103 protein-coding genes and 7 tRNA genes (2 of these 110 running past the window's edge) are annotated in these 112692 nt (G+C 59.0%); 62 read left to right on the top strand and 48 right to left on the bottom strand.

Annotation, left to right across the window (positions count from 1 at the left end):
* The 4 genes from galU to BN1139_RS14760 form a co-directional block, all read right to left on the bottom strand.
* Nucleotides 1-423, bottom strand: the 5' portion of a protein-coding gene (gene galU, locus BN1139_RS14775; protein ID WP_005349205.1) for a UTP--glucose-1-phosphate uridylyltransferase GalU. 489 nt of this gene lie to the left of the window's left edge; 423 of the gene's 912 nt are visible here — the first part of the coding sequence; its start codon is at nucleotides 421-423; its stop codon lies beyond the left edge, outside the window.
* A 96-nt stretch (nucleotides 424-519) separates the two neighbouring features.
* Complete coding sequence (locus BN1139_RS14770) at nucleotides 520-840, bottom strand: ComEA family DNA-binding protein (protein WP_005349207.1); 321 nt, start codon at nucleotides 838-840, stop codon at nucleotides 520-522.
* A gap of 377 nt (nucleotides 841-1217) precedes the next feature.
* Nucleotides 1218-3398: a phosphate acetyltransferase gene (gene pta / locus BN1139_RS14765; protein WP_005339119.1), complete on the bottom strand. Its 2181-nt coding sequence runs from the start codon at nucleotides 3396-3398 to the stop codon at nucleotides 1218-1220.
* Nucleotides 3399-3453: 55 nt separating this feature from the next.
* Nucleotides 3454-4656 carry an acetate kinase gene (locus BN1139_RS14760; protein ID WP_005349210.1) on the bottom strand — a complete coding sequence of 401 codons (1203 nt, stop codon included), beginning with the start codon at nucleotides 4654-4656 and terminating at the stop codon, nucleotides 3454-3456.
* Nucleotides 4657-4960: 304 nt separating this feature from the next.
* Here BN1139_RS14760 and yfbV point away from each other — a divergent pair, with 304 nt between their 5' ends.
* Nucleotides 4961-5401, top strand: a complete 441-nt coding sequence (gene yfbV, locus BN1139_RS14755) for a terminus macrodomain insulation protein YfbV (protein WP_005339116.1) — start codon at nucleotides 4961-4963, stop codon at nucleotides 5399-5401.
* Nucleotides 5402-5475: 74 nt separating this feature from the next.
* On the opposite strand, the gene BN1139_RS14750 is transcribed toward yfbV, so the two are convergent.
* The 3 genes from BN1139_RS14750 to BN1139_RS14740 all read right to left on the bottom strand — a co-directional run bounded on the left by BN1139_RS14750 (nucleotide 5476) and on the right by BN1139_RS14740 (nucleotide 7170).
* Nucleotides 5476-5976 (bottom strand): YfbU family protein, encoded by a 501-nt coding sequence (locus tag BN1139_RS14750; RefSeq protein WP_005349212.1) that lies wholly within the window; start codon nucleotides 5974-5976, stop codon nucleotides 5476-5478.
* A 171-nt stretch (nucleotides 5977-6147) separates the two neighbouring features.
* The gene (gene bcp, locus BN1139_RS14745; RefSeq protein WP_005349226.1) at nucleotides 6148-6612 is read right to left on the bottom strand and encodes a thioredoxin-dependent thiol peroxidase; all 465 of its coding nucleotides are present in this window, start codon (nucleotides 6610-6612) and stop codon (nucleotides 6148-6150) included.
* Between the two features lie 24 nt (nucleotides 6613-6636).
* Entirely contained in the window at nucleotides 6637-7170 is a 534-nt protein-coding gene (locus tag BN1139_RS14740; RefSeq protein WP_005349229.1) for a glycine cleavage system transcriptional repressor, read from the bottom strand.
* A gap of 205 nt (nucleotides 7171-7375) precedes the next feature.
* Between BN1139_RS14740 and dapA the strand changes: the two genes are divergently transcribed.
* The 3 genes from dapA to BN1139_RS14725 all read left to right on the top strand — a co-directional run bounded on the left by dapA (nucleotide 7376) and on the right by BN1139_RS14725 (nucleotide 10654).
* Complete coding sequence (gene dapA / locus BN1139_RS14735) at nucleotides 7376-8263, top strand: 4-hydroxy-tetrahydrodipicolinate synthase (RefSeq protein WP_005349232.1); 888 nt, start codon at nucleotides 7376-7378, stop codon at nucleotides 8261-8263.
* Complete coding sequence (bamC, locus tag BN1139_RS14730; RefSeq protein WP_005349235.1) at nucleotides 8256-9383, top strand: outer membrane protein assembly factor BamC; 1128 nt, start codon at nucleotides 8256-8258, stop codon at nucleotides 9381-9383. The genes dapA and bamC overlap by 8 nt, the downstream gene beginning before the upstream one ends.
* A 167-nt stretch (nucleotides 9384-9550) precedes the next feature.
* Entirely contained in the window at nucleotides 9551-10654 is a 1104-nt protein-coding gene (locus BN1139_RS14725) for a phosphoribosylaminoimidazolesuccinocarboxamide synthase (protein ID WP_040065098.1), read from the top strand.
* 128 nt (nucleotides 10655-10782) lie between these two features.
* Here the strand turns inward: BN1139_RS14725 and BN1139_RS14720 are convergent, their stop codons facing one another.
* Nucleotides 10783-11385, bottom strand: coding sequence for a short chain dehydrogenase (locus BN1139_RS14720; protein WP_005349236.1), 603 nt, complete (start codon nucleotides 11383-11385; stop codon nucleotides 10783-10785).
* 97 nt (nucleotides 11386-11482) lie between these two features.
* Here BN1139_RS14720 and BN1139_RS14715 point away from each other — a divergent pair, with 97 nt between their 5' ends.
* The 4 genes from BN1139_RS14715 (at nucleotide 11483) to BN1139_RS14700 (ending at nucleotide 14403) form a co-directional block, all read left to right on the top strand.
* The gene (locus tag BN1139_RS14715; protein WP_005349238.1) at nucleotides 11483-12382 is read left to right on the top strand and encodes a LysR family transcriptional regulator; all 900 of its coding nucleotides are present in this window, start codon (nucleotides 11483-11485) and stop codon (nucleotides 12380-12382) included.
* A gap of 71 nt (nucleotides 12383-12453) precedes the next feature.
* On the top strand, nucleotides 12454-13095 hold the full coding sequence (locus BN1139_RS14710) for a DUF2057 domain-containing protein (RefSeq protein WP_005349243.1): 642 nt from the start codon (nucleotides 12454-12456) through the stop codon (nucleotides 13093-13095).
* A 73-nt stretch (nucleotides 13096-13168) separates the two neighbouring features.
* Nucleotides 13169-13615, top strand: a complete 447-nt coding sequence (locus BN1139_RS14705; RefSeq protein WP_005349244.1) for an HIT domain-containing protein — start codon at nucleotides 13169-13171, stop codon at nucleotides 13613-13615.
* Nucleotides 13616-13704: 89 nt separating this feature from the next.
* Nucleotides 13705-14403 (top strand): DUF3334 family protein, encoded by a 699-nt coding sequence (locus tag BN1139_RS14700; protein WP_005339098.1) that lies wholly within the window; start codon nucleotides 13705-13707, stop codon nucleotides 14401-14403.
* 67 nt (nucleotides 14404-14470) lie between these two features.
* On the opposite strand, the gene BN1139_RS14695 is transcribed toward BN1139_RS14700, so the two are convergent.
* Nucleotides 14471-15457, bottom strand: coding sequence for a DUF2860 family protein (locus tag BN1139_RS14695; RefSeq protein ID WP_005349245.1), 987 nt, complete (start codon nucleotides 15455-15457; stop codon nucleotides 14471-14473).
* 206 nt (nucleotides 15458-15663) lie between these two features.
* On the opposite strand from BN1139_RS14695, the gene arcB reads away from it, so the two are divergent.
* The 6 genes from arcB (at nucleotide 15664) to BN1139_RS14665 (ending at nucleotide 27583) form a co-directional block, all read left to right on the top strand.
* Nucleotides 15664-17976: an aerobic respiration two-component sensor histidine kinase ArcB gene (arcB, locus tag BN1139_RS14690; protein WP_005349246.1), complete on the top strand. Its 2313-nt coding sequence runs from the start codon at nucleotides 15664-15666 to the stop codon at nucleotides 17974-17976.
* 51 nt (nucleotides 17977-18027) lie between these two features.
* Entirely contained in the window at nucleotides 18028-19392 is a 1365-nt protein-coding gene (dgt, locus tag BN1139_RS14685) for a dGTPase (protein ID WP_005349247.1), read from the top strand.
* A gap of 314 nt (nucleotides 19393-19706) precedes the next feature.
* Entirely contained in the window at nucleotides 19707-19910 is a 204-nt protein-coding gene (locus BN1139_RS14680; protein ID WP_005349248.1) for a hypothetical protein, read from the top strand.
* A gap of 223 nt (nucleotides 19911-20133) precedes the next feature.
* On the top strand, nucleotides 20134-24375 hold the full coding sequence (locus BN1139_RS14675; protein ID WP_005349250.1) for an ATP-binding protein: 4242 nt from the start codon (nucleotides 20134-20136) through the stop codon (nucleotides 24373-24375).
* Nucleotides 24356-25567 (top strand): EAL domain-containing response regulator, encoded by a 1212-nt coding sequence (locus BN1139_RS14670; RefSeq protein ID WP_005349251.1) that lies wholly within the window; start codon nucleotides 24356-24358, stop codon nucleotides 25565-25567. Before BN1139_RS14675 ends, BN1139_RS14670 begins: the two co-directional genes overlap by 20 nt.
* Before the next feature lie 39 nt (nucleotides 25568-25606).
* Nucleotides 25607-27583 carry a HAMP domain-containing methyl-accepting chemotaxis protein gene (locus tag BN1139_RS14665; protein WP_005349254.1) on the top strand — a complete coding sequence of 659 codons (1977 nt, stop codon included), beginning with the start codon at nucleotides 25607-25609 and terminating at the stop codon, nucleotides 27581-27583.
* Between the two features lie 59 nt (nucleotides 27584-27642).
* Here BN1139_RS14665 and rfaH read toward each other — a convergent pair whose 3' ends face one another.
* From rfaH to metN, 4 genes are all read right to left on the bottom strand, one after another.
* Nucleotides 27643-28143 carry a transcription/translation regulatory transformer protein RfaH gene (gene rfaH / locus BN1139_RS14660; RefSeq protein WP_005339074.1) on the bottom strand — a complete coding sequence of 167 codons (501 nt, stop codon included), beginning with the start codon at nucleotides 28141-28143 and terminating at the stop codon, nucleotides 27643-27645.
* Between the two features lie 96 nt (nucleotides 28144-28239).
* Nucleotides 28240-29040 carry a methionine ABC transporter substrate-binding lipoprotein MetQ gene (metQ, locus tag BN1139_RS14655; RefSeq protein WP_005349258.1) on the bottom strand — a complete coding sequence of 267 codons (801 nt, stop codon included), beginning with the start codon at nucleotides 29038-29040 and terminating at the stop codon, nucleotides 28240-28242.
* A gap of 25 nt (nucleotides 29041-29065) precedes the next feature.
* On the bottom strand, nucleotides 29066-29719 hold the full coding sequence (locus BN1139_RS14650; RefSeq protein WP_005339070.1) for a methionine ABC transporter permease: 654 nt from the start codon (nucleotides 29717-29719) through the stop codon (nucleotides 29066-29068).
* Entirely contained in the window at nucleotides 29700-30743 is a 1044-nt protein-coding gene (metN, locus tag BN1139_RS14645) for a methionine ABC transporter ATP-binding protein MetN (protein WP_005349261.1), read from the bottom strand. Before metN ends, BN1139_RS14650 begins: the two co-directional genes overlap by 20 nt.
* Before the next feature lie 505 nt (nucleotides 30744-31248).
* Here metN and BN1139_RS14640 point away from each other — a divergent pair.
* Nucleotides 31249-31704 carry a hypothetical protein gene (locus BN1139_RS14640; RefSeq protein ID WP_005349264.1) on the top strand — a complete coding sequence of 152 codons (456 nt, stop codon included), beginning with the start codon at nucleotides 31249-31251 and terminating at the stop codon, nucleotides 31702-31704.
* 104 nt (nucleotides 31705-31808) lie between these two features.
* On the opposite strand, the gene ppgK is transcribed toward BN1139_RS14640, so the two are convergent.
* Nucleotides 31809-32549, bottom strand: a complete 741-nt coding sequence (gene ppgK, locus BN1139_RS14635) for a polyphosphate--glucose phosphotransferase (RefSeq protein WP_005349265.1) — start codon at nucleotides 32547-32549, stop codon at nucleotides 31809-31811.
* A gap of 111 nt (nucleotides 32550-32660) precedes the next feature.
* Nucleotides 32661-33815 carry a tRNA epoxyqueuosine(34) reductase QueG gene (gene queG / locus BN1139_RS14630; protein WP_005349267.1) on the bottom strand — a complete coding sequence of 385 codons (1155 nt, stop codon included), beginning with the start codon at nucleotides 33813-33815 and terminating at the stop codon, nucleotides 32661-32663.
* A 60-nt stretch (nucleotides 33816-33875) separates the two neighbouring features.
* Here queG and BN1139_RS14625 point away from each other — a divergent pair, with 60 nt between their 5' ends.
* The 11 genes from BN1139_RS14625 to BN1139_RS14575 all read left to right on the top strand — a co-directional run bounded on the left by BN1139_RS14625 (nucleotide 33876) and on the right by BN1139_RS14575 (nucleotide 44684).
* Nucleotides 33876-35387 (top strand): bifunctional ADP-dependent NAD(P)H-hydrate dehydratase/NAD(P)H-hydrate epimerase, encoded by a 1512-nt coding sequence (locus BN1139_RS14625; RefSeq protein ID WP_005349270.1) that lies wholly within the window; start codon nucleotides 33876-33878, stop codon nucleotides 35385-35387.
* 10 nt (nucleotides 35388-35397) lie between these two features.
* Complete coding sequence (gene tsaE / locus BN1139_RS14620; RefSeq protein WP_005339056.1) at nucleotides 35398-35871, top strand: tRNA (adenosine(37)-N6)-threonylcarbamoyltransferase complex ATPase subunit type 1 TsaE; 474 nt, start codon at nucleotides 35398-35400, stop codon at nucleotides 35869-35871.
* A gap of 23 nt (nucleotides 35872-35894) precedes the next feature.
* Nucleotides 35895-37583 (top strand): N-acetylmuramoyl-L-alanine amidase, encoded by a 1689-nt coding sequence (locus tag BN1139_RS14615; RefSeq protein WP_005349273.1) that lies wholly within the window; start codon nucleotides 35895-35897, stop codon nucleotides 37581-37583.
* 16 nt (nucleotides 37584-37599) lie between these two features.
* Nucleotides 37600-37779, top strand: coding sequence for a hypothetical protein (locus BN1139_RS14610; RefSeq protein ID WP_005349275.1), 180 nt, complete (start codon nucleotides 37600-37602; stop codon nucleotides 37777-37779).
* A gap of 3 nt (nucleotides 37780-37782) precedes the next feature.
* A complete protein-coding gene (mutL, locus tag BN1139_RS14605) occupies nucleotides 37783-39654 on the top strand; it encodes a DNA mismatch repair endonuclease MutL (protein WP_005349277.1) in 1872 nt (623 codons plus the stop codon).
* Nucleotides 39644-40573, top strand: a complete 930-nt coding sequence (gene miaA / locus BN1139_RS14600) for a tRNA (adenosine(37)-N6)-dimethylallyltransferase MiaA (RefSeq protein ID WP_005349279.1) — start codon at nucleotides 39644-39646, stop codon at nucleotides 40571-40573. Before mutL ends, miaA begins: the two co-directional genes overlap by 11 nt.
* 72 nt (nucleotides 40574-40645) lie before the next feature.
* Nucleotides 40646-40909: an RNA chaperone Hfq gene (hfq, locus tag BN1139_RS14595; RefSeq protein WP_005339045.1), complete on the top strand. Its 264-nt coding sequence runs from the start codon at nucleotides 40646-40648 to the stop codon at nucleotides 40907-40909.
* A 63-nt stretch (nucleotides 40910-40972) separates the two neighbouring features.
* Complete coding sequence (hflX, locus tag BN1139_RS14590) at nucleotides 40973-42259, top strand: ribosome rescue GTPase HflX (RefSeq protein WP_005349281.1); 1287 nt, start codon at nucleotides 40973-40975, stop codon at nucleotides 42257-42259.
* Between the two features lie 91 nt (nucleotides 42260-42350).
* Entirely contained in the window at nucleotides 42351-43502 is a 1152-nt protein-coding gene (gene hflK, locus BN1139_RS14585; protein ID WP_005341060.1) for an FtsH protease activity modulator HflK, read from the top strand.
* A gap of 3 nt (nucleotides 43503-43505) precedes the next feature.
* Nucleotides 43506-44390: a protease modulator HflC gene (gene hflC / locus BN1139_RS14580; RefSeq protein WP_005339038.1), complete on the top strand. Its 885-nt coding sequence runs from the start codon at nucleotides 43506-43508 to the stop codon at nucleotides 44388-44390.
* A 105-nt stretch (nucleotides 44391-44495) separates the two neighbouring features.
* Nucleotides 44496-44684, top strand: coding sequence for a DUF2065 family protein (locus BN1139_RS14575; protein ID WP_005349283.1), 189 nt, complete (start codon nucleotides 44496-44498; stop codon nucleotides 44682-44684).
* Nucleotides 44685-44765: 81 nt separating this feature from the next.
* Here the strand turns inward: BN1139_RS14575 and ispB are convergent, their stop codons facing one another.
* Complete coding sequence (ispB, locus tag BN1139_RS14570) at nucleotides 44766-45737, bottom strand: octaprenyl diphosphate synthase (protein WP_005339034.1); 972 nt, start codon at nucleotides 45735-45737, stop codon at nucleotides 44766-44768.
* Nucleotides 45738-45979: 242 nt separating this feature from the next.
* On the opposite strand from ispB, the gene rplU reads away from it, so the two are divergent.
* The 6 genes from rplU (at nucleotide 45980) to BN1139_RS14540 (ending at nucleotide 51510) form a co-directional block, all read left to right on the top strand.
* Nucleotides 45980-46291, top strand: a complete 312-nt coding sequence (gene rplU / locus BN1139_RS21040) for a 50S ribosomal protein L21 (protein ID WP_005304210.1) — start codon at nucleotides 45980-45982, stop codon at nucleotides 46289-46291.
* Nucleotides 46292-46308: 17 nt separating this feature from the next.
* Nucleotides 46309-46566 carry a 50S ribosomal protein L27 gene (gene rpmA, locus BN1139_RS14560; RefSeq protein ID WP_005339028.1) on the top strand — a complete coding sequence of 86 codons (258 nt, stop codon included), beginning with the start codon at nucleotides 46309-46311 and terminating at the stop codon, nucleotides 46564-46566.
* 200 nt (nucleotides 46567-46766) lie between these two features.
* Nucleotides 46767-47969: an Obg family GTPase CgtA gene (cgtA, locus tag BN1139_RS14555; protein WP_005349285.1), complete on the top strand. Its 1203-nt coding sequence runs from the start codon at nucleotides 46767-46769 to the stop codon at nucleotides 47967-47969.
* Between the two features lie 366 nt (nucleotides 47970-48335).
* Complete coding sequence (locus BN1139_RS14550) at nucleotides 48336-49706, top strand: YjiH family protein (protein ID WP_005349298.1); 1371 nt, start codon at nucleotides 48336-48338, stop codon at nucleotides 49704-49706.
* Nucleotides 49707-49858: 152 nt separating this feature from the next.
* The gene (locus BN1139_RS14545) at nucleotides 49859-50848 is read left to right on the top strand and encodes a luciferase-like monooxygenase (RefSeq protein WP_005349315.1); all 990 of its coding nucleotides are present in this window, start codon (nucleotides 49859-49861) and stop codon (nucleotides 50846-50848) included.
* Between the two features lie 161 nt (nucleotides 50849-51009).
* Nucleotides 51010-51510: a 2TM domain-containing protein gene (locus BN1139_RS14540; RefSeq protein ID WP_005349317.1), complete on the top strand. Its 501-nt coding sequence runs from the start codon at nucleotides 51010-51012 to the stop codon at nucleotides 51508-51510.
* 119 nt (nucleotides 51511-51629) lie between these two features.
* On the opposite strand, the gene BN1139_RS14535 is transcribed toward BN1139_RS14540, so the two are convergent.
* From BN1139_RS14535 to lptD, 6 genes are read right to left on the bottom strand one after another with little or no spacing between them, the layout of a single operon-like run.
* Entirely contained in the window at nucleotides 51630-52451 is an 822-nt protein-coding gene (locus BN1139_RS14535; protein ID WP_005349319.1) for a symmetrical bis(5'-nucleosyl)-tetraphosphatase, read from the bottom strand.
* 6 nt (nucleotides 52452-52457) lie between these two features.
* Complete coding sequence (apaG, locus tag BN1139_RS14530) at nucleotides 52458-52820, bottom strand: Co2+/Mg2+ efflux protein ApaG (RefSeq protein WP_005349321.1); 363 nt, start codon at nucleotides 52818-52820, stop codon at nucleotides 52458-52460.
* 4 nt (nucleotides 52821-52824) lie between these two features.
* Complete coding sequence (gene rsmA, locus BN1139_RS14525) at nucleotides 52825-53637, bottom strand: 16S rRNA (adenine(1518)-N(6)/adenine(1519)-N(6))-dimethyltransferase RsmA (protein ID WP_005339016.1); 813 nt, start codon at nucleotides 53635-53637, stop codon at nucleotides 52825-52827.
* A complete protein-coding gene (pdxA, locus tag BN1139_RS14520) occupies nucleotides 53627-54622 on the bottom strand; it encodes a 4-hydroxythreonine-4-phosphate dehydrogenase PdxA (RefSeq protein WP_005349322.1) in 996 nt (331 codons plus the stop codon). Before pdxA ends, rsmA begins: the two co-directional genes overlap by 11 nt.
* The gene (gene surA, locus BN1139_RS14515) at nucleotides 54622-55920 is read right to left on the bottom strand and encodes a peptidylprolyl isomerase SurA (protein ID WP_005349338.1); all 1299 of its coding nucleotides are present in this window, start codon (nucleotides 55918-55920) and stop codon (nucleotides 54622-54624) included. The genes pdxA and surA overlap by 1 nt, the downstream gene beginning before the upstream one ends.
* Nucleotides 55921-55946: 26 nt before the next feature.
* Entirely contained in the window at nucleotides 55947-58433 is a 2487-nt protein-coding gene (gene lptD / locus BN1139_RS14510) for an LPS assembly protein LptD (RefSeq protein ID WP_005349342.1), read from the bottom strand.
* Nucleotides 58434-58607: 174 nt separating this feature from the next.
* On the opposite strand from lptD, the gene BN1139_RS14505 reads away from it, so the two are divergent.
* From BN1139_RS14505 to djlA, 3 genes are read left to right on the top strand one after another with little or no spacing between them, the layout of a single operon-like run.
* The gene (locus BN1139_RS14505; RefSeq protein ID WP_005349345.1) at nucleotides 58608-59618 is read left to right on the top strand and encodes an aminoglycoside phosphotransferase family protein; all 1011 of its coding nucleotides are present in this window, start codon (nucleotides 58608-58610) and stop codon (nucleotides 59616-59618) included.
* The gene (gene murU, locus BN1139_RS14500) at nucleotides 59615-60283 is read left to right on the top strand and encodes an N-acetylmuramate alpha-1-phosphate uridylyltransferase MurU (RefSeq protein ID WP_005349349.1); all 669 of its coding nucleotides are present in this window, start codon (nucleotides 59615-59617) and stop codon (nucleotides 60281-60283) included. The genes BN1139_RS14505 and murU overlap by 4 nt, the downstream gene beginning before the upstream one ends.
* A 19-nt stretch (nucleotides 60284-60302) precedes the next feature.
* A complete protein-coding gene (djlA, locus tag BN1139_RS14495) occupies nucleotides 60303-61136 on the top strand; it encodes a co-chaperone DjlA (RefSeq protein ID WP_005349351.1) in 834 nt (277 codons plus the stop codon).
* 81 nt (nucleotides 61137-61217) lie between these two features.
* Here the strand turns inward: djlA and BN1139_RS14490 are convergent, their stop codons facing one another.
* A complete protein-coding gene (locus BN1139_RS14490) occupies nucleotides 61218-62669 on the bottom strand; it encodes an aminoacyl-histidine dipeptidase (protein WP_005349354.1) in 1452 nt (483 codons plus the stop codon).
* 947 nt (nucleotides 62670-63616) lie between these two features.
* On the opposite strand from BN1139_RS14490, the gene gpt reads away from it, so the two are divergent.
* The 5 genes from gpt to BN1139_RS14465 all read left to right on the top strand — a co-directional run bounded on the left by gpt (nucleotide 63617) and on the right by BN1139_RS14465 (nucleotide 68552).
* A complete protein-coding gene (gpt, locus tag BN1139_RS14485) occupies nucleotides 63617-64084 on the top strand; it encodes a xanthine phosphoribosyltransferase (RefSeq protein WP_005339007.1) in 468 nt (155 codons plus the stop codon).
* Nucleotides 64085-64256: 172 nt separating this feature from the next.
* The gene (frsA, locus tag BN1139_RS14480; RefSeq protein ID WP_005349360.1) at nucleotides 64257-65525 is read left to right on the top strand and encodes an esterase FrsA; all 1269 of its coding nucleotides are present in this window, start codon (nucleotides 64257-64259) and stop codon (nucleotides 65523-65525) included.
* A 62-nt stretch (nucleotides 65526-65587) separates the two neighbouring features.
* Entirely contained in the window at nucleotides 65588-65980 is a 393-nt protein-coding gene (crl, locus tag BN1139_RS14475) for a sigma factor-binding protein Crl (protein WP_005349363.1), read from the top strand.
* A gap of 180 nt (nucleotides 65981-66160) precedes the next feature.
* Nucleotides 66161-67264 carry a glutamate 5-kinase gene (gene proB / locus BN1139_RS14470; RefSeq protein ID WP_005349366.1) on the top strand — a complete coding sequence of 368 codons (1104 nt, stop codon included), beginning with the start codon at nucleotides 66161-66163 and terminating at the stop codon, nucleotides 67262-67264.
* A gap of 34 nt (nucleotides 67265-67298) precedes the next feature.
* Nucleotides 67299-68552, top strand: coding sequence for a glutamate-5-semialdehyde dehydrogenase (locus BN1139_RS14465; protein ID WP_005349367.1), 1254 nt, complete (start codon nucleotides 67299-67301; stop codon nucleotides 68550-68552).
* A gap of 97 nt (nucleotides 68553-68649) precedes the next feature.
* Here BN1139_RS14465 and BN1139_RS14460 read toward each other — a convergent pair whose 3' ends face one another.
* Genes BN1139_RS14460 through rsgA form a run of 5 tightly spaced genes read right to left on the bottom strand, consistent with a single transcriptional unit; the run spans nucleotide 68650 to nucleotide 71484 of the window.
* A complete protein-coding gene (locus BN1139_RS14460) occupies nucleotides 68650-69039 on the bottom strand; it encodes a hypothetical protein (RefSeq protein WP_005349369.1) in 390 nt (129 codons plus the stop codon).
* A 2-nt stretch (nucleotides 69040-69041) separates the two neighbouring features.
* Nucleotides 69042-69293, bottom strand: coding sequence for a DUF2960 domain-containing protein (locus BN1139_RS14455; RefSeq protein ID WP_005338984.1), 252 nt, complete (start codon nucleotides 69291-69293; stop codon nucleotides 69042-69044).
* On the bottom strand, nucleotides 69283-69552 hold the full coding sequence (locus BN1139_RS14450; RefSeq protein ID WP_005349372.1) for a VF530 family protein: 270 nt from the start codon (nucleotides 69550-69552) through the stop codon (nucleotides 69283-69285). Before BN1139_RS14450 ends, BN1139_RS14455 begins: the two co-directional genes overlap by 11 nt.
* Nucleotides 69549-70421, bottom strand: coding sequence for an archaetidylserine decarboxylase (asd, locus tag BN1139_RS14445; protein ID WP_041202663.1), 873 nt, complete (start codon nucleotides 70419-70421; stop codon nucleotides 69549-69551). The genes BN1139_RS14450 and asd overlap by 4 nt, the downstream gene beginning before the upstream one ends.
* Nucleotides 70422-70449: 28 nt before the next feature.
* Nucleotides 70450-71484, bottom strand: a complete 1035-nt coding sequence (gene rsgA / locus BN1139_RS14440; RefSeq protein ID WP_013724084.1) for a small ribosomal subunit biogenesis GTPase RsgA — start codon at nucleotides 71482-71484, stop codon at nucleotides 70450-70452.
* A gap of 91 nt (nucleotides 71485-71575) precedes the next feature.
* Here rsgA and orn point away from each other — a divergent pair, with 91 nt between their 5' ends.
* From orn to BN1139_RS14400, 8 genes are all read left to right on the top strand, one after another.
* Nucleotides 71576-72121: an oligoribonuclease gene (gene orn / locus BN1139_RS14435; protein WP_005349380.1), complete on the top strand. Its 546-nt coding sequence runs from the start codon at nucleotides 71576-71578 to the stop codon at nucleotides 72119-72121.
* Between the two features lie 178 nt (nucleotides 72122-72299).
* A tRNA-Gly gene (locus BN1139_RS14430) sits at nucleotides 72300-72375 on the top strand.
* A gap of 37 nt (nucleotides 72376-72412) precedes the next feature.
* Nucleotides 72413-72488, top strand: a tRNA-Gly gene (locus BN1139_RS14425).
* Between the two features lie 33 nt (nucleotides 72489-72521).
* Nucleotides 72522-72597: transfer RNA gene (locus tag BN1139_RS14420), tRNA-Gly, on the top strand.
* A 25-nt stretch (nucleotides 72598-72622) separates the two neighbouring features.
* Nucleotides 72623-72698, top strand: a tRNA-Gly gene (locus BN1139_RS14415).
* A 24-nt stretch (nucleotides 72699-72722) separates the two neighbouring features.
* Nucleotides 72723-72798: transfer RNA gene (locus BN1139_RS14410), tRNA-Gly, on the top strand.
* Nucleotides 72799-72822: 24 nt separating this feature from the next.
* Nucleotides 72823-72898 (top strand) — tRNA-Gly (locus BN1139_RS14405).
* A gap of 24 nt (nucleotides 72899-72922) precedes the next feature.
* Nucleotides 72923-72998, top strand: a tRNA-Gly gene (locus BN1139_RS14400).
* Between the two features lie 221 nt (nucleotides 72999-73219).
* Here BN1139_RS14400 and BN1139_RS14395 read toward each other — a convergent pair.
* The 3 genes from BN1139_RS14395 to BN1139_RS14385 form a co-directional block, all read right to left on the bottom strand.
* Nucleotides 73220-73429 carry a cold-shock protein gene (locus BN1139_RS14395; RefSeq protein ID WP_005338972.1) on the bottom strand — a complete coding sequence of 70 codons (210 nt, stop codon included), beginning with the start codon at nucleotides 73427-73429 and terminating at the stop codon, nucleotides 73220-73222.
* 276 nt (nucleotides 73430-73705) lie between these two features.
* Entirely contained in the window at nucleotides 73706-74374 is a 669-nt protein-coding gene (locus tag BN1139_RS14390; protein ID WP_005349384.1) for a LysM-like peptidoglycan-binding domain-containing protein, read from the bottom strand.
* A gap of 99 nt (nucleotides 74375-74473) precedes the next feature.
* Nucleotides 74474-76576 carry a methyl-accepting chemotaxis protein gene (locus BN1139_RS14385; protein ID WP_005349389.1) on the bottom strand — a complete coding sequence of 701 codons (2103 nt, stop codon included), beginning with the start codon at nucleotides 76574-76576 and terminating at the stop codon, nucleotides 74474-74476.
* 274 nt (nucleotides 76577-76850) lie between these two features.
* On the opposite strand from BN1139_RS14385, the gene gltX reads away from it, so the two are divergent.
* Nucleotides 76851-78266, top strand: coding sequence for a glutamate--tRNA ligase (gltX, locus tag BN1139_RS14380; protein WP_005349391.1), 1416 nt, complete (start codon nucleotides 76851-76853; stop codon nucleotides 78264-78266).
* Between the two features lie 172 nt (nucleotides 78267-78438).
* Here the strand turns inward: gltX and BN1139_RS14375 are convergent, their stop codons facing one another.
* The 3 genes from BN1139_RS14375 to ettA all read right to left on the bottom strand — a co-directional run bounded on the left by BN1139_RS14375 (nucleotide 78439) and on the right by ettA (nucleotide 82160).
* Nucleotides 78439-79782, bottom strand: a complete 1344-nt coding sequence (locus BN1139_RS14375) for an NCS2 family permease (RefSeq protein ID WP_005349393.1) — start codon at nucleotides 79780-79782, stop codon at nucleotides 78439-78441.
* Nucleotides 79783-80048: 266 nt separating this feature from the next.
* Nucleotides 80049-80366 (bottom strand): hypothetical protein, encoded by a 318-nt coding sequence (locus BN1139_RS14370; RefSeq protein WP_005349395.1) that lies wholly within the window; start codon nucleotides 80364-80366, stop codon nucleotides 80049-80051.
* 126 nt (nucleotides 80367-80492) lie between these two features.
* Nucleotides 80493-82160: an energy-dependent translational throttle protein EttA gene (gene ettA, locus BN1139_RS14365; RefSeq protein WP_005338959.1), complete on the bottom strand. Its 1668-nt coding sequence runs from the start codon at nucleotides 82158-82160 to the stop codon at nucleotides 80493-80495.
* A gap of 242 nt (nucleotides 82161-82402) precedes the next feature.
* Here ettA and BN1139_RS14360 point away from each other — a divergent pair, with 242 nt between their 5' ends.
* Nucleotides 82403-82978, top strand: coding sequence for a Crp/Fnr family transcriptional regulator (locus BN1139_RS14360; protein ID WP_005349400.1), 576 nt, complete (start codon nucleotides 82403-82405; stop codon nucleotides 82976-82978).
* A gap of 57 nt (nucleotides 82979-83035) precedes the next feature.
* Nucleotides 83036-83587, top strand: a complete 552-nt coding sequence (locus tag BN1139_RS14355; RefSeq protein WP_005349404.1) for a YgjV family protein — start codon at nucleotides 83036-83038, stop codon at nucleotides 83585-83587.
* A gap of 8 nt (nucleotides 83588-83595) precedes the next feature.
* On the opposite strand, the gene BN1139_RS14350 is transcribed toward BN1139_RS14355, so the two are convergent.
* The 5 genes from BN1139_RS14350 to BN1139_RS14330 form a co-directional block, all read right to left on the bottom strand.
* Complete coding sequence (locus BN1139_RS14350) at nucleotides 83596-84453, bottom strand: lytic transglycosylase domain-containing protein (RefSeq protein ID WP_005349408.1); 858 nt, start codon at nucleotides 84451-84453, stop codon at nucleotides 83596-83598.
* A gap of 155 nt (nucleotides 84454-84608) precedes the next feature.
* Entirely contained in the window at nucleotides 84609-84797 is a 189-nt protein-coding gene (locus BN1139_RS14345; RefSeq protein ID WP_005349411.1) for a hypothetical protein, read from the bottom strand.
* A gap of 202 nt (nucleotides 84798-84999) precedes the next feature.
* Entirely contained in the window at nucleotides 85000-85605 is a 606-nt protein-coding gene (locus BN1139_RS14340; protein ID WP_005349414.1) for a DUF2076 domain-containing protein, read from the bottom strand.
* Between the two features lie 110 nt (nucleotides 85606-85715).
* Nucleotides 85716-86729 (bottom strand): NAD-dependent epimerase, encoded by a 1014-nt coding sequence (locus tag BN1139_RS14335; protein WP_005349416.1) that lies wholly within the window; start codon nucleotides 86727-86729, stop codon nucleotides 85716-85718.
* On the bottom strand, nucleotides 86726-88105 hold the full coding sequence (locus tag BN1139_RS14330) for a UDP-glucose dehydrogenase family protein (protein ID WP_005349419.1): 1380 nt from the start codon (nucleotides 88103-88105) through the stop codon (nucleotides 86726-86728). Before BN1139_RS14330 ends, BN1139_RS14335 begins: the two co-directional genes overlap by 4 nt.
* A 243-nt stretch (nucleotides 88106-88348) precedes the next feature.
* Between BN1139_RS14330 and BN1139_RS14325 the strand changes: the two genes are divergently transcribed.
* Nucleotides 88349-88960, top strand: coding sequence for a YitT family protein (locus BN1139_RS14325; protein ID WP_005349421.1), 612 nt, complete (start codon nucleotides 88349-88351; stop codon nucleotides 88958-88960).
* A 101-nt stretch (nucleotides 88961-89061) separates the two neighbouring features.
* On the opposite strand, the gene BN1139_RS14320 is transcribed toward BN1139_RS14325, so the two are convergent.
* From BN1139_RS14320 to BN1139_RS14300, 5 genes are all read right to left on the bottom strand, one after another.
* Complete coding sequence (locus BN1139_RS14320) at nucleotides 89062-90078, bottom strand: ABC transporter ATP-binding protein (protein ID WP_005349424.1); 1017 nt, start codon at nucleotides 90076-90078, stop codon at nucleotides 89062-89064.
* Nucleotides 90075-91196, bottom strand: a complete 1122-nt coding sequence (locus tag BN1139_RS14315; RefSeq protein ID WP_005349427.1) for an ABC transporter ATP-binding protein — start codon at nucleotides 91194-91196, stop codon at nucleotides 90075-90077. Before BN1139_RS14315 ends, BN1139_RS14320 begins: the two co-directional genes overlap by 4 nt.
* Before the next feature lie 31 nt (nucleotides 91197-91227).
* Nucleotides 91228-93045 carry an extracellular solute-binding protein gene (locus BN1139_RS14310; protein ID WP_005349429.1) on the bottom strand — a complete coding sequence of 606 codons (1818 nt, stop codon included), beginning with the start codon at nucleotides 93043-93045 and terminating at the stop codon, nucleotides 91228-91230.
* Nucleotides 93046-93196: 151 nt separating this feature from the next.
* Nucleotides 93197-94240: an ABC transporter permease gene (locus BN1139_RS14305; RefSeq protein WP_013724081.1), complete on the bottom strand. Its 1044-nt coding sequence runs from the start codon at nucleotides 94238-94240 to the stop codon at nucleotides 93197-93199.
* A gap of 109 nt (nucleotides 94241-94349) precedes the next feature.
* Nucleotides 94350-95375, bottom strand: coding sequence for an ABC transporter permease subunit (locus tag BN1139_RS14300; protein ID WP_031227629.1), 1026 nt, complete (start codon nucleotides 95373-95375; stop codon nucleotides 94350-94352).
* Nucleotides 95376-96114: 739 nt separating this feature from the next.
* Here BN1139_RS14300 and BN1139_RS14295 point away from each other — a divergent pair.
* From BN1139_RS14295 to BN1139_RS14260, 8 genes are all read left to right on the top strand, one after another.
* Nucleotides 96115-98670 (top strand): TonB-dependent receptor, encoded by a 2556-nt coding sequence (locus BN1139_RS14295; RefSeq protein ID WP_013724078.1) that lies wholly within the window; start codon nucleotides 96115-96117, stop codon nucleotides 98668-98670.
* 108 nt (nucleotides 98671-98778) lie between these two features.
* A complete protein-coding gene (locus BN1139_RS14290) occupies nucleotides 98779-99543 on the top strand; it encodes a DUF3450 domain-containing protein (RefSeq protein ID WP_005343435.1) in 765 nt (254 codons plus the stop codon).
* Nucleotides 99540-100913, top strand: coding sequence for a MotA/TolQ/ExbB proton channel family protein (locus BN1139_RS14285; RefSeq protein ID WP_013724077.1), 1374 nt, complete (start codon nucleotides 99540-99542; stop codon nucleotides 100911-100913). The genes BN1139_RS14290 and BN1139_RS14285 overlap by 4 nt, the downstream gene beginning before the upstream one ends.
* Before the next feature lie 10 nt (nucleotides 100914-100923).
* The gene (locus tag BN1139_RS14280; protein ID WP_005338936.1) at nucleotides 100924-101451 is read left to right on the top strand and encodes a MotA/TolQ/ExbB proton channel family protein; all 528 of its coding nucleotides are present in this window, start codon (nucleotides 100924-100926) and stop codon (nucleotides 101449-101451) included.
* A 67-nt stretch (nucleotides 101452-101518) separates the two neighbouring features.
* Complete coding sequence (locus BN1139_RS14275; RefSeq protein ID WP_005338933.1) at nucleotides 101519-101926, top strand: ExbD/TolR family protein; 408 nt, start codon at nucleotides 101519-101521, stop codon at nucleotides 101924-101926.
* 16 nt (nucleotides 101927-101942) lie between these two features.
* Nucleotides 101943-102578, top strand: coding sequence for an energy transducer TonB (locus BN1139_RS14270; protein WP_005349451.1), 636 nt, complete (start codon nucleotides 101943-101945; stop codon nucleotides 102576-102578).
* Between the two features lie 11 nt (nucleotides 102579-102589).
* A complete protein-coding gene (locus BN1139_RS14265; RefSeq protein WP_005349455.1) occupies nucleotides 102590-103831 on the top strand; it encodes a tetratricopeptide repeat protein in 1242 nt (413 codons plus the stop codon).
* A 511-nt stretch (nucleotides 103832-104342) separates the two neighbouring features.
* Nucleotides 104343-105263 (top strand): L,D-transpeptidase family protein, encoded by a 921-nt coding sequence (locus BN1139_RS14260; protein ID WP_005338927.1) that lies wholly within the window; start codon nucleotides 104343-104345, stop codon nucleotides 105261-105263.
* Between the two features lie 92 nt (nucleotides 105264-105355).
* Here BN1139_RS14260 and sppA read toward each other — a convergent pair whose 3' ends face one another.
* Complete coding sequence (gene sppA, locus BN1139_RS14255) at nucleotides 105356-107200, bottom strand: signal peptide peptidase SppA (RefSeq protein WP_005349459.1); 1845 nt, start codon at nucleotides 107198-107200, stop codon at nucleotides 105356-105358.
* Nucleotides 107201-107408: 208 nt separating this feature from the next.
* Between sppA and BN1139_RS14250 the strand changes: the two genes are divergently transcribed.
* Both BN1139_RS14250 and BN1139_RS14245 read left to right on the top strand, forming a co-directional pair.
* Nucleotides 107409-109436: an NADPH-dependent 2,4-dienoyl-CoA reductase gene (locus tag BN1139_RS14250; protein WP_005349460.1), complete on the top strand. Its 2028-nt coding sequence runs from the start codon at nucleotides 107409-107411 to the stop codon at nucleotides 109434-109436.
* Nucleotides 109437-109550: 114 nt separating this feature from the next.
* The gene (locus tag BN1139_RS14245; RefSeq protein WP_005349463.1) at nucleotides 109551-110099 is read left to right on the top strand and encodes an NAD(P)H nitroreductase; all 549 of its coding nucleotides are present in this window, start codon (nucleotides 109551-109553) and stop codon (nucleotides 110097-110099) included.
* A 380-nt stretch (nucleotides 110100-110479) separates the two neighbouring features.
* Here BN1139_RS14245 and BN1139_RS14240 read toward each other — a convergent pair whose 3' ends face one another.
* From BN1139_RS14240 to prmA, 3 genes are all read right to left on the bottom strand, one after another.
* Nucleotides 110480-111034 carry a sugar O-acetyltransferase gene (locus BN1139_RS14240; RefSeq protein ID WP_005349467.1) on the bottom strand — a complete coding sequence of 185 codons (555 nt, stop codon included), beginning with the start codon at nucleotides 111032-111034 and terminating at the stop codon, nucleotides 110480-110482.
* 66 nt (nucleotides 111035-111100) lie between these two features.
* The gene (locus tag BN1139_RS14235; protein ID WP_005349475.1) at nucleotides 111101-112078 is read right to left on the bottom strand and encodes a D-2-hydroxyacid dehydrogenase family protein; all 978 of its coding nucleotides are present in this window, start codon (nucleotides 112076-112078) and stop codon (nucleotides 111101-111103) included.
* A 202-nt stretch (nucleotides 112079-112280) separates the two neighbouring features.
* Nucleotides 112281-112692: the end of a 50S ribosomal protein L11 methyltransferase gene (prmA, locus tag BN1139_RS14230; protein WP_005349476.1), read on the bottom strand. 467 nt of this gene lie beyond the right edge of the window; the window shows 412 of its 879 coding nt (coding positions 468-879); its start codon lies beyond the right edge, outside the window; its stop codon occupies nucleotides 112281-112283.

Raw genomic sequence — 112692 nt, 5'->3', positions numbered from 1 at the left:
ATCAATCAGTACATCCGGCAGCAGCACGGCGAAGGGGTTGTCACCGATCAGCGGGCGGGCGCACAACACAGCGTGGCCCAGACCTTTGGCCTCACCCTGACGGACGTGCATGATAGTGACGTCTTTCGGGCAGATCTGTTGCACCTCTTCCAGCAGTTGACGCTTGACCCGCTTCTCGAGGGTCGCTTCCAGTTCGAAACTCTTGTCGAAGTGGTTTTCGATGGAGTTCTTGCTCGAGTGGGTTACCAGCACGATCTCCTTGATCCCGGCGGCGATGGCTTCGCGCACTACGTACTGGATCAGCGGTTTGTCGACCACCGGCAGCATCTCTTTCGGGATGGCCTTGGTGGCTGGCAGCATACGGGTACCCAGACCGGCTACCGGGAGCACGGCCTTGCGAACTGTCAGAGGGGTCTTTTTCATGGAAAACTATCCAGCGGGATTAAAGTGCGGCCATGATACTCCAAGAAAAATGGGGCAGCCACAGGCTGCCCCATTCGTATATGCAGAGCTCGGACGTTATTTGACGATGATCATGTCACGGTTGGCTTCCAGCGTGGCCGGGCCAATGCCATTGACATCCGCCAGCTGATCGACCGAGGTGAACTTTCCCTGTTTTTCCCGATAGTCGACGATGGCTTGTGCCTTCTTGTCACCAATCCCTTTCAGGCTGGTGAGTTCGGCAAGGGTGGCCGTATTGATATTCAGCTTGCCGGACTCCTTGGCGACCTCGGCTGTGGTTGTTGGCTTGGGTGCTGCCTTATCTGCGGCCAGCACGGGTTGGCTGAACAGGGGCAAGCAGGCCAGCAGCATGACTGCAGAAAGCTTCTTCATCAGCATTTCCATTCCTCCATGATGTGGATATTGCCGAGCGGCACATTGATGAATAGCGTATCGAACGGGTCTTTTTTACTGCTATTTCTAACAGGTAAAATCCTCATACCGATGGCGAAATATATGCTATAAGCGCTTCACTATGAATGCCCTCATAAATCCAACCGTATGATCTTGAATCTATTTTAGATGCATCTTAAAGGTGGCGGGCACGCTTTCCCGCAGCGCTACGCTCGAGACATTTCTGGCTCATTACATGACATTGTTCTGTGCAACACTGCGCTGATGGCATGTTTCACTGGTCTTCAAAAGAGAACCAATAAAAAAGGCTGCTCACCTGGGGTGAGCAGCCTTTGTGATCTGTTTTTTCAGACAGGCACTGATTAGGCTTGTTCGTCAGCCTGTGCAGCCTGGATACCGGTCAGGGCGATGGTGTAGACGATGTCGTCAACCAGGGCGCCACGGGAGAGGTCGTTGACCGGCTTGCGCATGCCTTGCAGCATCGGGCCGATGGAGACCAGGTCAGCGGAACGCTGCACCGCTTTGTAAGTGGTGTTACCTGTGTTCAGGTCAGGGAAGACGAACACGGTAGCTTTACCGGCAACCGGTGAGTTCGGTGCCTTGGACTTGGCCACGTTCTCCATAATGGCCGCGTCGTACTGCAGGGGGCCGTCGATGATGAGGTCGGGGCGCTTGGCCTTGGCCAGCTCGGTCGCTTCACGCACTTTCTCTACATCGGCACCGGCGCCAGAGGTACCGGTGGAGTAGGAGATCATGGCTACGCGCGGCTCGATGCCGAACGCGGCAGCAGAGTCGGCGGACTGGATGGCGATCTCGGCCAGCTGCTCGGCAGTCGGATCCGGGTTGATCGCGCAGTCACCGTAGACCAGAACCTGGTCAGGCAGCAGCATGAAGAAGATGGAGGAGATCAGGGAAGAGCCCGGAGCGGTCTTGATGATCTGCATCGGCGGACGGATGGTGTTGGCAGTGGTGTGCACCGCGCCGGATACCAGGCCGTCAACTTCATTGCGCTCCAGCATCATGGTACCCAGTACCACGTTGTCTTCCAGCTGCTCGCGGGCAACCACTTCGGTCATGCCCTTGTTCTTGCGCAGCTCGACCAGACGCGGCACATAGCGCTCGCGCACAACGGCCGGATCGATGATCTCGACGCGATCGGTCAGTACCACACCCTGCTGTTCGGCAACTCGACGGATCTCTTCCGGGTTACCCAGCAGCACCGGACGGGCAATGCCACGCTCGGCACAGATGGCTGCAGCCTTGATGGTGCGCGGCTCGTCGCCTTCCGGCAGCACGACACGCTTGTTGGCCTGACGGGCCAGCTCGGTCAGCTGATAACGGAATGCCGGTGGGCTGAGACGACGGGAACGGGTAGAGCTGACGGTCAGCGACTCGATCCAGTGCTTGTCGATGTGGCCAGCGACGTAGTCCTGTACCAGCTCGATACGCTCGCGGTCATCTTCCGGAATGTCGACGTTGAAGTTCTGCAGGCTGACGGCGGTCTGCCAGGTGTTGGTACCGGTCATCATGATCGGCAGGCCGGTGGCCATGGCCTGTTGGCACAGCGCCATGACCTGCGGCTCCGGATGGTAGTTACCAGTCAGCAGCAGGGCGCCCAGCTTGACGCCGTTCATGGCGGAGAGGCAGGCAGAGACGATAACGTCAGAGCGGTCGCCGGAGGTCACCAGCAGGCTGCCCGGACGGAAGTGCTCGACCATGTTGTGGATGGAGCGGGCGCAGAAGGTCACGGTCTGCAGGCGACGGCTGTCCAGCTCGCCCTTGTGCAGGATCTTGGCAGCCAGATGCTTGGCGAGATCCTTGGCGCGCGGGGCGATCAGCTGGGTGTTCCAGGGGATGCAACCCAGGATGCGCAGCGGGCTCTTGCCGAATACTTGCAGCACTTCCAGGTTGTGAGCTGCGTCAGAAGCGTGGTGATGGGCTTCGAACATCTCGGTCAGGTCAGGGCGGGTTACGCCATGCTCGTCAACCGGCGCGCCAACCTTGTTGATCACGCAGCCAACGATACGGGGGTTGTTGACACCACCGAAGTTGGAGCAGGCCAGTTCTATGCGCTCTTTCAGTTTCTGGCTGGAGTCATGGCCCGGGTGGGTCACGAATACCATGTCAGCGTCCAGCGCCTTGGCCACGTCGTAGTTCAGCTTGTTGGCAAAGGGCTGCTTGTCGGTCGGCACCATACCTTCGACAACCAGCACTTCGGCACCACTGGATTTCACGTGCTCTTCGAAGCGGGCAACGATCTCTTCCAGCAGGATGTCGGTGTTGCTGGAGCTGATCATGTTCTCGGCGTAGGAGAGGGTGAACGGCTCGGGCGGGTTGATGTTGGCAGCAGCGCGGATAACGGCGGTTGAGCGCTCGGCACCGGTTTCACCCGGACGCGGCTGGGCAACCGGTTTGAAGAAGCTGACATTGACACCGTGACGTTCCATGGCGCGAACAACGCCCAGACTCACGGAAGTTACGCCGACACCAGTGCCGACCGGGATAAGCATAATAGTGCGTGCCACTTTATACCCCTTGTTCATTTTTTGGGATCAGGAAAAGGCCGCCCTGGTGGGCGGCCTCGAGTTACTGCGTCAATTAAGCGCCGACCAGTTCCAGCGCGTCGTGGGCGATAACCCACTCTTCGTTGGTCGGGATAACCAGGGCCTTGGTAGAACCAGCCTTGGTGATCTCGCCACCCTTGCCGAAACGAGCCTTCAGGTTGGCGTCGTGATCAACGTCAAAGCCCAGCAGACCCAGCTTGTTCAGGGTGATTTCACGGATCGGGGCGGAGTTTTCACCGATACCACCGGTGAAAACAACGGCGTCCAGACGACCGTCCATGGCGGCAGCGTAGGCGCCGATGTACTTGGCCAGGCGATAGCAGTAAACGTCCATAGCACGCTTGGCTTCTTCTTTGCTGTCGTAGTTGTCTTCAACGAAACGGCAGTCGGAGGTCACTTCAGTCAGACCCTGCAGGCCGGACTCTTTGGTCAGCATGGTGTTGATATCAGCAACGCTCATGCCCAGCTTGTCGTGCAGGAAGAAGATGATGGCCGGATCCAGATCGCCGGAGCGGGTACCCATCACCAGACCTTCCAGCGGAGTCAGGCCCATTGAGGTATCAACGGATTTGCCGTTCTTGATGGCGCAGACGGAACCGCCGTTGCCCAGGTGGCAGTTGATGATGTTCAGCTCTTCAACCGGCTTGTTCAGCTGCTTGGCAGCTTCCAGGCTGATGTAGTAGTGGCTGGTGCCGTGAGCGCCGTAGCGACGGATGCCGTTCTCTTTGTAGAGCTTGTACGGCAGGGCGTACAGGAAGGCTTCTTCCGGCATGGTCTGGTGGAACGCGGTATCGAATACGGCCACGTTCTTGTCAGCCAGCGCCGGGAATACGCGGCGAGCTTCACGGATACCGATCAGGTGAGCCGGGTTGTGCAGCGGTGCGTACGGAACAGCAGCTTCGATGCCGGCGATCACGTCTTCGCAGATGACAACGGAAGAGGTGAAGCGCTCGCCACCGTGAACAACACGGTGACCGATGGCGATCAGGTTCTTGGACAGTTCCGGATTGAGCGGCAGGATCTTGTTGACGATGAAGTCCAGCGCTTCCTGGTGAGCGGCACCCGCGCCCAGATCGGCACTGCCTTTCTCGCCATTCAGTTTCCACTTGATGCGGGCGTCGTCGAGGTTGAAGCACTCGGCCAGGCCGGACAGCAGGTCATCACCGGTGGTTGCGTCAATGACGGCAAACTTCAGGGAAGAGCTGCCACAGTTAAGAACAAGAACCAGCTTACTCATGAATAAATCCTATCGCAGATTGGGTTGTGTAGGCGGATGCGTTGGACGCGGTGCGGCCAAAAACTTTCAACTTATCCTTATGAGGGTTGGCAATCTGTTGCTTGCCCCTTGTATAGTGATACAAGACCCGAAATCCAGACGTCCCTGACAGGTCAATAGCAAGAAGCTTTTGACGCAAAAATGGGCGTACAAAGGATAACCCGATTGTTGAAAAATAACAAAGTCATCCTCAACCTTTGTTACTTTGCATCAAATTTTGTCGAGGTTTTGCCGTTAGTACGTTCAAAAAGCGCTCGGAGGTAGTATGAGCATGAACATTTTTGGAACTAAGTTACAGCAAGGCCGCCATTATATGACGCTTTGGCCGCGCCGTCCCGAGCTCAATTCGATGTTTCCTGAAAATCGGGTGATCAAGGCGACCGAGTTCGCCCTCAAGGTGATCCCCGCGCTGGCGGTGCTGAGCGTGATGCTGCAGTTCCAGTTTGGCGAGCTGCACTACTGGCCTTCCGTCATCACTTCCGTGCTGTTTCTGCTCAGTTTGCCGCTGCAGGGTTACTACTGGCTCGGTCAGCGGGCCGACACCCGTTTGCCCCCGTCGCTGGCGAGCTGGTATCGGGAGATCAACGGCAAGATGAACGAACAGGGTGGTCGTCGTCAGCTGGTGTCACAACCGCGCTATGAAGAGCTGGCCGATACCCTCAAGGCCGCCTTCCAGCAGCTCGATAAATCCTTTCTCTACGAATAACCCGTTTCAGATGCAAAAAGGCGCCAGTGGCGCCTTTTTTGTTGCGGTCGGTTTTGTTGCGGTCGGTGTGCGGATCACGCTGCCAGTACCTTGCGGATCTCCTGGATGGAGAGCTTGTACTGACGGGGGCACTGACGCCATACAGTCAGCATCCGCTGGTATTTGTCGCGCATGGCGATGTCGCTGGAGAGCTCGTCGCACGGGCACTTGAGCTCGGGGAAGCGCTTGTCCACCTCCAGCAGGAAGCAGACGTAGTCGGCCAGCTCACGCTCCTGGCTGCGGCTGTAGCCGTTGAACTCCAGCCGGCTGGCATTGATCTCGCCCTGATCGGCGGCATCCAGATTGCCCCATGAGATGGCCAGTGCGTGGTGCAGCTCCAGGGTGTCGATCACCTCCTGGCAGGTCGCCAGATCCAGATGGCCGAAGCTCTTCTCCAGCTCGAGGATCTGCAGGCAGTAGCCGCGCTCGATGATGGTGCTGGCGCGCTGGTAGACGTCCGCTTTATCCGGGTTGAGTTTCGCCAGAATTTCGTACTGGTTGCTCAGGATCAAACGCTCAGTGTTGCTCATGTTCATGGGATATCTCGCTGGAAGATGATTCTGGGGCCACGTTAACCCATATATAAAATGAATTTTTTGATCTGGGCGGGGGAGTTGGTGAGAAAAATCCGCTGGCAAGGGGCGGCTGAGCAGACGAAAAAGGCCTGCATGGCAGGCCTTTCAATAACGCAGGAACGCAGGGGAGGATTATCCCTTGAGGAAATCCAGTACCACCTGATGGTGATCGCTGGTTTTGAACTTGTCGAAGTGGTGGGCAATCTTGCCCTCTTCGTCGATCAGGAAGCTCTGACGGTGAATGCCGTCATACTCCTTGCCCATGAACTTCTTCGGGCCCCAGACGCCAAAGGCATCGGCGACGGCGTGGTCTTCATCAGCCAGCAGGGTGAAGTTGAGCTGGTCCCGCTCTTCGAACTTTTTCAGCCGTTTGGCCGGATCCGGGCTGATGCCAAGCACCACCACATTGAGGGCGGCCAGCTCGGCGTTCACATCGCGCAGGCTGCAGGCCTGGGTGGTGCAGCCGGGGGTCATCGCCTTGGGGTAGAAATAGACCAGCACCTTCTTGCCGCGCAGGCCAGCGAGGCTGACCTGATTGCCATTCTGGTCGGGCAGGGAGAAATCGGGGGCGGGGTTGCCAGCTTGTAGTGGTTGCATGGGGTCTCCTCGGGTAAAACGCCCTCAGGCGTGTTTGCGATTGACGATAAACTCGAACGATTCGGCACCCAGTTGACGACAGAATTCGGCGAAGGCGGTTTGCGAACCTTCTACTTCACCCTCTCTGGCCAGATTGAGCTGAAAACTGATCTTCAGCAGGTTGAACGGCTGCTGCTCCAGGGTCATGGATTGCATCGCCTGAATGTTCCAGCCATGTTCGCTGAAGAACTGGGTGCACTGGCTTACGATGCCGGGCTCGTCGCGGATCAACAGGTCGGCACTGGCGCGGACGTCATACTGCAGGGACTGGTGGCGTTCGGTGCGTTTCATCATGGTGATGAGATCCCACTCCTGGCTACGCAGGGGCAGGCTGATTTCGAGTTGCATCATGCTGTTCCAGTCGCCCGAGAGCAGCATGATAAAGGTAAATTCATTGCCGAAGATGCCAAGGCGGCTGTCCACAATGTTGCAACCACAGCCACTGACGTGGCGGGTCACTTCATTGACGATGCCAGGCCTGTCCGTGCCGATGGCCGTTACGACCAGGTAGTGAGTCATAAATCTTCTCTCGTCCGTTATTTCGTTGCGAAAGCCGCGCTGGCAAGTCAACCCTCCGGCCCTGATGACCACTCCCTGAGGGACGCTGCCGACTTTCGTCCATTGCTTTTTGTTCCGGATGGTATCACGGCTTGCCCCCTCTCTCCCTTGTTTTTCAAAGGGGTCAGCTTTACCATTACGCCCCTGAAAATCGGGAGAAAAGTCCATGTTACGCGGTAGTATTGTTGCGCTCGTTACCCCCATGCTGGCTTCAGGTGAAGTCGATTGGGCCAGTCTTGCCAAACTGGTCGACTATCATGTCAGCGCCGGGACCAGCGCCATTGTTGCGGTTGGGACCACAGGGGAATCGGTGACCCTGAGCGAGCAGGAGCATATCGCCGTCGTTGAAAAGACCGTTGAGTATGCCGCCGGACGCATTCCCGTCATCGCCGGTTGCGGCTCCAACAATACTGCCCATGCCATTGAATTGGCAAAGCGACTGGCCAAAACCGGCGTGGTGGCGGGTCTCTCGGTGACTCCTTACTACAACAAGCCCACTCAGGAAGGTCTCTATCGCCACTATTGTGCGATCGCCGAGGCTAGTGGTCTGCCCCAAATTCTTTATAATGTGCCCGGTCGCACCTGTTGCGATCTCAAACCGGAGACAGTGGCCCGTCTGGCCAAGGTTCCCGGCATTATCGGTTTGAAAGAGGCAACTGGCGATTTGAGCCGCACTCCGCTGCTGCGCGAGCTGTGCGGGCCGGAGTTTGCTCTCTACAGTGGCGACGATGCCACTGGTTGTGATTTTATGCTGCAAGGTGGCGATGGCGTGATTTCGGTCACCACCAATATTGCGGCGGCCCAGATGGCCGACATGTGTCGTGCTGCGCTGGCCGGTGATGCCGGGCAGGCGCATGACATCAACAATCTCTTGATGCCGTTGCACAAGACTCTGTTCTGCGAACCGAGCCCCACCCCGGTGAAATGGGCCTGTGCCCAACTGGGGTTGATTGCAACAGCCACCTTGCGCCTGCCGCTTGTTGACCTCACCCCCGAGGGTGAACAGCTGATGGCGCGAGCACTGACCACAGCGGAGTTGATGGCGAGTGTTTAAATCTAATGGAAAGGGAAATAGAGCCCGTCTGGTGCTGAGCGTTGCGACTGTGGCCGTCTTGGCCGGTTGCAGCACCCCCCAGGATCGCAAAATGGCCAACCGCGACTTCGGTTATGAAGATGCCCGCCTCGAGGGCCGCGCGTTCTTGATCCCCGCAGGATTGAGCGCCCCCACCTTCAACAGCCAGTACGATATCCCGCCGCTTCCCGAGAGTAGCCGTGAAGGTGCCCTCGGCGCCCAGGTCGATGTGCGCCCGCCCGCTCAACTGCTGACCGTGGTACCGGGCAGTCAGGTGGTGCAGAGCGCAACCGAACCGACCGTAGCCTTCTATGCCCTGAGCACCAGCCAGAGCGTGGAGCGCGATACCTGGTCGTTCCTGATGAACTTCCTGGCCAAATACAAGGTCACCACCGAGAAGCTGGATCAGCAGGATGGCGTATTGCAGACCGGCTGGTTTGACAACACGGTCGCTCTCGATGGCTGGGGTGAAGATGACGAAGACTTCAAAATCCGTCAGCGTTACCAGTTCACCGTGCGCAACGACGCCCAGCGCCACGCCGTCAACATGTCGGTCCGGGTGCTGGATCACGAAGAGACCATTGACGGCGAGACCAGCAACAAGCTGACCCCAGCCGATGCCCAGCGCTATGCCGCACGAGTGCTGAACCAGTTCTCGCTCTATTACGACAGCCAGCTGAAAGCCCGCGAGCAGCACAAGTCCAACGATGGCATGGGTCTGCAACTGGGTCTGGACAACAACGAGCTGAGCGCCTGGATTGCCGAAGGCTCCTTTGATCAGGTGTGGCGTCGCCTCAACCAGGTACTGCCCGCTTACGGTTTCACCATCAAGGATACCCAGCAGTCTCTGGGCTGGATCGACGTCGAGTACGAAGAGCCGGGTGCCGAGTTCTGGAAGGCGAAAGGGAGCGAGCCGTTCAAACTGGAGGAGGAGAAATATCGCTTCCAGCTTGGCGAAATGGCGGGAGGAAAGACCTCCATCACCCTGTTCGACAAGGACAAGAAGCCGGTATCGTCCGGGGTTATCTCCCAGATGTATATCAGCCTGTCCGAGGCGTTCGCCAAGGGGCTGGCCGATCAGGCAGCAGCAAAAGCAGAATAAATACAGGGGCCTTGTGCCCCTGTTTTGTTATCAGAATCCCCCTGAAAACGCGGGGATTCCGAGCGGTTTTCGATGATGCGAGCCCCCTTGCCAGCCCGTTGCAAACAGAGCGCGCAGGTGAGGAACTCGCGATGTTTACCCCCCACAAACAGGAAGTGTTATTAGCCATGAGTCTTGCAGATCAAGTATTGGCGGTGAATGACGATTTGCCGATCCGTACCGATAAACCTGTCCATTCCGGCAAAGTGCGCAGCGTCTACTGGTTGACCCCCGAAGACAGTGCCCGGCTCATAAAAGAGAAAGGCTATGATGTGCCGGCCGATGCGCCCCTTGCCCTCATGGTGATCAGCGATCGCATCTCGGCCTTCGATTGCATCTGGCAAGGTGTGGATGGCCTGAACGGCGTACCGGGCAAAGGGGCGGCGCTCAACGCCATCTCCAGCCACTGGTTCAAGCTGTTCAAGGAGAAGGGACTGGCCGACAGCCACATTCTGGATATTCCGCACCCCTTCGTCTGGATCGTGCAAAAAGCCCGTCCGGTGATGATCGAGGCGATTGCTCGCCAATACATCACAGGCTCCATGTGGCGTGCCTATAAGGATGGTGAGCGCGAGTTCTGCGGCATCACCCTGCCGGAAGGGCTCAAAAAGGATCAGAAGCTGCCGGAAATCCTCATCACCCCGTCTACCAAGGGCGTGCTGAAAGGGCTGGATGGCGTGCCGGAAGCCGATGACGTCAACGTCTCCCGTGCCGATATCGAGCGCCACTATAAAGGCTTCAACTTCAGCAAACCGGCCGATATCGACCGCTACGAAGTTCTGCTCAAAGAGGGCTTCAACGTCATCAGCGACGCGCTGGCCGGGCTGGATCAGATCTTCGTCGATACCAAGTTCGAGTTTGGTTACGTCCACGATGCCGCCGGCAACGAGAAGCTGATCTACATGGATGAAGTGGGCACCCCCGACAGCTCCCGTATCTGGGATGGCGCGGCCCTGCGCGACGGTCAGATTGTCGAGAAGTCCAAAGAGGGTTTCCGTCAGTGGCTGCTCAACCACTTCCCGGATCCGGACATCCTGCTCAACAAGAACCGCATGCCGGAACGTTTTGCCCTGGCCCGCGACAACAAGCTGCCGACCGAAGTGATGATGGATATCTCCAACACCTACGTCGGGATCGCCGAGAAGATCATCGGCCACAAGTTGGCGCGTTCTGCCAATCCCAAGCAGGAGATCATCGAGGTGCTGCGCGATCAGTACGGTTTGATCGACTAAGGGTTGCTCTCTTTTTTTGTTGCCTAGAAACAAACGTTTGCTGGTGGCGAAGTAGAGAGGCAGAGAAACAGACGGGCCCCGCTATGGGGCCCGTTTTTATTGCTGGTCAGGCGGCAAGCGAGCGGCGATTAGCCGTTGACCCTGAACACCTGACCGGTCTGGATGCCCAACACCGACTTCTTGTAAGCCTGTGCTACCTTGGCGGCGGGCACCGGCACGAAGCCCGGGAAGAAGTCGGCGTATTTGTCCATCGACTCCGCCAGCACGGTGGGGCTCACCACGTTGATGCGCAGGCCGCGGGGTAGCTCGCAGGCGGCCGCTTTCACAAAGTGATCGATGGCGCCGTTGACTGTGCTGGCGCTCACGCCCCAGTTGATCGGCTCCTCGCTCAGAATACCGCTGATCAAAGTGATGGAACCCTTGTCAGTCAGATAGGGAATGGCGGCTCGGGTCAGGTTGATCTGGCCCATTAGCTTGCTCTGAAGCCCCACCTGCCACTGCTCGTCGGTCATCTCGGTCAGTCCGTTGAAGGCCACGCTGCCGCTGGCGACAACCAGTGCATCAAACTGGCCCACTTGGGCAAACAGCGCCTTGATGGAGGCGGGATCGCGCATGTCGACCGTGGCATCGCCACGACTGTGGCCGACCCGGATCACCTGATGATCTTTGGCAAGCAGTTCACTGACCGCGGAGCCGACGGTGCCGGAGGCACCCACAATCACAATTTTCATCTGCATCACTCCTGGTTGGGATGTATCGATTCTAGCGCAACAGAAAATGCGAAAAAGCGCGTAAAATAAACCCATTGTTTCCATATTGGAGCTAATGATGGATATCGCCCATCTGGCCAGCTTTTATGAGGTGGTGCTGCGCGGCAGTTTCTCGACTGCTGCCGATACGCTGGGGGTCAGCAAGGGGATGCTGAGCCGCCACGTTAGCGCGCTGGAGTCCTCCCTCAATGCACAACTGTTGCAGCGCTCCACCCGCCGCCTCAGTCTGACCGAGGCGGGCAAGACCCTCTACCAGCAGGCGGGGGAGATCTTCGCGCTGGCTCGGCAGGCGGAGCAGGATATTCAGGCGCTGACCGAAGAGGATGGCGGCCGCCTGCGTTTTACCTGCCCGGTCAGCACCGGCGATCGCATGGTGAGCGAGCTGCTGGCCAGCTTTGCCGCGCTTTGCCCCGGAGTTGAAGTCGAGCTCAACTTCACCAACCAGATGGTCGACATGAGTCAGGGGGAGAACGACATCGCCCTGCGCGCCATGAACGAGGTGCCGGACAATCTGGTGGCCCTGCCGCTGGGGCGGCTCAAGGATGTGGTGGTGGCGAGCCCCGCGCTTGTAGCGCGGGAGGGGCGTCCAGCTACTCCCTATGAGCTGAGCGGGCGCAGCTGCCTGTTGCAGGGGCACAATCCGGCCTGGGAGCAGTGGCACTTTATCCGTGGGGGGGAAGAGGCCCACATTCTGGTGCAGGGCAAGGTACGAGCCAACCACTACAGCACCGTGCTGCAACTGGTGCGCGCCGGTATGGGCTATGCCAAGTGCCCGCTGATGCTGGTGGAATCGCAGCTGACGGCAGGAGAGCTGGTGACCGTGCTCGACGAGTGGCAGAGCGGCCTGCATCAGCTCCATGTACTGCATGCCCAGCAGCGGCGGGTGCCGCGCAAGATCCGGCTGTTCAAGCAGGTGCTGGCCCAGTGGTTTGCCGAGCGACCCCACTACCTGCTCTGAGCGGCGTTATTTTTCTGTCATCTTCGGCTGCTACCCTGCGCCCATCATCGGCATCAGGAAGATCTGCGGGAATGAAGAGTAATAGAGGGTTGACCGGGTTTGTGCTGCTCTGTGCAGTGTTGGGGGCTGGCAGTGTGCAGGCCATGGTGGACGTGAAGGTGCCGGAGAATTTCCGCATCCTCGCGGTGAGCAACGGCACCTTGCAGGATGAGCAGCATGCCACCCTGGCAGATGGCGAGCAGCAACTGCTGGTGCGCTTCGAAGGGATTATCCCCAGTCGCAGCAGCAGCGAGAATGACCGGCAGGTACGCTCCGAGCCGCAGGTGTTGCGCTATCAGGGGAATAACCAGCGATTGCAGTTGGTGGCCAGCGTGCCGGGAGACGAGCGGGGGATGCAGGCGTATGCCAAAGCCCCGGTAGTGACGTTGCAAGATAATGGCCGGGCGCTTGCCATCCAGCAGGATGCGCTGGTGACCAGCGGCATGCTGCTTGGGGTGGATTGGAATGGGAAACTGGCTGAATACAACCGCAGTGGCGGCAAGGCGGCGCTGACGGCCGTCGCCGTTACTGCACAGCCAACTGCCACGCTCGCCGGTGGGGCGCAACCCGTTGTGGCAGCCAGCGAGCTGGAAGGGCAGTTGCAGCAGCTGTTCCTCCAGGCAGACCCGGCCCTGCGCAAGCGCTTTATCGGTTGGGCCGTGCCACAGCTTTAAGTTTTCTGCCCGTTGCAGTAACGTGGACACTCCTTTTTCAGGCGCTCTGTTCATCATACTCAACGAGGTTTTCATGTTTGAATTGCATTCACGCCTGCAGGCAGATACCCGGTGGCTCGGGGATCTGCCCCTCTGCCGTGTCTTGCTGGCCAAAGACTGCCAGTATCCATGGCTTATCCTGGTACCGCGAGTAGCCAACCTGCGGGAAATTCACCATCTGGCGCCGGAGCAGCAGCAACAGCTGATGCAGGAGTCCTGCGCTGTCGCCAACCTGATGGAACAGGCCCTCAGCCCGGATAAGATCAACATCGGCGCGCTGGGCAATCTGGTGCCGCAACTCCACCTTCACCATGTCGCCCGCTTTGCGACGGATCGCGCCTGGCCAGGCCCCATCTGGGGCGCTCATCCGGTCGTGCCTTACGAGCCACAAGTTTTGGCGCAGCAGGCCGATATATGGCGTGCCCGGCTCGCCAAGCTGAGCGGTTTCACCCCTGTGGCTGCTGATAACGGCGTCAACTGAGAGGCGTGTCGCTATTTCAGTCTCCGGGCCGCGCCATCTGTTAGAGTTATGGTATAGATAAGCCCATTTTCGATGTTCAGGAAGGTCCCATGATAGTGACAAGATCCGATGACGATGCCGTATTGACCACAGAGGATGTGCTGCTCAGCCTGTGCAACTCGGTGACGGACGTTTTGAGTGCCGCGACCATGAGTCAGGTGCGGTTTTCTGGCATGGTGCAGCGGATCAGCAAGACCTGCCTCAAGCCGGATATCGGCTGCTTCGTGCTGTTCGATGGCGGTTTTTCCGGTCTGGTGGTGATCAACTTCTCCGCCGCCGCCGCCATGGAGCTGTACGAGAGCTACATGCTGAGCATGGGACTCTCCAAGGAGGATCTCGCCATCTCCCACACCTCTGACGAGGTGAGCAACGTGATGGGCGAGCTGATGAACCAGATCGTCGGCAGCTTTACCGTCAAGGTGGGCCGGGATCTGCAGACCCACATCACCCAGAACCAGCCGAAGATGCTGGCCCTCAACAAGCAGGTGATGCTGAGTGTCGATACCAATCTCGACAGCCCGGAGTCCCGCCGCGTCACCTTCTTCACCGCCCGCAACAACATCTTCTATCTGGAGCTGGCGATGGACAAAACCGAGTTCATCCGCATCCACAATGAGGGGATGGAGCACGAGGAGCTGGATCCCGATGCGCTGATCGCCCAGGCCAAGCAGGATGCCGCCAAGCCGGCTCAGGCTGCGGCCCCGGTTGCCAACGATCACGACGATCTGCTCGACTCCCTGGGTATTTGAGTCAAACGCCGGATAGCAACAAGGCCACCTTCGGGTGGCCTTGTTGTATCGGTGCGCACAACCGTCGTTAGAAGTTGTAGAGCAGGCCGGTGTTGAACATCACGGATTCAGAATCGTAGAAGTTGATGTCGGAATCGGACTTGGCATAGCCAGCGGTAAAGGTTGCGGAGAGCGGAGCAATACCGAACAGGCGGTGCCAGAAGAAGGTACCGGTCAGGGCAAACTCGTCGGAGTCGGCGTTTTGGCCAAAGATCGGGTTGGCCTCATCATATTTGGTCTGGCCCAGATAGGCGTTGCTGACGAAAGACCATTGGGAAGCGCGCTTGCCGTAGGTCAACTGCAGGCCGTTGCTCTTGTAGCTTTGGGCGCTGCCATCCAGATCGGCTTGGCGGTAGATAAAGGCTGGCTCCAGCATCTGACCGGGTGCCAGCTGCCATTTGTAGGAGAGGTCGAGGGCGTGGATCTTGCCGTTGCGATCCAGTTTGGCTGCAGTATCGGCGCCATACTGGCTGCCGCTGCGCTCCTCATCCACCTCGATGTTGCGGGTGGTCAGGCTGCCATTGAAGTTGCTACCCCAGATGCTGTCCCAGGCGAAGCGCACCCCTTTTGACTTGATATCGGTCGACTGGCGATCATGATTTGTATCGAACGGATCGCTCCACTGCTCGGTCGGCATGGCATTAAAGACCACGGAGCCAGCTACAATGCCCTTGTCGCTCATCTCCTGACGGATACCGAGCTGCTGGGTGAAGTCGAAACGGATGGCATCCTGGATCAGGTTACCGAGGAAGACCTGGGTGCGGGTATCGGCAAAGGTGTAGCGGATATCGGCGTTGAGCAGCGGGGCAACAGCGGAGCTGCTCTCGGCACTGCCCAGTCCGCTCAGGCGGCGGTTTTCATCATCACCACTATAAAAATTCGATTCGTAATTGATGACACTGACCCCGCCAAGCAGGAAACCGGACCAGCCAGACTCCTTGGGAATTTCACCCAAATCAGCATAAGCACTATTTGCGACCAGCAGGCCCAGGCCCAGCAAGGTGGTGTTGCGCATCGGATAACTCCTAAATTAAATGGTGGTGAATTTTTTCGGCCGGTGAGTATAAAGAAAAAACCTTAATGGCAACTGACTCAATATTGCCAATTATCCTAACCCACTCATTTCATTCGGCGAATCGTTAATTAATTGTGCGAGATTAAGAAGAGTTCACTCGGTTGTGCTGGTATTCTGTACCGCGAATATCGGGGGAAAACAATAAGATGAAACAGATTAAATCCTGGGCGCAATATTATGTCGATCTGATGACCAAGCTGGGACTGGTGCGCTTTAGCATGTTCCTGGCGGCGGGCATTATCGTGCTGGCGGTCGCCATCCAGATGGGGGTGACCCTGTTCCTGCGCGGCAATATCGATGTGATCGACTTCGTTCGCTCGGTCTTCTTTGGCCTGCTGGTGACCCCCTGGGCGGTCTATTTTCTCTCCATCGTGGTGGATCAGCTGGAGGATTCCCGTCAGCGATTGAGCCGGATGGTGCGCAAGCTGCAAGATATGCGCGAGCGGGATCTGGAGCTCAATACCCAGCTGCAGGAGAACATCAGCCGCCTCAACGCCCAGATTGCCGAGACCAACCGGGCCGAGAGCCTGCGTCTGCAGGCTATCGAGGATCTCGAGAACGAGGTGTTCCAGCGGGAGAAAGCCCAGCTCCATCTGGGGGAGCGAACCGCGCTGCTGCGCTCCTTTATCGACTGCTCCCCCGATCTGGTCTACTACCGCAACGAGGATGAGCAGTTCTCCGGTTGCAACCGCGCCATGGAGGAGCTGACCGGCAAGGTGGAGGCCGAGCTGATCGGTCTGACCCCGTTCGATGTCTACAAGCAGGAGATCGCCAACAAGGTGGTGGAGACCGACAAGCAGGTCTTTGCCAGCAACGAGCCGCTCACCTACGAGCAGTGGCTGGAGTATCCCGATGGCCGTAAAGCCTACTTCGAGCTGCGCAAGGTGCCCTTCTTCGACCGCTTCGGCAAGCGACTCGGCCTGCTCGGCTTTGGCCGCGACATCACCGAGCGCAAGCAGTATCAGGACAAGCTGGAGAAGGCGAGCCGCGACAAGACCACCTTCATCTCCACCATCAGCCACGAGCTGCGTACTCCGCTCAACGGCATCGTGGGCTTAAGCCGGATGCTGATGGATACCCCACTCGACCCGAGCCAGCGTCAGCAGCTCAAGACCATTCACCTGAGTGCGGTGACCCTTGGAAATATCTTCAACGATATCATCGACTTGGATAAACTGGATCGCCGTCGCCTCGAAATTGCGCCAACCCGTCTCGACCTGCCCGCCTTCCTCGACGAGCTGGAGACCCTGTCGCGCATTCAGGCGGAGCAGAAGGGGCTCTATCTCCATTTCGATCGGGATGGTGACATGCCGCAATTTGTGATGGCTGATGGCACCCGCCTGCGTCAGGTGCTGTGGAATCTGGTGGGCAACGCGGTCAAGTTTACCGATGAGGGGGGCGTCACCGTGCGTTGTCTCTCCCATCCCGCCGATGAGCCGGGCAAGCTGGCCCTGCACTTCGAGGTGGAGGATACCGGCATCGGCATCCCGCGCGCCCAGCAGGAGAAGATCTTCGCCATGTACTATCAGGTGCAGGGCAAGAAGCACGCCACCGGCACCGGCATTGGCCTCGCGGTCTCCCGTCAGCTGGTGCAGGCGATGGGCGGCCGGCTCTATGTGGACAGCGATCCGGGCGAAGGTTCCTGCTTCACTGCCGAATTGGAAGTGGCTTGCGCCGAGCCTGTGTTGCCAGAGAAGGAGGAGGAGATGCCCTCCCTCGATATCCTGCTGGTGGAGGATGTGGAGCTTAACGTGACGGTGGCCTGCGCCCTGCTGGGCAAGCTGGGTCATCAGGTGCAGGTGGCACGGGACGGCACCCAGGCGTTGGCGATGGCCAACCCGGATGATTTCGACCTCATTTTGCTCGATATCCAGCTGCCGGACATGACCGGCTTCGATGTGGCGAAAACCCTGCTGGAGCGTTATGGCGACAGCCTGCCACCCATGGTGGCACTCACCGCCAACTCTACCGGCGATCGCCAGTACTACCGGGATCACGGCATGCAGGATGTCATTAACAAGCCGCTTGGCTCCAAAGCAGTGCGGGAGGTGATTGGTCACCTGTTTGCCGATCTGGCCGAGGATGAAGCGGACGAGCAGGCGGATGCGGGCAATCAGGATGCCCTGCTGGATATCCCCTTCCTCACCGATTACGCCGATACCGTGGGTAAACCGGTGCTGCTCTCCAGCGTCGATCTGTTCGAGAAGATGATGCCGGACTACATGGCAGTGCTCGACTCCAACATGATTGCCAAGGATCAAGCGGGGGTGGTGGAAGAGGCCCACAAGATCAAAGGGGCGGCAGGCTCCATCGGTCTGCGTCGGCTGCAGCAGACGGCACAGCTGATCCAGAGCCCGGATCATCCCGCCTGGTGGGAAAACGTGGAAGACTGGATTGAGACGCTGCGCCGGGAATATCCGGGCGATATCGCCCGTCTGCGGCGCTGGTTGCTGTCTTGAGGCTGGAGGTTGTCTTGAGTCTGATGGAAGTTGCTGGCAAGGAGCCGCGTGATGTATAGCCGTTTGATTACCCCCGCGCGCATCCACCCCTGGGGGGATGAGGAGCTGCTGGAGGCGACCGAGCAGGATCGCGCCCGTATCGTGCAGGCCGCGCCGGTGCGCCGGTTGCAGCAGAAGACCCAGGTCTTTCCGCTCGATGTGAAGGCCTCGGTGCGCAGCCGCCTCACCCACTCGCTGGAGGTGCAGGAGACCGGTCGCCAGATCAGCCGCCGCATTCTGGCCGCCTTGCCTGCCGGGATGGTCTGTGAAGGGTCTTTTATCAATCTGGTGGAGATGTCCTGCCTGCTTCATGACGTGGGCAACCCGCCGTTTGGCCACTTTGGCGAGCAGGTGATGAGCCAGTGGCTCGGCGAGATGCTCGATCCCCTCTATCAGCAGGCGCTGGCGCAGCCCCCCTCGGCCCAGTGGGCGGAATTGCGTCAGGACCTGCAACTGTTTGATGGTAATGCCCAGAGTCTGCGACTGGTGCATAGCCTGCACGAGCTCAACCTGACGCTCGGACAACTGGCGGCGCTCTGCAAATACCCGCAGCAGCCCCAGCCCGGCGTGAGCTATGGTCAGCATCATGGCTGGAGCAGCAAGCGGGGCATCTTCTTTAGCGAGCAGCCGCTCTACCGCGCCCTCGGCCAGAGTCTGGGATTGGCCCCCGGTTGCCGTCATCCGCTGGTCTACATCATGGAGGCGGCCGATGACATCTCCTACTGCATCGCCGATCTGGAAGATGCGGTAGATCGGAGGATCCTGACACTGTCAGAGCTGCTGGTGGCGCTGCGGGCCGCTGACCAGAGCGACTATCTGGCTGCGTTGCTGGATGAGGCGCTGGCTTCTGGTCGGGGCTTTTTCCCCCATTTTCGCCAGCAGCTGACCCGGGATCTGGTGGCGTTGGCGGCGCAGAGCTATGTCAGCGAACATCAGGCCATTTTGCAGGGCTCCTATCCGCAAGCGCTGCTGCATGGCCAGGCGCCGGCGGCGCGGGTGCTCGATATCCTCAAGCGGGTGGCCCGTGAGCTGGTCTTTATGCGCCCCGAGGTGGAAGCGCTTGAGCTGGAGGGGTATGCGGCGCTGCGCGGGGTGCTGACCAGTTATGCCTGCCTGTTGGCGCTGCCAGCGCCACAGTTTGCCCGTCTGCTGGCCGGGGAGGGGAGTCAGGCGCTTTTCTTTGCGCGCCGCCTCTATCACCGCCTCTCGGCCCGCCACCTCAAGGCCTATCGATTGGCGATCGCCACCCCGGATCCACGTTTTGCCTGTAAGCATGAGCAAGAGTGGTATTACCGGGTGCGGTTGCTGCTCGATTATGTCAGCGGCATGACGGATACCTATGTGCTGGAAGAGTACCGGCTACTCTCGGGGATCTGATGCCCCAGGTTCCTTTCGGGCAGCATAAAATGCCGTAAAAACGTTTAAAAAGGAGTCGCAAGAGGCTTGTTTTAAATTCGGATATTTTTTAGACTTCTGCAACCTGTTCAACTTTTACCCGGTAAGGAGACGAAAATGCAACATCTGATGCTTAATATTGCATTCTCTCGCGGCACTGCGTGTGGCGTGAAATCTCGTGCTCTTTTACCGCGTGGCGTAAACAGGTAACCCCTGTCTTTTTATCACCCGCGGTTCGTCCCGCAGGGTGATATCCACTTTCTCCGGGAGAACCGCATGTTCAACTGGAGAATGTCATGTCTATCGAACTGGTTTTACTGCGCAGTGTTGAATCCCTGGTCCAGAGAAGGATTGCCCGGGTCGAGCGTCGTCTCGTGCAAGTCAATCTGTCACCCGCCCTGCTCAGGGATATCGGGCTGGAAGGATATCAGGGTCAAATCGCCCTCGTTCGCGAGCGGGAGTATCAAACCGGCTTCCGCCTCGGGAATCGAATAACCTGATCGCGAAGGGGAGAATAAGATCCCCCTCGCTAGTGAAATGGCAGGCTGCATGCCTGCCATTTTTCCATCTTGCGGTTGATTCCAGGTTCACATGTTGGTGACTCAGTATTATCCTCTCCGCCCTCTTTGTAACAGCTGCGATTGTTTTCTCGCCTTGCGTCGTCAGGATCTGCAAGATTAGAGGTGGCAGCCCTATCTGTTTTACTCATCAGGACAAGACCTTATGCCACTCCTTCGTCAGCTTTTTCTTCCCATTTTGCTGTTGTTTTCAGGCATGTTGGCTGTTGCGGCTCCCCAACCGCAAGATGAGAGCACAAGTAACGAAATTTCCGCACAAAAAGAGCTGCTGGTCGGGGTACCCCGTGGTGGTTATCCCCCTTTCATCTATCAGCTCCCCAACCAGCGTTATGCCGGTCCGCTCAAGGAGTTGGCCTCGCGCATTGCAGCCGAAATGGGCGTGTCCCTGCGCTATATCTCCTACAACTCCTACGTAGATGCCCAGATTGCTCTCCAAGGCGGCCAGATCGATGCATTAATCGGAGTCGAACGTAATGCTCTTGAGCTGAAGGGGATAAACCCTATTGGCAGTATCGGTTCATATGCCCGCTCCATTTTAATGCATACCCCTGATCAGCAATTGACCCTGGAGCAGGCGCGCAAGTTACGCTGGGTCTGTATTCGCGGGTTTGGCAGTTGTAATGAATTGGCTCGTTTGGGGGTCTCTGATGTAACTGAGCTTGAGAGCCGTGACGAGGCGACCTATATGGTCAAGCTGGGCGCTGTCGATGCATATCTTGAGTTGGGTCCAATTGTTACCCTCAAGATGGAGAGAATGCCAGCATCAATGGGGGTTGTCGCTCCTGGGTGGCTTTCTGGCAGCACGCTGACGATGGCGACCAGCTCCCGCCAGCCAGAGCTGAGCGAGAAGCTTTGGCATGCATATCAACAGATACCCGTTGCTGACTCACGACTACGGTTGCATCAGGAAGATGAACGCGCCAACGCTGGTCTGTTGCTGGAACCTGATGAGGCTAGTTGGCTGAAGCAGAGAAACAAGGTCATCAAGTTCGCCGTTGCCCCCGGATTTGCCGGCATCAGTGAAATCGATGACGAAGGTGAATTGCATGGCTATACGGCAGACCTGATGAAGTTATTGAGTCTGCGCTCCGGGATCCGCTTTGAGCTGGCGTCGACAAATACCTGGCAGGAGTCACTTAAACTGCTGAAACAGCACAAAGTGGACCTTATTCCCTTGATGACACCGCTCAAGGATCGTCAGTCCTTTGCCTCTTTTACCTCCTCCTATCTGAAGTTCGACAGCTATGTTGTAGCCAGACACGGTGCTCGCCCGCTGAAGTCGTTGGTCGAGCTGAAAGGGCGTCTGATTGGTGGTGTGACGGGTTCTTACGAAGCCTCTCTCATTCACGCGCTGGGCGCCAATATTATCGAAGTAGGCAAAGATGCCGATTTACTGACCTTGCTTGATACTGGGCGAGCCGAATATGTGCTGTTGACCATGACCAATCTGGGACAGCAGGCGATGAAGGGTTTCAATGATAAGTATCAGGTAGTGCTGAGCTCCCCCGAATTTTCCGTACCTATCAGTATGGCTGTCGATAATGCTCAGCCCGAGTTGCTCCGCATCATGGACAAGTTGCTGCTGACCATCACGGATGAGGAATGGCAACTGCTGGAACGACGCTGGCTCAATGTGTCGGTCAATATCGAGTCTGATTACACCCTGATTTACAAATGGTTGGCCATAGGGGGGGGCGCCTTGCTCGTCAGCGGTTTGCTGGTGATGTTCTGGGCTCGCAGTTTGCGTCGCCAGATTGCGCAGCGGAAAATCGCAGAGGACAAGCTGAACGAACAGTTGCTGTTTGTGCAGACCTTGCTCAACTCACTGCCAACCATGGTGGCGCTTCGTGATAGCGAGCAGCGGATCACCTTGTGCAATCAGGCCTATCGCGATGCTTTCCTCGGTGCTGGCAGTAGCAGTGAGGAGCTGCAAAACATGCCAGAGACACTCAGAAACAGTGTGTTGGAAGAAGAGCGTTTGGTGTGGCAGACCGGACAGGATCTGGAGGGTGCAGGCAGTAACCTGCGAGCTGATGGTACGCCCTGCCATGTTATCTATGCCAAACGTCCTTATCGCGATCCCGATGGCAATATGCTGGGGGTGTTGACAGTACTGACCGATGTCAGCCGGATCAAAGAGGCGGAGGAGCGCGCCCGTCAGGCTGAAAATCGCCTTACCCAGATTACCGACAGCATGCCTGGGGTGGTCTATCAGTATTTGTGGCAAGGACCCGGCAAGGGGCGGTTTTTGTATGCTTCTCAGGGGGCCAGCGAGATCCTCGGGGCTTCCCGGCAGGAGCTGTTCAATGCCGAATCGGGTTGTGAGGTGTTCGGCTTTACCGAAGAGGCGTTGCAGGATTTTGTCAGCAAGGTGGCCAATCATGCCGAGACTCTGGCTCCCCTCGATCTGGAGGTCAAGGTGGAGCGACCTGATGGAGATCGCTATCTGCAAGTGCGTGGCAACTTTGTCAGACAGGAGCAGCAGGCACTGATCCTTAACGGGGTGATTCAGGACATCACTGCCCTCAAGCAACAGGAATATGAGTTGCGCGAAGCTCGCGCCTATGCCGAGCAGGCGATGCAGGCTCGCAGCCGCTTTTTGGCAACCATGAGCCATGAACTACGAACACCCATTTCAGGCATGCATGGCATGCTCGAATTGCTGCAAATGAGCGAGCTCAACGACGACCAGCGTTTTATGGTGCGCAATGTGGTCACCTCGACCAACAACCTGCTCTATCTGGTCAATGACATCCTCGATTTTTCCAAGATAGAAGCGGGTCAGTTGCAGTTGAATTACCAGAGCAGCCGGTTGCAAACGGTGATCTGCGATGCCATTCGTGGCCATGCGGCACTGGCTCATAACAAGGGGCTCAACGTGGTGCTGGAGTGGGAGCATCATGTGCCGGATTGGGCCGACATCGATGGGGTGCGTATTGGTCAGGTCATCTCCAACCTGCTCAACAATGCGGTGAAGTTTACCGAACAAGGGGGGATTACTATCCGGGTCAGCTACCTGAGCGAGCAACTGACCATCAGTGTCAGTGACACCGGTATCGGGATCGCCGAAGAGAAGCAGGCGCTGCTGTTCACGCCTTTTGAGCAGGTGGAGTCAGATATCAACCGTCGTTTTGGTGGCACCGGACTGGGGTTGGCAATCTGTGAGCAGCTGGTATGCAAAATGGGGGGGGCACTGACACTGACCAGCAAGGCAGGAGAGGGCTCCTGCTTCCGCTTTACCGTGCCGCTAACCAATCCGCAGTGGGATCCCCCTGCTCTGGCTGACACAGAATGGTGGTTTTTCAGCGATGACACCAACCTCGAAGCGGCCATGGTACGGCAGGGGGCCAAGCTCAGGTACTTGGGGGCCAGTGAGCTTAGTCGCTCACTGGAAGGGTTGCTGTTGGCCGATCAACGGTGGCTTGAGCAAGCGCTTGGGGGGGAATGGCAAAGCTGGCTGCAACACTCTGCGCTGAAGGGGATCATAGCGTCACCCGATGAGGCGTTACGGGGGCGGATTGGTGAACAGAAATGGTGGCGCTTGGGTCTATCTCCTCTCTATCCGGATCTTCTGCTGGAGAGCTGCCACGAATTGCTACAGGAGCGGGTCACACCGCACCTCCCTACGCTTGCAGAGAAGCTGGGTGGCAAAGTATTGGTGGCCGATGATCATCCGGTCAATCGTGCCTTGCTGGCACGGCAGTTGGCCATTCTTGGTATCGAGGCTCAGGTTGTGGAAGATGGCGAGAAGGCTCTGCGGGCCTGGCAGGGACAGCAATTCTCTCTGCTGCTGACTGATTGCCATATGCCGGTGATGGATGGTTATGCCCTGACCAAGGCGCTGCGGGCTGCGGGAGTGACGGCACCCATCATAGGGGTAACGGCAGATACGTCGGAAGAGGCGAGTGCTCGTATGGTAGAGGCTGGCATGAGTGACATGTTACTGAAGCCCTACCCGCTGGATATCTTGCGCCAGATGCTGGCCCATTGGCTGGCAGAGAGGACGCCAACCAGAAGCGCGGTTGCGCCCGTTGTTGGGGCTACAGGCATGCAGGCTGAGCGCTGGTTGGCGCTGTTTGGTGACGAGTTGACCGCGCGAGCCATGGCGGTGGAGTATCTCGATTCCAACCGGCAGGATGGCGAGGCCATGATGGCAGCGCTTATTTGTCATGATGCCAGCGCTTTGGTAGAGACAGCCCACCGGATCAAGGGGGCTGCCCGAATGGTCGGGTTGGAGGAGCTTGCCAGCCAGGCTGCCATGCTGGAATCGGCAGCGCGATTGAAGCGGCTCGACGAGCTCGACGATCTGGTCAGCACAGTGCAGAGGTTGATGACGGCGATTGCCCACGACATTGGATTATGGCTCGATGAAAAAAGCACAACATGAGTTGGTCATCATGGTCGTGGAAGACCATGGATTTCAGCGCAAGGCGCTGCTGCACCAGATCCGCAGCCTGGGTTACCAGAATCTGCTGGAAGCGGTTGATGGTATCGAGGCGTTGGCGCTTAGCCAGCAACACAACGTCGATATCCTGTTTTGCGATCTGCGAATGCCCGGAATGGATGGCATGGCGCTGTTGCGCCGCCTGTCGCTAGGTGGTTTTCAGGGCGGCATTATCCTCTCCAGCGCACTTGAGGGGAATGTGGTGGAAGCTGTATTGCGTATGAGTACCGCTTATGGCTTGCAGGTGCTCGGTCGCATAGAGAAACCCTCAACGCCGCAGCAGCTCCAGCGGCTTATCCAGGCTTGGTCACCCCGGCAGGAACCCGTCAGGAAGGAAGAGGGGCACAGAATAGGACTCGATGAGTTGCGTCGGGCGATCGAGCAAGATCAACTGCTGCCCTGGTATCAGCCCAAGGTGAGTTTTGCATCCGGCGAATGGGTCGGGATGGAGGCGTTGGCCCGCTGGCAACACCCCGAGTTTGGCCTGATCCCGCCCGGGCGTTTTATTTCACTGGCGGAGCACAACGGGCTTATCGATCCGTTGACCGAGGTGATCATCAGCAAATCTCTGAGTGATGGCCATTTATGGGAGGAAACCGGGTTGTCACTCAATCTGTCGATGAACCTCTCTACCACCTCACTCATTGAAGGGGACCTCTGCAACTTATTGATTGATCAGTGCAAGCGCTGGAGCATCAATCCTGAGCTCATCACCCTGGAGGTGACCGAGAGCGCATTCGTACAGGATCTGGGCAAGTCTCTGGAGGTGCTGACCCGGCTGAGGATGCATGGTTTTGGCCTCTCCATCGATGATTTTGGTACCGGCTACTCCTCGATGCAGCAGCTGGCACTGTTGCCGTTCACCGAACTCAAGCTGGATCGCTCCTTTGTCGATCGCTGCCATGCCGATCCGTCACGTTTGGCTATCATCGAGTCCAGTATCGAGTTAGCCCGCAAGCTGGGGCTGAAGTCGGTGGCGGAAGGGGTAGAGGATGAGGCAACCTGGCGAGTGCTGGCCCAGCTAGGTTGCGACCTTTGTCAGGGATTTTTCTCTGCCCGCCCGATGCCGCGCAGTGAATTGGCTAATTGGCACCGGACTTGGCAAGATAGATTGCCTACACTGATATCTATCTGATTCTGTTGGCTGGATCCCTCCGTTTGAACAAGGATGTTCATGAAAATCTCAAGCAAGTTGCTGCTCAGCTTCGGTTTTATCAACCTGCTGATCCTGCTCTCCTCCACGCTGGTCTATTACCGGCTGACCCAGATCAATCAGGCCCAACACACCCTGCTGGAGCAGGCGCTGCCCGCTCTGCAGCGGGATGAAACGAGCCAGAAGGCGCTGGTTGCCACCGTTTCTGCCTTGCGTGGCTATCTGATCCTCGGCAAGGATCCGGCTCAGGCTTCCCGCCTCAAGCAGGAGTGGGAGTCGGCCTGGCAGGCCATCGCCCATCAGGCCTTCAGTCCGGCGCTCGCCAAGTCTCTCGAGACCTTCAAAAGCCATCAGGAGAAGGTGTGGATCATCGCCCAGAGTGAAGAGAATCTGCCCGCTCACACCCTGATGCTGCAGGAGGCGGGTCCGCTGGCGGAGGCGGCGCTCGATCAGTTGCAATCCTTTGCCAATGAAGAAGTTGGCACTCCGCAGGATCAACTCTCCGGCGATCGCCGCATGCTGCTCAAACAGGTGGGAGATGCCTATAACAGCCTCGCCAACGCCCTCTCTGCCCTGCGGGATTTTCTTATCTCAGGCGACCCCGAATACCGCCGCAAGTATCAGGATTACTACCAGTTTCATCAGCAGCGTGTGGCTGAGGTTAAGCAGCAAGCCGCGCTCTTTACCGACACCCAGCTGAGCCTCTGGCAGCTGTTTGAAGAGATGGCGACCCCCTTCTCCGAGCTGGTGGGGCAGGTGATCGAGAAGCGCCAGGCGCCGGATTGGGATCAGGCCAACTACCTGATGGCCACCGACATCGAGCCGATGCAGTCCAGTCTCAGCGAGCAACTGGTCCAGCAGGTGGGGAAAACCCGTGCCGAGGTGGATCAGATTTCGGCGCAGATGACCGGAGCCGGGAGGGCCATAAACCAGACTCTGCTGTTGGCTACCGGCAGCGCCATCGTGCTTGGCATGGTGGTCGCCTGGTTCTTTAGTCGCCGTCTGACCCGTGACATTGCCTGTCTGGTGAACCGGGCGGGGCAGGTTGCGGATGGCCGGCTGGCGGCTGAGCCCTTGCCAATCACAGGGCAGGATGAGTTGGGAGAGTTGACCGGTTCCATCAACCGGATGTCTGCCCAGTTACATCATCTGGTCGGGGAGTTGCAGGGCGCAGTGGGGCAGGTCGAGGTGGCCTGTCTCGATGTGGGCAGCACTACCAGAGCCATAGTGGCGGATCTGACGGAGCAGGATCAGCGGGTCGATGCGGTGGCGGCGGCTATCGATCAGATGTCGGTGAGTGCTCGTGATGTGGCTGGCAACATTGCCAGTGTGGCGGATGGAGCCCATCAGGTGCGGCAGCAGACCCGTCAGGGAGAGGCCGCGCTGGCACGAATGAGCGATACCATGCAGCAGATTGCCATCATGATTGGGCAGGCCAACGAGGCCATGGGGCTGTTGGAGCATCAGAGTGAACAGGTGGGGCAGATCACCGAGGTGATCGCCACCATTGCGGAGCAGACCAATCTGCTGGCACTCAATGCGGCGATAGAAGCGGCGCGGGCAGGCGAGCAGGGGCGCGGTTTTGCGGTGGTAGCCGATGAGGTACGCCAGCTGGCGACCCGCACCCATCAATCAACCGCCGAGATCAGCCAGACTATTGCGGCCATCTCCCAGCAGACTCGCCAGACGGTAAGTACCGTCAGCAGCGGAACCCGGTTGGTAGAGCAAGGGCGGGATGCAGTTGGATTGGTGACCGATACCCTGAGTGCCATGAACCAGCTGGTGCAGTCGCTGTCGGGCCAGCTGGAGGCCATTTCGGTGGCAACCGAGCAGCAGTCGCGGGTGGCCGCCGAGGTATCCGGTACGGTCGATGACATTGCCGCGCTCAGTCGGCAATCCTGTCAGCGCAGTCAGCAGGGGGAGGAGATCGTAGCCAGACTGGCTGGCGATACCGGCAAGCTGAAGGCGGTCATCGCCCGCTTTGATCGTGATGCGTGAGATGGCGGGAGCATCCCGCCATTGCTATTGCCATTCACCGGGCCGTCTGGCCCATGGGCTTAGTCCAGACGTCTGAAGGTGTGGTTGTCGAAGCTGCTGGTAGTCTCTCGGTTGAGCAGGCTGACCAGCAAAATCGCACGTTTCTCTCCATCCGGCTCCATATAGATGGCTTCGAAGCCGGCAAGCGGCCCCTCTTCAATCAGCACCTTGTCGCCCGAGCAGGGCAGACTGGCGTAGCTGGCTCTCGCCTCGTCGCTGTCATCGCGGCTCATCAGCTGATAGACCAGCTTGCTGCTGATGGGGGTCCATTCACTGCCAAAGTGGATGATTCTGCTGATGCCGCGGGTCGATTTCAGGGTGACCGGTGTCACCTCTTCCAGATCGACAAAGATAAACAGATAGTTGGGGAACATGGGTTCCCGTACCGGAACTCGCTTGCCCCTGCGCAGCTTCTCGATCTCCACCATGGGGTAATAGGATTCGATACCCTGGGCATCGAGGTGGGCGCGGGCGCGGGCCTCTTCTTTTGGCTTGCAGTAGGCCAGATACCATTTTTTCATGTTATGAGTATGTTCGTGTTGCCGTGCTCGCGGATATGATAGCGGCGCCAATAAAAAAGGCCACGCATTGCGTGGCCTTTTTTGCCGAGTGAGCAATTACCAACCTTTTACCAGGCCGCCTTTGAACAGCTCCAACCCTTTCTTGTAGACGTCATCGGTCTGGAAAGACTGTACGAACTGTTTGACCTTCTCGTCATCCTTGTTGTTGTCGCGGGCGACGATCAGGTTGACGTACGGGGACTCTTTGTCTTCAACAAACAGGCCATTTTCAGTCGGGGTCAGACCAATCTGACCGGCGAAGGTGTTGTTGATGATAGCGAGATCCACATCTTCCAGTGAGCGCGGCAGCTGGGCTGCTTCCAGCTCGACAATCTTGAAGTTGCGCGGGTTGCTGGCGATATCCAGCACGGTCGCTTCCAGACCGGCGCCATCCTTCAGGGTGATCAGACCCTGTTTGGCCAGCAGGATCAGCGAGCGACCCAGGTTGGTCGGATCGTTCGGTACCGCGATCTGGGCGCCATCTTGCAGCTCGCTCAGCGCCTTGATCTTCTTGGAGTAACCGGCAATCGGGTAGACGAAGGTGTTGCCAACCGGCACCAGCTTGAAGCCGCGATCACGCACCTGCGCATCCAGATAGGGTTTGTGCTGGAAGGCGTTGACGTCGATGCTGCCATCGTTCAGCGCCACGTTCGGGGTGACGTAGTCGGAGAAGTTGACCACCTCGACTGTCAGACCGTATTTCTCTTTGGCTACCTTGGCAGCCACTTCAACCAGTTCGGTCTCCGGGCCGGCAATAGCGCCCACTTTCAGAACCTTGCTCTCTTCTTTTTGACCGCAACCGGCCAGAACCAGACCAGCCAGCAGGGCTGCCGCAACGGATTTGATGCCAAATTTCATAAAACCTCCTGTCAGAAATCGACGATTAACGATGATCACATTTGTTGACCAGGCGCTCACCCGCGCTCTGGATAAGTTGAACCAGTACTACCAGGATAACCACGGTCACCAGCATGACGGTCGGGTCAAAGCGCTGATAACCATAACGAATACCGACATCCCCCAGACCACCGCCACCGATGGCCCCGGCCATGGCCGAGTAGTTCACCAGAGTGACGAGGGTAATGGTGACACTGTTGAGGATGCCGGGCAGAGCCTCGGGCAGCAGCACCTTGGTGATGATTTGCAGCGGCTTGGCGCCCATCGCCTTGGCCGCTTCCAGCAGGCCGTCCGGCACTTCCATCAGGGCCCCTTCTACCAGACGGGCGATGAAGGGGATGCAACCGACAGTCAGCGGCACGATGGCAGCGATGGTGCCGATACTGGTGCCGACAATCAGCCGGGTCAGCGGAATGATGGCGACCAGCAGAATGATAAAGGGCACCGAGCGACCCACGTTGACCACCATACCCAGAGTACGGTTGAGCAAGGGGTTGGCCAGGATCTGGCCCGCCTTGGTTACATGCAGTGCCACGCCGAGTGGCAGGCCCAGCAGGCAGCCAAACAGGGCGGAGGCAAACACCATGATCAGGGTGTCGCCCAGGGCCGTGATGAGCAGATTAATCATGGCTTCGGACATAACCCATTACCTCCAGCTGAATGTGGTTGTCGATAAGGAACTGCTGGGTGGCCTCGCACTGGGCTTCATCCCCGAACAGCTCGGCCAGCAGGAAACCGAATTTGACGCCACCTGCGTATTCGATGTCTGCGCTCAGTATGCTGATGTCGATGTTGAAACGGCGGCTCGCCTCGGAGATCAGCGGCGTATCAACCGTGCTGCCGGTAAAGCCGAGCTTCACCAGCGGGTAGCTGCCCGGCACCCGCTCGCTGCTCATCCGATCCTGATACTCCTGCGGTACCTCCAGATGGATGGTTGAGTGGATAAAGTCACGGGCCAGCTGGGTCTTGGCGTTGCTGAAGAACCAGGCCACTTCCCCCTGCTCGATCAGGCGACCATCGCTGATGATGGCCACTTCGTCACAGATCCCTTTCACCACATCCATCTCGTGGGTAATGAGCAGGATGGTGAGCCCCAGCTTGACGTTGATCTCCTTGAGCAGGGTCAGGATCGAGCGGGTGGTCTGCGGGTCGAGGGCCGAGGTGGCCTCGTCGCAGAGCAGCACCTTGGGGGCCGGTGCCAGTGCGCGGGCAATGGCGACGCGCTGTTTCTGACCGCCGGAAAGCTCGGACGGATAGGCCTGGGCACGGGCTTCCAGCCCGACCAGCGTCAGCAGTTCGGCAACCCGTTGCTGGATCTTCTCTTTGCTCCAGCCTGCCAGCTCCAGCGGAAAGGCGATGTTGGCAAACACGGTGCGGGAGGCAAGCAGGTTGAAGTGCTGGAAAATCATCCCGATCTGGCGGCGAGCCTGGGTCAGATCCCGCTCGCTCAGGGCGACCAGATCCTGGCCATCAACGATGACTTGGCCCTCTGTCGGGCGCTCCAGCAGGTTGACACAACGAATGAGGGTACTCTTGCCGGCACCGGAGGCACCGATCACCCCGAAAATTTTGCCTTGGGGTACATGCAGACTCACATCACGCAGGGCGTGCACGGCGTCACTGCCTGTACCGTAGACTTTGTTGAGACCGATCAACTTAATCATGGATTCTTCCGTGCTAACAGCCTTAAAGCACAGGGCGCTACAGGCGGGGAAATTGGGCAGAGGTTCCACTGGGTTACTCTGTCATCATGGAGGATGATGCTAAGATGTCTGGATGGCCATGTCAACGCATGTTTTTACGTCTAGACGTCTAAAAAAGTGATAAGGATTTCTGTCAGGCGGATAACGATCAGAATGGTATTGTTGCTCTTCCAGATCCTGTTTCGTCCCTGCGGCATATGGCCGAATTAAAGATGGTTTATATCGGGTATATGCTGGTTTTATTAGTGTGCCAGCCCGTTTCTGTTCACATCTGCTGTCTAGCTTAATGCTCCTCCATCGTTACACAAATTGCTGCACAAATCGTTCCCTATTCGTGACCGGAGCACCTGGCAGCCACTTTGTCGGCGTCAACCTTGATGCAGCGCAAGGGGGGCACGGATAGGGATTGGGTCGGTGGCGCCGGTTTTTTATACTGATGATGTCGACAAGCATGGAGGGCAGTACGATGAGATTCCAACAGATCAAAGAGTTGCTGCGCTATCTTGAGCAGGTTCATCACCAGCTCGGACTCTGTTACGGGCGTTTGACCAGTCAGGTGGACAGCGAACGGAGCCGGATGTTGCTGGTCTATCTGCAAGGGCGTGAGGATGCGGCCAGTGCCCATCTGCACGAATATGCCGCTCAACTGGGAGAGGCGGTCAGGGAGACCTGGCTGAACCAGAGTTTCAGCGAGGATATGCTGCCTGCCATTACCCGCTTCGAGCTGCCGGCATCAGTCCAGACTCAGGATATCGTCACTCAGGTATGCCGCTGGGAAGAGCAGCTGGTGGGCGAACTGAGTCATCTGGCCCGGGAGTGCCCGACACCGGCCACCACCGCCTTGCTCGAGAATCTGGCCGGGCTGGAGCAGACCCGCCTGACTCGACTGGTGCACGGAGTGCACCGACTCGACGACATGTAACGGGTGATAAGCACCAAACACGCAAGATGACCGCAAAACAAAAGGGCCCGGCAGCAGTGCCGGGCCCTTTCCATTGGTATCTGCTGACTTGCAGTGAGCGTCGGTTAGCCCTGCTGCTCGGCCGCGTAGAGCGCGGCCCCGATAATGCCCGCCTGATTGAGGCTGGCCGCCGGAATAAGCGGCGCCCGGGTCTCGATGCGATCGACAAACTTATCCAGCTTGGCTGCGCTGCCGCCCCCCAGAATGAAGAGGTCGGGGGAGAAGAGAAACTCGAGGCGCGCCAGATACTTGTTGAAACGCTTGCCCCAGCGGTTCCAGGAGAGATCTTCCCGTTTGCGCGCCGCATCGGAGCAGTAGTGCTCGGCGACCATTCCTTCCAGCATCAGATGGCCCAGCTCGGTGTTGGGCAGCAGATGGCCATTGACGAAGATGGCGGTGCCGATACCGGTGCCGACCGTGATGAGGATGATGACCCCCTTGCGATCCTTGCCAGCGCCAAAGCGCATCTCGGCCAGACCGGCGGCATCGGCATCATTCAGCACATAGCAGGGCTTGCCGGTAACATCGGCAAACAGATGCTCGGCATCGGTCTCAATCCAGCTCTTGTCGATATTGGCGGCACTCTTGGCAATGCCGTTGTGAATGGTGGCGGGAAAGCCGCAGCCCACCGGCCCTTTCCAGTCAAAGTGTTCGACCAACGCCTTGAGGGTATGGGCGATGGCGGCCGGGGTGGCCGGTTGCGGCGTGGCAATGCGATGGCGCTCGCCGATCAGTTCGCCGGTTTTGGTATCCACCAGACAGCCCTTGATCCCAGAGCCTCCAATATCCACTCCCAACATATGCATCAGTGTTGTCCTTGTTGTGTGCCGAGCAGTTTGCAGTGACCACGCTGTTATGGGCACTGCAGGTCGGCAGAGCATGAAAAAAGTGCTGCAATCCGGCAAGGGGCAGATCACTTATGCGTGATCCGACAGACCTTTTTCGATGCAGCGGATCAGCAAACGGGTCTTCTTGTTCTCTTCATCCTGACGCCGGGCAAGGGTGGTCAGCGCCCATTCGATATGTTCGGCCACCATAGGATCGGCGGTGGTCAGCCCCAGTTGCAGAGCCGCGATCACCTCGGGGGTTGCCGGGCCATTGCCAAGGGCGACTGCCAGATTGCGGCGCCAGCGCTGGTAACCGATGCGGCGGATCGGGCTCCCTTCGGTCTGCTTGAGAAAGTCGCTCTCGCTCCAGCACCACAGCGCCAGCAGGGGGGGGCGGTGCAGACTGGGGCGCGGGCTGAAGTCGGGTTCCGGGCTGGCATCGGCGTAGCGATTCCAGGGGCAAATAAGCTGGCAGTCGTCGCAGCCGTAGATGCGGTTGCCCATCAGGGGCCTGAACTCTTCCGGAATAGGACCGTCGTTCTCGATGGTGAGATAGGAGATGCAGCGGCGGCCATCCACCACATAGGGGGCGACAATGGCGCCGGTCGGGCAGATGTTGATGCAGGCGACGCACTTGCCGCACAGCTCCTTCTCCACTGGCTGGTCGAGCGGCAGCGGCAGGTTGAGCAACAGCTCACCGAGAAAGAAGAAGGAGCCGGCCGATTCGTTGAGCAGCAGTGAGTGTTTGCCAACCCAGCCGAGGCCCGCCTTGGCTGCCAGCGGCCGCTCGAGGATGGGGGCGGAGTCGACGAAGGGGCGCCACTCACCCAAGGTCTCTTCAGTGCCTTGAAACAGCTCGGTGCAGCGCGCTTCGATGCGATCACCCAGCTGTTTGAGACGGTTGCGCAGCACCTTGTGGTAGTCACGACCGAGAGCATAGCGGCTGATATAGCCGAGAGTCGGATCGCGCAGGGTCGCGGCGAAGCCCGCCTCGAACGGCAGGTAGTTCATCCGCACCGACAACACCCGCACCGTGCCCGGCAGCAGCTCGTGGGCGCGCGCCCGCATCATGCCGTGGCGCGCCATGTAATCCATGCTGCCGTGATAGCCCGCATCCAGCCAGGCCTGCAATCTCGGCTCTTCGATACGCAGGTCGGTGTCGGTGATGCCCGCCTGGTCAAAACCTAGCTCCCGTGCCCAGAGCTTGATATCGTGGGCCAGCTGGTGGAAGTCAGGTGCGCTCATGCGGCTTGGCCTGGCCGGAGTTTGCTGGCGTGGGTCGATTGATAGGAGGCGGGAGCCGTCATGGTAGAGATCATCAGGGGCGCGTTGGGCACAAAAGAGGGGGGCAGTTTACCACAGGGGCTGTGGCAGACTGAACAGATCCGCGCACTGGAGCGCAACTGGGCCGCGCGTGAGGGGCAACCTCTCTATGCCCTGATGGAGCGAGCCGGTGCCGCGCTGCGTACTTATGCCACCCTGCATTGGCCCGACAGTCGCTGCTGGTGGATTTTCGTCGGCCCCGGTAATAACGGCGGTGATGGCTATGTGCTGGCCCGCCTTGCCCGCCAGATTGGCATCGAGGTGGTGGTGATTGCCGCTAGGGCACCCGACCAGCTGAAGGGGGATGCCAAACAGGCCGCCGATGAGTGGTTGGCGGCCGGTGGCAGGGTCTGGCTGGCCGAGCAGTTTGATGATACCCAACACTCCGCCCCGGATCTGGTGGTCGATGCCCTGCTTGGCACCGGCGTCAACACGCCCCTCTCGCCACTACTGACAAAGATCGTCGCAACAATCAATGGCTTGGCTGTGCCCGTGCTGGCGGTGGATCTCCCCTCCGGCCTCAACGGCGATACCGGCCGTGCCATGGGGGCTGTGGTGCAGGCCACTCGCACCCTCACCTTTATCGGTATCAAGCAGGGGACGCTCACCGGCGACGGGGTGGATTGCGTCGGCCAGCTCGACTGCGATCCCCTTGGCGTGACGCCTGATGACACTATGCTGCCCGCCGCCTGGCGTATCGATTATCCGCAGCTCAGCACGCAGCTGACCCCGCGTCCGCGCGCTTCCCACAAGGGCTCTTATGGCAAGGTACTGCTGGTGGGGGGCAATCGCGGCATGCAGGGGGCCATTGTGCTGGCTGCCCGCGCCTGCCTGCGGGCGGGGGCCGGGCTGGTGCGGGTATGTCAGCATCCGGAACATCCGCCGGTCAGCCTCTATCAACCCGAACTGATGAGTCTCACTACCGCAGATGACGAGGGGTGGGCGTCGGTGCGGGTCATTGGCCCCGGGCTCGGTCAGGATGAGTGGGGAAGCGCGCAAATCGCCCGTTATCTCACCGAACGGCTGCCACTGGTTTTGGACGCCGATGGATTGAATTGGCTGGCGCAATCTCCCCGCCATCAGGATAATTGGGTGCTCACGCCCCATCCCGGCGAAGCGGCGCGCCTGCTGGGATGCACCATTGCCGAGATTGAAACAGACCGGTTTGCCGCCGTGCAGGCGCTGCAGCGGCGTTATGGCGGTGTGGTGTTGTTAAAAGGGGCGGGAACACTTATTTATGACGGCGAGCGGGTCGCTCTCTGTTGTGAAGGCAATCCCGGCATGGCAAGTGGAGGGATGGGCGATCTGTTATCTGGTATAATCGCCGCCCTTTTGGCCCAGGGCTGGTCTGCCACCATGGCAAGCTGGCTGGGCGCAGTGATCCACGGCGAGGCTGCAGATCAGGCCGCCGCTGACGGCGAGCGGGGCATGCTGGCGTCAGACTTGCTGCCGCTGATCCGCAAACTGGTTAATCCCGACACCATTACAAGTTAAAAAGAAGAACATGGCAAAACAGTTGATGATGACACTGCCGGACGAGGCAGCAACCGTGGCACTGGGTGGCCGTCTGGCACAGGCTTGCCAGCAGGCGACCACAGTGTTTTTGCATGGCACGCTTGGCGCCGGTAAAACCACCCTGACCCGCGGCTGGGTGCAGGGCCTTGGCCATCAGGGCAAGGTAAAAAGCCCGACTTACACCTTGGTCGAACCCTATGAGCTCGATGGCTGGCAGGTCTACCATTTTGATCTCTATCGCCTGGCTGATCCGGAAGAGCTGGAATTCATGGGCATTCGGGACTATTTTGCCGCCAACACTCTCTGTCTGGTGGAGTGGTCCGAGAAGGGCGAGGGCTGGTTACCGGCTCCCGACCTGGAAATTACCCTCACTTATGTAGGTGAGCAGCGCGAGGTTCTGATAGAGGCCCGCACTGCTATTGGCGAAGCCATTCTGGAACGGTTGTCATCTACGTGCGCTTGATCCTTGTTATTGCTCTCTCTTTGATGGCGTTCCCCTCCTGGGCGAATCAGCTCAAGAGCGTACGAATCTGGCCATCACCGGATAACACCCGGGTGGTGCTCGATATGAGCAGCGCCCCCAACTTCAACTATTTCACCCTCACCGGCCCGGATCGGCTGGTGATCGATCTGAAAGGGGCGAGCAACGCCGCCAATCTGGCGCGGATCGAGAACAACAGCGAACTGGTGCGCAAGATCCGCCAGAGCACTCCGCTGGAGAAGGGCGGTCTGCGGCTGGTGATGGATCTCAGCTCCGCCATCAAGCCGGTGGTCTTTCCGCTGGCGCCAGCCGGGCCCTATGGTCACCGTCTGGTCATCGACCTTCCCTATGAAGAGAAGCGCTCGGCGGCTGCGGTGCAGTCCACGCCTGTCGGTGGCAAGGGCAAGGGGGTGGTGATTGCCATCGACCCTGGCCACGGCGGGGAAGACCCGGGCTCCATCGGCCCGCGCCGCACCTACGAGAAGCGGGTCACGCTGGCGGTCTCCCAGAAGCTGGCGTCACTGATCGACCGTGAGCCGGGGATGCGCGCCGTGATGACCCGTCGTGGCGACTACTTCGTCGACCTCAACAAGCGCTCCGAGATTGCCCGCAAGGCGAAGGCGGATCTGCTGGTCTCTATCCATGCAGACAGTTTTCATAACTCGACCCCGCGCGGCGCCTCGGTCTGGGTCCTCTCGACCAACCGTGCCAACCGCGAGATGGGCAGCTGGCTGGAGAAGCAGGAGAAGCAGGGCGAGCTGCTGGGCGGTGTCGGCAAGGTGTTGGCGGAATCTGATCCCAACCCCTATCTGGCGCAGACCTTCCTCGACCTCTCCATGGACAAGTCCCGTGCCGAAGGGTATGACGTCAGCCGCCAGATCCTGCGTTCCATGGGCAAGGTTGCCCGACTGCACAAGAAGGCGCCGGAGCATGCCAGTCTGGCGGTGCTGAAGGCACCGGATATTCCCTCTGTGCTGGTGGAGACCGGTTTTATCTCCAACCATGCGGAAGAGAAGCTGCTGGCCACCGCCAGCTATCAGGACCAGCTGGCCCGCGCCATCTTCGAGGGGATCCGCAACTACTACCGCGCCCACCCGACCAAGGGGGCCATGCTGACCGGCAAGGGGCAGGTGAGCCAACCTGCCGCTACTCGCCCTGCACCGGTAGCCCGGCAGCCGGTGAGCCAGCCCAGGCAGGCACAGTCGCAGCCGGTAGTGACCAACAAGATGCCCGCCACCACCCGTGACGGCGGTGCGGCTAGCGGCTCTGGCGCCGGGGTGATCAAGCCTTACTCGGCGGCAGCGCAAGAGAGCGGTGCACCGGTCAGCAGTGTGGGGGACTATGACAAATCGCGGATGCTCCGCCATGTGGTCAAACGGGGTGAGAGCCTCTCCCGCCTTGCCGAGAAGCATGGAGTGAGTCAGTCCACTCTGGTGGAGATCAACCAGCTGCGCAGCCGGGATATTCAGATTGGTCAGACTATCTATATCCCCCAGCAGGGGCAGAGCCGCAGTGCCGCCCCCGTTCGCAGTGACGACAAGTCGCAGATGATCCGCCATGTGGTCAAGCGGGGCGAGAGTCTCTCCCGCCTTGCCGAGAAACATGGGGTGAGTCAGGCACGGCTGGTAGAGATCAACAAGCTCAAGTCGCGGAATATTCAGGTAGGGCAGGTGCTCTACATTCCGCAAAACTGACGCGCGGGAGCGGGTGATGCCGCTCCCGCTGTTAGCGAATACCATCAGCAAGATTGAAATTCAGGAGTCAGCGATGCCGATCCGTATATTCCCCCCTATTCTGGCCAACCAGATTCCGGTTGGTGGAGAGGTGGTGGAGCGGCCCTCCTGGAGCCTTAAGAGACTGACCATCCGCAAGATAGAAATTCAGGAGTAAATGATGCCGATCCGTATTTTGCCACCCATTCTGGCCAACCAGATTGCAGCCGGAGAGGTGGTGGAGCGGCCCTCTTCTGTGGTGAAAGAGCTGGTGGAGAACAGCCTGGATGCGGGGGCCGACCGGGTCGAGATCGACATCGACAAGGGGGGCGCCAAGCTGATCCGCATCCGTGACAACGGCTGTGGCGTCGCCAAAGATGAGCTGGTGCTGGCGTTGTCGCGTCATGCGACCTCCAAGGTGGCCACACTGGACGATCTGGAAGGGATCAACAGCCTCGGCTTTCGTGGCGAGGCGCTCGCCTCTATCAGCTCGGTTTCCCGTCTCACCTTCACCTCCCGTACCGCCGAGCAGTCCGAAGCCTGGCAAGCCCAGGCGGAAGGGCGTGAGATGAGCGTCACCATCAAGCCGGCGGCCCATCCGGTGGGCACCACGGTGGAGGTGGTGGATCTCTTCTTCAATACCCCGGCGCGGCGCAAGTTCATGCGCAGCGAAAAGACCGAGTTTGCCCATATCGACGAGCTGGTGCGCCGCATCGCGCTCTCCCGCTTCGATGCCACCCTGATCCTGCGCCACAATGGCAAGGTGGTGCGCCAGTACAAGGCCGCCAATACCGTGCCGGAGCAGGAGCGTCGCCTCGCCGCCGTTTGCGGCACCCCCTTCATACACCATGCGCTGGCGGTGGAGAGCGAGCATAGCGACGTGCGGTTGTGGGGCTGGTTGGCGACGCCGGAGGGGGCAAGACCGCAAAACGATCTGCAATACACCTATGTCAACGGCCGGATGATGCGCGACAAGCTCATCAACCACGCTATTCGTCAGGCCTATGACGAGTTGTTGCCTCCCGACCGCTTCGCCGCCTATGTGCTCTATATCGAGCTGGATCCCCGTCAGGTGGATGTCAACGTCCACCCGGCCAAGCATGAGGTGCGCTTCCATCAGGCGCGACTGATCCACGACTTTATCTTTCAGGCGCTGTTTACTGCGCTGCGCCGCGAAGGGGTGAGCACCGCTCATCAGGACACTCCGCTGGCCGAAACTCTGGTCGAGTTGCCGGTCAGTCCGCAGATTGAATATCCCGGTCAGGCGCCACGTCCCGAATGGTACGGTGCCGAGCACAGCTACCGGGCACCTGCACAGGTGCGGGAGGGGGGCAGTGGGGCTAGCCGAGCCAGCAATTATCAACCGCCCGAGCCCCCAAGCCGGGAGGCGATGCACGGCATGGGCGCTCTGCTCACTACGCTGCCTATCGCAACTGCGACTGAGGCTGCTCCCGCACAGTCCACCGACACGGTGCCGTCACCCAAACAGGGGGGATGTCGCGCCCTGACACTGGTGGAGCAGGCCTACCTGTTGATCGAGCGGGATAATCAGCTGGCCCTGCTCTCGCTGGTACGCGCCGAGCGGGTGCTGCTACGCCACTGGTTGCTGGAGACCTGGGGTCAGGGGCTGGCGGCCCAGCCACTGTTGCTGCCGGTCTCCTTCAAATTGCCGAAGAATTTGATCGCGCTGGTGACCGAGCAGGAGCGTTTGCTGAAACGGATGGGACTGGAGTTGAAAAGCGGGGGGCGCGACACCATGATCCTGACTCGGGTACCGGCTCTGCTGCGCCAGACCGATCTGGTGCGTCTGTTACCCGAATTGCTGCAAATTATCGAGGGCGGATCTGACAGTGATGCTGGTCAGCAGGCTGAAGTATTATGCCAATGGCTGGTGGAGCAGGGGATAAGCCGCGAGAAGATATACGATTTTTCAACTGCCAGTCGTCTGCTGACGGAACTTGTGACTGATTTCAGTGACCAACTGGCAGACATTCGCATGGTACGCCCGCTTTCGCTGGCGACCGTGCTGGAGGAGTTTGAACATGGCGAGTGACTTGCCGACCGCAATTTTTCTGATGGGGCCGACGGCCTCCGGCAAGACGGATCTCGCCATTGAACTGTGCCAGGCATTGCCTTGCGACATCATCAGCGTCGATTCTGCGCTGATCTATCGCGGCATGGATATAGGTACGGCCAAGCCCACCGCTGATGAACTGGCGCGGGCTCCGCACCGGCTGATAGACATTCTTGATCCCGCTGTGAGCTATTCGGCAGCCGATTTTTGCAAGGATGCCCTGCGGGAGATGAAAGAGATCGCCGACCGTGGCCGCATTCCGCTGCTGGTGGGCGGTACCATGCTCTATTTCAAGGCGTTGCTGGAGGGATTGTCCCCGCTGCCCTCTGCCGATCCCGCCATTCGTGCCGGGATTGAGGAAGAGGCTGCCCGCTGCGGTTGGCAAGCGCTGCACGACGAGCTGGTGCGCATCGACCCTGTGGCCGGGGCGCGGATCCACCCCAATGACCCGCAGCGACTCTCTCGGGCGCTGGAGGTCTACCGTATCAGCGGCAAGACCCTTACCGAGCTGACGCAGGTGCAGGGGGAGGGCTTGCCCTATCGGGTGCTGCAGTTTGCCATCGCCCCGAGCGATCGCGCCGTGCTGCATCAGCGGATCGAACAGCGCTTTGACAAGATGCTGCAAGGCGGCTTTGAACAGGAGGTTCGTGCGCTGATGGCGCGCGGCGATCTGCACCCGGATCTCCCCTCCATTCGCTGTGTGGGTTATCGCCAAATGTGGGACTACCTGTGCGGTGAAGTGGGGTATGATGAGATGCGTTATCGTGGCATTGTTGCCACACGCCAATTGGCAAAACGACAGATGACCTGGTTGCGCGGCTGGCCCGATGTGACCTGGTTGGAATCTGGTGAGTCTGGCAATCTCGACCGCGTGCTTGCTCGCGCTGGTGCGGCTTGACACTCCCTGTATAATCAGGTTGTTATATTGATATTCGGTGTTTAAAAACAACAAACTATAAGGAAAAGAAAAATGGCTAAGGGGCAATCTCTCCAAGACCCGTTTTTGAATGCGCTGCGCCGTGAGCGGATTCCTGTTTCTATCTATTTGGTGAACGGCATCAAACTGCAAGGTCAGATCGAGTCTTTTGACCAGTTTGTTATCCTGCTGAAAAACACCGTGAGCCAGATGGTTTACAAGCACGCCATCTCGACTGTCGTACCGGCCCGTGCCGTCAATCATCACCAGCCCACTCCGGGTGGCGCGGCTGATGAACAGGGTGATGCCGAGGCGTGATACCCCTGGGCGAGTCGACTCGCCAACTCAGATTCATCATGATTCCTGTTAAGGAGCAAGCGCTTGTTTGACCGTTATGAAGCTGGCGAACAGGCCGTTCTGGTGCATGTCAACTTCAGTGATGAGGGTGAGCGGGAGGATCTGGAAGAGCTCAAGATGTTGGTGAGCTCGGCCGGAGTCAATGCGCTGGGGGTAATTACCACCAGTCGCAGTGCGCCCAGTGCCAAATTTTTTGTCGGCAGTGGCAAGGCTGAAGAGATCGCGTCCCAAGTCCAGATGCTGGATGCCGACGTCGTCATCTTCAACCATGCCCTGACCCCTGCCCAGGAGCGCAACCTGGAGCGTCTGTTCCAGTGCCGGGTGGTGGACCGAACCGGCCTGATCCTCGATATCTTTGCCCAGCGCGCCCGTACCCACGAAGGTAAACTGCAGGTCGAACTGGCCCAGTTGCGCCATCTTTCCACTCGTCTGGTGCGAGGCTGGACCCACCTTGAGCGTCAAAAGGGCGGGATCGGTCTGCGTGGCCCGGGTGAAACCCAGCTTGAAACTGACCGACGTCTGCTGCGGGAACGCATCAAGGCGATATTGCGTCGGCTCGACAAGGTGGCCAAGCAGCGGGAGCAGGGACGCCGCGCCCGCAACCGCAACGAAGTGCCGACGGTGTCACTGGTTGGTTATACCAACGCCGGAAAGTCCACTTTGTTCAACCAACTTACAGCTGCCAGCGTGTATGCTGCCGACCAATTGTTCGCAACTCTGGATCCCACCCTGCGTAATCTGGTGATCCGGGATGTGGGTGATGTGATTTTGGCGGATACAGTTGGATTTATTCGACACTTGCCCCATGATCTGGTCGCGGCTTTCAAGGCGACCCTGCAGGAGACCCGTGAAGCGGATCTGCTGCTGCATGTGGTGGACTGTGCCGATGAGCAGATGCAGGAGAATATCGACTCCGTGCAGCAGGTGTTGGCCGAGATTGAAGCCGATGACAGGCCCCAGCTGATGATCTGCAACAAGATCGACAAGCTGGCGGATCGTCCGGCAGGTCTGGAGCGAGATGACGAGGGGCGCCCGTTGCGCGTCTGGCTGTCGGCCCAGACTGGTGAAGGTTGTGAGCATCTGTTTACGGCGCTGACCGAATTGCTGGCTGGCTCCATGGTGCATCACACCCTGCAGTTACCTCCTTCTGCCGCGAGATTGCGCAGTGCGCTCTATCAGCTGAAAGGGATTGAGCAGGAAGGTTTTAGCGAGGAGGGTGATTTCGTGCTGGAAGTCCGCTTGCAAGTGGTCGACTGGAACCGCCTCGTGAAACAGGAAGGTGAGAGTTTACAACGCTTTATCAGGCATTGATTCGTTGATGAAGATGAACCCTTAGGGGCTTCGCGACGTATGACGGCCCGATAGAGATGATATCCATCCGCATGTATTAATGGAGACGCTGATGGCTTGGAATGAGCCTGGTAACAACGGCAAAGACCGTGACCCTTGGGGGAATAACGGCAAGAATCAGGGACCCCCTGATCTGGATGAAATGCTGCGCAAAGTGAGTCGCCGTTTCGGTGGCTTGTTTGGTGGCGGCAAATCTGGTGGCGATGTAGGTCGCTTTGGTATCTCCATCGCGTTGGTTGTGGCTGTGGTGGTGTGGGTCGTCAGCGGCTTCTACACCATTCGCGAAGCGGAGCGTGGTGCCGTGCTGCGGTTTGGCAAGTTTTCCCATATTGTCGAGCCGGGCCTGCGCTGGAAGCCGACCTTTATCGATCAGGTGATCCCGGTGGACGTCGAGTCCGTGCGCTCCCTGCCTGCCTCCGGTTTCATGCTGACTCAGGATGAGAACGTGGTACGGGTCGAGATGGACGTGCAGTACCGTGTGGTCAATCCTGAGCAGTATCTGTTCAGCGTGACCAATGCCGACGAGAGTCTGGGTCAGGCTACCGATAGCGCCCTGCGCTACGTGGTGGGTCATACCCGGATGGATGATGTGCTGACTACCGGTCGTGAGAAGGTGCGTCAGGAGACCTGGCAGGTGATCGATGGCATCATCGAGCCCTACCAGATGGGTCTGCAGATCGTCGATGTCAACTTCCTGCCGGCGCGTCCGCCGGAAGAGGTGAAAGACGCGTTTGATGACGCCATCTCCGCTCAGGAAGATGAACAGCGTTTCATTCGTGAAGCAGAAGCCTATGCCCGTGAAGTGGAGCCCAAGGCCCGTGGTCAGGTGAAGCGTCTGGAGCAGGAAGCGGAAGCTTACAAATCCCAGATCGTGTTGAAAGCCCAGGGTGAAGTTGCTCGCTTCAACGAGCTGCTGCCCCAGTATCTGGCTGCTCCCGAGCTGACCCGTGAGCGTATCTATCTGGAAACCATGGAAGAGCTCTATCAGCAGGCCAACAAGGTGGTGGTTGACATGCCGGCTGGCAACAACAGCATGATCTACCTGCCGCTCGACAAGCTGTCTGGCAAGCCGAAGGTAACCCAGTCTGATCGTGCCACTGCCGCCCCGGTCACAGAGCAGGTCCCCGTTTCCAACGAGGGTGCCAACTCTACCCCGACAATGCCGCTGCGTAGCGGTGACCGCTTCAGCTCAGGGAGAAACTGATAGATGAAAAAGCTAGCTATTGGTGCAATCGCTGTCGCGGCCATGGTCTGCTTCTCTTCTGTCTTTATCGTTGATGAAGGTCAGAAGGGGATTGTGGTGCAGTTTGGCAAGGTGAAGCGGGTTGACTCCGGTGAACCCCGCCTCTATGAGCCGGGCCTGCACTTCAAGGTGCCGCTCATCGACCAGGTTCGCAAGATGGATGCCCGCATCCAGACCATTGACAGCCAGGCCGACCGTTTTGTCACCTCCGAGAAGAAAGACCTGATCATCGACTCCTACGTGAAGTGGAAGATCGAGGACTTCTCCAAGTACTACCTGGCAACCGGTGGTGGCAACAAGCTGCAGGCTGAAGACCTGCTCAAGCGCAAGATCAACAACGGTCTACGTTCCGAGATCGGTAACCGCACCATCAAGGACATCGTCTCCGGTGAGCGCAGTACCGTGATGGAAGATGCCCTGAAGAAGATGGCACGCTCCTCCGAGCTTGGTATCAAGGTGGTGGATGTGCGGATCAAGCAGATCAACCTGCCGGTGGAAGTCTCCAACTCCATCTACCAGCGGATGCGCGCCGAGCGTACCGCTGTGGCTCGTGAGCACCGCTCTCAGGGTCGCGAGAAGGCTGAAATCCTGCGTGCCGATATCGACCGCAAGGTGACCGTCATGATCGCCGACGCCGAGAGTAACGCTCGCCAGCTGCGCGGAGAAGGGGATGCGGAAGCCGCCAAGATCTATGCCGACAGCTACAAGAAAGACCCCGAGTTTTTCAGCTTCGTGCGTAGCATGGAGGCCTATCGCAAGAGCTTCGCCGGTGGTAACGACCTGATGGTGTTGAAGCCGGACAGCGAGTTCTTCCGTTACCTCAAGTCTCCTCACGGCACCAAGCAGTAATCGCCACGAGGTTACATTCAAAGGGTCTGCATTGTCAGACCCTTTTGTTTTTGGTGCCAACGCCAGCCGTCGACCCAGGGGGCTGGTTGCATTGAAGGAGGTCGGATGCTGACATCCATGCTGATGGGGTTGGGATTGCTGCTGTTGTTCGAGGGGCTCGGCCCGCTGTTGATACCAAGGGCATGGCAGCAGATGTTGCGGCTGCTGAGCGATCAGCCACCGGAGCAGTTGCGCCGTATCGGCGGCTCGTTAGTGGTTGCGGGTAGCGTGATCCTCTGGATGCTGAGTCGCTGAGTCTGGCGCAATGCACAGTTCAGCAGATAGCAGACAATAAAAAAGAGGCCAACGGCCTCTTTTTTCATGCATGTCGTTTACTCAGGCACTGCGCTGCACGGCCATGTGGGCCAGTGTTTCCAGCGCGTGCTTGTGCGGGGAGTCAGGCAGGATGGCGAGGGCGGCAATGGCCTTGTCGGCCTCCTCTCTGGCACGCATGCGGGAGTACTCCAGCGCGCCAGTGCGGTCGAGAATGCCGAGGATCTGCTCAAGATGCTCCATGCCGTTGCGGTGCTCGATGGCATCGCGCACCAGCTGGCGCTCTTCCGGCGTACCCACTTCCATGGCGCGCAGCAGCGGCAGGGTCGGTTTGCCTTCGGCCAGATCGTCGCCGACGTTCTTGCCCATCTCTTCGCTCTGGGAGCAGTAGTCCATCACGTCATCGATGATCTGGAACGCGGTGCCCAGATACTTGCCGTAATCGGTCATGGCCTGCTCGACGGGCTCGGGCTGATGGGTCAGCACGGCTGCAAGGCGAGTGGCGGCCTCGAACAGCTTGGCGGTCTTGCAGTAGATGACCGTCATGTAGCTCTCTTCGGTGGTATCCGGGTCGTTGCAGTTCATCAGCTGCAACACTTCCCCTTCGGCGATGGTGTTGGTGGCATCCGAGAGGATCTCCATCACCCGCAGGTTGGAGAGTTCGGCCATCATCTGGAAGGAACGGCTATAGAGGTAGTCACCGACCAGCACGCTGGCGGCATTGCCAAACATGGCGTTGGCGGTCTCCCTGCCACGGCGCAGGTCGGATTCGTCGACCACGTCGTCATGCAGCAGGGTAGAGGTGTGAATGAATTCGATGATGGCGGCCAGTTTCAGGTGATCCTCACCCTCATAGCCCAGCGCACGCGCAGCCATCACGGTCAGCATGGGGCGCATCCGTTTCCCGCCGGCGCTGACAATGTAGAAACCCAGCTGATTAATCAGACTAACGTCGGACTGGAGTCGGGCCAGGATCAGTTCATTGACCGCCGTCATGTCGGCGGCACAGAGCGCACGGATAGTCTGTTGGTCCATAAGTCTCGTAACGTGACAGCAGCAATAACTGCGATTTTAGTAATGGCAGGGATTCTACACGATTTCACAATGGGTTACAGTTAGGCGTTTATCCACGGCGGCAGATATGCGCACAAAATAAACTTTTTGCTAAATTGGCCTTGCCTGAGCAGATCGATTTGCGTAGAATGCCCGCCCATTGTTATAGGTTTTTGCGCATGTCTAGCCTTGAGCAAAAGACATGCCTTTACGGAGTTAATCAAATGTACGCGGTATTCCAAAGCGGCGGAAAACAACACCGTGTGGCCGAAGGTCAAATCGTTCGTCTGGAAAAGCTGAACGTTGAGACTGGCGCTACCATCGACTTCAACGAAGTTCTGATGGTTGCTGCAGGCGACACTTTTAAAGTAGGTGCTCCTTTCGTTGAAGGTGGCAAGGTTGTAGCTGAAGTTGTGGCTCACGGCCGTGGCGAGAAAGTGACTATCGTCAAGTTCCGTCGTCGTAAGCACCATCGTAAGCAAGCGGGCCACCGTCAGTGGTTCACTGAAGTCAAAATCACTGGCATCAGCGCTTAATTAGAGGAGTCCGATAAATGGCACACAAAAAAGCTGGCGGTTCATCCCGCAACGGTCGCGATTCTGAAGCTAAACGCCTGGGCGTGAAGCGTTTCGGCGGCGAAACAGTTCTGGCTGGCAGCATCATCGTTCGTCAACGTGGTACCAAGTTCCACGCTGGCACCAACGTTGGTCTGGGCAAGGATCACACCCTGTTCGCAACCGCGACTGGTAAAATCCTGTTCGAAGTTAAAGGTCCGCTGAATCGTAAGTACGTTAGCATCGTTGCTGAGTAATTACGGACCGCAAGGATCCGAAGCCCCGCCAACAGGCGGGGCTTTTGTTTTTCTGACGTCTTTCTGATGTCGTTGACGAAAAAACGGAACGCAGCTGACTTTGGCTCTGACGGGCATGATTGGCAAGATGCGTATCGCCCGCAGGGGTCTGTACCACTATAATTGCGTATCGGTTTTTCGAATTAAGGTGACGGTTACCTATGAAGTTTGTTGATGAAGTCCAGATTCGAGTCGATGCCGGTGACGGTGGTAACGGTTGTGTAAGCTTTCGCCGTGAAAAATATATTCCCAACGGTGGTCCGGACGGCGGTGACGGCGGCGACGGTGGCGACGTATATCTGATCGCCGACGAAAACCTCAATACCCTGATCGACTACCGTTTCGAGCGCTTCCATGCTGCTGAGCGCGGTGAGAATGGCCAGAGCGCCAACTGTACCGGTCGCCGCGGCAAGGACAAGATCCTGCGTGTGCCGGTCGGTACCCGGGCGACCGATGAAGATACCGGTGAACTGCTGGGGGATCTGACCCACCACGAGCAGAAGCTGCTGGTTGCCAAAGGTGGTTTCCACGGTCTGGGCAACACCCGCTTCAAGAGCTCCGTCAACCGTGCTCCCCGCCAGAAGAGTAACGGTACTCCGGGTGAAGTGCGTACCCTGAAGCTGGAGCTGCTGCTGCTGGCCGATGTCGGCATGCTGGGTCTGCCCAACGCAGGCAAGTCTACCTTTATTCGCGCCGTTTCTGCGGCTCGCCCGAAAGTGGCTGATTACCCCTTCACTACCCTGGTACCGAACCTGGGTGTGGTGCGTGGTGAGAACTCCCGCTCCTTCGTGATCGCCGATATCCCGGGTCTGATCGAAGGTGCTGCCGAAGGCGCAGGTCTGGGTATCCGCTTCCTGAAACACCTCGAGCGTTGCCGCGTGCTGATCCACCTGGTGGATATCTGCCCGGTTGATGGCTCCGATCCTGCTGAAAATGCCGTGACCATCGTCAAGGAGTTGGAGAAGTACAGCCCGGAACTGGCTGGCAAGCCGCGCTGGTTGGTGTTTAATAAGATGGATCTGATCCTGGAAGAGGAAGCCCAGGAGGTGATGGATCGCGTCAAGACGGCCCTGAACCACGAAGGTCCGGTCTATGCCATCACTGCCATCAGCAAGGAAGGCACCAAGAAGGTCTGCTACGACATTCTGGATTTGCTGGATACCATGCCCCGTCAGCTGGCGGAAGATGCCAAAGACGCCATCGAGAAGGTGGAGTTCAAGTGGGACGACTACCACAAGAACCAGTTGGCCAAGGCTGAAGCGGAAGCACTGGCTGCCTCTCTTGCCTTCGATGAAGGGCTTGATGATGACGATTGGGATGACGACGAAGATGATGGCGTTGAAGTCATCTACGTCCGTGACTGATCCCCGTCACTCTCATTGAAAACCGGAGCCTGAACAGGCTCCGGTTTTTTTATGTCTATCGAGCAGCAACTCATTAGGTATATTTGTGATGTCACTTATTGCCTGCTACTGATAACCGATTATACTGCCCACCAAAATTAACAATAACGAAACAATCATCTGGCGATGTCGATTGAATCGATATGCGCCGCTGTATCTTGTTGTTTTAATGGAAGGTTTACCTGTGGAAATATTTATGCGCAGATTTCTGCCTTAAGGGCTTGTTTGTGCATTTTTTTAGAGTATTCTTGCGCCCGTTTTGCCGGTTAATGCATGAATACGCAGGTTGGCCGAGCTAGGGAAAAGTAACATTAGGGCAGTCATATCATGTTGGAAAAGAGTCTCGAAGCACCTGCGGTCAATACTCGCCGTAATTTGTTGATGTTTCTGGTTCCGTCACTTATCGGGATCCTGCTGTTCATGACGCCGGTCGTCTATGACGGTAACGTCACCATCCCGGTGGCCGTGCTGGCCAAGCTGGTACAGCGCGTTTTTGCCGATTATCTGGTCGCCATGGTCAGTGCGGTGATCACCACCACCATGCTGATGACGGTGATTGCCTGGCTGTTCAAGCCAGCGATTCTGGTGCGTCGTCCTTTCCTCAACAGTTTGTTCAATGTCTCCCCTTTCTGGGCCTGCGTGCGGGTATTGGGCGGTATCTTCGTGCTGCTGACCTTCTTCCAGGTGGGGCCAGAGGTGCTTTACTCCGGCGCAACCGGTGGACTGGTACTCAACGATCTGCTGCCGGTGCTGTTTTCGGTCTTCATTTTTGCCGGCCTGCTGCTGCCGTTGTTGCTCGATTTCGGGCTGCTGGAATTTGTCGGCACCATGATGACCCGCATCATGCGTCCTGTCTTCCGGTTGCCGGGTCGTTCGGCTGTGGACTGCTTTGCCTCCTGGCTTGGTGATGGCAGCGTCGGCATCCTGCTGACCAGCAAGCAGTACGAAGGGAAGTTCTATACCCAGCGTGAAGCCGCGGTGATTGGCACCACTTTCTCTGCGGTCTCCATCACCTTCTGTCTGGTGGTGATCTCCCAAGTGAAGCTGGAGCACATGTTCGTCCCCTTCTACCTGACCGTCTGTCTGGCGGGGGTGGTTGCCGCCATCGTGGTGCCGCGTCTGCCACCGCTCTGCTGGAAGAAGGACATCTATGCCGATGGCACTCCCCTGTGCCGCAAGCAGGAAGCCGTGCCACACCAGCACAGCGTGATGAGCTATGGCTTCGAGCGGGCGCTGACCAAGGCTGACAGCATGACTGATCTCGGCGCAGTCGCACGGGAAGGGGTGAAGAATGCACTGGATATGGTGTTTGGCGTGCTGCCGGTGGTAATGGCGATCGGTACCTGTGCCCTGATGCTGGCCGAACATACCCCTATCTTCAACTGGCTTGGTGCTCCGTTTGTCCCCTTGCTGGAGCTGCTGCAACTGCCTGAGGCGGAAGTGGCGTCCAAGACCATCATGGTCGGTTTTGCCGACATGTTCATTCCGGCGGTGCTGGCCTCGACCATCGAGAGCGACATGACCCGCTTCGTGATTGCCGCCATGTCGGTGACCCAGCTGATCTATATGTCGGAAGTGGGCGCCCTGCTGCTGGGCAGCAAGATCCCGGTCAAGTTGTGGGAGCTGTTCGTTATCTTCCTGCTGCGCACTCTGGTTACCTTGCCGGTTATTGCCGGGGTGGCACACCTGCTGTTCTGATCAGGTCGTAGTGCTGAAAAAGGCCATCCCGCTTGCGGGGTGGCCTTTTTGCATCTGGCGCGTGCGCTCCTGCAGGGCAGATGTGTTCCGTTCGAACATCTCATGCTAGAGTGCCCCTCTGTTAGCAAATTGTGATGCAATGGAGTGTATTTATGTCTGCCATCCCCTATTCCGTGCTCGATCTGGTGCCTGTTGCCGAAGGTTCCGTGCCTGCCGAGTCGTTTCGCCGTTCACGGGATCTTGCCCGCCATGCCGAGGGTTGGGGTTACCAGCGCTACTGGCTGGCCGAGCATCACAACATGCCGGGCATTGCCAGTGCCGCTACCTCGGTGCTGATCGGCCATCTGGCCGAAGCCACCACCACTCTGCGGATCGGCGCGGGTGGCATCATGTTGCCGAACCACTCGCCGCTGGTGATTGCCGAACAGTTTGGCACTTTGGCTTCGCTCTATCCGGATCGCATCGATCTCGGCCTTGGTCGCGCCCCGGGGACCGATCAACGCACCATGCGGGCGCTGCGGCGAATGCGCAGCGGCGAGGTGGATGATTTTCCGGCCGATGTGCGCGAGTTGATGAGCTACTTTGGCGACGAGATTGGTGCGGTGCAGGCGGTACCCGGGCAGGGGCTGCATCTGCCCATCTGGCTGCTGGGCTCCAGCCTCTACAGTGCCCAATTGGCTGCGGCGATGGGCTTGCCGTTCGGTTTTGCCTCCCATTTCGCGCCCGCCATGCTGCTGCAGGCGCTGGAGATCTACCGCAGCCAGTATCGCCCCTCTGCGCACTGGCCCAAGCCCCATGCGGTGGTCTGCATCAACATGATCGCCGCCGACAGCGAGCGGGAGGCCCGCTTCCAGTTCACTACCGTGCAGCAGCAGTTCTTGCGCCTTCATCGCGGTGATGCGGGCAAGCTGCCCGCGCCGGTCGTCCAGCTTGGCGATGAGTGGGCACCTCGTGAGTTGATGGCGATGGAGCAGACCCTGGCCCGATCTCTGGTGGGCGACCCTGAGCAGGTTCGTCACGGCCTCAAGGCGCTGCTGGCGGAAACCCGTGCCGATGAGCTGATGTTCAATGGGCCCATCGTCGATCATCAGGCCCGACTGCGCTCCTTTGAAATCGCCGCCGAGCTGATGCAGAGCCTGTGATTACACATCCGGGCAGTGGCAGAGCTTGACCTTATATCTCTTTATGTTTATTCAACTAATTGATTTTAAAGAGTTGTCAGGTTGATGTCGGCTATCTGTCGTGTCACCTTTCGCGGCGCAAGCCCTATGCTGGCCCTGTCAATTACCACAAGGAGTTCGAGATGATCGTCAGGAAGTTGAGATTGCAACGGGGTTGGTCTCAGGATCAGTTGGCAACGTTGACTGGTTTGAGTGTCCGCACTATCCAGCGGATCGAGCAGGGGCAGCAACCCGGACTGGAATCTCTCAAGGCCCTGGCCGCCGTCTTTGAACTCGATGTGGCTCAACTGGATGGGTCAGAGCAACAGGAGCGCGAGATGAGAGGAAGTGACACTATGGGGCCGGATGCAGTGCAGGTATCGGCAGAGGAGCGGGCGGCAATGCGCTATGTGGAGGAGCTCAAGGGCTTCTATCACCATGTCGCCAGCTACGTGGTGGTGATCTGCGGGCTGTTTGTCATCAACTACCTGAGCAATCCGGAGTACATCTGGGCATGGTGGCCAACCCTGGGTTGGGGGCTGGGTCTTGCCTCCCATGCTGTTCGGGTGTTTCAGCCCTTCAAGCTGTTTGGCCCCGAGTGGGAGCGGCGCCAGATCGAGAAGCGGCTGGGGCGCAAGTTGTAACTTCATTCGCCGGAAAACAGGGAACCTAAAACAGAAAGCCCGGCAACCAGCCGGGCTTTGTTATTGGAGCGGGTTGTGGCCATCCGTGCGGCAGCAATCGCCTGATTGCTGCGCACTTTCTAGCTGGCGTGAACCGGGCAGGGGGTGGTGATCAGGGCATCATCCTCGTAGCGCCACAGGGTGAGGCTGTTGCCCCAGACGCAGCCGGTATCGAGCGCCTTGATATCGCTCTTGCCGGTGTTGCCCATCAGGGCCGCCCAGTGGCCGAACACCAGAATGGGGTCATCCACGTGGTGTTCGCGCTGTTCGAACCAGGGACGCAGCCCCGGGGTCGACTCCTTGGGCCCCTTCTTGCATTTGAAGTCGAGACGACCGTCGAAATAGCAGAAGCGCATCCGGGTGAAGGTGTTGATGATGTAGCGGTAGCGGTCGATCCCGACCAGATCATCTTTCCAGCCATCGGGCTGGTCGCCGTACATGTTGTGCAGCAGCCAGCTGTACTGGTCACCGCGCAGCAGGCTCTCTACCTCGCGGGCGCAGTTGCGCGCGGTGCGGACATCCCATGCGGGGGAGATCCCGGCATGCACCATCATGATGGGCAGATCCGGATGTTCGGCCAGCAGCGGGCGGTGGCGCAGCCACTCCAGCAGTTCATCCCGATCCGGGGCATCCATCAGGCTTTGCAGCTTGTCTTTCTTCTTGAGCGGTGCAACGCCATCGGCGACCGCCAGCAGGTGCAAGTCGTGGTTACCGAGCACGGTGATGGAGCGGTTGCCCAGCCCTTTGACAAAACGCAGGGTATTGAGGGAGTCCGGGCCGCGGGCGACCAGATCGCCGCAGAGCCAGAGCACGTCTTGGTCGGGATCGAACGCGGCAAGATCCAGCAGACGGCGCAAGTCGTCGTAACAGCCCTGGATGTCACCGACAAAACAGTTCGCCATGAAACCTCAGTTGATAATATTGGGGATGGCCAGCGTGAAGGGGGCGATGGGCGCCTCAAACTGCTGACCAGAGCCATCTTGCAGGGTATAGCTCCCTTCCATCACCCCAAGCGGGGTCGCCAGCGGCACGCCGCTCTGGTAGCGGTAGGTCTCACCTTCGGCAATGACGGGTTGTTCCCCGACCACGCCCGGGCCTGCCACTTCCTGCATCTTGCCATTGGCATCGGTGATGAGCCAGCGCCGATGCAGCAGTTGCACCGGGCCGGGCCCCAGATTCTCAATCTCGATCAGATAGTGAAACTGGTAAGGGTCTTTGGAGCCCGCCACATACACGGGGTATGGGCGGATCTCGATGTGCGGGGGTGCCACAGGATCAGGCCTGTTGCTGATCCGCCAGCCAGTTGGCGATCATGACAAACTGCTCGAGGGAGAGATTCTCCGGGCGCAGGTTGCCATCGATACCAAGCTCGGTCAGCTGGGCGTCGGTGATGAAGTTGGAGAAGCTGTTGCGGATGGTCTTGCGACGCTGGCCAAAGCCTTCGGTACAGACGCGATTCAGACAACGAATATCTTTTGCGACTATGGTCGGATTCTTGTGCGGGATCAGGCGAACTACGGCAGAGTCCACCTTTGGCGCCGGTTTGAAGGCACCCGGGCCCACTTCCAGCACAGGCACCACTTGGCAGTAGTACTGAGTCATCACGCTCAGACGGCCATAAGCCTTGCTGCCCGGACCGGCGGCCAGACGCAACACCACTTCCTTTTGCAGCATGAAGTGCATGTCTTCTACCCGATCAGCGAACTCGCACAGGTGGAAGATGAGCGGGGTGGAGATGTTGTAGGGCAGGTTGCCGAAGATACGCAGCGGCCCCTTGCCTTCACCCATCAGGGTGCCGAAGTCGAAACGCATGGCGTCCGCTTCGATGACGGTCAGCTTGTCTTTGAGGGTCGGGTGCTCGCGCAGGCGAGCTGCCAGGTCCCGGTCAAGCTCGACCACGGTCATTTTGTCCATCTGGGCGGCAACCGGCTCGGTCAGCGCGGCCAGACCCGGACCGATCTCCACCAGATTCTGACCCGGCTGCGGGTTGATGGCGGCGACGATTTGATCGATCACATACCGGTCGTGCAAGAAGTTCTGACCGAAACGCTTACGGGCCGTGTGACCCATGTGCACCTTACTGCTCATATCTTTTTTTCTCTACCATCTTGATGGCGTGGTTAATCGCGGTGACAAGGCTGCCCGGATCGGCCAGGCCCTTGCCTGCCAGATCCAGCGCGGTGCCGTGATCCACCGAAGTGCGGATGAAGGGAAGCCCCAGGGTGATATTGACCGAACTGCCGAAGCCCTTGTATTTGAGCACAGGCAGCCCCTGGTCGTGGTACATGGCGAGTACCGCATCCGCATCCTTGAGGTATTTCTCCTGGAACAGGGTGTCGGCCGGCAAGGGGCCGACCAGATCGATCCCTTCCTGGCGCAAAGTAGCCAGGGCGGGTTCGATCACGTCAATCTCTTCACGTCCTAGATGGCCACCTTCCCCGGCATGAGGGTTGAGGCCGCAGACGTAAATACGGGGTTTGGCGATGCCAAACTTGGTGGCGAGATCCTCATTGAGGATCCGGATCACCTTGCCGAGGCGATCCTCGGTGATGGCCATCGCTACATAGGCCAGCGGAATATGGGTAGTCGCCAGTGCGACCCGCAGCCCCTCGGTTGCCAGCATCATTACCACATCGGCGGTGTTGGATTGCTGTGCAAAGAACTCGGTGTGGCCGCTGAACGAGACCCCGGCCTGGTTGATGATCCCCTTGTGCACCGGCCCGGTCACCACGGCGGCAAATTCGCCGCTCATGTTGCCATCACAGGCGCGCTGCAGGGTAGCCAGTACATAGGCGCCATTGCCTTCGTTCAGCTCGCCCGGCACCACAGAGGCGCCGAGGGTGACCGGACAGACGGTCAGAGTGCCCGCCCGCTGGGGGCGGGCAGGGGCAGCGGCATCGTAGGGCTCAAGCTCGATGGGCAGCCCAAGCAGGGTTGCCCGCTCGCGCAGCAGCGCCGGATCGGCGATCACCACCAACTGGTGGGGCCAATCCTGCTGGGCAATCTGCAGCACCAGATCCGGGCCGATCCCGGCCGGTTCGCCCGGGGTAACGGCAAGGCGACGGCAGCTCATCAGCTACCGGCTCCTTCGATCTGGATGTAGGCCTCGTCACGCAGCTCATCCAGCCACGCCTGGGACTCTTCCACGAAGCGGCGATTGTAGATCAGCTGGTAGGCGCGCTGCTCCTGAGCCTTGTCGGTCGCATCCTGGCTGCGGCGATCTTCCACCTGCACGATGTGCCAGCCATGGCTGGTACGGAACGGGGCACTGATCTGGCCCGGTTGCAGACGGTTGACCATGTCGCGGAACTCGGGGACATAGACGTTGGGATCAGACCAGCCCAGTTCGCCACCCTGCACCGCAGAGCCCGGATCTTCGGAGTACTTCTCCGCCATGCTGGCGAAGCTTGCCTTGCCGCTCTTGATGTCGTGCAGAATGCCGTCCAGCATCCCCTTGGCTTTCTCTTCGCTCAGGATGATGGAGGGCTTGATCAGGATGTGGCGGGCTTTCACCTCGGTCTGCATCACTTGCTGCTGACCCTTGGTGTCGAACACCTTGACGATGTGCAGGCCGGCGCCGGAGCGCAGCGGGCCGACGATGTCGCCCTTCTTGGCACCCTGTACCGCTTCCGCCATCAGGGTCGGCATCTCTTGCGGGCTCATCCAGCCCCAGTCGCCCCCTTCCAGCGCCTTGGGTCCGTTACTCTCGGCAATGGCCAGTTTGCGGAAGTCGGCACCTTGCTTGAGGGCGGCCAGAATGCGCTCGATCTTGCTCTTGGCGGCATCCAGCTGGGCGGCAGTGGGGTTGTCCGGCAGGGCAATCTGGATATGGCCGACGTGGTATTCGTTCTGCTGTTGACCCTGTTTCTTCAGGATCTCCACCACCTGCTTCACCTCCTGCTCGGAGATGTTGATACGACGGCGCACCTGGTTGCGGCGCACCTCGTTCATCAGGATCTCGCGGCGAACCTCTTCCCGATACTGGGCATAGGTCATCCCTTCACGGGCGAGCTGAGCGCGCAGCTGATCCAGGGTCATCTTGTTGTCGGCAGCGATGCCCTGAATAGCCTGTTCCAGCTGGGTATCGCTGATCTTCAGCCCCTGGCGCTCTGCCAGTTGCAGCTGCAGGCTCTCCTGGATCAGCCGATCCAGCGCCTGCTTGCGCAGGGTGGCATCGTCAGGCAGGGACTGGCCGCTCTCCTGGGCGGAGAGTTTTACCTTGTTGACCAGTGCGTCCTGTTGGCTGGACAGCACCACATCCTTGTTGACCACGGCCAGAACCTTGTCCATCAGCTCGGGCGCAGCCAGTGCGGCTTGGCTCATGGCACCGAACATTCCCGCGGTCAGCAGGGCAATCAGGGTCTTTTTCATATCCATCTCTCAAGGCTGGGCCAGCATCATTGCTGGCCTTTCAGATTAAACGGGCGAACATAGGGCAACAGCTCGGTATCCAGTGTGACGCTGCGGCCACCGGTACCCACGCTGCCAAGTCCCTTCATTTCAAACTGCAGACCAATGACTCTTTCCGAAGTGGGCTTCAGAGTGATGTTGTCCGGCTGATTGTGCCACTCCAGGCTCATGTTGATGCTCCAGCAGCAGGAGTCGTATTTGACACCGATCTTGCGGTCAATGTTCACATCCTGTTTGATGTCACGGTAGTAACCGCCATACATCTGCCACTGGTCGGCGATCGGCGCCATCATCACCAGACCCGCCTGGCTCAGATCTTCTGCCAGCGCCGTGTTGGTCGGATAGCGATAGTCCAGGTTGCCATCCTTGATGTAGCGGTAGTTGGCCTGAGTGGTCAGCTTGCCGGTCCGGTACTCGACCGCACCATTGCCAGCTGTAAATTCACCCTCTGAGGTATCGTATTGGGTCCCCGCGTGGGCAAACCACTCATCGGTGATCCGTGCATCCCCCTCAAACGAGAGCAGGGAGCGGGCGTTGGTGCTTTCCGGATTTGAAGGGTAGAGGCGCACCTTGGGTGGCGTCATTTCGAAGGCCTGGGCTACTGCCAGACGCAACCGTTCATCACCCACATTGTCATAGACCCGGCTGGTCAGGCCAACGGTGACCCGGTTGGCATCGCTGATGCGGTCAAGACCGGCAAAGCGGCGATCACTGAACAGGCTGTAGTAATCCTGACGGGTGGTAGTGGTGTCGTAGATCCCGATCTCGTCCTGATTTTTGTAAGGGATATAGAGGTACTGGAACTCGGGTTCCAGGGTCTGTGTCCCCTTGCCATCATACCAGTCGAGTGGCCGATCGAAGTTGATCCCACCCTTGAGGCGGAAGGACGGCAGAGTGCGAGTAATGGTGCCGTCTTTGAGAACTACATTTTCTTGACGACCATTTTCACCCTGTTTTCTTATCGGATCGAAGTTATTTATATCGGCTTGAGTAAGTTGTTTTGGAACCTCTTGGTTGTAAGAGGTAAACATCAGTTTGTACTGACTGGTCAGGTAGTAACCCGGTGCATCCACCAGGGGCACGGTCAGGGTTGGTGCCAGATGCAGGCGAGTAGCGGTATAGCGCTCACCGGCTTGCTGGATGGTGGCACTGCCGCTGTTATAGCCAAACTTGGTCAGTTCGCTGTTCCAGGCCAGATCGAACCACTTGCCCTGCTGGAAGTAGTTGTAGTCGATACGCGGCAGCATCTCGTGGGGCAGCTGCGCATACGGACTCAGGATCTGGTAGCGGCGCACCTCGGAGGTGAGGTTCCAGTTGTGCTGGTAGTAGCCGGCGGTGAAGGATTGCTGCAACTGGCTGTCGACCTGAGTGCCCACTTGCGGGCTGAAGTCGTTGAAGTAGTTGTAATCTTTGTCGCGAACCTGGGTGTAGTCGATGCCCAAACGCAGGCTGCCATCCATCAGGGCGGAGCCGTGACGGACGTTCATCAGGTAACGATGGCCATCGGATAGGTACGGAGTCCCTGTCGAAGGGTTGGTAAAGCTCGGGTTGCCAGCATCATACTGTTTGTCATCCCTGAGGCTTTCAAAATAGAGGGTGCCGGTGTGGGCTGGGTCCGGCATGTAGCGGAACTCCACCTGTTCCATCAGGCCGCGTTTGTCCATAAAACGGGAGGTGATGGTAGCATCATAGTTGGGGGCAATGTTCCAGTAGAAGGGCTGGGTGATATCCATGCCGTTGCTGGAGCTTTGCTTGTAACCCGGGTAGAGCAGACCGGTCTTCCGCTCATCCTTGATGGGGAAGTTGATATAGGGGAAGTAGAACACCGGGTAGTCATAGAGCCAGAGGCTGGCGTTCCAGGCTTCGCCGAACACCTCTTTCTGGTCGATGTCGATGCTGCCTGCCTTGAGGGTCCACACTTCCTGACCGGGGGGGCAGGTGGTGTACTGAGCCCCCTCCATGGTGATGTTCTGGTTGTTGTTGGTCATCACCACGCGCTTGGCAAAGCCGCGCACCGGTGAGCCATGCACCTGATACTTGCCCTCTTCCAGTTCGGAGTTCTTGGTATCCAGGTTGGATTTGAGGGTCTTGTCGCTGGTGACGGTCACCTGACCGTCGTTGTAATAGATGTTGCCGATGGCGATGACATCCCGGCTCTTCTGGTCGAGCTGGGCATAGTCGGAGTCAAACTTGCGAACACCCTGACGAACCTTGACGTCGCCTTCATAGACGGCGGTGCCGCCCTGTTTGGCTTCGAGACGGTCGGCATCAACCTCGACCGGCTGCGCGTTGGCATCCTGATCCGATGCAGGCTTCTCTATCTTGGGAACATAGTCATAGCAGAGACTATCTAGAATGCCGGTGGCTGGCGGCGCTTCGAACGGGGCCGCCTGCACCATCATAGGGGTGAGTGCGGGGGCCAGGCTGATAGTCAGGGCGATGGGATAGCGGTACCCCAGTGTCCATTTTGTCATGTGAAAGACTCGTGCAATCCGTGATAGATACGGTTGATCCAAGGCATGCATTTTACGACAGGTTTCATCGAGTTGACATTGCATGTCATTGCTTTATGTTAGCCGGCAATGATAAAGCATTATTGCGGCCAGGGCTAACAGCCAAGTGCTGCTTTCCACCTTGGTCCTCTACTTATGCACGATCGCGATTCCCTGCTATTGCAGTGGGCACGCCGTATTTCCGGTGATGCCACTCTCACGCTTACCCTCATTTCCGGTGATGCCAGCTTCCGCCGCTACTCTCGTGGTGGTGGTCTGGTGTGGGTGGATGCCAATCCGAAAACCGAAAAAAATCATGAGTTTGTTCGTAACGCGGCCGCCTTGCTGGCGCGTCAGCTGTTGGCGCCAGAGGTGAAGGCGGTGGACTACGAACAGGGGCTGCTGGCGGTCAGTGACCTGGGCGATACCCAGCTGATCAGCTGCCTGAACGAACACAATGTGCTGGCTTGGTATGGCAAGGCGATTGATTTGCTGCCCCGCCTGGGGGCGGTTGAACTGGCGCTTGAACCCTTCGATGCGGCATTTATGGCGCGGGAGAACAGCATTTTCCCCGAGTGGCTGCTGGGTCATCATCTGCAGCTGACCCTGAGCCATGAAGAGCAGCAACTGCTGGACGAGACCTTTGCCTGCCTCACCGCCTGCAATCTGGCCCAGCCGCAGGGGGTGATGCATCGGGATTTCCACAGTCGCAACCTGATGGTATGTTGCGGTGATACCCCCGAGAGCAGCCGGCTGGCCATCATCGATTTTCAGGATATGGTCATCGGGCCGCTCACTTATGATCTGGTCTCCCTGCTGAAAGATTGCTACGTGCGCTGGCCGGACGCGGTGATCGAGCAGGGGATGCAACACGGTTTTGCCACTCTGCAGCAGGCAGGACTGCTTGGCGAGCGCGACTACGCCAGTTTCCGCCGCGATGCCGACCTGACCGGCATGCAGCGCCACCTCAAAGCGGCGGGACTCTTCACTCGGCTCTATCATCGCGACGGCAAGTCCGGCTATCTCAAGGATATTCCCCGCACTCTTGGCTATGTGGTGGATGTCTGTCGCACTCATGGTAGTGCCTATCCGGTACTGGCCCGTTTTGGTCAGTGGCTGGAGCAGGTGGTGTTGCCGGGGATCGCCAATGCAGGGGTAAAACCATGAAGGCGATGATCCTGGCCGCTGGCCGTGGCGAGCGGATGCGCCCGCTGACCGACCTGCTGCCCAAGCCGCTGCTGGCGGTGGGGGGCAAACCGCTTATCGTCCACCATATCGAAAAGCTCAAAGCCACCGGGGTGACCGAGCTGGTGATCAACCACGCCTGGCTTGGCCACAAGCTGGTCGAGAGCCTTGGTGATGGCCGTGCGCTTGGCGTGACCATCCACTGGTCAGCCGAGGAGAGCGCGCTGGAGACCGCGGGCGGCATTGTGCAGGCACTGCCGCTGCTGGGCTCTGACCCCTTTTTGGTGATCAACGGCGATACCTGGCTCGATCTCGACTATCACACTCTGGTCAGCCAGCCCCTTGGCGATGATTTGGCCCACCTTTGGCTGGTGCCCAATCCGCCCCAGCACCCGAGCGGAGACTTTGCCCTGCAAGAAGGGCGAGTCGTGGATACGCCAGCGTTTACCTTCAGCGGGGTCGGACTATATGATCCGGCGGCCTTTGCCGGTCTCGCGGGCGGTGCCCGCAAGCTGGCGCCCCTGCTCCGTGACTGGATGGCGCAAGGGCAGGTAGGCGGCAGCCTGCTCGCTGGCGAGTGGCGCGATATCGGCACGGTCGATCGACTGCGCGAGCTGGACGAACAGCTTCAGCGCCGCGCTCAATAACATCAAGAGGTCTTGAACCATGCGTATTTGGGGTAAGGTGCTGGGCGCCTTCTTCGGTTTTCTGCTCGGCAACATTGTTGGTGCCCTGATTGGTCTCTGGATTGGCCACCGTTTCGATCGCGGCATGGGGCTGCAGGGGGCGTTTCGCCGTACCCCGACTCAGGAGCAACAGGCTGTCTTCTTCCATGCCACCTTCTCGGTGATGGGCCATATCGCCAAATCGAGCGGTCAGGTGACCGAACAGGAGATCCGGGTTGCCTCCAACCTGATGGATCGGATGCGGCTGGCGGGCGAACAGCGTGCCCGGGCGCAGGAGTCGTTTCGTCTCGGTAAGGAGGCCGACTTCCCGCTGCGCGAGACCCTGGCCGAGTTCCGCCGTGCCAGTCTGGGGCAGCGCGATATTCTGCGCTTCTTCCTCGAAGTGCAGTTGCAGGCGGCCTTTGCCGACGGGCGGGTGGAGGAGGGCGAGCGCGCCATTCTGCATACCATTGCCGACGAGCTGGGTTTCAGCCGCATTGAGTTGGCCCGCATTCTGGCGATGGCCGAAGCGCAGATGAACTTCTTCAATCAGGCCCATGGCCAGTATCAGGGGGGCCATTCCGGTGGCCAGCAGTATCGGCAGGCGGCACCCTCTGCGGATCGCCTCAAGAATGCCTACCAGCTGCTGGGGGTGAGCGAGAGCGACAGCGATCAGGATATCAAGCGCGCCTACCGCAAGGAGATGAGCAAGCATCACCCTGACAAGCTGGCCGCCAAAGGACTGCCGCCGGAGATGATGGAGATGGCCAAGGAGAAGACTCAGGAGATCCAGCAAGCCTGGGAGTGGATCCGCGAGGCCCGCGGCATCCGGTAAGCGCAAACGTCAGGTTGGAGCAGACAATAAAAAGCCCCGCAGCAGTGCGGGGCTTTGTTTTACTGTGTGGCGCAGGCCGGGTTATTTGGCCGGAATCGCTTCCAGTACGTGCACCAGCAGTTGCCAGAAACGTTCGACCGCCGGGATATGTACCTTCTCGTCAGGGGAGTGGGCACCGCGGATAGTCGGGCCGAAGGAGACCATGTCCCACTCCGGATAGGCGCTCTTGAACAGACCGCACTCGAGACCGGCGTGGATCACCATGACGTTGGGCATGGTGCCAAACAGGGTCTGGTAGCTGTTGCGTACCAGCGCCATGACGGGGGAGTCCACGTTCGGCGCCCAACCCGGATAGGCACCGGTGAATTCGCAGCTGGCGCCTGCCAGGGTGAACAGGGAACGGGTCATCTGCTCGATGCTCTCGCGGCCGGAGTCAATCAGGGAGCGGATCAGGCACTGGACGTACACTTCGCCATCCTGAGTCTTGATGACCCCCAGGTTGGTAGAGGTTTCGGTCACGCCGGGCATGGCATCGCTCATGCGCATCACGCCGTTCGGGCAGGCCATCAGGGCATCCAGCAGGCGCTGCTGCAGGGAGACGCTCATCAGCTTGGTCGGTTTGGCGGCGTTGTTGACCAGCACGGTCAGGTTAGGCTCGGTGGCGGCCAGTTCGGTCTGGTAGATCCCGGTGTAGCGGTCAACCAGCGCCTTGAACTCGTTTACGCTGGCAGAGGGCACCAGCAGGGTGGCACGGGCTTCGCGCGGGATGGCGTTGCGCAGGGTGCCGCCGTGGATCTCGGCCAGACGAACACTCAGCGGCTCGGCTGCTTTGAGCAGACGCACCAGCAGCTTGTTGGCGTTGCCACGACCGCGATGGATATCGCAACCGGAGTGACCGCCACGCAGCCCTTTTACGGCCAGTTCGAACGCTTCGCCTTCGCTGGCATCAACCAGCTCGAGCGGGAAGCGGATATTGGCATCCACACCGCCAGCGCAGCCCATATAGACTTCGCCATCCTCTTCGGAGTCGGTGTTGAGCAGAATTTCGCCCTCCAGCCAGCCCGCTTCCAGACCGAAGGCGCCGGTCATACCGGTCTCTTCGTCTGTGGTCAGCAGCACTTCCAGCGGACCGTGCTTGATGGTCTTGTCAGCCAGTACGGCCAAGCAACCGGCCATGCCGATGCCGTTGTCGGCACCCAGGGTGGTGCCACGAGCAGTGACCCACTCGCCATCGACATAGGCATCGATGGGATCGGTCGCGAAGTCGTGTTTGGTGTCTGCGTTAGCCTGCGGCACCATGTCGATGTGGGCCTGCAGTACCACGGCTTTGCGGTTTTCCATCCCCGGGGTGGCCGGTTTCTTGATGATGATGTTGCCGACCTTGTCCTGCTTGACCGCCAGACCTTCCCCTTGAGCCCATTGGATGATCCAGGCGCTCAGTTTGGCTTCATGTTTGGAAGGGTGAGGGATGGAGCAGATCTGTTCGAAGAAATGCCAAATCAGTTTGGGAGAGAGAGAGCTAAGCTGTGCCACGTCGGGACTCCTTACCAGCACGGAATTAACAGGGCCCCATCAGCGGGCCGGGGAAGAGGATAACGATAATACAGTCAATCACACAAAAATGTGAGCAATCAGCGCAAATCGCAGGCAGCTTGTGCTGGCTGATGGCAACCAGGCAGTACGATCGTCAGGTTCGGACGACGCTGACCGATAGAAAAGAAAATGTGTGACCGATCTCACAAAAATATTGAATTTAACGCACCGACTGGTAAATTAGCTCCCGTGGTTCGCCACCCGTCAGGATGACGATGAAAGCCTCCAGGGAACCGAAGCAAAGCAAGTGCGCCTCCATGGAACCGAGTGTTCGTTCAAGGATTTGAGCCCGCATTAAAGGTACGTAACTTGTTAAGCAATCAGGAGTTTCAATATGCCAGGCAGCAACTCAACCTATTGGTTTGCCCCCTCTTTGTATACCCAGGGTTTCAGCTACCCTAATCCCTTCGTCACTCGTCGCTAAGACGAGCTGCCCAACCAGGCAGAGGCGAGAAAGCAGCAGGTGCGTGAGGTAAATCCTCCCCCTGCTATTTTTTTATCTGCGATTTGCCGCACAGCCCATTTGGACTCGGCAGCAGGGACGGCAGGTTAGTCGTTTGGCGCTCTAGATGTGCCGAATGGAGAGGGGGATGCCGATTTTTCCTGTTTTTGGCATACGTTTGCCAGGCATTTTCTCTGCAAACGGTGCTATCATATCGGCCCAACAGCCTGTCCGCGGTTTGGACACATCATCTAACCGATCGCCGGATAAGCCCATCTTGCTTCCATTGTTATCAGATTTGCTGCCGAGGCTTAGCCCTGAGGCAGCCGAAGTGCAATCTGAATTCAGTCGGGCAAGGGCCGCCATTTACTGGCATCCGCAGGGATAATTGCGGATGTTGTTATTTTAAGTAATTGTTTTTAAATAACTATTCGAGATCGATAACATGCCGAAAAAGTTCTATGTGTCGTGGGACAACCTGCAACGTGAAGCTCGCCGTCTGGCCCGTCGTCAGCTGCCTGTCAGCCAGTGGAAAGGTATCATCGCGGTCAGCCGTGGTGGCCTGGTGCCCGCAGCCCTGATGGCCCGTGAACTTGGCATTCGTAATGTGGAAACCCTCTGCATCTCCAGCTATGACCATGACAGCCAGCGCGAGCTGGTGGTCGTGAAGGCTGCCACCACCGCCGGTGACGGCGAAGGCTGGCTGGTGGTGGAAGATCTGGTGGACACCGGCACTACCGCCAAGGCGATCCGCGAGCTCTACCCGAAAGCCAAGTTCATCGCGATTTTCGCCAAGCCGATGGGCGAAGCGCTGCTGGACGATTTCGAAGTGGCGATCCCGCAGGATACCTGGATCGAACAGCCGTGGGATATGGCGCTGGAGTTCGCCACACCGATCTGCGACGAAAAGTAACGGGATCGGGATGTGACGCTCGCTGCGTCCATTGGTCGCAACCGGCAATAATGGTTTCACAGGGCTCCAATTTGGAGCCCTGTTTTTTTGTGTATCAATCTGTTGCAGGGTGGCTGATGGGCAGTAAAAGTGGTTAAGATGAGCTATTGCCTGATATGAATGGGACACTATCTTGGACTTGAACGAAGACCTAAACCTGACCGAACAGCTCTTTACCCGCGTCAAGAAGGTATTGGAAACATCCGAGATCTCCAACTCCAGTGCGGCTGATCTGGCGCAAGCCGAGTCAGACGAGATGTTTATCGACGGATCCATGTCAAAGAGCTGGTATCGCCTGCTGCGTCGCCCCTCCTGGACTTGGCAGGGGGCAGACCCCATCGAAGTGGAGCAGACCCTGGCCCGTATCGCCATGGCGACCGGCGAGCGCACCCATGACTGCTATCTCGATACCATCAAGGGCTATGTGCCCGGCAACTGGATCTACGAGTGGAGCCAGGTGGCTGGCAACTATTTCAAGCAGGGCCGCGAACTGCGCGAGAAGGGTGATCCTTCTGGCGCCTTGAAACAGCTGCTCAAGGCGGTGCGCTACTACTCCATCGCCAGCTATCCCCATCTCAAGGATGACGAGCTGGCGGATCAGGCCCAGCTGCTTGGCAACATGGCCTATCGCGAGGCGGGTCGCCTGTTCAAGGTGCCGCTCAAAGAGATCCAGGTGCCTTTTCGCGGCAAGCATATTCAGGGTTATCTCCACCTGCCGACGACCGAAAAACCGGTGCCGCTGGTGATCATCAGCGGCGGGATCGACTCCCTGCAGCTCGATTTCCTCAACTTCTATCTCAAACGGCTCGAGCCCAACGGCATCGGCATGCTCTCCCTCGATATGCCCGGGGTTGGCTATGCCGAGCATTGGCCGCTGGTGCAGGATACCAGCCGCCTTCATCAGGCGGTGCTCCATTACCTTTCCGAAGTGGCCTGGGTCGATCATCAGCGTATCGCCATGGTGGGGATGCGTCTGGCGGGCAATATCGCAGCCAGACTGGCCTTTATCGAACCCTTTAAGCTGCGCACCGTGGTTTGTGTCGGCGCCGGTGTCAATCAGGTGTTTACCAATCAGGAGCTGTTTGCCAAGTGTCCGCGCATGATGCGGGACAGTCTGGCCAACCGGTTGGGGGCGGATGCGGCGCAGTGGGACGGCATGCGTACCAAGTGCCAGGTTTTTTCACTTAAAACACAAGGATTACTGGGGACTCGCACCTCTGTGCCGATATTGAGTATTGGACACAAGCGAGATTTTATTTGTCCCGAGCAGGATGTACGGGCATTGGCGGCGGCCAGTCGTAACGGCAAGGCCATCGTATTCGACAAACAGCCTTTGCTGGAGGTGTATGACAAGGCACTGGACGAAATCGTCGAGTGGCTGAAACAGCATTTGTGTACCTGACATTGCGCTAAAGAACTGACGCCATCCCGAGGTGGCGCGGCTTGTTTAACAGGGAGGTTAACATGTCTGAAAGAGTGACCTACAAGCGACTGCTGAGGCAGTTTGCTGCCATTGGCCCCTATTTGCGCGAAGATCTCTGCGAAGAGGGGCGTTATCGTTTCGACTGCCTGTCGGTCTGTGTCAGTGCCAAGCCGGCGCCGGACAAACGGGAGTTCTGGGGCTGGTGGCTGGTGCTGGAGCAGGACGGTCACCATTTCCGTTACCACTATCAGCTCGGTTTCTACAATGCTGATGGCGAGTGGCTGGACAAGCCGATCCCCAAGAAGCACCAGGTAGAAGTGGAACGGACCCTCAACCGTTTCTACAAGCTCATCAACGACAAACTGACGGCTCTGGAGTGTCAGTTAGCGCCAGCGGATCAGGTCACCAATGAGTTGACCGTGACCGCTGCTTGATCCCTGATGCCCGGCGAGCAGCATCCCGCTGTTTGCCGGGCCATCAGTCAGCCATTTCCCCTTCCGACCGCAATCACCCGGGCCTTTGCCCCATCTCCTCACCTCGGCGTTAATTGCCTTGCAGGGCACCATGGCCGTGGGTATAAAGATATTCCTTACTTTTTTAGCCTTTATGCTCCCATGGAAAACAGAACCATAGTCGTCAAGTTGGGCACCAGCGTGCTCACAGGGGGGTCTTCCCAGCTCAATCGTGCCCATATGGTCGAGCTGGTCAGACAGTGTGCGGCCTTGCACCGTCACGGCCATCGTGTCGTGGTCGTCACATCAGGGGCTATCGCCGCCGGGCGTGAACATCTGGGCCACCCGCCACTGGCGCCAACCCTGCCCAACAAGCAGATGCTGGCGGCGGTTGGTCAGACCCAGCTTATTCGGGTATGGCAAGATCTGTTCAACCTCTACGGTCTGCATATCGGCCAGATGCTGCTGACCCGCGCCGATCTGGAAGATCGGGAGCGCTACCTCAACGCCCGCGACACCATGCGCACCCTGCTCGATCACCGCATTATTCCGGTCATCAACGAAAACGATGCGGTGGCGACCGCCGAGATCAAGGTCGGCGACAACGACAACCTCTCCGCACGGGCCGCCATTCTGGCGGATGCGGATCTGCTGATCCTGCTGACCGACCAGAAGGGGCTCTTTACCGCCGATCCGCGCACCAATCCCGATGCCCAGCTTATTGAAGAGGTGCAGACTATTGACGATACCCTGCGCTCGCTGGCGGGTGACAGTGTCAGTGGCCTCGGCACCGGCGGCATGGCTACCAAGCTGCAGGCCGCTGATGTGGCACGTCGCGCTGGCGTCAATGTGGTGATCGCGACCGGCCAGATGCCGGAGGTGATCGGCCGTCTCGCCAAGGGTGAGCGTATCGGTACCCTCTTCCCAGCGCTGGCCTCCCCGCTGGAAGGGCGCAAGAGCTGGATCCTGGCAGGCCCGCCCCCTCACGGCGAAGTGCATGTGGATCAGGGGGCTGTCGCCGCCATGAAGGATAAAGGCTCCAGCCTGCTGCCCAAGGGGATCGTCGCGGTCAGGGGCGATTTTATTCGGGGCGATGTGGTGCGCATTCTTGATCCCAAAGGCGCCGAACTGGCCCGCGGCATCTGCCGTTACGACCATCTGGAGCTGGAGAAGTTGCGCGGCGTCCACTCGGATCAGATTGAGCAGGTACTGGGCTATGGATATGGTTCAGTAGCCATCCATCGAGACGATATGGTGCTGCTCTAATCAGGGTGGCACGGCATGAACAAAGGGAACCGAGATGAGTCTGGAGAAAATGGGGCAGGCGGCCCGTGAAGCCGCCTATCAGCTGGCTACCATCAGCACGGCGCAGAAGAATCGGGCGCTGGCCGCCATTGCCGACGAGCTGGAGGCGCGCAGTGAGCAGATCCTCGCCGCCAATGCGAAAGATATCGCCGCCGGCCGTGAGGCGGGCTTGTCAGAGGCGATGCTGGATCGCCTGCTGCTCAATCCGGCCCGGCTGGCCGGGATTGTGGCGGATGTGCGCAAGGTGATCACGCTGGACGATCCGGTCGGCGCCGAAATGGATAGCCGGGTGCTGGAAAATGGCCTGCGGCTCTCCCGTCGTCGGGTGCCCATCGGGGTTATCGGCGTCATCTACGAGGCGCGCCCCAACGTCACCATCGATATCGCCAGCCTCTGCCTCAAGACTGGCAACGCCAGCATATTGCGTGGCGGGCGTGAGACCTTCCACTCCAATCTGGAGCTGGTGCGGGTGATCCAGCATGCCTTGGCGGCCTCCGGTCTGCCTGAGGCGGCGGTGCAGTACATCGACAACCCGGATCGGGCGCTGGTCGGCGAGTTGCTGCGTCTCGACCGCTATGTGGACATGATCATCCCCCGTGGCGGTGCTGGCCTGCACAAGATGTGCAAGGAGAACAGCTCCATTCCGGTCATCATCGGCGGGTTCGGCATCAGCCATATCTTCGTCGACGAGAGTGCCGATTTGGTGCGCTCTCTGGCTGTTATCGACAACGCCAAGGTGCAGCGCCCCTCCGCCTGCAACGCCCTCGATACCCTGCTGGTGCACGAGAAAGTCGCTTCGACATTCCTGCCGCAGCTGGTGACGCTAATGAACGAGCGCAAGGTGACGCTGGTGGCCGCGCCCAACGCTATGGCGCTGCTGGCGGGTGCCGATAACCTGTGCGAGGCGGGGCCGGAGGATTTCGATACCGAGTGGCTCGAGCTGACCCTGGGGGTCAAGTTGGTGGCGGATGTGAACGAGGCGCTGGCCCATATGCGCGAACACAACGCCGGCCACTCCGATGCCATCCTGACCAACGATCTGGCCAACGCCGAGCGTTTCGTCAACGGGGCCGGTTCGGCGGCTGTCTATGTCAACGCCTCCACCCGTTTCACTGATGGTGGCCAGTTTGGTCTGGGCGCTGAAGTTGCGGTGTCGACCCAGATGCTGCATGCCCGTGGCCCCATGGGGTTGACCGAGCTTACCAGCTACAAGTGGGTAGGGCAGGCCGATTACCTCAGCCGCGCCTGATAACCGGTTGTGTCAGATACAAAAATGCCGACCCCTTGGGTCGGCATTTTTTTCGCGGGTATCGCGTCGATACCACGCAGTGCGCTATTCCTCGGGGTTATTCCCCGTGATAGAGCACCTTGTCACCGGACTTGAGCACATAACCCTTCCAGATAAAGAGGGTGTAGCCGCTGCCCTGCCACGACCAGTTGCCCTCCGCACCTTGACGGGTCAGCGCAAGCAGCTCGCCGCTTGGTAGATGCAGTTCGGCCTGCGTCTGATCGGTGTTGAACAGCACGAAGGCGCTGCTGGTCTGGCTGGCATCGGTCGGATTGAGCCGGATACCCTGCTCAAACAGGCGCACACATTTGCCAGTCAGTGCTGACCACTGATAGCCCGCACTGCCGATACAGCCGTGACTGTCGCGATCGCTGCCCACCAGATGTTGTTCCGGTGTACTGCATGCCGCCAGCAGCAGAGAAGCGGCCATCAGAGTCAAGGTGCGCATGGTTACTCCTGAAGATCCCGTTCGATGACGATGTTGGAGAATCCCAACTCTTTGAAGTAGTTCTCCTGATAATCCTTCACGCTCTTTTTGTCACGGCGACAAACCTGAGCCAGCTGGGCCTCCATGGCGTGAAAACTGGTGAGATCCAGCCCTTCGGCAGCCGCGATGGCGTCGTAGATGCTGCGGAACTTGTCGTTCGCGTAGCCGATCTCTTTGGCCTGTTTTTTATAGGTATACGTAATCTTAAAGGCCATCTTGCCCTTCCTTCTTCGATTTGGCTTGCTTGCGCTGGACGTAGAGGTAGAGGCTTTCGACCTTCTCCCGAGCCCAGGGGGTCTTGCGCAAGAACTTCAGGCTGGACTTGATGCTGGGATTATCGGTGAAGCAGCGGATATTGATCTGCTGCCCCAGCTCTTCCCAGCCGTAGTGTTCGACCAGCGCGGTGACGATGGCTTCCAGCGTCAGCCCGTGCAGCGGGTTGTTCTTCTGCGAGGCGTTCGGTTGCTCGCTCATGCCTGCTCCGCCAGCTTGGCAAAGGGCTGACCCATGCGGGTGGTGACGCCATTGGCCAGATGGGGTTCGAAACCGGCCAGCATGCCCGGGCCAAACAGGCAGACCACGGTGCTGCCCAGCTTGAACAGGCCCATCTCGGCGCCTTTTTGCAGGGTAATGGCCTCGTCGCCCCTGTAGTCCCAGCGCACCACTTTCTTCTCTTTGGTCGGCGCAATGTTGCCGGCCCAGATGGTCTCGATGCTGGCCACGATAGTGGCACCGACCAGCACCAGCGCCATGGGGCCGTGCGGGGTGCGGAAGGTGGCGACCACCCGCTCGTTGCGGGCAAACAGGTTGGGCACGTTTTCGGCGGTGAGCGGGTTGACGGAGAAGAGATCCCCCGGCACGAACACCATGCTCTCCAGCACGCCGTCCAGCGGCATGTGGATGCGGTGGTAATCCTTGGGCGCCAGATAGATGGTGGCGAAGTCGCCATCCTTGAACGGCGCCACCAAATCCTCATAGCCACCCAGCAGCTCGCGGGCGCTGTAGTCGTGGCCCTTGGCCTGGATGATGCGACCCTGCTGGATGGGGCCGAGCTGGCTGACGGTGCCATCGACCGGCAGCGCCAGGGTCATGGCATCTTCTACCACGGGGCGGATACCGGGCTTGAGCTCGCGAGTGAAGAACTCGTTGAAGCTCTTGTAGTGGGCCGGGCTCTCGTGCAGCGCCTCACTCATGTCGACCTGATACTGCTTGATAAAAGCCTCGATCACTTTGGTGGTGATGTTGCCCGCTTCGGCAGCGGCAAATTTGCCGATCAGACGGGAGAGGGCGTGCTTGGGCAGACAGTATTGACCGGCAATTTTCAGGTTGTCAGTAATGCTCATGTTCATCATCAACGTAGGTTTATTAGGGTCACAGGCGCGCTTGCTGCCGACCGTGACGGGCTTCCTGCATGGTTTCCAGGATGCGGTGATAGTTGTGGAAGCGATCGGCGCTGATAGCACCCGCGTCGACCGCGGCGCGCAGGGCACAGCCGGGATCGTCCTTGTGGGTACAGTCGCGGAACTTGCAGCCACCCAGATAGTCTCGAAACTCAACGAAGCACCAGGTGATGCGGTCGGCTTCCAGATGCCAGAGGGCGAACTCGCGGATCCCGGGGGAGTCGATGAGATCGCCGCCGCTCGGGAAGTGGTAGAGCCGCGCCGTGGTGGTGGTGTGCTGGCCGAGCCCCGAGTTTTCGGAGATCTCGCCGGTCAGTACATCCAGCCCCGGCATCAGGGCGTTGGTGAGCGACGACTTGCCCACCCCGGACTGGCCGACGAAGATGCTGATCTTGTCGGTGAGCTTGGCTTTCAGCTCATCGAGCCCTTCACCGCTCTCGCAGCTCACCAGCAGCACCTCGTAATTGAGCTTGCGGTAGGTTTCGAGCTGGCTTTCGATGCGCGCTCTGGCGGCATCATCGAGCATATCGACCTTGTTCAGCACGATGAGGGGACGGATCTCCACATCCTCGGCGGCCACCAGATAGCGGTCGACGATGTTGGTGGAGAACTCGGGCATCACCGCAGAGACGATGATGATCTGGTCGATATTGGCGGCGATGGGTTTGACCCCGTCGTAGAAGTCCGGCCGGGTCAGTACCGAGTGGCGCGGATGCACCGCCTCGATGACGCCCGCTGTCGCGGCATTGAGGCCGGGACGCCACACCACCTTGTCGCCGCACACCAGACTGCTGATGCTGCTGCGCCGCAGGTTGCTGCGGTGGATGGTGCCATCGACCGCTTCCACGTCTGCGTGCTGCCCAAAACGGCTGATCACCACCCCTTCGATGGCGGGGCCAAACAGGGTGTCATCCACCACTGTGGTGTGATCTTTTTGCAGCCGCCGTTCGCGGTTGGCCTGGACGCGCCTTTGTTGACCCAGATTGAGTTTTGCTTTCTTTGCCACTCGATTCGCCAGTTTATGAACAGATCCAAAGCCAGTATGATACATGCAAATTGGCAAAATTCCGCCATTCCTCCCAATAGAGAGAGCAATCATGACAGTCAGCGCGCAGAACCTGGTATGGATCGACATGGAGATGACGGGTCTGGACCCCGAAGAGAACGTGGTACTGGAGATCGCCACCATAGTCACCGACAAGGATCTGAACGTACTGGCCGAAGGGCCGGTCATCGCCATTCATCAGAGTGATGAAGAGCTGGCCAAGATGGACGAGTGGAACGTCAACACCCATACCAAGAGCGGTCTGGTGGCCCGGGTCAAGGCGAGTCAGCACGACGAGGCGAAAGCCATTGCCGAGACCCTCGCGTTCATTCGCCAGTGGGTGCCGGAGCGCACCAGCCCGCTGTGCGGCAACAGCATCGGTCAGGATCGCCGCTTCATGGTCAAGCACATGGCCGAGCTGGAAGCCTTCTTCCACTACCGCAACGTCGACGTCAGCACCATCAAGGAGCTGGTACGCCGCTGGCAGCCGGAGTTGCTGGATCAGTTCAAGAAGAGCGGCACCCACCAGGCGCTGGACGATATCCGCGAATCCATCGCCGAGCTGCAGTTCTATCGCAGCCACGTCTTCAAGATCTGATTCCCCGGCAAGGGTTTGTCATACGCTGGCTGCTAAAATCGACAGTTCGGCCAGCTTTTGAGCGAACGCGCGCAACCAGACAAAAAAGCCCTTGCAATTGGAATGACTGCTCTTATAATTCGGCTCCCGTACAGTAGCGCAAGCAACCAAATGCTGTACGGCCTGTTTTAAGGTAGTTGCGGGAATAGCTCAGTTGGTAGAGCACGACCTTGCCAAGGTCGGGGTCGCGAGTTCGAGTCTCGTTTCCCGCTCCAAAAATCTGATGATGACACTGGTGCAAACCAGCCCGATGCGGGAATAGCTCAGTTGGTAGAGCACGACCTTGCCAAGGTCGGGGTCGCGAGTTCGAGTCTCGTTTCCCGCTCCAATCATCAGCCAGCCTCAAGACAACCAAGTTGTTGCGGGAATAGCTCAGTTGGTAGAGCACGACCTTGCCAAGGTCGGGGTCGCGAGTTCGAGTCTCGTTTCCCGCTCCAAAAAATTTGTAAGTGATATTCCGATGCGGGAATAGCTCAGTTGGTAGAGCACGACCTTGCCAAGGTCGGGGTCGCGAGTTCGAGTCTCGTTTCCCGCTCCAATCACTTGCAGATGACATTCTGTTGCGGGAATAGCTCAGTTGGTAGAGCACGACCTTGCCAAGGTCGGGGTCGCGAGTTCGAGTCTCGTTTCCCGCTCCAAACATTTGTAAGTGACATTCCGTTGCGGGAATAGCTCAGTTGGTAGAGCACGACCTTGCCAAGGTCGGGGTCGCGAGTTCGAGTCTCGTTTCCCGCTCCAATCACTTGTAAATGACATTCTGTTGCGGGAATAGCTCAGTTGGTAGAGCACGACCTTGCCAAGGTCGGGGTCGCGAGTTCGAGTCTCGTTTCCCGCTCCAATCTCTCTTCGAAGTCTTCATAATCCCTCTGAATTGCCCCTCACATCGCGCTGCGATGATTTGTCGTATCTGGCGTTTACTCAGCGTGTCTCTGCCGCCTTCTGCAAACAGGGGGGGCTTACTCTGTGGGCTAATCGAGGCAAGCGGTTGTAACAGGCGAGAATTGCGGGCAAAAAAGAGGAGGGGCCTTGGCTCCTCCTGCATGATTCACTGGCGCGGGCTTAGACCAGAGTAACGTTCTCAGCCTGAGGGCCTTTTTTGCCCTGGGTCACAGTGAACTGGACTTTTTGACCTTCAGCCAGGGTTTTGAAACCGGTGCTCTGGATGGAGGAGAAGTGAACGAATACGTCCGGACCCTGGGATTGTTCAATAAAGCCAAAACCCTTGGTTTCGTTGAACCATTTTACCTGGCCGGTGCGAATGTCAGACATGTGCTAAATCCTATCAATAACAAAATGAAACTAAGCCCGTGCTGGGCTGCATTTGCCTTGCAAGCAGGGGTTGGCTCATGACTGACCACGTCTCTTTGTCCCAGTAGCACGTAGAACAATCCCTGTCTAAAGCACAAACGATTGTACGTTAGCGCCGATCCTTGTCAATTTGACCCCTTTCGTTTTTTGAACAAGCTAAAAATATTGTGAAGTCAGTAGCTTATTTGAAGATATTTGGCTGAAAAAAAAACGGGAGGCCAGGGCCTCCCGTTTTTGTTATTCCTTGAGGGCGAACCCTTCGCCCTGCCGGTCGTAGCGGTAAACCGCCTGACCGTAGGAGCGGATCTCCACCCGCTGGATGCGGCGGGTGTCGTCCACCAGGATGAAGATAGAGCGGCCCGATTGCAGGCGGGTCAGGGGGCGATCCGGCCCCTCGATGGCGATCAGGCGGCTCAGCTCGGCACCCGGCAACTCGAATTTACGCCAGATGGAGTAGAGGGTCTCACCCGCCTGCACATCGTGTTGCAGCCAGGTACCGTTGACCTTCTCTTCGACTGGTTTAGCTGCCGCGGGGGCACTGCCTGCCGCGCCATTACCGACAGTTAGAGCTTGAGCAGGTACGGCCAGCGGCACTTCCAGCGAGCCGGAAGGGGCTGCTTTGGGAACGGATGGTGCCGGCTCCCAGGCCAGTACCAGCAACCAGAGCGGGATCAGGATCAGCAGACCTATGGTGTTTTTGCGGGGCAGCGGGCTGGACAGCTTGAATTTGCCTGCTTTGGCATCCTGGCGGCGTTGGCCGAGGTTACTCATCCCTTGGCCAAAACGTTGGCGCAGGGACAGGGTCGCGGCATTGATGCGATGGAGCAGGGATCCTTGTGATTCGTCTTGGCGACGCTGCTGGGCTCGTCTGTTATGGCCTCGTGGGCGACGGTCCGGGGTGGGCACGGCATTTACCTCTCACTACATTGCCTGCCATCAGGCAAATTCGTCGCCTATGGTAAACGGACTCGCCCCCGAGGGGGAGAGTCCTGATGCGGAAAATTATCAGCTGAGACGAAATTGACCCAATAATTGCTGCAATTTGTCGGCCGCCTGACGCAAAGCCTGACTGGCTTTGGCCGTTTCGGTCGCATCCTGAGCAATGTCGTTGGCCAGTGCGTTGGTTTTTGACAGGTTGCCGGAGACGGTTTCTGAGACCGAGCTCTGCTCTTCGGCGGCGGAGGCGATCTGATAGGTCATGTCGTTGATGGTGGAGATGGCCTGGTAGATGCTGCCGAGCGCCTCTTCCGCCAGATCCGCCTCGCCTACCGCCTGATGGGTCAGCTGCTGGCTCTGGGTGATAGCGTTGACTGCATTGGTGGAGCTCTGGCGGATCTTCTCGATTAACTCCTGGGTGTTCTGCACCGCCTGCTGGGTATTGCCCGCCAGTTTGCGCACTTCGTCGGCGACTACCGCAAAGCCGCGGCCCTGTTCGCCAGCCCGTGCAGCCTCGATGGCGGCGTTGAGGGCCAGCAGGTTAGTCTGATCGGCAATCCCCTGAATGACGGTGAGGATGCTGGTGATCTGGGCGCTGTCGTGAGCCAGCCCTTCCACCACATCTGCCCCTTTTCCGGCTTCTGCTGCGACCTTGTGCATCGACTGGATCACCTGCTGGAAGCGCTCCTTGCCCTGATCGGCGGCGCTTTGCGCCTGTTTGGCCGAGTCGGCGGTGTTGTTGGCGTGGGTGGCGACCTCCTGACTGACGTAGGACATCTCCTGTACCGCGGTCAGCATCTGCTCCATCTCCGCCTGATGGTGCTGCAGGTTGTTGTCGGTCTGACCGGCGATGCGGTCGGTATCACCGGCATGGCGATTCACTTCGCTTGCCGTTTTCAGCACATCTCCGAGCAGCCCTTGCAGCTTGTCGATAAAGCGGTTGATCCCCTTGGCGAGATCCCCTAGCTCATCCACCGAGCGGGTTGCGAGGCGCTTGGTGAGATCCCCTTCACCATCGGCGATGTCATCCACCAGGCTGACCATTTGACGGATAGGGCCGGTGATGCTGCGGGCAATCACCAGCATGGTGGCCAGCGCCAGCACCAGTACGATAACGGCCCCCACCAATTGCTGGGTCATGGCTGCCTGGTTCATCTCGCTCAGCTGGCTCTCCAGCTGATCGGCCCCCGCCAGTACCACCTTGTAGGGCAGGGTGACGATGATGGCCCAGTTGCGGCTCATTCCCGGCACCATGATGGGGACGGAAATGCGGAATGACTCGTCCAGCTCCTGACGCTGAACTTCCGGTTTCAGGTACTGCTGCCACTGGTTGCCCAGCACCTTACTTGCGCTGCTACCGAGCAGGCTGGCATCGCCGCTGGTGCCGGTGATGACACCGGCGGCGCTGACGATCAGGGTTTCGCCCTTGCCGTCATAGATGTTGCTGTTGAGGCTCTTGGCCTGACGGCTGATGGAGTCCACCGCCAGATCCAGCGCGGCGATCCCCTTGAACTGACCATCCACCATGATGGGGGTGGTGATCGTGCTCACCAGCACCTGCTGACCGTTGATATCCACCTTGAAGGGATCGATGAGGCAAGAGCGTCCTTCCCGCTTCGGGCAGGCGTAGTAGTCGTTGGCGGGATTGCCGAATTCGTCCGGGTCGGTTTTTTCGATGGAGAGCAGCAAATCGGTACCGATTTGATCCTTGTCGCGATAGAAGTAGGGCACGAAGCGCCCCTTGCTGTCGCTACCGAGCGCGGTCTGACCGGCAAAGCTGGCATCCTGACCGTCGAAACCGTTGGGCTCGAAGCCGGCGAAGGCGCCATAAAGCTGGGGCTCCAACGCCAGTTGTGCCTTGAGCAGGTCGGTGGCCTGCTGGCGATCCAGCGGCAGTTTGCCCTGTTGTTGCAGGGCGAGGGCGCTGGCCATCTGCTGGGTGTAGGAGAGCCCTTTTTGCAGCAGCTGGGTGATGGTGGCCGCCTCGGCGCGGGCATTGGCGCTGACCTTCTGCCATGCCTCCTGCTGCAGCGCTTCACGGCTGGAGCTGATGGTGAGTTGTTGGGTCTGTTGGCCGGAGTATTGGTTGAGCAGGATCAGGATGACCAGGGCTGCGGTCATGGCGATCCCGGCCATCACTAGAATGCGATTCTGGATAGAACGGAACTGCATCGTCTCTTCCTTGTTCGTGAGAAGTGTGGTGAGCGTTGTTTGGGTATCGACCGGAGGAGGCAGCTCTCCAGCATTGTGCATAGCAAATCGGAAACGGGGCTTCGGTTTTGCGATCCTCTTCAAATATCGGGCTACAGATGCAAATGGCGACAGATTTAATCCCCTACTTTAGCCCGCAATGGCGTCATGGTTTTCCCATCCGTGATTGTCGGTGCTAAAATGCGACGGTTTTTTCTAACGAATTGGCCCAAGGCCCTCTACACAAGGCTTAAAGATGAAAGTCAAAACCCGTTTTGCTCCCAGCCCGACCGGCTTTTTGCATGTCGGCGGTGCCCGTACCGCACTCTATTCCTGGTTGTTTGCAAAGAACCAGGGCGGTGAGTTCGTGCTGCGTATTGAGGATACCGACCTGGAACGTTCCACTCAGGAGGCGATCGACGCCATCATTGAGGGCATGGAATGGCTGGAGCTGAACTGGGATGAGGGCCCCTACTACCAGACCAAGCGCTTCGATCGCTACAACGGTCTGATCGACGAGATGCTGGCCGATGGCCGCGCCTACAAGTGCTACTGCTCCAAAGAGCGTCTGGAAGCGCTGCGTGAAGGCCAGATGGCCAACGGCGAGAAGCCCCGCTATGACGGCAAGTGCCGCGACCACGCCCACGATCACCCGGCCGATGCGCCGCACGTGATTCGCTTCCGCAACCCGACCGAAGGTTCCGTGGTGTTCGATGACCACGTCCGCGGCCGCATCGAGTTTGCCAACACCGAGCTGGATGACCTGATCATCCGCCGTACCGACGGCGCGCCGACTTACAACTTCTGTGTAGTGGTCGATGACTGGGATATGGAGATCACCCACGTGGTGCGTGGTGAAGACCACATCAACAACACCCCGCGCCAGATCAACATCTACAAGGCGCTGAACGCGCCGGTGCCGGAATTTGCCCACGTCTCCATGATCCTGGGTGACGATGGCGCCAAGCTCTCCAAGCGCCACGGCGCTGTCTCCGTGATGCAGTACCGCGATGACGGCTACCTGCCGGAAGCGCTGCTGAACTATCTGGTGCGTCTGGGCTGGTCCCACGGGGATCAGGAGATCTTCAGCCTCGACGAGATGATCAAGCTGTTCAGTCTGGATGCCATCTCCAAGTCCGCCTCAGCCTTCAACACCGACAAGCTGCTGTGGCTGAACAACCACTACATGCGCAGCCTGGATCCGGCCTATGTGGCCAAGCATCTGGCATGGCACATGGAAAACCAGAAGATCGACACCAGCAATGGCCCGGCACTGGCCGACGTGGTCACTCTGCTGGCCGAGCGCTGCAACACCCTGGTCGAGATGGCCGCCCAGAGCCGCTACCTGTTCGAAGAGTACGAGGCCATCGACGAAGCAGCTGCCAAGAAGCACCTGCGTGGCGTCGCTGCCGAGCCGCTGGCTCTGGCCAAGACCAAGCTGGCCGCACTGGAGAGCTGGACCACTGAAGCGCTGCACGAGCTGATTGAAGCGACCGCTGCCGAGCTGGGTCAGGGTATGGGCAAGGTTGGTATGCCGCTGCGCGTGGCCGTCACCGGTCTGGGCCAATCCCCTGCCATCGACGCCGTAATGGCACTGGTCGGCAAAGAGCGTGTACTTGCTCGTATCGACCGTGCGCTTGCTTACATCGAAGCCCGTATGGCTGCTGAGTAACTGCTGCCGATGTGGCAGGCGAGGGGACAACCCTGCTCTGCCACATGCTGAATAGCAAAAATCCGAAACCACTGGTTTCGGATTTTTTTATGGCCAGCGCACAGGCCGAAAATACTTTGGATAAAAAAATGCCAGTCAGCTGACTGGCATTTTTATTGGGACAGAGTGCCGCTTAGTGACTGTCGACCCAGACGAACTTGAGCACGAACAGCAGGGCTACCACCAGCACGCAGGGGTTGATTTCGCGCCAGCGGCCGGTGCCCGCCTTCATCACGCAGTAGGAGATAAAGCCCACGGCGATCCCCTCGGTGATGGAGAAGCTGAACGGCATCATCACTGCGGTCATAAAGGCCGGTACCGCTTCGGTCAGATCTTCCCACTTCACCCGGGTCAGCTCGGAACACATCAGCACGCCCACATAGATAAGGGCGCCAGCGGCGGCGTATGCCGGCACCATGGCGGCGACCGGAGAGAAGAAGATTGCCAGCAGGAACAGGATGCCGACCACGATGGCGGTCAGACCGGTACGGCCGCCGACGGCAACGCCGGAGCTGCTCTCGATAAAGGCGGTAACCGAGGAGGTGCCCATGAAAGCGCCGCCGACGGAGCTGACGCTATCCACCATCAGTGCCTGTTTCATGCGTGGGAAGTGGCCCTTGTCATCGGCCAACTTGGCGCGGTTGGTGACGCCGATCAGGGTGCCGGAAGAGTCGAACAGGTTGACCAGCATAAAGGAGAAGATGATCCCGGCGAGGCTGATATCGAGCGATCCCATCAGATCCAGCTGGCCGAACACCGGTTCGATGCTGGGGGGCATGGAGACAAAGCCCTTGAAGGTGACATCGCCAAACAGCCAGCCCAGCGCCGTGGTGACCACGATGGCGATCAGCACGGCGGAATGAACGCCGCGGGCGGAGAAGATGCAGATCAGGAAGAAGCCGAGCAGACCCAGCAGGCAGGGCAGAGAGGTGAGGTTGCCCACGGTCACCATGGTGGCCGGGCTCGCGACCACAATCCCGGCGTTGTGCAGGCCGAGCAGGGCGATCAGCAGACCGATACCGGCGGTGATGCCGACCCGCAGGGTGAGCGGGATGTTGCCGATCAGCCAGTAGCGCACTCGCAGCAGGGTGAGGATCAACAGACCCATGGCACCCCAGAAGATGGTGCCCATGCCCACTTGCCAGGAGTAACCCATGCCGGCGACGACCACGAAGGCGAAGAAGGCGTTGAGGCCCATGGCGGGGGCCAGCGCGATCGGCAGGTTGGCCAACAGGCCCATCAGGATGCTGCCGATACCGGCGATGAGGCAGGTAGTGACGAACACGGCCTGGGTGTCCATGCCTGCCGCAGAGAGGATCTGCGGGTTGACGAACACGATGTAGACCATGGTCAGGAAGGTGGTGATACCGGCGATCAGTTCGGTGCGGGCGGTAGTGCCATGGCCTTGCAGGGCAAACAGGCGCTCAAGCAATCCTTGCCCGGCAGCCTGTGTGGGGGCCTGTTGTGGTTGATTCATGTTGGATTCCAATAGGTGACGTGAAATAAGCAGCAGGCGAGCGGGCTCCCATTCATGCGGGAGTGATGGCCCTGTTTCTGGTGGAGAAGTAACCAGACTCGTCCTGATACCGTGACAGCGCGCACATTTTTACACAGGCGACGCCGTTTACAAACCCCGGATCTGCGAAGCGGATCAATGAATGGAGTAAAAGATCAAACGTTTGCTTTTTCGCCAACAAAAAAGGTTCTCGTCGGAGAACCTTTTGGGCGCAGAGAGGGCAGAGATCAGAGAGTTTTGAAGTAGCGCTCCACCAGCTGGGCCAGCACCGAATCGAGCTGATCCTGCACTTCCCCCAGCTCGCGGCCGAAGCGGCGCAGAAAGAGGCTGGCCTGCTCCTCGCTCAGCTTGAGATCGTTGAGAAAGAACTCCTGCTCCGGCAGCTTCTTGTCGTAACGGGGGATCAGCACCCAGCTCACCAGCTCCGGCTCGACCGCTTCGAAGATCTTGGCGGCGGCAACGCAGAAGGTTTCGATGTGTTCCTTGCCATCCGGTCCGAGACAGCCGGGTTCAACCCGGATCTGGATGGTCAGTTTTTTGGTCATTTCAGTACATCCATGCAATGTTATCCGTCTTGGATTGTAAGCCAAAAGGCAACAGAAAGGGGAGCCGGAGCTCCCCTTGTGACGCTGGTCGCAGCTGCGATGGTACGGCTTGCGCCGACCGACCGTTTACTTGGCGATGCGCTTGTACTTGGCGCGGTGCGGTTGGATCGCCTCGGCGCCGTAGGTCTTCTTCTTCCACTCTTCGTATTCGGTAAAGTTACCTTCGAAGAACTCGATCTTGCCCTCATCCTGATAGTCGAGGATGTGAGTGGCGATACGGTCGAGGAACCAGCGGTCGTGGGAGATGACCATGGCACAACCCGGGAACTCCAGCAGGGCGTTCTCGAGGGCGCGCAGGGTTTCGATATCCAGATCGTTGGTCGGTTCATCCAGCAGCAGCACGTTGCCGCCGGTCTGCAGCAGCTTGGCCAGATGCAGACGACCACGCTCACCACCGGAGAGTTCGCCAACCCGCTTCTGCTGGTCGGAACCCTTGAAGTTGAAGCGGCCGATATAGGCGCGGCTCGGGAACTCGTAGTTGCCGATGCGCAGGATATCCTGACCGTCAGCGACCTCTTCGAATACCGTCTTCTTGTCATCCATGCTGTCGCGGAACTGATCGACAGAGGCCAGTACCACGGTTTCACCCAGGGTGATGGCACCGGAATCCGGCTGCTCCTGACCCGACATCATGCGGAACAGGGTCGACTTACCGGCACCGTTCGGGCCGATGATGCCGACGATGGCCCCCTTCGGAATGGCAAACGACAGATCGTCGATCAGCACCCGATCACCATAGGATTTGCGCAGGTTGGCCACTTCCACCACCTTGTCGCCGAGGCGCGGTCCGGGCGGAATGAACAGCTCGTTGGTCTCGTTGCGCTTCTGGTAGTCGTTGGTGTTGAGCTCTTCGAAGCGAGCCATACGGGCCTTGGACTTGGCCTGACGCCCTTTCGGGTTTTGACGAACCCACTCCAGCTCTTTCTCGATGGACTTGCGACGGGCCGCTTCGGAACTTGCTTCCTGCGCCAGACGTGCGTCCTTCTGCTCCAGCCAGGAGGAGTAGTTGCCTTCCCACGGGATACCTTCGCCGCGGTCCAGCTCCAGGATCCAGCCCGCCACGTTGTCGAGGAAGTAACGGTCGTGGGTGATGGCCACAACAGTGCCTTCGTAGTCGTGCAGGAAACGCTCGAGCCAAGCCACGGATTCCGCATCCAGGTGGTTGGTCGGTTCGTCCAGCAGCAGCATGTCCGGCTTTTCCAGCAGCAGACGGCACAGTGCCACACGGCGGCGCTCACCACCGGAGAGGTGCTTGATTTTGGCATCCCAGGCCGGCAGGCGCAGGGCATCGGCCGCACGCTCCAGCTGGTTTTCCATGTTGTGGCCACCCTGAGCCTGGATGATGGCTTCCAGCTCGCCCTGTTCGCGGGCCAGCTTGTCAAAGTCGGCATCCGGGTCGGCGTAGGCAGCATAGACCTCGTCCAGACGGGCCATGGCGCGTTTCACTTCGCCAACGGCCTCTTCGACCGCTTCGCGTACGGTCTGCTCCGGCTCAAGCTTCGGCTCCTGTGGCAGGTAGCCGATCTTGATGCCGGGCTGCGGACGGGCTTCCCCTTCGATCTCGGTGTCGATGCCCGCCATGATGCGCAGCAGGGTCGATTTACCGGCGCCGTTCAGACCCAGCACGCCGATCTTGGCGCCCGGGAAGAAGCTCAAGGAGATGTTCTTGAGAATATGACGCTTGGGCGGCACTACCTTGCCGACCCGGTTCATGGTGTAAATAAATTGAGCCATTGGCTAATTCTCTTCCTTTTCAGCAGGTTAATGTCTTGGCATTAACAGACTGATGTCGTGGTGGGGCCAGGTCGACACAGGTCAACCGGGTTCCAAAAAACCCGTCGATTGTAAACCAACGGACGAGGGGGGGCAAAGGTGGCACCCGGCTATGTCCCCCCTTTGCCGCAGCGGTCACGCCTTGCTGCATCAGCCGTGCAATTTGGGCATGATGTGGGCTGCCGTTTTGTTCCGGAGCCCTCATGAACCCATCTCCTCAAGCCCCCTCACTGGCCGCCTTTCTCTGCACAATGGGATTGGACGCTGCCCTGAGTGAAGCCATCAGCCTGCGCTTGCCACGGCTGACGTTGCGCGCCGGTCAGGCACTGTTGGCGCAAGGGGCAGAGCAGGACGCTGCCTTCTATATCGAAGCGGGCATCGCTCGCGCCAGCCACTACACCCGGGACGGACAGGAGCGCTGCAAGGAGTTCTACTTCGAAGGGGAGCTCTGCCTGCTCTATGACAGCTGGCTCACGGGATCGCTCGCCCGCTACCAGCTGGAGGCGCTGACGGCGCTGCAGGTGGTGCGGGTACCGCTCACCCTGCTGGATGAGCCCACCTGGCAGCCGGTTTGCATGGCCCTGCTACGCCAGCAGATCGGTTACAAGGAGCGCAAGGAGGCGTTTTTGCTGCTCCACTCCCCCGAAGAGCGTTATCGGGAGCTCTGCCACACCTTCCCCCACTGGCCTGCGCGGCTCACTCAGGTGCAGCTCGCCAACTACATCGGCATCAGCCCGGTCACCCTGTCACGGATCCGCAGGCGCATTAACACGGGTTAATGCCGCTCTCCGACCATCCCCTCATGCTGCGCCATCCAAATGACGGATGAGGTGTGGATGATGTCGCTGTTTCTGTGGTCGCAGCTGGTGGTGAGCCTGGCCTTGCTGCTCGATCTGTTGTCGTTTCAGTTGCGGGATCGCCGCAGGATCCTGGCCTGTCTGGCCCTCTCCTGCGCCCTCAATGCCGGTCACTTTGCCCTGCTCGGGCAGTGGTCAGCCGCCAGCCTGTTGCTGCTGGCCAGCGTGCGCTTTGTTGTGAGTATCTGGCTGGTTCACCGCATCTTGATGTGGCTTTTCATGGGGTTGGCCTGTGCAGCGGCGCTGGCGACCTATCAGGGCCTGCTCTCATTGATCGGGCTGCTGGCTAGCCTGCTGCAAACCCGGGCCGCGTTTTGCCCGGATGATCGCCTGTTGCGGCGCTGGATGCTGCTCGGTACCCTCTGCTGGCTGGGTAACAACTTGCTGGTGGGCTCACCGGTCGCCGCGCTGATGGAGGGGCTGTTTCTGGTCAGCAATCTGGTGGGTTACTACCGCCACTATGGCTTCGATTATTGGGGGCGTGGCCGCAGAAAGGGGCGTGTGCCGCCTTCCGGTCGGGCGAGCTCCTGACCTTCCGCTCAGGGCTGTTTGTGGCCAGCGAAGTAGAGCACCCGTTTCACATACTCCTGCGTCTCGTCATAGGGTGGGATCCCGCCATAGCGCTCCACCGCTTTTTCCCCGGCATTGTAGGCCGCCGAGATCAGTACCCAGTCGCCATCGAAGCGGCGATCCAGCCATTTGAGATAACTGACGCCACCCTTGATGTTCTGGGCTGGATCGAATGGCTGGGTTACCCCGAACCGTTGCTGGGTTTCGGGGATCAGCTGCATCAGCCCCTGAGCATTCTTGGGTGAAACGGCGCGGCTGTTGAGATTGGATTCGGCGATGGCAATCGCCAGTACCAGCCGGGCATCCACCTTATGGTGTTTGGCGGCGTGACGCAGCATGGTGACCAGCTTTTGCTTGGAGGGGGGCTGGCGGGCAACCCAGGTGTCGACATTGAAGGGGGTGGAAGGGAGCCCGGCCATATAGCCACCCTGACCGCCACGGATCCCGATGCCACACCGCTCCCCCATAGGGGCATTGCCGACCCGCGGGTTGTAGTAGCGGCTGGCCTGCTGGTTGCCCAGGCGCATCGCCATGGCGAGATAACTGTTGGCCAGCTTGGCGCTGCGTATCGAGGTGGGGCCGGTGGCGAGCAGGCGGCCGATCCGGAAATATCCCTCTGGGTTGCCGGTGCTGGCGGCGACACAGTAGAGATCGATGGCCTTTTGCAGATTGCCGTGTTGCTGGGCCACTTGACCGTGCTTGATCGCCGTTAGCGCCTTGGGGGCCTGTCTGAAATCCCTGCCTTGTGCCATCGCCCGCGGCGTACCTGCCAGTAACAACGACAAAAAAAGCAGCAAAAACAGTCCGTTTTCGCTGATGTGCCTCATGGGTTATCTCCTGTTTGAGTACAGAAGATATAGAGGAACATGGCTGCTATCGCCACGGACCCAGTGGATCCTGTTGTTATAGCGTGGAGATTTCAGAGAGCAAAACGGTATGGAACTAACGGCATCTCGACAGTTTCACACCATTTTTCATCCGGTTAAAAGTCGTGGTGATACTCCTGCTCATCCAGCACCGTGGGAGGAAGCGCGCGATAGAAGCTGCCAATTTCGCTGACAACCCAGAGCGAAAGCAGGATCAACATGCTGATAAGGGGAAGCAGGGTGTGGTTCTGGGTCAGGGCATAGGCCGCAATGGCGGCACCGGTCAAAAGCAGGATTCGGATCATGAGGTGGCTCCTTGTCGTCATGGGGGGGGCGTGGCCACGGACAGAGCGCCTGGGGTCGGGAGTTGTTCCCGGGTGGCACGAAGCGCGCTGAGTATATCGCGTCATGCCGCTGCCGATCCGTGGTGTCATCACACTTTCCATAGTCATGGGTTTCGTATCGAGTTGAGCCCCGCCAGATGCGGGGCCAGTAATGGTTTGACGGTCAGAAGAAACCGCCGTTGTTATCGTCACTGTCGGCCCAGCCGCTACTCTGGCTATCGTCGTCGAGAAAATTGCTGCCAGCATCGGGAGGTGAATCCCAGCCGTCCCAGCGCACCGGTTCCGCATCGACCGGATTGGCGATGGGCGCTGGCTCTATGATGTCGATGATCTCCTCGGGCCGGTTGCTGTGAAACAGTCCGCCGATCATATCGGCCAGCATCACGCCACCGGCCACACCGGCGGCGGTTTGCAGGGCGCCGCCCAAAAAGGAGCTGGTACGGGATGCTGGCTGGGCAGGCGCGGATGCCGGTGGCGGCGTAAAGCGCGGAGGCGGGCTGCTTTCGCTACCAAACAGGCCGGAGAGAAAACTGCCACCACTTGGGGCGCTCTGGCTGGCTTCCAGCTCCTTGACCCGCTCGTTGAGGCGAGTAAGGGCAGCCTGCTGAATTAGCAGCGCCTGGGCCATGTAGTAGGGGGCATCGGGCTGCTGGGCCAGATGCTGGCGGATCAGCTGATCCGCTTGTGGGTCTCGCTTGCTATCCCTGGCTTGCGCTTGCTTGAGGCGGTCGAACAGTCCCTCGATCATACCCTGTTCCTGTTGTTGCATCTCAAATCCTCGCTATGGTGCGCAGACAGTGCGTTTAGCCATCCTAAAACCCGCGGGGCATCAGTGGTATCTGATTAACTCATCAATGACCGAGGGGTTACCCGCGCTCGTCAGCGGGTGGGCCGGTAGTAGTCGAGATACCAGCGGATAAACTCGGCAACACCTTGCTTGAGGGGCGTAGCGGGGCGCAGGCCGGTGAGGGTGTGCAGCGGTTCGCTGTCGGCCCAGGTGGCGTGCATGTCGCCTGCCTGCATCGGCAGCATCCGCTTGATGGCGGGCTTGCCGATGGCCTCTTCCAGCGCCTCGATAAAATCGAGCAGCCGTACTGGCTGGCCGTTGCCGATATTGAAGATGCGATAGGGGGCGGCGCTCTCGGCCGCGCTCTGCTCGCTGGCGTGCCAACCGGGATTGGGACGGGGTGGCTGGTCGGCCACAGCGAGGATCCCCGCGACTATGTCATCTATGTAGGTGAAGTCGCGGCTGAGATCGCCGTGGTTGTACACATCGATAGGCTCTCCCGCCAGAATGGCGCGGGTGAACTTGATGATGGCCATGTCGGGGCGGCCCCAGGGGCCGTAGACGGTAAAGAAGCGCAGCCCTGTGGTGGGCAGGCCATAGAGCGCCGAGTAGGCGTGGGCCATCAGCTCGCCGCTCTTCTTGGTGGCGGCGTAGAGGGAGATGGGGTGATCCACCTGCTGCGCGGTGGAGTAGGGCATCTGATCCCCCATGCCATAGACCGAGCTGGAGGAGGCGTAGAGCAGATGCTGGATGCCGTGCTGGCAGCACCCCTCCAGCACCGTCAGCATGCCGGTGAGGTTGCTGTCGGCATAGGCGAACGGATTGTCGATGGAGTAACGCACCCCCGCCTGCGCCCCCAGATGGATCACCCGCTCGAAGCGATGGCGGGCAAACAGGGTCGCCATGGCTTCGCGATCCGCCAGATCCCGCCGCTCGAAGTGAAAATGGGGGAAACTGGCCAGCTGGGCCAGCCGCGCCTCTTTCAGACTCACCTCGTAGTAGTCGTTGAGGTTGTCGAGCCCCACCACCCGATGGCCTGCGGCGCACAGCTGGCTGGCCACATGAAAACCGATAAAACCGGCGACGCCGGTGACCAGATAGATCATGGTTGGGTCTCCGGGTTGCAGCTGGTGTTGGCAGGCTGCTTTTTGGCGGGAAGATGTGGCCGCCCGATGGCGTGATAGTCAAACCCGAGCTCGCTGAGCTGGCGCGGGTCATAGAGGTTGCGGCCATCGATGATGACAGGCTGGTTGAGCAGTGCTTTCAACTGTTGGAAATCGGGGGCGCGAAACGCCTGCCATTCGGTACAGATGAGCAGGGCATCAGCCCCTTCCAGCGCAGATTCCTGAGTGGGGCAGAGCAGCAGATCCGGCCGCTCGCCGTAAAGCTCATGGGCGCGCCCCATCGCCTTGGGATCAAAGGCCTGCACCCGGCCACCGGCAGCCCAGATGGCGGCCAGCAGCGGGCGGCTCGGTGCATTGCGCATATCGTCGGTGCCGGGTTTGAACGCCAGCCCCCACAGGGCGAAGGTGCGGCCGCGCAGATCCGGGCCGAAGCGGTTTCGTAGGGTTTGCGCCATCTTCTGTTGCTGGCGCTGGTTGACCTGCTCGACCGCCGCTAAAAGCGGGGCGTCGCAGCCGACACTCGCCGCGGTATGGCGCAACGACTTGATATCTTTGGGGAAGCAGGAGCCGCCGTAGCCGCAGCCCGGGTAGATAAAGTGGTAACCGATGCGGGGATCGGCGCCCATCCCCTGGCGCACCGCCTCGATATCGGCCCCCAGTTGCTCGGCGAGGGCCGCCATCTCGTTCATAAAAGAGATCTTGGTGGCCAGCATGGCGTTGGCGGCGTATTTGGTGAGCTCGGCGCTGCGCAGATCCATCACCACGATCCGGTCGTGATTGCGGTTGAAGGGGGCATAGAGGGCGCGCAACTGCTCAAGCGCCCGCTCGCTGTCACAGCCGATGATGATGCGGTCCGGCCGCATGCAGTCGTTGACCGCCGCTCCCTCCTTGAGAAACTCGGGGTTGGCCGCCACTTCGCAGGTGAGGGTCAGCCCACGCACGGCCAACTGCTGCTCAATGTGTTCCCTTACTTGCTGCGCCATGCCGACCGGTACAGTGCTTTTGGTCACCACCAGCTTGGGGCGCTGCATCAGTCGGCCTATGGTGTCGGCCACCGCCAGCACATGTTGCAGATCGGCCGAGCCATCCTCGTCAGCCGGGGTACCCACGGCGATCAGCAGCAGGTCGCCGTGTGCCACGCCTATGGCGGGATCGACCGTGAAGCTCAGGCGGCCGCTGGCAAGATGGCTCTCGACCAGCGGGGCCAGCCCCGGCTCATAAAAGGGGATCTGCCCCAGCCTGAGGGCGGCGATCCGCTCGTCATCCACATCCACGCAGCAGACCTGATGGCCCACCTCGGCCAGAACGGCGGCCTGCACCAGCCCGACATAGCCTGTGCCAAAAATGGTGACCTTCATGAAAAGTGCCTCGTGCTGTGAATGGGGGGATGGCGCGCTTAAACCGCGGCATGCTGCATCTTGGTGCAGCGGGTGTCAATGCCAGATGACAGGCACCAGAATGGGGCGTTCAGCCTGACTGTTGTGATCCTTTTCACAAAAAATAGACTGGACCCCATAACGAAGCCCTGTGGACAGGGCTCGCAGCCCGCCCGCAACGGCAGGCGACAGACACTCTCTCTTTACTTCGCTTGGATACAGGTTATGGACAACACCTCGATTCGCACTGCCCATCCTATTTATGAGGATGTGCTGGCCCTGCTGACGGCGGCCGGCTTTGTTTCCCTCGGCATCTTTCTGTTTCATCAGGTTGGTCTGCTCACTGGCGGGACTGCCGGGCTGGCGCTGCTGCTGCAAAAAGTGACCGGCATCAGCTTCGGCCTGCTGTTTTTCGGCATCAACCTGCCCTTCTATGCGCTGGCATGGCTGCGGATGGGGCCACGTTTTACCTTCAACACTTTTGTCTCGGTGGCGGCGGTCTCCTACATGACCGATCACCTCAACGGGGTGTTGCAGATCGGCAAGATAGAGCCTCTCTATGCGGCGCTGATCGGCGGTACCTTGATTGGCATGGGGCTGCTCATCATGTTTCGCCACAAGTCGAGTCTGGGGGGCTTCAACATTCTGGCGCTCTTTATTCAGGATCGCTTTGGCATCCGGGCGGGTAAGCTGCAGATGGGGCTCGATTGCGCCATTGTTGTTGCCTCGTTTTTCGTGGTGCAGCCCTGGATCCTGGCGCTCTCCATCGTGGCGGCGGTTATCTGTAATCTGGTGTTGACACTCAACCACAAGCCCGGCCGTTACCAGATTGCCTGACAAGCTGCGGCAGTGGCTCGATAAGACAAGCGTGACCCGATAGCACGAGGCGGCCTGATGGCCGCCTCGTCTGTTTCTACCCTGGGGTTTGTTCGCTGCGCCTAGCTCGCCTGCTCCAGCCTGCTGTCGCCGCTGATAGCGTGACCACCGACGGCGAGCGGGGTGTGACAGGCCACCTGATGATGGGACTCATCACACGCCTCAAGCCTTGGCGCCTTGCTTTTGCACAACTCGGTCGCATGGGGACAGCGCTGGTGGAAGTGGCAGCCGCTTGGCGGCGAGATGGGGGAGGGCACATCGCCGGTCAGCAGAATGCGCTGGCTGCGCCTGCGTGGATCCGGCACCGGAATGGCAGAGATCAACGCCTGGGTGTAAGGGTGGCGCGGCGCCAGATAGAGCGACTGGGCATCCGCCAGTTCGACGATCCGTCCCAGATACATCACCGCGATCCGATCCGAGATGTGTTTGACCACCGACAGATCGTGGGCGATGAAGATGATGGAGAGGTTCATCTCCCGCTGCAGGCTGAGCAGCAGGTTGACGATCTGGGACTGCACCGAGACATCGAGGGCCGAGACCGCCTCGTCGCACACCAGCAGCTTGGGCTTGAGGGCGATGGCGCGGGCGATGCCGATCCGCTGGCGCTGACCGCCGGAAAACTCGTGGGGGTAGCGATCCACTGCGCTGCCCGGCAGGCCCACTTTTGTCAGCAGCTCTTGCACCCAGCCGCGCCGCTGCTCAGTGTTGCCTTTACCGTGGATGATAAAGGGCTCCTCCAGGATCTGGCCCACGGTGTGGCGGCTGTTGAGGGATTCTGCAGGATCCTGAAATACCATCTGCATCTCTTGGCGCAGGGAGCGCATCCCCTTCGGGCTGAGGGCGGTGATATCGCGCCCCTCGAAGGTGATGGTGCCTGCGGTCGGCTCGAACAGCTTGAGCAGGCTGCGTCCGAGGGTGGACTTGCCGCAGCCCGACTCACCCACCAGCCCCAGCGTCTCCCCCTGTTTCAGGTCGAAGCTGATGCCATCCACCGCGTGAACCGTATATTGCTTGCGCAGGAAACCGCCTCCCAGCCGGAAATGCTGTTTTAGATCCCTGACCGATAACAGAGTGCTCATACGGTCAACTCCTTCCAGTAGTGACAGGCGACATGGTGGCTCGGATTTAACTGCTCCACCGCCGGAATGGTGCTGACACAGAGGTCGGTCGCGTGGGGGCAGCGGTTGGAGAAGCGGCAGCCAGCGGGCATCTCGTGCAGGGCTGGCACCTGTCCCTTGATGGTCTTGAGCAGGCTCTTGGGCTCATCCTCAAGGCGCGGGATTGAGCTCATCAAACCGTGGGTATAGGGGTGACGGGGATGGTCAAACAGCTCGAACACGTCGGCCTGCTCCACCGCCCGGCCGGCGTACATCACCACCACCTCGTCACAGAGCTCGGCCACCACACCTAGGTCGTGAGTGATGAAGATGATGGCCATCCCGGTCTGGGCCTGCAGCTCTTTCATCAGTTCGAGGATCTGGGCCTGAATGGTGACATCCAGCGCCGTGGTCGGCTCGTCACAGATCAGCAGGTCTGGCTCGCAGGAGAGCGCCATGGCGATCATCACCCGCTGGCGCATACCGCCGGATAGGTTGTGGGGATAGACCGCAAAGCGCTGGGCGGGCTCGGGTATGCCCACTTTCTGCAGCATGGCGATGGCCGCGGCTTTGCGTTGGGCCTTGTCATACTCGGGGCGATGGAGGCGAAACACCTCCATCAGCTGCTCCCCCACCGTCTGCACCGGGTTGAGGGCCGTCATCGGTTCCTGAAAGATCATCGAGATGCGGTTGCCGCGCACCTTGTACATCTGATCCGGCGCCAGAGTGAGCAGCTCCTCCCCCTGAAAGCGGATGGAGCCGGCTACCACCTGACCATGGGGTTTGGGCAGCAGCCCCATGATGGCAAGCGATGTGACGCTCTTGCCGCAGCCGGACTCGCCGACGATCCCCAGAGTCTGACCTGGGGCCACCTTGAAGCTGACCCCATCGAGCACCTTGATCTTGCCGTCATCGACGGCGAACTCCACCTCGAGATTGCTTACCTCAAGGATCGAAGCCTGGTTCTGGCCGTTATCAACGGCGAACTCCCCCCCGTTATCCGGTACGTCGAGGATCGAGGCTGGGTGCTGGCCGTTATCAGCGGCGAACTCCCCCCCGTTATCCGGTACGTCAAGAATGGGGGCCTGAGTGTTGGGCATAACGGCTGCTCCCTTCGCAATGGCCTGAATATCAATGACGTGCATAGGTCTTGTCGAGCAGGTTGATGGGCGCCAGCGCCTCCCCTGCCTCCTTGGCGTTGCGGGTCTCTTCCTTCACCTTGGGATCGAGCCAGAGCAGACCGCCACTACTGTGAGGATAACCATCCATCGGCCAGTAGAGCAGATCCGGCGTGTTCTTGGTGGCAGGCACCTCCGGCAGCATCACATAACGCCAGCTGCTGGCCCGTACATAGTTGAGCTGCACCCCGGGCACGAAGATGGCGAGATCATAGATGCGCTGCTGGATTTGCTGGGAGAGCTTGGCCCGTTTGGCCATGTCGAATTCGATGTTGTAGGCATCGATCAGCGCGTCCAGCTCCTTGTCAGCCACGTTGAACAGGTTGTTGGTCTGCGGTTTGTTGGCGTTGGCGGAGTGGAAAAACTCCCAATATTGCGGATAGAGACCGCCGCCGCCCCAGCCGAGCCAGGCCGCTTCATGTTTTTTCTCCAGCATCACCTTGAAGCCGGTGGCGCCATCCACTAGGTTGAGCTCCAGATCCAGACCCGCCTTCTTGGCCTCTTCTTTCAGCACGGTCAGTCGCTTGGAGTGCTCCTGACTGGTGTAGGTGAGCGCCAGCGTCAGTCGCTCCCCCTTCTCATTTTGCAGGATGCCGTCCGGCCCCGGCTTGTTGTAGCCGCCCTTGGCAAAGTACTCCCGCGCCTTGCCGATGTCATAAGCCCGCTCTGGCAGCGTGATGTCGGTGAATTCGCCAAAGCCCGAGTCAAAGGTGGTGGCTCTGTCGTAGTCGCCACGCAGCACCGTCTCGATCATCTTGTCGATGTTGAAGGCATGCTGGATGCCGAGCCGCACGTTCACATCCGCCAGCTTGGGGTTGGCCACATTGAGGTGAACCCCCTGACCGCCCTGTTTGGTGTCGGTCATGGCCATCACCTTCTGCACGTAGCCTTTTTTGTACTCCGGGGTGACCGCTTTTTCATGCCACCAGTTGGGCAGGATCATCTCGAAGGTATCGATCTCCCCTTTCAGGAAGTGACGGAAGGCGATGTTATGGTCGCGGATCACCTGCACCTTGATGGTGTCGATGTTGAATCTGTGCTGGTTATAGCGATCACTCTTTGCCCACCAATCCTGCTGCTTGCTGAAGGTGACCGACTTGCCCTTCTTGACGTCGCTGATCACATAGGGGCCTGTGGTGGGCACCACGGCCCAGTTGTACTGCTTCACCCAGTTGGGGGTCAGCTTGTAGTAGTGCTTGGGCTGGGGCCACAGCTCGGTGGTGTTGAGCAGATCCAGCTTGGCCTTGCGGTTGCCCGCTTTGACCAGAATGGTGTGGTCATCGATCTTCTCTACCGCAACTACTTCAGTGGTGTAGTAGTTGTTGAACCAGGGCCCCTTGATGTGTTTGGAGCGCATCATCTCGTAGCCGAAGGTGTAGTCATCGGCATTGACCGGCTTGCCATCAGACCATTTGGCGCGGGGATCCAGCTTGAAGTAGACGGTCTGGCTGTCTGGCGCTATAGCCCAGTGGGTCGCCAGCGAGGGGATTGGGTTGCCGGTATTGGGGTGAAAGCTGATGAGCCGCAGCTGGTTATCGAGAATAAAGGAGCGGAACGAACCGTTGGAGTCAGGTCCCACGGTGCGAAACGTCAGCGGAAAGCTGTCGACAAACATATTGAGGCTGCCACCCGGCAGCGCCTTGGGGGAGGCGAACACAGGATCCGTGTCGTTGGTCTCCCATTTGAGATCCGTGGGCAGGCTGGCTGCCCAGACCCAGGATCCGTTTACCAGCACAAAGAGAGCACCTATCCATTTGATTTTATTGTTCATGTTTGACTTCCAGGTCTAGCCCCTGCACTGGGGGTCTTGATTGATAACGGGATTATCCCTTGCTCCCGGGACCGCCGATGGCGGCGGCCCGTCCTTCATTTATCACTGTTCGTTACCCGGCGCCTGCTGATGCGCGCTGGCACAGGTTGGCTTACTGGTAACGGGTAAATTTGCGCGGATCGAACGCCTCGCGGATCGCCTCGCCGATAAAGGAGACCATGATCAGCACCAGACTCACCGCGGCCACCACCGAGCTGACGATCCAGATGGCATCCAGATTGTTGATGCCCTGGGATAGCAGCTCCCCCCAGCTCGGGGTCGGCGGTGCCAGCCCGAAGCCAAGATAGTCGAGCGCTGTCAGGGTGGAGATATTGCCCACCACGGCGAACGGCGCCAGGGTGACGATCATCATCAGGGTGTTGGGCAGGATGTGGTTGAAGATGATCCGCCCGGTGGTCGCCCCTTGCGCCCGCGCTGCCATCACATAGTCCCGCGCCCGCTCCTTGTAGGTGAGGGTGCGCATATACCAGGTGATCCCCATCCAGCCGAACAGCACGTTGATGGCGACAAACAGGCCGAAGTTGGGCTTGGCCAGCGACACCAGGATCATGATGACGTAGAGAAACGGCACCTGGGACCAGATCTCGATAAAGCGTTGCAGGATGAGGTCGAAGCGGCCGCCGAGAAAACCCATCAGACAGCCGATGGTGACTCCGATGGCGTAACTGGCCGCCAGCGCGATAAAGGCAAAGCCGATGGCGATGCGAAAGCCGTAAACCAGTCGCGCCAGCACATCGCGGCCGCTGGTGTCGGTGCCGAGGAAGTGGCGCTCGGCCGCGCTGGGGGCGTAAGGCGGGTAGGCATCCTCTTTGAAATCCTGCTCGTAGGGGTTCCAGGGTACTGGCGGCAGCAGCACCCAGTCGCCCTGGCCCTCTGCGGCAAATTTGGCCTTGAGCTGGCGGTAGTTGGTTTCGTACTCGTAATCGAGCCCGAACTGCTGACCGGGGATCACATCGCCATAGGTGGGGAAGTGCAGCTGGCCCTGATAGCTCACCATCAGTGCCCGGCTGTTGACCAGCAGCTCCGCCAGCAGGGAGAGCAGCACCAGGGTGGTGAAGATGATGAAGGAGTAGTAGCCGCGCTTGATCGACTTGAAGCGCTTGAGTTTTTTCAAGGTAACCGGATTGAGCTTCATGGTCAGTCTCCAAACCGCACGCGGGGGTCAACAGAGGGTGCAACGCAGATATCGGAGACGATATGGCGTGATACCAGCATCGGCATAGCAATAGAGGTCTGGTTCATGGTCAATCTCCAAACCGCACGCGGGGATCAACGAGGGCCACGCAGATATCGGAGACGATGTTGCCTATCAGCATCAGCATGGAGGTGATGGCCAGAATGCCCATGACGGTGGGGTAATCCCGTTCGACGATAGCCTCGTAACCGAGCAGGCCGATGCCGTCGATGTTGAAGATGGTCTCGATGAGGAAGGAGCCGCCAAAGAAAACGGTGAGCACAGACCCCAGGTGGCTGGCGATGGGGATCAGGCTGTTGCGCATCGCGTGGTCGGTGACCGCCTTGCGAAACGGCAACCCCTTGGCCACGGCGGTACGCACATAATCGGCCGACAGGTTCTCCATCAGGCTGTTTTTCATAGTCATGGTGAGGATGGCGAAATCGCCGATGGCGTAGGCGATAAGCGGCAGCAGGGCGTGGGCAAAGACAGTGCGGATCTGATCCCAGCTGCTCTCCATGTATTCAAAGTCGTCTCCCGGAAAACCGCCCATCGGCAGCCACTCCAGATGGAAGGCGAAGACGGTGATGAGGAAGATCCCTACCACGTAGGCGGGCAGGGCATAGGCCATGTAGATGAGCATGGAGCTTAACGAGTCGAAGCGGCTGTTGTGCCTGAGCGCCTTCGCCACACCCAGCGGAATGGAGACCGCATAGCTCAGCAGAAAGGTTGCCAGCCCGAAGAAGGCGGTAACGGGGAGCCGCTCCTTGATGAGATCCCACACCGGCTCGTAGTAGCGGGTCGATTCGCCCAGATCGAGTACCGCCAGCTTCTGCAGCCACTCCCAGTAGGCGACCAGCATGGGCTTGTCGAGGCCATAGAAGGCCTTGAGCTCCTCGATCTGTTCATCGGAGAGGGCCTGTGCCCCCTTGCTGCCACTGGAGCGGCCGGATTCATTCTGGGAAACTTGGGCTTGCAGCAGCATGCGTTCGACCGGTCCACCCGGCACGAAACGGGTGATGGTGAAGACGAGCAGGGTGATACCGAGAAACGTCGGGATGATCAAAAGCATCCGGCGTAGGAAATACGACAGCATGGTGGAACCTCGTCCTTGTTGTTCTTTTTTGCGGCCAGTCAAATCCGGTGACGGGCCTGTCCTTCCTGGCATTACGCGCTGGATTGGTTGCCAAACAGCAGACAATCCGCTTGGCCACTGTAAAAGCTCTGCAACAAAAATCAAGTACAAGGAAATGGAAAACTGGGACAAATGACCCGCTGAGACCAAAAGCACCGAAAAATGACGTTTTTTATCTGAAAAGTGAAAATCAAAACAAAACGCTACTGCTCAACATTATTTTAAAAAATATAAACAGCTGTTTGTTTTAGTTTTAATTGATTTTAACTTGTTGATTTGTAATGTTTTTGTTTGTGGTGTGAAATTGAAGGAAAACGATGTCATCTCGACAATTTTATCTGTTATCCCCATGAGAACGGTCAGGTGCAACCCTCATGAAGTTAGTGTTTTATTCTTATTAATGCCAATAAATCAAAATAAGATATAAACGGACAGCACGTTAACTAATAAGTTCATCAAATTTTAATTCAGCGCCATTTATGCCATTTAACAATGTTTTTACATTGTGTGGGTTGTTTTTGGCAGAATTATTCACTAATTATGCCGGTCAAAATTAATACACTCCGCTTATTCTACGTCCGACCTCGCCGCCCCCCAGCTCCATTGACGTCGCTAGTCAAAGATTGATAAGCCTTACACATCGCTCCAAAGAGGGCGGTATCAGGAAGCAAACAATAAACAACCAGGAAGGATATAAGCGATGCTTAGGAAGAGCAGAATCTCTGCTGCGATTGCGTTCGCCTTGGCGAGCCTTGCGGCGGCCCCATCCGTATCTGCCGAAGAAGGGCAGAACGTCGAAAAACTGCAGAAAATCAAAGTCACTGGCTCTCGTATCTCCCGTGTTGATGTTGAGGGGGCGACTCCGGTTGTCTCTGTCAGCAAGGCTCAAATTGAACAGTCTGGTCAGCAGACTGTGGCCGATTATCTGAAACAGGCCTCCTACAACTCCTTTGGTGGTTACTCCCCTTCCTCTGGTGACTCCTATCAATCTCAGGGAACCGTTGGTCTGCGTGGTCTGGGCTCTACCCGTACTCTGGTACTGCTCAATGGCAAGCGGATCGCAGGTTCACCGACTATGGGTGGTACTTCCATCAACCTCAACACCATCCCCATGGCGGCGGTTGAGCGGGTGGAAGTGAACCTGGATGGTGGCTCCGCACTCTATGGTTCTGATGCCATCGGTGGCGTTATCAACGTGATCCTCAAAGAGGGTTTCGAAGGGCTGACTTTCCAGGGGCGTATCGGTTCGCCGACCGAAGAGGGTGGTGACGAGCAGAGTGGTTCCATTGTCAGTGGCATCACAGGGGACAAGGGTTCTCTGATGATGGTTTACGAGCACGATGTGAAAGATGTGATCTATTACAAGGATCGTGACTATCTGGCCAAGCAGGGTGCCGAGGCCCCCAGTATTTATGGTCGCAATATCAAGGGTGTTGATGCCACGACCGGCAAGACAGTTACCCGTACTCTGGACGGCATTGACTGTGCTAATACAGGTGCAGGTTTCGTGCCCGTGGGGACAGCCTGCCGCTTCGACTTTGCCCAGATAGCAGCCAAAACCGCTTCCCGGACGCGTGATACCGTCTATGTGAACGGCCGCTATCACATTAACGATAACGTGGACTTCGTTCCGCAGTTGATTGGCTCCCGCGTCACCAGTTTTGGTCGTTTCGCGCCAGCTGCCGGTGCCTTCACCGTAGATGGTTCTACCCCTGAAAGCGCAGCAGTCCTGTCTGCCAACAACTTCAGTACCGCCAAGGCTGCGACCGTTTACTACCGCTTTAACAACGTCGGCCCCCGTGACAACGATGTGACTGACATGACCGGTAACATGAACCTGGGTTTTGAAGGGACTGTGCCGACCGAAGCGGTAGGCGATCTGGAGTGGAATGCCGGTTACATGTATTCCAAAACAGATAACCGCAGCAATGGTTCAGGCTACGTTCTGGAGCCAGCAGTACAGACTCAGGTTAATAGCGGGAAATTTATTAATGGCAGCTTCTCTGATGCGGCCACCAAGGACCTTTCGTACGATACCAGCCGTACCTCCAAAATGGACTTCTTCCAGTGGTACGGTGGTCTGGGTTGGGAGATGGGTGAACTGCCCGCTGGCCCGGTCAGCTGGTATCTGGGGGCCGAGTATAACGATTGGGTTTACTCCGACACCTACGACAGCCAGTCCGAAGCGGGTAACGTACTGGGTTCATCCGGCAACTCCGGTAGCGGTGTGCGCGATGTGTTTGCCACCTACATCGAGAGCCTGATCCCCATCACCGAGCAGATCGAGTTGAACCTGGCGGGTCGTTACGACAAGTACAGCGACTTTGGCAGCGCCTTCTCGCCCAAAGCGAGTCTGCGTTATCAACCGCTCGACCAGTTGATGTTCCGTACCTCCTGGTCCCAGTCGTTCCGTGCGCCGGGTCTGGATGATCTCTATGCCGCAGACTCGTTCTCTGCCGACTTTGCCAAGGACTATGTAGGCTGCCAGGCCAATGGTATTGCTAACTGTTCCGAAGCGCAGTACGACACAACGCGTAAAGCTAACAAGAACCTGAAGGAAGAGACCGCCAATACCTTCACCATCGGGGCTGCTTACAACCCGCTGGACAATCTGAACCTGTCGCTCGATTACTACTACATCAAGATTGATGACGTGATCCAGCTGGCTACCACTCAGACCCAGTTCTATCAGGAGCTTAATACCGGCAGCAACCCGAACGTTATTCGTGACGCAAACGGCGATGTCGAGATGGTCTACGCCGGCATGGTCAACTTGGGGCAACTCAAGACCAGTGGTATCGACTTCAAGGCGGACTACAAGTACGACTTCAACTTCTTCACCATGCGCTATGACTTCGGTGGCACTTACATCCTGAAGTATGAAGAAGGTCTGTTTGCCGGTGGCCCGATGATCGACAAGAAGGGTTGGAATGCGTTGCCAGACCTTCGCTTCAACTCCGGGGTCGGTGCCAACTTCCCGCAGTGGTGGAATCTGGATGCTTATCTGAGCGCCAACTATATCGACTCCCAGAGTCAGGATTACGTGAATGGACAGGAAGAGGGGCATATCGCTTCCAACACCATCTGGAACCTGAACGTCGCGGTCGATACCAGCTGGAATGCCAAGATCCAGACCGGTGTGAAGAACATGTTCAACCGCGGACCTTCTCTGTCGAGCGATGGCTTCACCTATGAAGAAGACCTCTACGGCATCGACGGTCGCGTCTACTACATCGACTACACCCAGAAGTTCTAATCAACCCTGTTGATATACAACCTCAGCCGGCCCGGTCGGGCCGGCTGTGCCCAACGTCCAAGGAAGTTACGGAGATAGGGTAATCCTATGAAGACAAGGACCATTACAATGAAGAAAGCGCTCCTTGGCAGCCTGGTTTCGGCCGCCTTGTTGACCAGCTTCAATCTGAGTGCAGCCACTGCCGGTCAGGCCGTGGACGCTCAAGCCGCCACCGACAACGCATCCAAAGTTTCCCAGCAGAAGATCGACAGCTATGCCGAATCTGCCGAATCCGCATTGGCCCAGTACAAGGCCGCCCTGCGTCAGGTCGACAGTCTGCGCACCTACAACGAGCAGGTGAGCAAGATGGTCGAGTCCCAGAGTGCCGAGCTGGCGTCGATGCAAAAGCAGATCGCCCAGATTGATCAGACCAGCACCGAAGTCGTCCCCCTGATGCTCAAGATGATCGACTCCCTCGAGCAGTTTGTGGCGCTGGATCTGCCGTTCCAGAAGGTCGAGCGGGAGGACCGCGTAGCGGCCCTGACCGACCTGATGAACCGGGCCGATGTCACCATCTCCGAGAAGTACCGCAAGATCCTGGAGGCCTACCAGATCGAGGAGGGCTTCAGCCGCACCATCGAATCCTACAAGGCGAGCCTGGACAAGGATGGCAGCGAGAAGACCTACGAGTTCCTGCGGGTTGGCCGAATCGCGCTGCTTTATCAATCCCCGGATGGCAATGAAACCGGGATGTGGAACAAGAAGACTCGCCAGTGGGAAGAGTTGCCCCAGGAGTATCGCAGTGCGGTTGAACAGGGCCTTCGCATCGCCAAGAAGCAGGCGCCTCCCGCGCTGATCAAGCTGCCGGTTCAAACTGCGGAGAAAGCATCATGAAAGGAATCAAACTTGCTATTGCCTCCCTGATTGCGGGAGCAACCCTGGTCACCCTGCCGGTGACCGCCGCCGAAAAACCGGTGGATCTCAATGCGCTGCTGAACCAGGTCAAGGCCTCCAGCCTGAGCGAATCCCAACTCAACAAGGAGCGGGAAGCCCGCTTCCTGGCTGACAAGAACGAGCAGGGGGCGCTGCTGGCCAAGGCCAAGGCCGAGCTGGCTGCCGAAACCGCCAAGGGCGAGCAGCTCAAGGCGACCTTCGATGCCAACGACAAGCAGCTGACCGAACTGACCGAAACCCTGCGCCAGCGTTCCGGCAACATGGGCGAGATGTTCGGCGTACTGCGTCAGTTTGCCGGTGAGTTCAAGGGGATCTTCAACGCCTCCGCTCGTCGGGTCGAGCATCCGGAGCAATCCGCTCTGTTGACCCGTCTGGCCGAGAGTAAAGAGCTCCCCTCCAGCGACGATCTGGAAGCGTTCTGGACCACCACCCTCGGCCGCATGGTGGACGGTGGCAAGGTGAGCCAGATCCCGGCGACCGTGGTCTACGGCGAGGGCAACCAGGCCGAGAAGACCGTCACTCAGATCGGCGAGTTCAACACTGTCTCCGAAGGCAAGTACCTCACCTTCGTACCGGAGACCGGTAAATTCGAGCAGCTCTCCCGGCAACCGGAGAAGAGCGTGCTGGCTCCCATCGCCGAGTTTGAACAGGGCGGTGACGAGGTCAAGCCCATCTTCATCGACCCGTCTCGCGGCGTGATCCTCTCCCTGCTGGTGCAGTCACCGACCCTCAAGGAGCGTATCGATCAGGGTGGTTCCGTGGGCTATGTGATCCTGGCATTGGGGGTCATCGGTACCCTGCTGGCCATCTTCTGCGGTATCCGCCTGTCGCTGATCGGCTCGTCCATGCGCAAGCAGCTGAAATCCGATCAGATCATCAAGGGCAACCCCATTGGTGACATGCTGGGGGCCTACCAGAACCATCGCGGTGACAACATCGAGGATCTGGAGTCCAAGCTCGACGAGATCATCCTGCGCAACGTGCCCAAGTTCGAGAAGGGCATCAGCCTCATCAAGCTGATCGCATCGGTCGCACCGCTGCTGGGCCTGCTGGGTACCGTGGTGGGGATGATCGCCACCTTCCAGGCCATCACCCTGTTCGGTACCGGCGATCCCAAGCTGATGGCGGGTGGTATCTCCGAGGCGCTGGTGACCACCATGCAGGGTCTGGTCGTCGCGGTGCCCATGCTGTTCCTCTACACCATTGTACAGACCCAGAGCCGTCGTCTGATCCAGGTGCTGGAAGAGCAGAGCGCCGGTTTCGTCGCCCGTTATCAGGAACGTCTGCACGCCTCCAAAGCCGCAGCGTAAGGAGTCACCCATGTGGTTCTGGTTGATTGAAGAAGTCGAGTCGGTCCGCCGGTTTTTGGGATTGGGGGGCGATGTACTGGTCGCCCTGTTCTTCCTGACCCTGATGATGTGGGCCCTGTTGCTGGAGCGCTGGTTCTACTTCATGGCGGTCTACCCCAAGCAGGTGAAGCAGACCAAGGCCACCTGGCTGGCCCGTACCGATCACCTCTCCTGGTCTGCCAAGCAGATCCGGCGCGAGCTGGTCTCACGGGTCGCCATGGCGGTGGACAAGGGGATGCCTGTCATCAAGGTGCTGATCGCTCTCTGCCCGTTGATGGGGCTGCTCGGGACCGTGGTGGGGATGGTGCAGGTGTTTGACACCCTGGCCATAACAGGTACCGGTTCGCCGCGGGCGATGGCATCGGGGATCTCCAAGGCAACGGTACCGACCATGGCGGGCATGATTGCCGCCCTTTCCGGCCTGTTTTTTGTCAACCAGCTCGATCACAAGGCCAAACTGGCGGTGCAAAAGCTGGAAGACAACCTGAAACACGGTTGATGCAGGATGCATACCCCCGGTGAGGCATGGCCTGCCGGGGGCACAGAACAAGCAAGGAGTTTCTGCTATGAGAAAACGTTACAGCGACAGCGGTGCTGACGAGGCGGCTATCGATTTGACCCCCATGCTGGACATAGTGTTCATCATGCTGATCTTCTTCATCGTCACCACCTCCTTCGTCAAGGAGTCCGGTGTCGAGATCAACCGTCCCAGTGCCAGCACGGCCGAGACGGTGAAGAAGGGCAATATCATGGTCGCGGTGCGCGAAAACGGTCAGGTCTGGGTCGACAAGCGGGTGGTCGAGGTCGGTGCGGTGCGCGCCAACATCGAGCGGCTGCGGGCCGAAAACCCGGAGAGCGCCGTGGTGATCCAGGCCGATAACGAATCCCGTTCCGGTCTGGTGGTGCAGGTCATGGATCAGATCCGCATGGCCGGTGTCCAGAACATCTCCATCGCGGCAGACAAGAGCAGCTGATGCCGGAGAGAGACCTATGAGATACCTGATATCGTTGGCGGTCTCCTGTGTGGTGGTGTTCTTTCTGTTTCTGGGAATGAACAAGCTGATCACACCGGATCACCGGGAGCTGGTGGAGAAGGATGACGTCACCATGACCGATTTCATCCGCCTCAAGCCCCAGGAGACCCTGCAAGAGAAACAGCGGGAGCTGCCCAAACCGCCGCCGCCCAAGCGTCCGCCACCTCCTCCCGAGATGGAAGTGGCCAGCACGGTTCGGCCGAAGATGGAGAGCGCGCCGATGGACATGCCCAAGCTTGACATCCCGGTCAACATAGGTGGTGGCAACGCGCTGGGTGCCTACAGCACCGGCGGCGGTGGTGGCGGAGTCGGTGGCAACAACGGCGCCATTCCGCTGGCAACCTTCGAGCCCATGATGCCCCGCAAGGCAGCACTGGCGGGGCTGGCCTCCGGCAAGGTGCTGGTGGAGTTCACCGTCACCGAGCGCGGCACCGTCAGCAACGTGCGGATCGTCAAGGAAGAGCCGCGCAGCTATGACCTCGGCAAAGAGGCGCGCAAAACCATCGCCAAGTGGACGTTCAAACCGGCCATGGTGGATGGCAAGCCGCAGGCGAGCCGTATGCAGCAAGAGATCGAGTTTGCGGTCAACTAAGGAAGGTGGCGATGAACAAGTTACACAAGATGATCCTCGCCCCGGTCGCCATGGCGGTGCTGCTCAGCACCGCCAGTTGGGCCGCCGAGCAGCCGGCCCTGTCGGATCGGGCCTATCGGGCGGTCAACAAGGCGCAGGAGCTGATCACCGAGAAGAAATACGGTGAGGCCAATGCCAAGCTGCAAGATGCGCTCTCCGGCGCGGGCGAGCGGGTCTACGACAAGGGGGTCATATTGCAGACTCTCGGTTTCGTAGCCGCCCAGCAGGAGAAATACGGTCAGGCGACCAAGTACTTTGCCGATGCCATCGCGACAGGCGGCTTGCCGCCACCGGTGGCCCAGCAGGTGCGTTACAACCTGGCCCAGCTCTATATGGCTGAGGGCAATTATCAGGGGTCGATCAAGACCATGAAGGAGTGGTTTGCCAACCAGGGCAAGGATGACAAGCCCAACTCCCATGCCTATATCACGCTGGCCAACGCCCACGTGCAGCTCAAGCAGTACCGTGACGCGATCCCGGCGGTGGATCAGGCGATCAAGCTGTCGGCAGGTAAAGCGCCGGAGTCCTGGTATCTGCTGAAGATGGGGGCTCACTACGAGCTGAAACAGTACAAACCGGCGACCGAGGTGCTGACCTCTCTGGTCAACATGTTCCCGGAGAAGAAGAAGTACTGGACCCAGCTGTCGGCCATGCATATGCAGGCAGGCAACGATGCCAAGGCGCTGGCTGCGCTGGAGTCGGCCTATAACCTCGGCATGTTGACCGAGGCCGCCGAGCTGCAGCGCCTCGCCAACTACCTCGCCTTCACCGGCATTCCTCATCGCGCCGCACGGGTGATGGAGAAGGGGATGAAGGACGGGGTGATTGAGCAGAGCGCCAGCAACTACAAGACCCTGGCCAACTACTGGCATCAGGCCAAGGAGCTGGATCCGGCCATCGACACCCTGGCCAAATCCTACCAGCTGGCCCCGAGCGCCGAATTGCAACTGAAAATGGCGCGCATGATGATCCAGAGCAAGCGCTATCAGGATCTGGTGGCGCTGGCCGCCAAACCGGCAGCCAATGCCAATGGTGAACAGCGTGCGGATCTCAAGTTCCTGACCGGTGTCGCCTATTTTGAGCAACAAAAGCCGAAGGAGGCCCTCAACGCCTTCACCCAGGCGGCTCAGAATGGCAACGTCAGCGGTCGGGCATCTCCGTGGATCAGCTTCCTCAAAGAGCAGAATGGCACCGGAGAGGCAGCCGTCCAGTAATTCCAATGACAACTACCTGTAGTCCCTTTTATGGTTGCCTGGTGGCTCCATTAACCGCTCTTCGGAGCGGTTTTTTTATGGTGGCAGCCAGCACTGGCGGGTGGCCGACGCACGGTTTTATCCCTCTTCATGCCAATACAGAGCCTCCCTCGACATTGGTCTATCTCTCCCGATGTGGCAAACGTTTTATCGAGGGCTGCAACCGTGACACAAGGTGGCGCTGCGCTGTGGTTGACGGGGGCTCGGGTGGCTCGCTGACAGGCCGGCCGTGCCATTCATCTTTCTCTTTGCTGCGACTTGCCAGGTGGGCTTTTGCCCTGTTGATAAGCGTCACATCGAAAACGGCTACTTTTAACAAGAAAAGCAACATATGGAAGTTGAAATTTTGGCCGACTCAGGAAAGAATGCGCGCTCGGTTATTGGCGTCGTGGGGCAGGTTGACCCGCCACCGGCAGACCGAGGATGAGACGGCCCCCGGCCCATTTGGTACAGGAAACCACACAGGAATTTTATGAATCCCCTTCGCACTGCCGCTTCGGCCCTTTTATGCACATTTGCGCTGGTCAGCCAGCAGGCTGCCGCCGTCGAGTACCGTCTGCCTGCGGCCAACAGCCGCCTGATCGGTGAAAACCAGGAATACGTGGTGCCTGCGGACAACCGTCCGCTGGAGCAGATCGCTGCTGACTTCCAGCTGGGTCTGACCAACATCATGGAAGCCAACCCGGGCGTTGATCCCTATCTGCCGAAAGCGGGTAGCACCCTGATCATCCCCCACCAGCTGATCCTGCCCAACGCGCCCCGCGAAGGGATCGTCATCAACGTTGCCGAGATGCGTCTCTACTACTACCCGAAAGGGAAGAACGTGGTGGAAGTACTGCCCATCGGCATCGGTCAGCTGGGGGTAAACACCCCTGAGAACTGGATCACCAAGGTAGAGCGCAAGCGCGCCAACCCGACCTGGACTCCGACCGAGAACATCCGTCGCCGCTATGCCGCCCAGGGCAAGACTCTGCCGGCAGTATGGCCAGCCGGTCCGGATAACCCCATGGGTCTGCACGCCCTCTACATTGGCAACCTCTATGCCATCCACGGCACCAATGCCACCTTCGGTATCGGTCTGCGGGTGAGCAGCGGTTGCGTGCGTCTGCGCGCTGACGACATCAAGTATCTGTTCGACAACGTGCCGGTCGGCACCCGCGTCCAGTTCGTCAACCAGCCGGTCAAGACCACGGTCGAGCCGGATGGCGGTCGCTACATGGAAGTACACGAGCCGCTGTCGCGCACCGAGGAGGAGTTCAACTCCACCGCCTCCGTGCCGCTCCCGATGACACCGGCTATCACCCGCTTCATCGCTCACGCCGAGTCTGACTCCAACGTGGTCAAGCAGGTGCTGGAACAGCGTACCGGTATGCCGACCCGCCTCAATCCCTGATTGAGCAAGTTGGCGGTGCCGCGCGCACTGGCTGAATAAAGAAAACGGCGACCAGATGGTCGCCGTTTTTTTATTGGGGAGTCACCGCTTGCTTACTGCACGCAGACCGGGCAGAAGGCGTAGGTGCCTTGCGGATCGTTGAAGCGGGTGAGCGGGTCGAGACTGCGGTTTACTTCCACCAATGCCTTGCCAAATCCAGCCGGCAGCCAGCTTTGCAACTGGGGGGCCAGCACTTGGGCACTGCTGTCAAACAGCTGGCGCAGGAACTTGTCCTTGGTGGACTCCTCCTGCTCGATGGGGGTCACCTGCCACTCTTTGAGGTTGGCCAGTTCGGCGGCTGCCTTGATGGCGTCATCCAGATTGCCGAACTCGTCCACCAGCCCCAGGGCCTTGGCATCTTCGCCAGTCCAGACACGACCTTCGGCCGCTTTTTCGGCCTCTTCCGGGCTCAGACCACGGCCCTTGCTGACCAGACCGATGAAGCGTTGGTAGGTATCTTCCACGCTCAGCTGGATGGCCTGACCGACGTGATCCGGCAGGGCGCGGGTCGGGCCTACGCCGACGTAATCTGTGGTGCCAACCCCGTCGGTATGCACGCCGAACTGGGCCAACGCCTTGTCGATGGTGGCAAACATGCCGAACACCCCGATGGAACCGGTGAGAGTAGTTGGGGAGGCGAAGATCTTGTCCGCATCGGCGGAGATCCAGTAGCCACCGGAGGCGGCATAGCTGCCCATGGAGACCACTACCGGCTTGCCAGCCTGTTTCAGGGCCAGCAGCTCGGCGCGGATCTGCTCGGCGGCGAAGGCGCTGCCGCCGGGGCTGTCGACCCGCAGGACCACGGCTTTAACCTGGTCATCGCGGCGGGCATCGGCCAGCAGGTCGGAGAGGCTGTCGCCGCCGATGGTACCGGCAGGCTGCACGCCATCCATGATGGCGCCGCTGGCGACCACCAGACCCACCTCATCCTTGCCACTCTGGGGATATTGTTCCGGAATGGCAGCCAGATACTCTTTCAGGCCGACCCCTTTCCAGCCGTGGTCGTCCGCTTCACCCACCTCTTTAATGACCGCCTGGGTCATCTCGTCGCGGGTGGCCAGCTGATCCACCAGCCCGTTGTCGAGGGCGTAGTTGGCGGCATTGCCACCGGCCTTGCGCAGCAGCTCGAGGAAGCGCTCCTTGCCCGGTGCCACGGCATCCGGTTCGATCTCCCGTTGCTCGGCTACGTCAGCCACATAGGATTGCCACAGCTGATCCAGCCAGCGCTGGTTCGCCTCTTTGCTCTCGGGGGACATCTCGTCGCGGGTATAGGGTTCGACGAAGGATTTGTAGGTGCCGACCTTGAACACGTGCGGGGTGATATTGAGCTTCTCCAGCGCCGACTTGAAGTAGGTCTGGTAGACCCCAAGCCCCTCGATCACCACGGCGCCGCTCTGGTTGAGCAGCACGTGATCGGCGTGGGCCGCCAGCAGGTACTGGCCTTGAGTGTAGAAGTCGGCCATGGCGATCACCGGTTTGCCGCTCTCCCGGAAGGAGTCGATGGCACTCGCCACCTCCTGCAGTTTGGTGAAGTTGGCTCCCTGCAGCCCTTGTGGCTTGATCACCAGCGCCTTGATGCGCTCGTCATCCTTGGCACTCTTGATGGCCCACAGCAGGTCGGAGAGAACGATCTCGCTCGGCTGCTCGTCGCTGCTGTCCATCTGGCGCAGCAGTTGTACGGTGGGATCTGTCTGGGAGCGTTGCTCCACCAGCACGCCGTTGAGATTGAGGGTCAGCGCCCCTTCGATGGGCGCCTTGGGGGCCTCTTTCTGGCTGACGCTGAAGACGATGACCAGCACTACGATGAGAAACAGCAGATTGACCAGCATCAGCCGGGTGAAATTGAGCAGGCGCCACAGGCTGCGGAACAACCAACCCAGACCTTTGAAAATAGACATAGTCGCGTTATCGCCCTGTTAATGGGTAGAGAAGAGCCATTATTAACCAGTTGCGGGCGAAATTGCCATTTCCGACTGGCGGATCCCGTCTATCTTCGTTCAGGGCACGGCTGTTCGCTGAAAATTTGTCCAAACATTTGTTTGAAAAAGAATTTTCGATTCTTTACTCTAGTCTCAGTTTGATAACAAAAAATTAACTGGAGGCATCGTGAGCCGCTATCCGACCCTGCTGACCCCGCTCGACCTTGGCTTTACCCAACTGCGCAACCGCGTGTTGATGGGCTCCATGCACACCGGCCTCGAAGAGGAGAAGGGCGGTTTTGACAAGCTGGCTGCCTTTTATGCCGAGCGCGCCCGTGGTGGAGTAGGCCTTATCGTCACCGGCGGCATTGCCCCCAATCTGCGCGGGCGGCTGGTACCTCACGGCTCCCAGCTGAGCTTTCCCTGGCAGGTGAGCAAGCACAAGAAGGTGACCAGCGCCGTGCATCAGGAGGGGGGCAAGATAGCGCTGCAGATCCTCCATGCCGGTCGTTACGCCTATCATCCGTTCAGTCTGGCACCGAGCGCCCTCAAGGCCCCCATCTCCCCGTTCAAACCGCGCGCCATGAGCGAGCGGCAGATCCTCGGCACCATTCGCGACTTCGCGGCTACAGCAGCGTTGGCCAAGGCGGCCGGTTATGACGGCGTCGAGGTGATGGGCTCGGAAGGCTATCTCATCAACCAGTTCATCTGCGAGCGAACCAACAAACGCACCGATGGCTGGGGCGGCAGCAGCGAAAACCGGATGCGCTTTCCGGTGGAGATTGTCCGCGCCATCCGCGAGCGGGTCGGCACCGACTTCATCATTATCTTCCGCCTCTCCATGCTCGATCTGGTGGAGCAGGGCTCGACTCTGGAAGAGGTGATTGCGCTCGGCAAGGCGCTGGAAGCGGTGGGGGTGACCCTGATCAACACCGGCATCGGTTGGCACGAAGCGCGTATTCCAACCATTGCCACCAGCGTGCCGCGCGGCGCCTTCAGCTGGGTGACTGCTGAGCTGAAAAAGCATCTCAAGGTGCCGCTTATCACTACCAACCGTATCAACACCCCCGAGGTGGCCGAGCGGATTCTGGCGGGGGGCGAGGCGGATATGGTCTCCATGGCGCGCCCCTTCCTGGCGGATCCCGAGTTTGTCATCAAGGCGGCCGAGACCCGGGCGGACGAGATCAACACCTGTATCGCCTGCAACCAGGCCTGCCTTGACCATGTGTTCAAGCAGAAGCGTGCCTCCTGTCTGGTCAATCCTCGAGCCTGTTTCGAGACCGAATTGACGTTTGGCCGCGTGCCCCAGCCCAAGAAGCTGGCGGTGGTGGGGGCGGGCCCGGCCGGGCTGGCGTTTGCCTGCTACGCTGCCGAGCGCGGTCATCAGGTGAGCCTGTTCGATCAAGCCTGCGAAATCGGCGGCCAGTTCAACTTCGCCAAGCAGATCCCGGGCAAGGAGGAGTTTCACGAAACCCTGCGCTATTTCGCCAAACGGCTGGAGAAGTGCGGTGTCGAGCTCTATCTGGGCCAGCGCCAGAGTGCCGAGAGCCTGCTCGGCGGCGGTTTTGACGAGGTGATCCTCGCTACCGGTATTCGTCCGCGCACCCCCAACATTCCGGGCATCGAGCATGCCAAGGTGATGAGTTATCTCGATGTATTGCGGGATCACAAACCGGTCGGCCAGAAGGTGGCGGTGATCGGTGCCGGCGGCATCGGCTTCGATGTAGCTGAGTATCTGGTCGAGAAGAAAGTGGAGATGGATGCCGATGGGCACCGTGATCACTGGCTCAAGGAGTGGGGCATCGACAAACAGCTTGGCGAGCGCGGTGGCCTCACGGCTCCTGAAATCGACGCCCCCGAGCGCCAGATCTGGCTGCTCCAGCGCAAGGAGAGCAAGGTGGGTGACGGACTTGGCAAGACCACCGGCTGGATCCACCGTACCGTGCTCAAGAACCGCAAGGTGCAGATGCTCTCCGGGGTCCAATATCTGGGGATCGATGACGAGGGCTTGCATATTCAGGTGGGCGAGAGCAAGCAGTGTCTGCCGGTGGATCAGGTGATAGTCTGCGCCGGGCAGGAGCCCCTTAAAGAGCTGCAGGCCGGGTTGCAGGCGGCAGGCAAGCCGGTGCATATCATCGGCGGAGCCGACGTGGCCGCCGAGCTGGATGCCAAGCGTGCCATCCGGCAAGGGGCCGAGCTGGCTGCGATCATCTAGCCAACAGTGCCCTCGTGCCCTTTATAGTGCGATAAACCCCTGAGCCTCAGGGGTTTTCTTCATTCGGTGCTGTGCTAAGGTAGCGCCATCATTGCCCCAGAGAAGGAATTGCCCATGGATGCCCTCACCCTGTTGCTCAATCGCCACTCCTGTGGCCGTCTCGCCGATCCCGCCCCGAGCGGTGAGGTGCTCGACAATATCCTCAAGGCGGGCCTGCGTGCGCCGGATCACGGCACCCTGACCCCCTGGCAGTTCATTCTGTTTGAAGGGGAGGGGCGTGAGCGGCTGGGCAAGCTGCTGGCCGAGGCGGCCCGTGCCCGTGGCGAAGATGAAGAGAGCATCAAGAAGTGCAGCGAAGCGCCACTGCGGGCGCCCTTGGTCGTCGCCGTGGCAACCCGTTATCAGGATCACCCCAAGGTGCCGAAACTGGAGCAGGAGCTCTCTGCCGGTTGTGCCCTGATGGCGATGCAGATGGCAGCGCAGGCACAGGGCTTCAACGGCATCTGGCGCTCCGGCTGGTTTATCTTCGATGAGCAGATCAACAAGGGACTGGGACTGGCGGCAGAGGATCAGCTGGTGGGTTTCCTCTATCTCGGTACCCCCATGCAGGAAGCACGCAAACTGCGCGAGCTGCCGCTCGATGAGTTTGTCCGCCGTTTCTGACTTTTCGGCCACGTTGCGGTTAAGAGAAGCAAAGCCTCGAGAAATCGGGGCTTTTCTGTTTAACCGTGAATAGTAACCAGAGAAATTGGGGAAAATAAATGGCTCAAAGAGGCTTCGCGCGCCATAGCAGGTAATTATTTAAATAGTGCGATGTACCTCGCAATCCTGTTGTATTTCACTATGTAAAACGTTTGCGCATTCGCTAATATCTCCCTGCCAGTTTAGAAGGGCACTCCTTCTAATTTTTCTGCGATGAGAGTCGCAATTCCGTAGCACCTTTTAACAGCCCAACGTCTTCGTGACATTGGGCTTTATTTTTATGGGGTGTCGGGGTTGCTGTGAGCTGATGGCAGCATCGTCATGCAGCCCGGTTGGCTGCCTTATGCCCTGTTTTTGGCTGGCAGGATCCGGGCCGGGTTGCCGACTACCCGAGTACCGGCCGGTACATCTTTGGTGACTACGGCACCCGCGCCGACGATCGCCTCCCGCCCTATGGTGACGCCGGGCAGCAAGATGGCGCCGCCCCCAATCCAGACCTTGTCTTCAATGGTGACCGGCAGCGCCGTCTCTGTTCCCTGAATTCGTTCGTCGGCCTCCAGCGCATGGGCTGCGGTATAGATCTGCACGTTTGGCCCAATCATCACATGGGCGCCGATGCGGATGGGGGCATTGTCCAGCAGGGTCGCCCCCATATTGATGTAGGAGTCCTTGCCCAGGTGGATGTGGCGGCCATAGGTGCAGTAGAGGGGCGGGCAGATGAAGGCATTCTCTGCCAGTTCGCCAATCAGCTCCGCCAGTAGTGCCCGCTGCTCTGTCTTCTCTTCCGCCTGATTGAAACGGCGATAGCGCCGTGCCGCCTCCCGGCGCAACTGGGCCAGCTCGGGTGCCATGCAGTTGTACGGTTGGCTGCTAATCATCTTCTGGTATTCGCTCATGAAGGTTGCTTTCCTTTATCTGCCAGGGATTTGGATATTGGCGCCAATACGGCAGAAGTAACGTGATCACCCACCCGATATGGGCAGAACCAGGTTGGCAGGTTTGCCTTCGGCAAAGGCCAGCACATTCTCGAACGCCACGCGAAAGTAGAGTTCGTAGCTGTTTTGCTCCACATAGCCGAGATGAGGCGTTGCCAAGACGTTGGGCAGGCGCAGCAGGGGTTCGCTTTCCTGTGTCGCCGGCTCGATGTCAAATACATCGAGCGCGGCCCGTTTTCCAGGATGGGTACTTAGCTCTGCATAGAGGGCGCCCGGCTCGATAAGTTCGGCACGGCTGGTATTGACCAGCAGAGAGTCAACTTTCATGCGGGCCAGATCTGCGCGGGTAACAGCGCCGCGGGTTGCCTCGCTTAGGCGCAGATGCAGCGTGAGGATATCGGCTTGACTGAAGAGAGCCTCCTTGCTGGAGGCGCAGGCATAGCCATCCAGCTCGGCCTGTCTGCGCGAAGCCTCACTGCCCCATATCAGTACCGACATGCCAAATGCCTTGCTATAGCGGGCGATCCGCTGGCCTATCTTGCCGTAACCCCAGATGCCGAGCGTCAGCCCATACAGCGTGCGTCCCAAACCGAGGTCACCAGATTGCTGCCATTGGCCTTGGCTTAACGCCTGGCTGTAAGCAGGTATATGGCGGGAGGCTGCCATGATGAGCGCCCAGCAGAGCTCGGCGGGGGCAATAGGGCTGCCGATCCCTTCTGCCACGGCAACGCCGTACTGCTGGCACAGTACCGGGTCGATATGCTGGCTGACTTTGCCGGTCTGGCTGATGAGTTTAAGGGTGGGAAGCCGCATCAGCAGCTGTTCGTCGATGCGGGTACGCTCGCGGGTCAGCACCAGTGCTTCCATTCCTTCCAGCAGGGCGGCAAGGCGCGTTGTATCGGGTTCGCTCTGGTTGAGGATGGTGACGTCATGACCCGCCAGCAGGGTAAAGCAGGGGAGGTGGCGCACCTGATCCTGATAGTCATCCAGAATGGCAATCCGCATAAGAAATCCTTCTCGGTTGCGTTGGCTCGGACCGCTATCTTACCGGAATAAAAGGTGTCTGTTGTTTTCAAACGAACACAATCAGAAGGGAGGGCGATCAAGCCCATGTTCACGGGCGGTGAAGAGCCCGGCAGGCCAAAACAGTCAGGGCCCCCGAACGGGGGCCCTGATAGTACGAGGTTGGCGTCTATGCTGCCCGCAGTTAGCCGTGCTTGCGGCCAGAGAGGCGGCACCACTCTTCCTTGACGGCGGTCGGGTCCATCTCGAACCACTGGCCATAGATGGTTTCCAGCTCCGGTGCCTGGCTCTCCAGCACGCCGGAGAGGGCCATCAGGCTGCCCGGCTTGCCGTGGCCGGCGATAAGTGGAGCCAGTTCGCGCAGCGGGCCGGCCAGAATGTTGGCGACCACCACGTCCGCTTCGACATCTTGCGGCTGGTCGGCCGGCAGATAGAGCTCAATCTGGTCGGCGACGCCGTTACGCGCGGCGTTGTCGCGGCTGGCCTGAATGGCCTGCGGGTCGATGTCGATGCCGATGACGCGGGCGGCACCCAGTTTCAGGGCGGCGATGCCGAGAATGCCGGAGCCACAGCCAAAGTCGACCACGGTTTTACCG

Origin of the sequence: Aeromonas veronii bv. veronii, assembly GCF_000820225.1 — a bacterium.
In the GTDB taxonomy this organism is placed as follows: Bacteria; Pseudomonadota; Gammaproteobacteria; order Enterobacterales; family Aeromonadaceae; genus Aeromonas; species Aeromonas veronii.
The sequence above is the reverse complement of the archived record's forward strand: the minus strand, read 5'-3'. Positions and strand labels throughout refer to the sequence as shown.

What these genes read in the sequence shown, in the direction of transcription:
- BN1139_RS14770 (WP_005349207.1), bottom strand. Translation starts at nt 840, where the DNA reads ATGCTGATGAAGAAGCTTTCTGCAGTCATGCTGCTGGCCTGCTTGCCC.
- pta (WP_005339119.1), bottom strand. Translation starts at nt 3,398, where the DNA reads ATGAACAAGGGGTATAAAGTGGCACGCACTATTATGCTTATCCCGGTC.
- BN1139_RS14760 (WP_005349210.1), bottom strand. Translation starts at nt 4,656, where the DNA reads ATGAGTAAGCTGGTTCTTGTTCTTAACTGTGGCAGCTCTTCCCTGAAG.
- yfbV (WP_005339116.1), top strand. Translation starts at nt 4,961, where the DNA reads ATGAGCATGAACATTTTTGGAACTAAGTTACAGCAAGGCCGCCATTAT.
- BN1139_RS14750 (WP_005349212.1), bottom strand. Translation starts at nt 5,976, where the DNA reads ATGAACATGAGCAACACTGAGCGTTTGATCCTGAGCAACCAGTACGAA.
- bcp (WP_005349226.1), bottom strand. Translation starts at nt 6,612, where the DNA reads ATGCAACCACTACAAGCTGGCAACCCCGCCCCCGATTTCTCCCTGCCC.
- BN1139_RS14740 (WP_005349229.1), bottom strand. Translation starts at nt 7,170, where the DNA reads ATGACTCACTACCTGGTCGTAACGGCCATCGGCACGGACAGGCCTGGC.
- dapA (WP_005349232.1), top strand. Translation starts at nt 7,376, where the DNA reads ATGTTACGCGGTAGTATTGTTGCGCTCGTTACCCCCATGCTGGCTTCA.
- BN1139_RS14725 (WP_040065098.1), top strand. Translation starts at nt 9,551, where the DNA reads ATGAGTCTTGCAGATCAAGTATTGGCGGTGAATGACGATTTGCCGATC.
- BN1139_RS14720 (WP_005349236.1), bottom strand. Translation starts at nt 11,385, where the DNA reads ATGAAAATTGTGATTGTGGGTGCCTCCGGCACCGTCGGCTCCGCGGTC.
- BN1139_RS14715 (WP_005349238.1), top strand. Translation starts at nt 11,483, where the DNA reads ATGGATATCGCCCATCTGGCCAGCTTTTATGAGGTGGTGCTGCGCGGC.
- BN1139_RS14710 (WP_005349243.1), top strand. Translation starts at nt 12,454, where the DNA reads ATGAAGAGTAATAGAGGGTTGACCGGGTTTGTGCTGCTCTGTGCAGTG.
- BN1139_RS14705 (WP_005349244.1), top strand. Translation starts at nt 13,169, where the DNA reads ATGTTTGAATTGCATTCACGCCTGCAGGCAGATACCCGGTGGCTCGGG.
- BN1139_RS14700 (WP_005339098.1), top strand. Translation starts at nt 13,705, where the DNA reads ATGATAGTGACAAGATCCGATGACGATGCCGTATTGACCACAGAGGAT.
- BN1139_RS14695 (WP_005349245.1), bottom strand. Translation starts at nt 15,457, where the DNA reads ATGCGCAACACCACCTTGCTGGGCCTGGGCCTGCTGGTCGCAAATAGT.
- arcB (WP_005349246.1), top strand. Translation starts at nt 15,664, where the DNA reads ATGAAACAGATTAAATCCTGGGCGCAATATTATGTCGATCTGATGACC.
- dgt (WP_005349247.1), top strand. Translation starts at nt 18,028, where the DNA reads ATGTATAGCCGTTTGATTACCCCCGCGCGCATCCACCCCTGGGGGGAT.
- BN1139_RS14680 (WP_005349248.1), top strand. Translation starts at nt 19,707, where the DNA reads ATGTCTATCGAACTGGTTTTACTGCGCAGTGTTGAATCCCTGGTCCAG.
- BN1139_RS14675 (WP_005349250.1), top strand. Translation starts at nt 20,134, where the DNA reads ATGCCACTCCTTCGTCAGCTTTTTCTTCCCATTTTGCTGTTGTTTTCA.
- BN1139_RS14670 (WP_005349251.1), top strand. Translation starts at nt 24,356, where the DNA reads ATGAAAAAAGCACAACATGAGTTGGTCATCATGGTCGTGGAAGACCAT.
- BN1139_RS14665 (WP_005349254.1), top strand. Translation starts at nt 25,607, where the DNA reads ATGAAAATCTCAAGCAAGTTGCTGCTCAGCTTCGGTTTTATCAACCTG.
- rfaH (WP_005339074.1), bottom strand. Translation starts at nt 28,143, where the DNA reads ATGAAAAAATGGTATCTGGCCTACTGCAAGCCAAAAGAAGAGGCCCGC.
- metQ (WP_005349258.1), bottom strand. Translation starts at nt 29,040, where the DNA reads ATGAAATTTGGCATCAAATCCGTTGCGGCAGCCCTGCTGGCTGGTCTG.
- BN1139_RS14650 (WP_005339070.1), bottom strand. Translation starts at nt 29,719, where the DNA reads ATGTCCGAAGCCATGATTAATCTGCTCATCACGGCCCTGGGCGACACC.
- metN (WP_005349261.1), bottom strand. Translation starts at nt 30,743, where the DNA reads ATGATTAAGTTGATCGGTCTCAACAAAGTCTACGGTACAGGCAGTGAC.
- BN1139_RS14640 (WP_005349264.1), top strand. Translation starts at nt 31,249, where the DNA reads ATGAGATTCCAACAGATCAAAGAGTTGCTGCGCTATCTTGAGCAGGTT.
- ppgK (WP_005349265.1), bottom strand. Translation starts at nt 32,549, where the DNA reads ATGCATATGTTGGGAGTGGATATTGGAGGCTCTGGGATCAAGGGCTGT.
- queG (WP_005349267.1), bottom strand. Translation starts at nt 33,815, where the DNA reads ATGAGCGCACCTGACTTCCACCAGCTGGCCCACGATATCAAGCTCTGG.
- BN1139_RS14625 (WP_005349270.1), top strand. Translation starts at nt 33,876, where the DNA reads ATGGTAGAGATCATCAGGGGCGCGTTGGGCACAAAAGAGGGGGGCAGT.
- tsaE (WP_005339056.1), top strand. Translation starts at nt 35,398, where the DNA reads ATGGCAAAACAGTTGATGATGACACTGCCGGACGAGGCAGCAACCGTG.
- BN1139_RS14615 (WP_005349273.1), top strand. Translation starts at nt 35,895, where the DNA reads ATGGCGTTCCCCTCCTGGGCGAATCAGCTCAAGAGCGTACGAATCTGG.
- BN1139_RS14610 (WP_005349275.1), top strand. Translation starts at nt 37,600, where the DNA reads ATGCCGCTCCCGCTGTTAGCGAATACCATCAGCAAGATTGAAATTCAG.
- mutL (WP_005349277.1), top strand. Translation starts at nt 37,783, where the DNA reads ATGCCGATCCGTATTTTGCCACCCATTCTGGCCAACCAGATTGCAGCC.
- miaA (WP_005349279.1), top strand. Translation starts at nt 39,644, where the DNA reads ATGGCGAGTGACTTGCCGACCGCAATTTTTCTGATGGGGCCGACGGCC.
- hfq (WP_005339045.1), top strand. Translation starts at nt 40,646, where the DNA reads ATGGCTAAGGGGCAATCTCTCCAAGACCCGTTTTTGAATGCGCTGCGC.
- hflK (WP_005341060.1), top strand. Translation starts at nt 42,351, where the DNA reads ATGGCTTGGAATGAGCCTGGTAACAACGGCAAAGACCGTGACCCTTGG.
- hflC (WP_005339038.1), top strand. Translation starts at nt 43,506, where the DNA reads ATGAAAAAGCTAGCTATTGGTGCAATCGCTGTCGCGGCCATGGTCTGC.
- BN1139_RS14575 (WP_005349283.1), top strand. Translation starts at nt 44,496, where the DNA reads ATGCTGACATCCATGCTGATGGGGTTGGGATTGCTGCTGTTGTTCGAG.
- ispB (WP_005339034.1), bottom strand. Translation starts at nt 45,737, where the DNA reads ATGGACCAACAGACTATCCGTGCGCTCTGTGCCGCCGACATGACGGCG.
- rplU (WP_005304210.1), top strand. Translation starts at nt 45,980, where the DNA reads ATGTACGCGGTATTCCAAAGCGGCGGAAAACAACACCGTGTGGCCGAA.
- rpmA (WP_005339028.1), top strand. Translation starts at nt 46,309, where the DNA reads ATGGCACACAAAAAAGCTGGCGGTTCATCCCGCAACGGTCGCGATTCT.
- cgtA (WP_005349285.1), top strand. Translation starts at nt 46,767, where the DNA reads ATGAAGTTTGTTGATGAAGTCCAGATTCGAGTCGATGCCGGTGACGGT.
- BN1139_RS14550 (WP_005349298.1), top strand. Translation starts at nt 48,336, where the DNA reads ATGTTGGAAAAGAGTCTCGAAGCACCTGCGGTCAATACTCGCCGTAAT.
- BN1139_RS14545 (WP_005349315.1), top strand. Translation starts at nt 49,859, where the DNA reads ATGTCTGCCATCCCCTATTCCGTGCTCGATCTGGTGCCTGTTGCCGAA.
- BN1139_RS14540 (WP_005349317.1), top strand. Translation starts at nt 51,010, where the DNA reads ATGATCGTCAGGAAGTTGAGATTGCAACGGGGTTGGTCTCAGGATCAG.
- BN1139_RS14535 (WP_005349319.1), bottom strand. Translation starts at nt 52,451, where the DNA reads ATGGCGAACTGTTTTGTCGGTGACATCCAGGGCTGTTACGACGACTTG.
- rsmA (WP_005339016.1), bottom strand. Translation starts at nt 53,637, where the DNA reads ATGAGCAGTAAGGTGCACATGGGTCACACGGCCCGTAAGCGTTTCGGT.
- pdxA (WP_005349322.1), bottom strand. Translation starts at nt 54,622, where the DNA reads ATGAGCTGCCGTCGCCTTGCCGTTACCCCGGGCGAACCGGCCGGGATC.
- surA (WP_005349338.1), bottom strand. Translation starts at nt 55,920, where the DNA reads ATGAAAAAGACCCTGATTGCCCTGCTGACCGCGGGAATGTTCGGTGCC.
- lptD (WP_005349342.1), bottom strand. Translation starts at nt 58,433, where the DNA reads ATGACAAAATGGACACTGGGGTACCGCTATCCCATCGCCCTGACTATC.
- BN1139_RS14505 (WP_005349345.1), top strand. Translation starts at nt 58,608, where the DNA reads ATGCACGATCGCGATTCCCTGCTATTGCAGTGGGCACGCCGTATTTCC.
- murU (WP_005349349.1), top strand. Translation starts at nt 59,615, where the DNA reads ATGAAGGCGATGATCCTGGCCGCTGGCCGTGGCGAGCGGATGCGCCCG.
- djlA (WP_005349351.1), top strand. Translation starts at nt 60,303, where the DNA reads ATGCGTATTTGGGGTAAGGTGCTGGGCGCCTTCTTCGGTTTTCTGCTC.
- gpt (WP_005339007.1), top strand. Translation starts at nt 63,617, where the DNA reads ATGCCGAAAAAGTTCTATGTGTCGTGGGACAACCTGCAACGTGAAGCT.
- crl (WP_005349363.1), top strand. Translation starts at nt 65,588, where the DNA reads ATGTCTGAAAGAGTGACCTACAAGCGACTGCTGAGGCAGTTTGCTGCC.
- proB (WP_005349366.1), top strand. Translation starts at nt 66,161, where the DNA reads ATGGAAAACAGAACCATAGTCGTCAAGTTGGGCACCAGCGTGCTCACA.
- BN1139_RS14465 (WP_005349367.1), top strand. Translation starts at nt 67,299, where the DNA reads ATGAGTCTGGAGAAAATGGGGCAGGCGGCCCGTGAAGCCGCCTATCAG.
- BN1139_RS14460 (WP_005349369.1), bottom strand. Translation starts at nt 69,039, where the DNA reads ATGCGCACCTTGACTCTGATGGCCGCTTCTCTGCTGCTGGCGGCATGC.
- BN1139_RS14455 (WP_005338984.1), bottom strand. Translation starts at nt 69,293, where the DNA reads ATGGCCTTTAAGATTACGTATACCTATAAAAAACAGGCCAAAGAGATC.
- BN1139_RS14450 (WP_005349372.1), bottom strand. Translation starts at nt 69,552, where the DNA reads ATGAGCGAGCAACCGAACGCCTCGCAGAAGAACAACCCGCTGCACGGG.
- asd (WP_041202663.1), bottom strand. Translation starts at nt 70,421, where the DNA reads ATGAGCATTACTGACAACCTGAAAATTGCCGGTCAATACTGTCTGCCC.
- orn (WP_005349380.1), top strand. Translation starts at nt 71,576, where the DNA reads ATGACAGTCAGCGCGCAGAACCTGGTATGGATCGACATGGAGATGACG.
- BN1139_RS14395 (WP_005338972.1), bottom strand. Translation starts at nt 73,429, where the DNA reads ATGTCTGACATTCGCACCGGCCAGGTAAAATGGTTCAACGAAACCAAG.
- BN1139_RS14385 (WP_005349389.1), bottom strand. Translation starts at nt 76,576, where the DNA reads ATGCAGTTCCGTTCTATCCAGAATCGCATTCTAGTGATGGCCGGGATC.
- gltX (WP_005349391.1), top strand. Translation starts at nt 76,851, where the DNA reads ATGAAAGTCAAAACCCGTTTTGCTCCCAGCCCGACCGGCTTTTTGCAT.
- BN1139_RS14375 (WP_005349393.1), bottom strand. Translation starts at nt 79,782, where the DNA reads ATGAATCAACCACAACAGGCCCCCACACAGGCTGCCGGGCAAGGATTG.
- BN1139_RS14370 (WP_005349395.1), bottom strand. Translation starts at nt 80,366, where the DNA reads ATGACCAAAAAACTGACCATCCAGATCCGGGTTGAACCCGGCTGTCTC.
- ettA (WP_005338959.1), bottom strand. Translation starts at nt 82,160, where the DNA reads ATGGCTCAATTTATTTACACCATGAACCGGGTCGGCAAGGTAGTGCCG.
- BN1139_RS14360 (WP_005349400.1), top strand. Translation starts at nt 82,403, where the DNA reads ATGAACCCATCTCCTCAAGCCCCCTCACTGGCCGCCTTTCTCTGCACA.
- BN1139_RS14355 (WP_005349404.1), top strand. Translation starts at nt 83,036, where the DNA reads ATGATGTCGCTGTTTCTGTGGTCGCAGCTGGTGGTGAGCCTGGCCTTG.
- BN1139_RS14350 (WP_005349408.1), bottom strand. Translation starts at nt 84,453, where the DNA reads ATGAGGCACATCAGCGAAAACGGACTGTTTTTGCTGCTTTTTTTGTCG.
- BN1139_RS14345 (WP_005349411.1), bottom strand. Translation starts at nt 84,797, where the DNA reads ATGATCCGAATCCTGCTTTTGACCGGTGCCGCCATTGCGGCCTATGCC.
- BN1139_RS14340 (WP_005349414.1), bottom strand. Translation starts at nt 85,605, where the DNA reads ATGCAACAACAGGAACAGGGTATGATCGAGGGACTGTTCGACCGCCTC.
- BN1139_RS14335 (WP_005349416.1), bottom strand. Translation starts at nt 86,729, where the DNA reads ATGATCTATCTGGTCACCGGCGTCGCCGGTTTTATCGGTTTTCATGTG.
- BN1139_RS14330 (WP_005349419.1), bottom strand. Translation starts at nt 88,105, where the DNA reads ATGAAGGTCACCATTTTTGGCACAGGCTATGTCGGGCTGGTGCAGGCC.
- BN1139_RS14325 (WP_005349421.1), top strand. Translation starts at nt 88,349, where the DNA reads ATGGACAACACCTCGATTCGCACTGCCCATCCTATTTATGAGGATGTG.
- BN1139_RS14320 (WP_005349424.1), bottom strand. Translation starts at nt 90,078, where the DNA reads ATGAGCACTCTGTTATCGGTCAGGGATCTAAAACAGCATTTCCGGCTG.
- BN1139_RS14315 (WP_005349427.1), bottom strand. Translation starts at nt 91,196, where the DNA reads ATGCCCAACACTCAGGCCCCCATTCTTGACGTACCGGATAACGGGGGG.
- BN1139_RS14310 (WP_005349429.1), bottom strand. Translation starts at nt 93,045, where the DNA reads ATGAACAATAAAATCAAATGGATAGGTGCTCTCTTTGTGCTGGTAAAC.
- BN1139_RS14305 (WP_013724081.1), bottom strand. Translation starts at nt 94,240, where the DNA reads ATGAAGCTCAATCCGGTTACCTTGAAAAAACTCAAGCGCTTCAAGTCG.
- BN1139_RS14300 (WP_031227629.1), bottom strand. Translation starts at nt 95,375, where the DNA reads ATGCTGTCGTATTTCCTACGCCGGATGCTTTTGATCATCCCGACGTTT.
- BN1139_RS14295 (WP_013724078.1), top strand. Translation starts at nt 96,115, where the DNA reads ATGCTTAGGAAGAGCAGAATCTCTGCTGCGATTGCGTTCGCCTTGGCG.
- BN1139_RS14290 (WP_005343435.1), top strand. Translation starts at nt 98,779, where the DNA reads ATGAAGAAAGCGCTCCTTGGCAGCCTGGTTTCGGCCGCCTTGTTGACC.
- BN1139_RS14285 (WP_013724077.1), top strand. Translation starts at nt 99,540, where the DNA reads ATGAAAGGAATCAAACTTGCTATTGCCTCCCTGATTGCGGGAGCAACC.
- BN1139_RS14280 (WP_005338936.1), top strand. Translation starts at nt 100,924, where the DNA reads ATGTGGTTCTGGTTGATTGAAGAAGTCGAGTCGGTCCGCCGGTTTTTG.
- BN1139_RS14275 (WP_005338933.1), top strand. Translation starts at nt 101,519, where the DNA reads ATGAGAAAACGTTACAGCGACAGCGGTGCTGACGAGGCGGCTATCGAT.
- BN1139_RS14270 (WP_005349451.1), top strand. Translation starts at nt 101,943, where the DNA reads ATGAGATACCTGATATCGTTGGCGGTCTCCTGTGTGGTGGTGTTCTTT.
- BN1139_RS14265 (WP_005349455.1), top strand. Translation starts at nt 102,590, where the DNA reads ATGAACAAGTTACACAAGATGATCCTCGCCCCGGTCGCCATGGCGGTG.
- BN1139_RS14260 (WP_005338927.1), top strand. Translation starts at nt 104,343, where the DNA reads ATGAATCCCCTTCGCACTGCCGCTTCGGCCCTTTTATGCACATTTGCG.
- sppA (WP_005349459.1), bottom strand. Translation starts at nt 107,200, where the DNA reads ATGTCTATTTTCAAAGGTCTGGGTTGGTTGTTCCGCAGCCTGTGGCGC.
- BN1139_RS14245 (WP_005349463.1), top strand. Translation starts at nt 109,551, where the DNA reads ATGGATGCCCTCACCCTGTTGCTCAATCGCCACTCCTGTGGCCGTCTC.
- BN1139_RS14240 (WP_005349467.1), bottom strand. Translation starts at nt 111,034, where the DNA reads ATGAGCGAATACCAGAAGATGATTAGCAGCCAACCGTACAACTGCATG.
- BN1139_RS14235 (WP_005349475.1), bottom strand. Translation starts at nt 112,078, where the DNA reads ATGCGGATTGCCATTCTGGATGACTATCAGGATCAGGTGCGCCACCTC.